This is a genomic window from Lottiidibacillus patelloidae (assembly GCF_002262935.1).
In the GTDB taxonomy this organism is placed as follows: domain Bacteria; phylum Bacillota; class Bacilli; order Bacillales; family SA5d-4; genus Lottiidibacillus; species Lottiidibacillus patelloidae.
On the sequence record NZ_NPIA01000008.1, the window covers coordinates 1 to 115343 of the forward strand.

Consider the following 115343-nt stretch of genomic DNA (forward strand, 5'->3'; position numbering starts at 1 on the left):
GCGTTTTGATGTTGACTTATCGTAAGTGAGTAGTATGAAGTTCTCAAGTTGATAGGAGCCTTTTCTAGACACCACTTCACTGATCGATGTAGACTTATCAAAATGAAGAGCGTGAAGTTTTATAGACGTTGATTGCTGAAGCTGGACAATAGAAAAGCTGAAGCGAATTTATAAAATATTTTTTTGATGGAGTCAACGGCACGAGACTCCTGCGGGAAAGCAACAGCTGAAGACCCCACAGGAAGTACATTTTCAGAGGAGGCTGAAGCGTTGCCCGCGGAAAGCGAGTGCCTGATACTTATATCAATAATCCAAATTACTACTTCCTGTTAAAGGAGACTTTTTCAGTTTCCTCAAAGCCAGTGTCCGAAGAGTTTTGACGGAGCATTATAATTATTTCTTATGAAAAAAGAAAAACCGAACATCCAGATGTAATGATATGCTCCCCTTTAGGTAGACAGATTAAAAAATAAAAATCTGACTACTAAAAGGGGAGTAATTTTATGCCTAAAAGAGCACACTCACTTGAGGTTAGGATAGAAGTATTAAATGCATTAAAAGATGATGTTTTAACGCTAAGTGAAATAGTTAAGAAGTATAAGGTTAGTAAAAGCGCAATTCGTGATTGGAAGTATAAATTCGATAAATTTGGTTTTGAGGGTCTTAAAGAATCTTCCTCTTGGAAAAAGTACTCTAATGAATTAAAACAGTTAGCCATTAATGACTTTCTTTCTGGTAAATATTCTTTGGAGGAAGTCGCAAAAAAACATGAAATATCAAATGAGTCTGTCCTCAGAAATTGGATTAAGAAGTATAATAGTCATAGAGACTTAAAAGGTACGTTTACGGGGAGGACGACTACTATGACTATAAGAAAAACCACATGGGAAGAGCGAATACAAATAGTAATTGATTGTCTAGGTAACGGAAAAAATTATCAAGAAACAGCTAATAATAATAATGTTTCTTATCAACAAGTCTATCTATGGGTTAGAAAGTATGAAGCTGGCGGAGCTGACGCACTGAAAGATAAACGTGGTCACAAGAAAGAAGAAGTTAGTCTAACTCCAGCTGAAAAAATTAAACTACAAATGAAAAAGTTAGAAAGAGAAAATGAGCGATTGCGTGCGGAGAATTTATACTTAAAAAAGTTAGAGGAGATCGAGAGGGGGCGAAAATAAATCAAATACGATATAAAGTTAGGTACATCGCTATTAAGGAACTTCATGAGCAGGAGAAGCTAAGTATTCTACTACTGTGTGATATCGCTGGTGTTACAAGAGGTGCATACTATAAGTGGCTTAAACGTATTCCTTCCTCCCAAGAAACTCTAAATGAAGAAATCATTAAAGAGATGAAAATTCTCCATGAAAGTGTTGATGGCATATTTGGTTACCGCCAAATGAAACTTCATATGGAAAGAAAGTTCAAGAGGAAACTTAATCATAAAAGGATCTATCGGTTAATGAAAGTTGCAGGTCTACAGTCTGTCATCCGAAGAAAGACAAAACGTTATAAATACTCAACACCCCAACATGTAGCAGCCAATGTATTAAATAGGGATTTCAAGGCTGAAAAGCCAAATGAAAAATGGGTAACTGACGTTACCGAATTTAAGTATGGTCAATCAAAAAAGGCATATTTAAGTGCGATACGTGATCTGTATGACGGATCCATTATAAGTTATGTACTAGGGCACTCCAATAATAATCAACTTGTATTCAAGACACTTGATCAAGCTACTGAACAATTAAATCAGGAACATCCACTTATTCATAGTGATCGTGGTTACCAATACACTTCTAAGGAATTTAAAAGTAAGATAGATGCGGTGAACATGACACAAAGTATGTCAAGAGTTGGTCGTTGTATTGACAATGGCCCAATGGAATCTTTTTGGGGAACACTGAAATGTGAGAAGTATTATTTAAACAAATATAATACATATGAGGAACTTACTACTGCGATAGATGAATACATGCATTTTTATAATTATGAAAGATATCAAAAACGACTAAACGGCTTCAGCCCAATGGAATATAGAGTTAAAGCCGCTTAAGTCACTTTTTATTATTCCACTGTCTACTTGACAGGGGGCAGTTCATAAATCTGAATAGTTCGGTTTTTTCTATCTTATAAACTTTTTGTCCCAGTCTATTTGTTAATATCTTCAATTAGTAACACTCTTGCAGGTGCAGCATCTGTCCCGACCATTTTTAATGGGGCGGCAACCATGAAATACTCACCTTTTTCCACTTCCTTTAATCGAAGCCCTTCAATAACGATAATATTACTGCCAAATAAAGCTTTATGTGTTGGGTGGCCTGGTTGGCTACGTTCAACACCTAATGCATCAATTCCAACACCTTTAATTCCCTTATCAGCTAAGAAGTTTGCTGCACATTCAGCAATATAGATAAATTCAAAGTTGAACTCATCTTCATAAGAGTTATTTGTTTTAAATAAAATAAAATCCCCTGATTGAATATTGAGGTCCTTTATATCATCAGCAGTAATTTTATCTTCAACAGAAGTTAAATCAAACACCTTACAATTACCAACTAAATTTTCAATATCAATCGTCTCAAAAGTTTCACCATCATTAATCATGTGTAGAGGTGCATCGATATGTGTTCCAGTATGTAAATCGATATCAATTCGAGATTCCGTTACATGGGCATTTGTTACCGTATTAATTTTCGGCTGTTTTTCCGGTTTATTTTTATAAACTGGCATCCCTTCAAAAATAGGGGCAGTGATATCATAAATTTTCAAATTATTACCTCCATGCTACTTGTTTTAATATTCATTCTTTACGATTGGCCACCAATGGAAACCTTCTTCATCAAGAATTCGGTCGGAATCTTTTGGTCCCATTGATCCTGCTTCATAGTTAGGAAAGTTCTTTTCTTTATTGCTTTCCCAAACTTTAGATATTGCATCAACATAACTCCAAGATAAGCTCACTTCGTCCCAATGAGTAAAGTTCGTTGCATCTCCTAGCATACAATCAAATACAAGACGCTCATACGCTTCCGGTGTATTGACATCATTGACATGGTCGTTGCTATAATCTAAACTAACACGCGTTGTTTCACTTGTCGGTCCAATCTTCTTACCATTCATTATTAAAGTAATCCCTTCATCTGGTTGGATATTAATAACGAGTAGGTTCGGATAATTTTTTTGTCCTTTTTTCGCATATAAATTCATTGGTAAATCTTTGAATTGAACAACTATTTTCGTTGACTTAAGTGCCATTCGTTTTCCTGTTCTAATAAAGAATGGGACACCTGCCCAGCGGAAGTTATCAATAAATATCTTTCCTGATACAAATGTTTCCGTATTTGAATTTTCGTCTACATTATTTTCTTCGCGATATCCTTTTACTTCGCTTTCTTTAACAACACCAGGACCATATTGTCCCCGGACAAATGTATTATTAACGTCTTCTTCTGTTAATGGACGCATGGCACGAAGAACTTTTATTTTTTCACTTCTAATCTCTTCGTCTGTTAAACTAATTGGCGGTTCCATCGCTAATAAGGCTACCATTTGTAACATGTGGTTTTGGACCATGTCACGCAATGCACCTGATTTTTCGTAATATTTCCCGCGATCTTCTACACCTAACGTTTCACTAGAAGTTACTTGGATGTTGGAAATATAACGGCTATTCCATAATGGCTCAAAAATTGCGTTGGCAAAACGGATGACTTCAATGTTTTGCACCATTGATTTTCCTAAGTAATGATCTATTCGATAAATATCTTCTTCAGCAAAGGCCTCACGAATTTCATCATTTAATTTTTGTGCTGATGGTAGATCGTGACCAAATGGTTTTTCAATGACAAGTCGTGTCCAACCATCCGTATTTGTTACACCTTCTGCTTTTAAGTTTTGAGCAATCGTTCCGAAAAACTCAGGAGCCATTGCTAAATAAAACAACCTGTTCCCTGGTATCTCAAATCGACCTTCAAGATCTGTAAGTAAATGATTTAATTGTTCATAAGATGTCGGTTTAGTTACGTCAAATGGCAAATAGAAAAAGTGCTCACTAAACTTCTCAACATTTTTTCGATCTTCTAATGCTACATTTTTTGTAACGGAAGAAATGACATTCTCTCTAAAAGCTTCGTTTGTTAATTCACTTCTAGCAACGCCGACAACTGCAAATTCTTCGCCAATTTTATTTTTCTTGAAAAGATTGTATATCGAGGGATATAACTTTCTTTTAGCTAAATCTCCAGTTGCACCAAAAATAACGACTATATTTTTCGGTTTATTATTTATTTGCATATTTTAGCCTCACTCACTTTGTTAGGTCTTGTCAAAGTTATCAATGATATATAATAGCTCTCAAGTATAAAATTTTATAGATTTCTCTATATAAAAGCAAACATTACACTACGTTAAGCAAAAGAAAATAACGAGGATTATTATCCCCGTTACCTTTTATAGACGATTGTATTATCAACTACCGTCATTTGAACCGTGGAATTTGGAATTTCATCTATTGCTGTCTCAAATAAATCGTTGGCATATACAGTGAAATCCGCTACATGTCCCTCTGCTATTTTTCCACGGCTATCTTCTTTTCCAATTGCATAAGCACTCCCAATCGTGTATAACGAGATGGCTTCAAATATTGAGAGTTTTTCTTCAGGGTTATACCCTTCGTGCGTTTCATTTACACTTCTTCTTGCTACGGCTGCATGAATTCCTAATAAAGGATTAGCCGATTCAATTGGAGTGTCAGAACCTCCAGCACAATGAATCCCTCGATTAAGTAACATTTTCCAAGCATATGCATAAGGGAGACGCTCTTCGCCAATTCTTTCAATAACCCACGGAAAATCAGATGCAACAAATTGTGGTTGAATATCAATAACAATCGCTAATTTTTCTAGTCTGTCCATTAGATCTTTATTAAGGAATTGACCATGAATTAATCTGTCTCGCTGACCTGCTATTGGAGGGTAAAGTTCGAAAGCTTCAATCGCATATTCAGCTGCTAAATCCCCAATTGTATGAATAGCCACTGGCATTTTATAATTTCTTGCTTTTTTTATTAGTTGGAACAGTTCTTCTTTTTCATGTATGGCAACACCTGATGTTTCTGGTGAATCATTATATGGATGACTTAATAAAGCAGTCCTCCCGCCAATAGCTCCATCAGCAAAAATTTTCATAGCTCCAAACGTTACATACGGTGTTCCGCTTTCGAATTGATGACCTTCTTTGTGCATATCATCTACCACTTCATGATGAACAAGTAAGTTTGCTCGAAACTTTTTATCTTCTCCATTAATGGCATGTATGATTGCTTGATACGTATTATGAAAACCACTGTAATAATTTAAATCTTCCGTATGTAAACCAACTAATCCTAAAGAAACTAAATCTTCATAGGCAGTTTCTAGTGCTCTGTTCAAATAATTTTCGCTAGCTTCGGGTGCAGCCTTTTTTACTAAATCTTGTGCTTGATCAAGTAAAAAACCAGTTGCTACTCCTTCATCATCACGAACTATTACTCCACCTTGCGGATTTTCCGTTTCATTTGTAATGCCTGCAATTGTTAACGCTTTCGTATTGACTAGAATTGCGTGTCTACATACTCGTGTTAACATAACAGGGTGATTAGGTGCTATTTCGTCTAGCTCGTCGCGGTGAAATATTTTTCGGTCAGGAAAATTATTCTCATTCCAACCTTCCCCATATACCCATTCGCCATCTGGTGTATTGGCTACAGCATCTTTTAGCATCACTTTCATTTCTTCTGCTGAATTAGCTGTTGAAAGATCTAATCTAAGTAACTTTTCCCCATGTCCAATCATATGGCCATGGCTATCTACAAAACCAGGGTACATTGTTGCACCATGTAGATTTTGTTTTTCTTTAATATCATCCTTATAAGTCTCTTTTATTTCATCTAATTGACCAACAGCTCTAATATAACCATCTTTAACGAATACTGCCTCAACCGTATGTCCTTCTTGCTCCATCGTATATATTTTTCCACCATACCATAATGTCCCCATGCTATATTCCCCAATTCATATCATAATTTTTTTCATTATATCATAGCCATTTATTTTATTAAGGTTGGAAGCATTATAGAGGATTATAGAAAGGGAAATGTAGTAATAAACATAAAAAGGGGTGGAAGACCACCCCTTTATTCCATTTTATATTCAACTGTATTTGTTTCTTAAGCTTGAGGAGTTCCACCTAATTGTTGCTCAGCCATTTGCACAAGACGTTTTGTAATTTCACCACCAACTGAACCGTTAGAACGTGCCGTTGTATCTGGTCCAAGTTGAACGCCAAATTCTGTTGCAATTTCATACTTCATTTGATCTAAAGCTTGTTGTACTCCTGGTACTACTAATTGATTTGAAGTGTTGCTTGCCATGGTGTATCACCTCCTTGTGTACTTATAGATTGTGTAAAAACGATGTAAACATTCATTTAAAGTAGTGGTAATTTTTTCATAACTTTAAAAACTAAAAAAGACCTACGAAAAGATATAAAATTCTTTTCGTAGGTCTTTAATTCAATTAAAATAAATCTTCAAATTGCTGATCTTCTACTTTCGTTTCATTAGTAATTTCGATTGTTTCTACATTGTTAACCGCTTCTTTAAGTAATGCTTCAAATTCAGCATTTTGTTCATATCTATTCGCGTTTTCCCGCTTCGGCTTCGTTTTAGGAGCAGAAGGCAAAAATACTGTACAACAGTCTTCATACGGACGGATAGAAATATCATATGTGCCAATTTTGCGAGAAATGTCCATGATTTCAATCTTGTCCATCGTAATTAACGGACGGATAATTGGCATGTTAGTTACTTCATTTATCGTATACATACTGTCTAATGTTTGACTAGCTACTTGTCCTAAACTTTCACCAGTTGTGATTGCCTTTGCATTGTTTACATTAGCAATTTCTTCAGCAATACGAAGCATCATTCTTCGCATAATTGTCATGCTGTAGTTGGCAGGCATTGTTTGATGGATCATCTTTTGAATTTCTGTAAAATGAACAACGTGTAGTTTAATTTTTCCGCCATACTCTGTTAAAACACTTGTTAAGTCTTCTACCTTTTGCTTTGCGCGTTCGCTCGTAAATGGTGGGCTATGAAAATGAATAGCCTCTATTCTTACTCCGCGCTTCATCGCTAAATATGCAGCTACAGGACTATCAATACCTCCTGATAGCATTACCATTACTTTGCCTCCAACACCTACTGGAAGCCCGCCAGCACCCTTATAATCACCACATGTAATATAAGTAAATGCATCTCTCACTTCTACTTTCATGTCAATATCAGGATTATGAACATCTACTGTAATGTTTTCCGTGTTTCGAAGTATATAACTACCGACTTCATAGTTCATTTCTTGTGAACGAACAGGAAATGTTTTATTTGGGCGTTTTGCAGAAACCTTAAACGTGTTAACTGGCTTACCTACGTTTAGCAATGCACTCAACGCAGCTTTTTTAATTTCTTCAATATCACTTTCAACTTTAACAGCTAAACTAAAAGAATGAATACCAAAAACTTTTTCAAGTTTAGTAGCAATCGCTTCGTGATCTTCTCCATTAAGTTCAATAAAGAGGCGATCTCTTGTCATTGTAGGTTTAACGTTTGGGAACGCCTTTACTGCTACTTTAATATTTTTGAAAAGGCGCTCAATAAACATTTTACGGTTTTTCCCTTTAAGTCCTATTTCTCCATAACGAATTAAAATGTGATTATATTCCATCTCATGACCCCATTATTTTTTTTAGTTGTCTTAATTCTTTTTTCATTACTTCCATAAACACTTTTGCTTCTTCTAAGTTATTTTGATAGGAAAAACTAATTCTTATTGCACTTTTTGCTCTATTTTCATCCATGCCTGTTGCTAATAACACATGGGAAACTTCTGATTGTTTTGAAGAACAAGCAGACTTAGTAGAAACGTAAATGTCATGCTTTTCTAAAGCGTGAATGAACACTTCTGGCTTGATTCCTAAGATAGATATATTAATGATGTGCGGTGCACTTTGCTCCATTGGCGTATTTAACTCTACCCCATCTACTTCGGCAAGTTGCTCCATAAGCCAGTTTTTAATTTGTACAATTTCTTGATGTTTTTCTTTATATTTTTCAATCGAAATTCGTAATGCTTTTGCCATTGATACAATACCAGCAACATTTTCTGTACCGGCTCTTAACTTCATTTCTTGCGATCCGCCAGTAAACAATGGTGATAGTTTTACACCACTTCTCTTATATAAAAAACCTGTTCCTCTTAGACCGTGAAATTTATGCCCTGAACACGTTAATAAATCAATATTACATTTTTCAATTGCTAATGGTACTTTAGCAATACCTTGAACATGATCGACATGAAAATGAAGCTTTGGATACTTTTTTAACAATGTTCCTATTTCAGCAATCGGTTGAATGGAACCTAGCTCATTATTAACATGAATCACAGAGACTAATATTGTATCTTCACGAATAGCTCTTTCTAAATCAGTTAGAGATATAATCCCCTGTTGATTTACCGGTAAATATGTAACGTCAAACCCTAGCTTTTCTAATTGCTTAAATGTATTTATCGTTGACGCATGTTCAATCATTGTCGTGATTAAATGCTTACCACGATTTTTATGCTCCATCGCAATACCTTTAATGGCTAAGTTATTCCCTTCCGTACCGCTTCCTGTAAAAATTATTTCTTGGTCTTTCACTTGTAAAATCGAAGCAATAACTTTTCTCGCTTGGAAAAGAAGTTTTTCACTTTCTCCACCTAATTTATGAATAGAAGAAGGATTTCCGAAATAATTATTTGTCACTTTAACAAATACATCAACTACTTCTTCATATGGCTTTGTCGTCGCACTATTATCGAAATATATCATAAGATTTTAATACTCCTTTAAATACTCCTCTTGCAAGTAAACATATTACCATAAGTATAGTTTTCCGAAAACAAGAAACACCTTTTCATAGTATGACACATCTAGTGAATGATAACTCAAAGAAACACTACTAGAGCATAATTAATTGGGCTTGGACATTTTAAAGCTCAAGAAAGACAATGTTTGTGAGTATGCTAAATGTATAGCATACTCACAAATAGAAGTACAATTACATACACATTGTCTTATCAATCATTTATTTTAGGTAATTAGCTAACTCACCCATGTTTATACTTTCCATTCCATATTTTTTCTGCATCTTTTTATAATGCAATAGAACTTCTTCCAAAAACTTTATATTATATTCTAAATTTGTTCCAAAGTTATGAGGGTGCCACCATAAGTGATATATTTCTTTATGTTTTGCTGCATACGTTATATTCTTTTTTATGCGATAAAGGCGTAGTTTTTCAAGGAAGCTGAGGCTTTTACTATATGGACGTAAAAACCGACTTGCAGGAAGGTTAATAAGAGGTTCTCTGCTAATGTCACTTACCTTATAAGTGTGATGTCCTGTTAAGTTAAAATAGGCATCAAGAAAACGAACACCCCGTTTCCAAAGCTTATTTTCTAGTTTGTTACTTGCTCGGTAAATCAAGGAATTTTCATTTCCACGATAACATGTAATACCAAAATCTTTACATATTTCTAAATAACTAGAATTAACTTGGTTCCGAGGGAAAATTAAGGAACTCATTTTAATTCCTTCATCATTGGCAACCTTAAAGGCAGCTTTTAAATCTTCCTTAAAACTTGCCTTCGTTTGACCAGGTTCTAAGCAATAGTAATGGGAAAAAGTGTGGGTAGCGATTTCTTGATTTGGAGTGTTTTTTATTAATTGAATTAGTGGGTAGGCAAAAAGCGTAGTGTCTCCATGCTTTCCTTGCTTTGCTAAAACCTTCAAATCTTCGTATGGGGATAAGTTTTTATCTTGATAATTGGGTAGTACTAAGGGGATTTGTTTCAGAAGTTGTTCTCCATTTTTGAAAAAAAGAAAACCAACGGTGGCCCATGTGGAGTGGATCTCATATTTATTAAATAAAGCTAACATTTTTGGGACTGCTTGTTGAACTCCAATTAAATTATTATAATACTGTTCCAATGTCCAAATATCTCGAATGCCCCAGTAAAGTTCGAAATCTAGAGAAATAATGAATTTACCATTTTTATTAATTTTTCTTCACCACCTTTAAGCATGTGAAATAAATGGTTTACTTGCACCCCGGGTTATTTACCATTCTTCTTTGATTTTCTATTAATTACTTTCCAAAGAGGGCTTTTTCGTGTAGCTAATTCATTAATTAACTTCTGTTGTTGGCTAGTCACACTGATTATTATCTGCTCACACTGCTCGTTAGTTTGGATAGCATCCAGTAATAAGGAGTAATGATCTTCCTCTTTTGTCTCATTAATCACTTTTAAATCATAAATAAACTTCCTATTATTAGATAAATTTTCTTTATGTGAAATATCGTCAATTTCAATGAATTGTTCATTTAACCAATACGAGGCGATATTAATATTATCCTTCTCTACTAGAAAGCAATATTGCTTCTTATACCATCTTGAAACGATATCGGTTTTTTCCATTTTATAGAGGGAACATAATGTTTCTAAGTCATTAATCTTTGCCTTTTTTATCCTTAATGTTTTACTTTCTGGATAGTTAACTGCCATTAAATTGTACAAAAAATAATCTTTCTTACGCATACTCTTCGTTAAAGGATTACGAAATAATTTCCTCATTGAATTTTTTATTCCGATACTTTTGAATTGATTATTTAATTCGCGGATTGTTGTTCGTATTTTTCCTAACGTATTTCGCTTAAAAAGAACAACCATTCTATTTTTCTTTAATTTATATATGATTGATTCTTTCATTGACGTTAAGTAATAGTAAAATTTCGCCTTAGCACTATTAGAAGGGAAGACAAATTTCGCGGCAAAGTCTTCACCATTGTTCCAATCAAACTTGTATGGTTCATATCCAATACTTAAATCAAATAACCTTAATTGCATTTCTTCACATTTTTTAATTTCTTCTTTCAAAACAATTCTCCCAGGGCTAAAAATTCCAAAGTCATCGTCATGTGCCGATATATAAAAAACATATCTATCCGCACAAATAAAACCATACATAAAGCCAATAATTTCACGATCTACCGTTAACGTGTTAACAACCGTTTGAAATGATGAATTAGAATTTTCTAGTAAGTGTTTAAAAAATTGTTTTGTTTTACCTACTGAAAAGCCACTTGTATCCATCTTGTTTCTCCATCTCTTTGCGTGTAATGCAAAAATAGTATCTATTTTTTTTGTAGCTAGCGGTTGAAATGATACATCCCCAACATGGTGAAGTTTATTTTCCCTTCGATTTAAACCATGTTTTTTTTGTCTTGGCTTTAAATATTCCTTAAAGTTAATAGCGTTATAATTGAGAAATGGCGCAATTATTTCTCCTTGAAAAAAGGGGATATTTCGTCGATTTAATTCTCGTTGTAAAATATCAGGTGTTTGCTTACTATTCAATAAACCGTGTAAATTATATATTGCTTTAAGTTTTGAAGAAAAAATTGAATCTAAAAAAATCTTAAGCGCATTTTCTCTACATTCATCTGTAACCACTATATCCATATAGTTTGATTGACCAAAGCCAATAAAAAAAATCTCTTCAATATACTTTTTCTTTCGTTTCATTAAAGGTAAAAAAGCAATTATTTCATTTTCGTCCCGCAACACTTTAACGTGCAACTTTTTGTCTTCTCCGAAATAGTCCCACCATGTTTTTATCCAATCGAACGTTAAGAAAGGGTTATTATTATTATTTTTCTTGAGTATCTCATCCCAAGCTTCTCGATATATTTCCAACTGTTTCATAGATGTAACTAGCTGTATCTGCAAATTCATTTTCCCCTCCAAAAGTACGCTAATTTTTTACACTTCTATTTATTAAGTTATTACGTGCTATGCATACTTGTGACGGTTCAGCTGTTAATGCAAAAAACCCATTAGATTATAGTCTAATGGGTTTGTGCTAACATAGTATTGTTTTCAATTTGCTCAATTATTTCTGGTTTCACGTTTTCTAAAACTTCTTTTGCAATAAGGTACGCCTCACCATAATTATAAGAACGGAATTCATTTTCTGCTTCTTCGAGTTTTAAAGCAATTTTTTCATTTCTGCTTCGGAAGCGATTAGCATACTGAATATATTTTTCTGTTAACTGTGCATGCTTAATTAAAAGTTCTGTTTTATCATAGCTTTTTTCAACTTGTGTCACTGCCTCTACCAACAGTTGATTTATTACGCTCATTTGCAATGGTGATTTATTTAATTGTTCGTATACTTCCATTATCTTTTCTTCCGTATACTCCATATCATTTAAATAGCTTTCTGGAATACCTGGTATGTTGCTTCGTTCTATTAAACGATTTGATTTTATTAGTTTCTTTCTAATTTTAGCTAATGTTTCTTTTGCGTAAATTTCATCTTTTCTCAACGTATGCAACATTTCTTGAAAAGCACTTTGAGATTGATTTAGTTCTAATGCTCTTTCTTTAATATCTTGCATTTCTCGATAAAGGTCTGTAAATCCTTTATCATTTTCATTAACATGGTGAGAAAGTTTTTCTAATCGATTCATTAACTCGGTAAATTCTTCTTCTAATTTCACAGAAGCATGTAAATCATCAATGTCTATGTGATAACTTCTTTTTACGCTTTCTGTATCCATTTTAAGTGCACTTAATTTTTCTGAAGCGTCTGCTAATAATTGCTTTACATCATTAAGCCCATTCGTAACATAATGTTTTGCTTTTGCTTCGTCTTCTAAAACTTCATACGAAGCATCGATTTTTTCTTGCAAGTCCTTAATACTTTCTATTGCTTGGTCAATATCTGCACTAGCTAAATGTTTCTTTATCTTTTTGATACCTGCATGGTATAGAGCTAGATCATTTTCAACAGAAGTATGTTGTAAATAAAAGCCTTCTTTTAACATTTGTTCAAAGCCTTCTTTTAAAGATCGCAACTCATTAGGAATATTTTTTTGTATTTGCTCATTTACGTTCGGCGCAAGTTCCATTTTTCGCTTTAAGTTTAATAATTGCGTTTTCACTTCAGTTAGTTTTTGTCTTGCTTCAATGATTAATCCTTCTTCACTCATGACAGTAAACTGTTGGAACTTTTCCTTTATGTTCGCGAGCTCCGTTTCAAAATATAAAATAGCTGTACCGAATGTTTCATGGTTTGTCATTATCTCATTTTTTACTTCTGTAAGGAGGGCACTCACTTCTTGCTCTTCAATCACATTTTGCTCACCACTGTTAATTAACGTATCAATTTCAGTAGTTATATCGTTCATCACTTCTTCAATGGAAGCTAATTTTTTATTATTTTTATTAATTAACTGCTGTGCTTTTCTAAACTGGTAACGATCAATAGCTTCTTCAATATCAAACAACAATTCCTCAGCTTCAGGAAATTGAATATTGACGATGTCCTCCCATTGACTTTTCCATTGTTCTACAGACATCTCTGTTTGTTTACTAGCACTTAGTTCTTTTAACTTTGCAATTTCATTCACTAGTGGTCTATTCATTAATTGAATTTTCCAAGCTTCTAAACGATCTACTTCTTTATACAGTCTTTTTCGATAAAAAGAACTAATTATACCAATCGCTAAAATTAATATAATTAGTACAATCAGCCATACCATCGATGAAATCCCCCTTAAAACATGTACCTATCACTAATTAGTTTATTTTTCATTAAATAAAAGATTTTATTATTAATACCTAATAATACCATGATATATCGACATATTGTTACCATAATTCAACGTTTTTCCAAAAAAAGTGTTATTTTCTGCAAAAGTATGTCTCAATGACATCACTGACATAATTAAAATAGTCATTTTTGAATGATTCGTCTTCTAAATTAATGTAAAAGTTCTCTCGCATATATTGCGGATGCAAGAATGGCATTATTATTAAATTCCGTATATGCATGACACCGAAGTCAACCTGCATTTCTTTGAAAATACCGTCTTCTATTCCAATTTCTAGAAGTTGCTCTAGTAAGTATTTCTCTTTCATTAAATATGTTGTCATTACTTCACGAACTAGCATCGTATCAATTGTCATTTCGCGATGAACAAAGCGAGACAAATAATCATGATTTTCTTGATATTTTAATAATCTAAATACCGCATCTTTTAAACAAGTTGCCGCATCAGTATCTTCATTATTTAAAGCATCGCTAAGTTCTTTCAAGTAGCCTTCATAAAAACTTGCTAGTAAATGTTCTAGTAACCCTTTTTTTCCACCGAAATAATAGGATACTAAAGCAATGTTAACTTCAGCAGTTTTCGCAATCTCCCTGACAGATGTTCCGTCATACCCTTTCACATTAAATAAGGATATTGCAGCCTCAATAACTTTTTGTTTTGTCTTTAATCCCTTCATTGTCGAACCACCTCAAATAACATTACATTATGTATAATTCTATAGAAATTTGTAAAATCCTTTTTCATATGATTTTTTTCATTCTTTTGATATTATAGATGAAATAAACTTTTACTTGGAGGTTATTAAATGTTTCAGACAGAAAAATACGAAGGCAGTAGAACTGATCAATATAAATTAGTTATTAAGCAGTTGCATGCATTATTAGATGGAGAAACGAACCGAATCGCAAACTTAGCAAATGCTTCGGCATTGCTAAATCAATTTTTAGATGATGTGAACTGGGTAGGTTTTTATGTGCTCGAAGGTCAACAACTAGTGCTCGGACCTTTCCAAGGTCTTCCGGCTTGTGTGCGTATTCCAATTGGTAAAGGTGTATGTGGTACTTCTGCACAAGAAGAAAGAACAATCTTAGTGGAAGATGTACACCAATTTCCAGGTCACATTGCTTGTGATGCAGCTACAAGGTCTGAAATTGTAATACCAATTATTAAGGATGGAAAACTACTAGGTGTTTTAGATATCGATAGCCCTTCTTTAAACCGCTTTGATGAAGTAGATCAACATTACCTAGAAGCATTTGTAAATGAATTAATTACTCACTTATAAAACTTGCCATCATGGCAAGTTTTTTTGTAGAACTCTGCAGAATAAAAAGGTATAATTTACTAGTGGTATACAGTTAGAAAATTAAAAATACTTTTTTTGTGGGAGGGACCCGAATGAATCACTTTTTTAGCAAAGAGGGGGGACTATCTTTTGAAGTATTTGGGATAGCTCATATCATCACAATCGCTACTTTAGTTTTTACAGCAATGATGATTTACTTTTTCCGGGTTAAATTACGTGGAGTTGTTTTAAATAAGGTCTTTCGTTTTGGTTTAGCAATCACTTTAATCCTTGTTCAGTTCTCCTTCTATTTTTGGCAGTTCTACCATAATCAAATTTCGTTACAAACTAGCCTTCCACTAAATTTATGTGCAATCTCCATTTTTTTAGCTGCCTATATGTTATGGACAAAAAGTTACGCTCTCTTCGAAGTCCTTTACTTTTGGGCTTTAGCAGGGGCACTTCAAGCATACTTAACTCCCGAACTTTTCTACGGATACGACCATTTTAGATATTATCAATTTTTTATAGGGCACGGTCTTATTATCATCGCACCGTTATTCATGTGCTTTATCCACCAATATCGACCTACTTTTCGTTCGTTAATAAAAGCATTTGTTACTATTAATCTCTACGCATTATTTGTTTATTTCATTGATGTTTTAGTTGAGGCTAACTATTTATTACTTCGTCATAAGCCAAAAACTGATTCTCTTCTCGATTTCTTTGGTCCTTGGCCATACTATATATTAGTGTTAGAAGTTGCAGCTATTATTTTATTTACTTTATTATATGTACCATTTTTATTTAGCAAAAATCAATCGAAAATAGAGCTAGAAAATGAACTAAACTTATAAAAATAAAAGCAAAAGTCCGACTTGTTCAGAATAGTATTCTGGACAAGTCGGATTATTCGTGAAGCTCTTGTTGTATTCCCCTTTACTTATATTTGCTTTAACGCCTGCTCAATATCTTCCCATATATCATCAGAAGATTCTAATCCTAAAGATAACCTTAATAATGTATCTTTAATTCCCATCTTTTCACGAGTTTCTGCTGGAACTACCGAGTGGGTCATCGTTGCCGGATGTTGCACTAACGTTTCAGCATCTCCTAAACTAACTGCAATTTTAATTAAAGAGAGACTGTTCATAAATTTTTGCGCAGTTGCTTTATTACCTTTAATTTCAAAGCTTATTAATCCACCAGGTTTTTTCATTTGTTTGCTAGCAATTTCATAATCAGCAAAATCTTTATCTCCCGGATAATAAATGCGCTCCACTTTTGGATGAGCCTTTAGTTTATCAGCAAGGATACTTGCATTATGACAATGACGATCCATCCTTACTGGTAACGTTTTTAAACCTCTAATTAATAACCAGGCATCAAATGGCGATATGACACCACCGATATCTTTTTGTGTTGTCATTGCCATATTTCCTAGAAAATCTTCTTTCCCAACTACTATGCCCGCAATTACGTCCCCGTGACCACAAATATATTTTGTTGCACTATGGATAACAACATCACAACCAATTTGCAGAGGATTTTGCAAGTAAGGAGAACAAAATGTATTATCCACTACTACTGTTATATTCTTTTCTTTTGCTATTTTTACAACCATCTCAAGATCAATGCACGTCATTGTTGGATTTATCGGAGTTTCAACATATATTACAGTCGTTTCAGGGCGTATTGCCTTTCGTATACTGTCTTCCGTTTTCATAGCAATAAAATCATGTTCAATTGCATACTTTTCTTTCATTATTTGTAGTAAACCAAAAGTACAGCCGTAAATCCCTTCTGAGCAAAGAATGTGATCGCCTGTTTTTGTCAGTGATATCAAGGTTGCAGATACAGCTGCCATTCCAGATCCGAATGCTAAAGCTGCTTCGCCGCCTTCGATTGCTGCCATTCTCTCTTCTAAAACTTTGACAGTTGGATTACCTAGTCGCGAATAAATATAACCAGAATCTTCACCTGCAAAACGTTTTTCTCCTTGCTCGGCATTTGCAAAAGTAAATGTTGAAGTTTGGTATATCGGTGGTGTTAAGCTATCAAAATGTTTTCCTGAATCGTACCCTGCATGAATAATTTCAGTATCGAGATGTTTTTTCTTTTTCATCAAAAGTCTCTCCATTCTCCAAATTATATCTATGTCTGTATATATCTTCTATATTATGTTAATACTGTTAGTTTTGAAAGCGCTTTCTCAAAAATGTATAGAAAGATTTTTTCTTGACTATTTCTTATATTCATCATATAATTGCCATTGTGTAAAATAAGTACAGCAGTAATAATGGCATTTGTCCGTATTTTATCCCTCATTTCTTTATTGAACTGATGGTGCATCTTGTAACTTCTTGCTGTCGAGGCGAGGGTGCATGAAGGTAAAATACACAGAAGTCCTCTATTACAGCCTGCTAGTTTTTATTTTATGCAATAAAAATAAAAACAGAGGAGGAGTCAATTATGGCTCGATATACTGGTCCATCTTGGAAATTATCTCGTCGTCTTGGTATTTCACTAAGCGGTACGGGGAAAGAATTAGAAAAACGTCCTTACGTTCCTGGTCAACACGGCCCAACACAACGTAAAAAAATCTCTGAATATGGTTTACAATTACGTGAAAAGCAAAAGCTTCGTCACATGTACGGTGTAAACGAACGTCAATTCAAACGTATCTTCAACGATGCTGGGAAAATGCCTGGTATTCAAGGTGAAAACTTCATGATCCTTTTAGAAGCACGTTTAGATAACTTAGTTTACCGTTTAGGTTTAGCTCGTACACGTCGTCAAGCACGTCAATTAGTTAACCACGGTCACATCACTGTTGATGGAAGCCGCGTAGATATCGCTTCTTACCGCGTATCTGTTGGACAAACAATTGGTGTACGTGAAAAATCACGTAACTTAGATATTATTAAAGAAGCTATCGAAGTTAACAATTTCGTTCCTGAATACTTAACTTTCGATGCTGACAAATTAGAGGGTACTTTCAACCGCTTACCTGAGCGTTCTGAATTATCTTCTGAAATCAGCGAACAACTTATCGTTGAATTCTACTCTCGTTAATAAGAGTAAAACCTTCTTGGTTCATCCAAGAAGGTTTTTTTGTTATTTAATAATATTACTCACTCTACCTACTTGTCCATCTTGTAGACGCACCTTTATCCCATGAGGGTGATAAGAAGAATTCGTTAATAAATCTTTCACAATTCCTCGTGTTAATGTCCCGCTTCGTTGATCTTTTTTTAAGACAACATCTACTTCGCTTCCTGCTAATACATTATTTCTATATCTTCCATCTGTCATAAGTTAAGTCTTCCTTCCTTTGTAATTACCTTTATTATGATAGACTATTATTACCAAAATACAAATTAAAGTAAAGGTTGGAAATTATGTTAAAGCAAACAAAAACAACTGTCATGCATTCATATCCTGGTATGGTAGCACTTGTCACCGCACAGTGGAATGGTACAAAGAACATTATGGCTGCAGGATGGCATACGTATATTTCGTACGAACCCCCGATCTATGGTGTTGCAATTGGTGAGGAACGATTTACCCACCATTTAATAAAAGAGTCAAAGGAATTTGCTATTCAATTTGTTTCCGCCGACCATGCCAACGCTATTTTAAAAGCAGGTACTGAGACAGGTGCTAATGGAGATAAATTTCAAAAATTAGGCATTTCTTTCATCAGTGGTGTGACGATAAAATGCCCTATTTTAACAGACGCCTATGTCGCATATGAATGTAAATTAATTGACGTTAATACTTATGGTGATCACGACTTTTTCGTAGGTGAAATAACAGGCTTTCATCGTGATGATGAAAAGTTTACCGAAGAAGGGTTACCAAACTTTGAAAAGTTAAATATTCCTCTATACTTAGGTAGATCTAAGTTTCTCGTTGCAGATAATAATACCAAACAAATTTCTCATAAACACTCGTAAATAGTGGTTGCCTGAAAAGTACCAAAAATAAGAGCAGGTAGCGACATATAGTTTTAATCCAATGAAATCCTCGACACTCCTGCGGGAATAGCGAGCAAGGATGCTTGCGGTTCGCCCGCGGAAAGGGAGTTGATTTCAAGGATAAGATATTAAAATGTGAAAAAGGGCTGTTAGGAAGCCAGTATTACTGACTTTCTTAACAACCCTTTAAATTTAGTATTTAATTAAGAAGTATTTTTTCTTCCCTCGGCGAATAACGATAAATTCATCTTCAATACGGTCTTCTGCGTTAATGACTGTTTCCATTTCTTGTCTTCTTACACCATTAATGTAGACAGCACCATTTTTAATATCTTCACGTGCTTGTCGTTTTGAAGGTGAAATTTTACTATTTACTAATAAGTCAACAAGTGCGATATCATCCTTATTTTCCATTTGAAAAGAAGGAACATCTTTAAATCCTTGCTTAATTTCTTCACCTGTTAAATCAGCAATGTTTCCTGCAAATAATGCTTCTGTAATTTTAATTGCTTGCTGAAGTGCTTCTTCCCCATGAACTAATTTCGTTACTTCTTCAGCTAATGTTTTTTGCGCGCTTCTTTTTTCTGGAGCTACTTTCATTTCCTCTTCAAGTGCGACAATCTCTTCTTTACTTAGGAATGTGAAGTACTTTAAGAACTGAATGACATCTTGGTCATTCGTGTTAATCCAAAATTGGTAGAACTCGTAAGGAGACGTTTTCGCTGCATCGAGCCAAATCGTGCCACCTTCTGTTTTACCGAACTTTGTACCGTCACTTTTCGTAACGAGTGGGAACGTTAGTCCGAAAGCTTTTTCTTTTTGCTCCCCTTCATTTTGTTTACGAATTAACTCCATCCCAGCAGTAATATTACCCCACTGGTCACTTCCACCAATTTGCAATGTGCAATTTTCTTTTTCATTAAGTTTTAGGAAGTCGTAGGATTGTAAAATCATGTAGCTAAACTCAGTAAAGGAAATACCTGCGTCTAAACGAGAGCTTACTGATTCTTTTGCAAGCATGTAATTTAGCCCAAAACTTTTCCCAATGTCTCTTAAAAATGTAATCACATCTATATCCTTTATCCAGTCGTAATTGTTAACGACTGTTGCTGGATTTCCATTGGCATTAAAATCTAAGAAGCGAGAGAGCTGAGCTTTTAAGCTGTCACTCCATTGTTGCACTGTTTCCGATGTATTAAGTGTTCGTTCAGCTTTTTTCCCACTTGGATCGCCGATTAATCCTGTACCGCCTCCAACTAAGGCAATTGGACGATGTCCAGCCAATTGAAAACGACGTAAACATAAAATTGGTAGTAAACTACCAATGTGTAGACTATCTGCAGTAGGATCAAATCCACAGTATAACGTAACCATTCCATCTTCTAAATGTTTAATTAAACCTTCTTCATCAGTATTTTGATGAACTAGTCCTCTAAATTTTAAATCCTCTAAAATCGTCATTACTTTCTCCCCTTTTCTTTTTCCAAATAAAAAAACTCGTCTCTTCTTAATTAAAAGAAGGGACGAGTTTGCTCGCGGTACCACCCTAATTGAAGCTTTTTAAAAAAAAGCTCCCACTCTAACTTGATAACGGATATCTCCGTTCTTTGCTACTATTTCGTTCACAAAGAATAGCTCCAGGGTGTAATTCGCGTTTATCTATGTGCTAATTTCCAGCAACCATTAGCTCTCTGTATACAGTGAGATAAATCACTACTTAACCTTTCAATGCCAATAAAATTTTATTTGTTTAATATTTTTTATCATAGAATAGGATGTACTGTCAAATATATATTTTTAAAATAAATGAATTTGTTATCCTAATCGACCTAATATGCTATAATTGAGTTTGATCTTCAAAGGTCTTTAGGAGGTAAACCATGAAAGAAATAATAGCAAATATAACAACAAATATTAAGAAGTACTGGACGATAACTACCGATTTCCTAATTGAAAAGAAAATCGTTAAAATTTCTAGAATTTCTTATAATGTTCTTTGGAATTTATTTTTAATTTTTTCTGTAATGGGTATTTTAGGTTTTGTTTTTGCAGGTGGAGTCGGCGCTGGATACTTTGCTTCTTTAGTAAAGGACGAGCCTATCCGTAGCTATGAAAGTATGAAAAAAGATATATATAATTATGAAGAAACCTCTAATATTTATTTTGCGAATAATATTTATTTAGACAAATTAAGATCTGTAAAAGAACGTGAAGAAGTAACCATTGATAATGTCTCTAAACATGTAATAGAAGCTGTAATTGCTACAGAGGATGCTGAATTTTGGCGTCACAATGGTGTCGTTCCAAAAGCAATTATGCGTGCAATTTTCCAAGAAGCAACAAATGCAACAGTAAAAACTGGTGGTAGTACATTAACGCAGCAATTAATTAAAAATCAAATCTTAACAACTGAAGTTTCCTTCGATCGAAAAGCGAAAGAAATTGTCCTTGCGATGAGACTTGAGAGATTTTTTGATAAAGATGAAATTTTAGAAGCATACCTAAATGTTGTTGACTTTGGCAGAAACTCCTCTGGCCGACAAATTGCTGGAATACAAGCTGCAGCAAAAGGAATATTTGGTGTAGATGCAAAAGACTTAAGCTTACCACAAGCTGCTTTTATTGCAGGACTTCCGCAAAGTCCTTTTGGATATACTCCATTTACAGCTAATGGGACTGTAAAAGAAAGTATAGAACCTGCTTTAAATAGGATGAAGACTGTTTTAAGTAGAATGTTGGAAGCCGAGTCCATTACAAAAGAAGAATATGAAGCTGCTTTAGCATACGATATTAAAGCTAACTTCCTTCCTCCTCAGCCTGGATCAATTGAGCGTTATCCTTATTTAACGTTCGAAATTGAAAAGCGTGCAAAAGAAAAAGTTGCTATTTATTTAGCAAATAAAGATGGAATTGATGAAGAAACTCTTTTTAGTGATGCAACATTATTAGAAAGCTATCGTATTAAGGCAGATCGTGAAATGCGCCGATCTGGTTATAATATTTACACTACTATCGATAAAGGAATTTACGATGCGATGAATAAAGTAGTCGAAGATGATTCTTTATTCGGTAGTGATAAGCCACAAGCAAAATTTGTGGAGAATCCCGAAACGGGCGAAATGGAAGAAGTAATTGTGATGGAACCAGAAGATATTGGTGCTATCTTAATAAACAATAAAACTGGAGCGATTATTTCCTTTGTAGGTGGTCGTGATTACGCTCGTTCATCTTATAACAATGCAACGTTAAGTACTGTATCTGCAGGATCAACATTTAAGCCGATTCTTGCATATGCACCAGCAATGGAAGAAGGACATATCCAACCTGGTTCAATAATTTTGGACGCACCTTTGGAATTAAGTTATCCATCATTAAATTATAAGCCACTGAACTGGAATAAAAAGTTCCAAGGATTGGTATCTGTTCGTGAATCGTTAAATTACTCTTGGAACATCCCTGCAATTAAATCATTTTTAACTGTCGACCCTTGGGATGCTGGAGATTATTTAATAAAAATGGGAGTTCACGGCGAGAAGAATGAAAATGGATGGCAACATGGTGAAGGAACATTCCCTTCTATGGCAATAGGTACATTAGATGTAACTATGGAAGATGTTGTTAATGCCTATGCAACCTTTGGTAATAACGGTAAATTTACTGATGGCTATATTATTGAGAAAATTGTCTCGAAAGATGGCGAAGTTATATTTGAACATGAAATAGAAGAAGTAGAAGTATTCTCTCCTCAGACTGCTTATTTGTCAGTAGATTTACTAAGAAGTATTGTCACTGATGGTCTAAGTAGCAGAATCTTAAGATATTTAGACTTTACAAGTGACTGGGGTGCGAAGTCAGGTACGACTCAAAATAATGAAAATGCAGTGTTCGTTGGTTTAAACCCGAATGTTACGCTTGGAGTTAGACTTGGATACGAAAATCCAAAAAAACTTGATCGAGGAGAAGCTGCACGTTCACAAATTTTATGGTCATATTTAGCAAATGCAGCTTATAGCATTAATCCTGAATTGATGGATCCAGAAGATAACTTTAAAATGCCTGGTGGTATCGTAAGACGTTCTTATTGTGAAGCTTCCGGTTTGCTCCCTTCTTCACTTTGCCAAGAGTTAGGATTAGTAAAAACGGATATCTTTAATATTAATCACGTCCCTACTGAGACTGATAATTCATTTATTAAAGGTAATGTTGTTTATGCGAATGGTAAAGCATATTTACCTAATGAATTAACTCCGGCAGACATGATTGAAGAAACGATTTACTTTAATACGGAAAACTTCAATGAAGAAGAAATTCCATATATTCTTCCGAGAGATAGAAATTCAGGTGAGGTTTTAGAAAAGTGGAAAAAAGTTAAAATTTTATCTACTGAAATACTTGCTGATAATGGGAAAAATCCAAGTGCCATTGCTGCTTCTAAACAAGACGGTATGTTAACTTGGGCAATTCATTCTGAAAAAGATGTCATTGGATACCGTATATATCGAGCGAAAAACCACAGTGAAACATATGAAATTGTTGCTTCTGTATTAAATAATACTAAAGAGTTAAGTTTCACTTTAGCAGAAGGTGATTATTCTTATGTTGTGACAGCTGTCGATATAGTTGGAAATGAATCTGAATTCTCCAATAAAGTTAACACTGGAAATTATACGAGTGAGGAAGAAGAGCCTGAAAATCCAACTGATCCGACAAATCCAGGAAATCCTAGTGACCCAACTGACCCAGAAGATCCAACTGACCCTGAGGATCCAGCTAATCCAGGAGATCCGACTGATCCTGTTGATCCTGTAGATCCACCGGAAATAAATGACTGATAATGAGAGACATTATCTAGACAATCTAAATGATAAATAATAATAAGGGCCTAGCGATTTAGATCGCTAGGCCCTTATTCATGTTAATCTTCCATTGTAGAAAGATCTCCAGTAGGTAAATTGAGTTCCCATGCTTTGAGGACACGTCTCATTATTTTCCCACTTCTTGTTTTCGGTAACTTATCTCGGAATTCTATTTCTCGAGGAGCAGCATGTGCTGCTAAACCACGCTTTACAAATGTTCGAATTTCTTCTATTAATTCTTCACTAGGTTCATAGCCTTTACGCAATGAAATAAATGCTTTAATCACTTCACCACGAACAGGGTCAGGCTTGCCAATAACACCGGCTTCCGCAACCGCTGCGTGCTCTACTAATTTACTTTCAACTTCAAATGGGCCAACGCGCTCACCAGAAGTTAAAATAACATCATCTATTCTCCCTTGGAAAAAGAAGTAACCGTCTTCATCCATATACGCTGAATCACCAGAGAAGTACCATTCATCGTTCAAAAAGTAGGAATCATACTTTGCTTTATTGTTCCATACTTGACGCATCATCGATGGCCAACCTTTTTTAATTGCTAAGTTACCCATGCGATACGGTGGCAATTCATTTCCATGGTCATCGATAATTGCCGCTTTAATCCCTGGGAGTGGTTTACCCATTGACCCAGGCTTTAAATCCATTGAAGGGTAGTTACAAATCATTTGCGCACCAGTCTCCGTCATCCACCATGTATCATGAATACGTAAATGGAACACCTTCATTCCCCAGCGAATAACTTCAGGATTTAGCGGTTCACCGACACTTAATACGTGTCTAAGCGAAGACATATTATATTTTTTTACGAGTTCGTCCCCTGCGCCCATCAACATACGAAAAGCTGTAGGAGCACTATACCAGACAGACACTCCAAAATCTTCAATTACTTTATACCAATAATCAGGTGAAAATCTTCCTCCTAATATGACGTTTGACGCTCCGACTAACCAAGGTCCAAAAATTCCATATGATGTACCTGTTACCCAGCCTGGATCTGCAGTACACCAATACGTGTCACCTTCTTGTAAATCTAACACCCATTTGGCAGTTTGATAATGTTGTATCATCGCATTATGAACATGTAAAACACCTTTTGGCTTACCAGTCGATCCAGAAGTGTAATGTAAAATCATACCATCTTCACGATCAACCCATTCAATATCTAACTGTTTATTAGAAGTTTGGAAATGTTTATGAAAATCAATATATATACCTTTCTCTTCTACATCTTGATCAACTAGAACGATATGCTTTAAATTCGGAAGTTTTTTTACAGGTACTCTATTTAACAACTCTTTTGTTGTCACTAGTACTTTTGCTTCACTATCCAGTAAGCGATCATGCACTGCACCTTCCATAAAAGCCTCGAATAACGGACCTACTATAGCTCCTAATTTCAGCGCACCTAATAGCGTAAAATAAAGTTCAGGTGTTCTTGGCATAAAAATAAATACTCGGTCACCTTTTTCAACATCTGCATAATGTTTCAAAAGATTGCCAGCCATATTGGATTTTTCCTTCATTTCTTTAAACGTGTACTTTTCTTCTCTTTGGAGATCACGATAATAAAGTGCAACTTTATTTTTCTTATCTGTCAATGCATGTCTGTCAATTGCTTCATAAGCAATATTAACTCTGCCTGTTTCACTCCATGAAAATTCTTTTTCTACGTCTTGCCAACGAAATGATTGACGCAGCTCATCATAATTCGATAAAGTGTGATTTCCTTGTCGTGCTGGAATAATTTCCGCTTTCATGACAATCCCCCTTTATACTTTTATTTTGTATACATTCATGAACTTTCACAATATTATTATAAATTATTTTATATCTTTTCACAATTTTTAAAAAATTATTAAAACTAGCTCCACCAATGTTGTATAATAAAATAGATGATTTACAAAGTTTAGGTGGTGACAGAATGGAACATATAAAAACATACAATGCACTTGAACTGAAAACACCAAAGGGTACGTTGATATTAGAAGGACCGATAACTCCTTCTGCACTCGAGAGATGTGAGTTTCACCGTGACCTTGATGCTTTTCGTTCTCCCGAAGAACAACATAAAGCAATCATTGAAATTGCGAAGTTACCTGAAGCGAGAATTATTATTGCCCGAGAACAAAATAAAATTATCGGCTATGTTACTTTTTTATATCCTGATCCTTTAGAAAGATGGTCAGAAGGAAATTTAGAAAACCTACTAGAGTTAGGTGCGATAGAAATCATTCCAACCTATCGTCATTACAAGGTAGCGAAAAACTTATTAAAGGTAGCAATGATGGATAAAGCGATGGATAATTATATCGTCATTACGACTGAATATTATTGGCATTGGGATTTAAATCGGACAGGCCTTTCTGTATGGGACTACCGAAAAGTAATGGAAAAAGTAATGAAAAATGGTGGATTAGAATGGTTTGCAACGGATGATCCTGAAATTAGCTCACATCCTGCAAATTGCTTAATGGCTCGGATTGGAAAAAATGTTGATATGCATACGATCCAGGCATTCGATCATCTACGTTTCAAAAATCGATTTATGTATTAAGAAAGTGACCGTGTCTATGAAAAATGCTCTATTCATGTATACTGAAAAATTTGCAAATTATAAGTTCAATGATGACCATCCTTTTAATCAAAAGCGTGTTCACTTAACGTACGATCTTCTTACGAAAATTGATGCTCTGCATACAGAAGATATCATTACACCTAGTGCAGCATCTGATGATGATATTGCGCTATTTCATAATGAAGCATATATAACCGCTGTAAAAGAAGCTAGCATAGGTAATGTTGTACCCTCGATTGAAAAATACGGGATAGGTACGGAGGACACGCCTATTTTCCCAAATATGCATGAAGCAGCTAGTCAAGTTGTCGGTGCAACAATGCAAGCTGTTGATTTAGTGATGGAAAGAAAAACAAAAGCAGCAGTCAACTTAGCTGGTGGATTACATCACAGTATGAAAGAGAAAGCATCGGGGTTTTGTATTTATAACGATTGTGCCATCGCTATAGAGCATATAAGAAAGAAATATGGTGCACGAGTGTTATATGTCGATACGGATGCACATCACGGTGACGGGGTGCAAATGGGCTTCTATGCAGCTGATGATGTTTGTACATTCTCAATTCATGAAACCGGAAAGTATTTATTCCCTGGAACTGGCAATGTTACAGAAAGAGGATTTGGCAAAGGCTTTAACTTTTCATTCAATCTTCCACTTGATGCATTCACTGAAGATGGTTCTTTTTTGCATGCTTATGAGATCGCATTGCGAGAAATTGCTGCATATTTTAAACCAGATGTAATAATTACTCAAAATGGGGCAGATGCGCACTGCTATGATCCTCTCACTCATTTAATGACAACAATGAGGACATACAAGTATATTCCGAAAATTGCACAAGAGATTGCCGAGGAATATTGTGAGGGACGTTGGATTGCCTTAGGTGGTGGTGGCTATGATATTTGGCGTGTAGTACCTAGAGCATGGTCAAATATTTGGCTAACGATGAAAGGTATTTCTGTGGCTGACGAAGAAAAATTACCTGAAGCTTGGCTTAATGAATGGCAAAATGATGCACCTGTTCCTTTACCAGCAACATGGGGAGATAGTAGTTCAATTTATAACCCCATACCTCGTAAAGCTGAAATTGAAAAAAAGAACGAACACACATTAAAGCAAATGATTTCATTCATAAAATAAAGCTGAAGGAAGCTTATAGCTCCTTCAGCTTTTTTAACATCTTTTGAACAATATATGAAGAATGTTCCGAAGCCAATTTAGTAAACTCGACAAAGTTAACATTAGCTTCTCCATTTGCTTTATCTGAAATTGAACGAATGATAACAAATGGCACATCATTTAAATATGCTGCATGGGCAACTGCTGCACCTTCCATTTCGATGCATGCACCTGCAAATTGCTGCTCATATTGTTTAACTAAGGCTCCATCAGCAATAAATTGGTCACCACTTAAAATTCGCCCTTTAGATACAGTTAACTCATTTAACTCACTTGCAGCATCAGCTGCAATAGCGATTAGCTTTTCATCAGCTCGAAAATCGGAAGGGTGATCAAACATTGGGATCGTACCTTTTGCAAACCCTAAAGCCGAAGCATCTATATCATGATACATGGAACTAGTTGATATTACGATATCTCCAATATTTAAATTAGGAGATAAAGCACCTGCGACACCAGTAAAAATAATTGCTTCCACATTGTAGTGATCAATTAATAATTGCGTAGTAATTGCTGCATTTACTTTTCCTACACCACTTTTACATAAAATCACTTCATGGTCAGCATATGACCCTTCATAAAATGTAATTTTTGCTAGTTGCCGTTCATTTGTAATATCAAGTTGTTCTCTCATTAATTTTATTTCTTCTTCCATTGCTCCTATAACTGCAATTTTCAAAACGATTCCCCTCTATCTTTCATGCGTTGAATGACGATATTTGATTTGATGTGGCAAAACTACCGTCTGTTGTTCAACTTTTTCTTTGTTCATTAATTTTGTTAATAGCCTCATGGAAACAGCACCAATATCATACATAGGCTGAACAACAGTTGATAAAGTCGGGCGAACCATTTCTGCTAATCGCGTATCGTCAAAACCTATTACCTCAATGTCATTTGGAACTGAGTAATTATTGTCTTGGGCGCAATGTATAACACCTAGTGCCATTTCGTCTGTGCTAACAAAAATAGCGCTAGGGAAGTTATCCTTGTCTTTATCAATAAGCGTTTGCAATGCTTGCATACCCGAATTGTATGTATAGTCGCCTACGATAACTTTTTCTTCATCAAAACTAATCCCATTTTCATTTAACGCTCGACGATAGCCTAATAGCTTCTCTTTATTAATTGGATCTTCAATTCTTCCGTTGACGAAAGCAATCGATTGATGACCATTTTTAATAAAATATGATATTGCCTCATATACAGCTTCTTCATAATTAATATTTACTGATGGTAGCATATTAGTTTTATCAATTGTCGCTGCTAATACTACAGGGACAGACCCTTTAAATGCAGCAATATGCTTTTCTGTAATTTCGCCACCCATATAGACAATTCCATCGACTTGTTTACCTAAAAGGGTATCAAATAAGTCTAGTTCCTTTTGTTCATTTTGATCAGAACTACTTAATATGATGTTATATCTATACATAGAAGCAATATCCTCTATACCTCGTGCTAACTCGGCAAAAAAGGTTCTTGAAATATCAGGAATAATGACACCTACAGTAGTCGTTTTTTTACTCGCTAACCCTCTTGCAACTGCATTAGGCCGGTATTCAAGACGTTCCATTGCATCTAAAACTTTTTGCCTTGTTGCAGGCTTTACATTTGGGTTTCCATTCATTACTCGTGAAACAGTTGCCATTGATACTCCTGCTTCACGAGCAACATCATAAATCGTTGCGTTCATCTTACCTCCGCCAATCAAACAAATTTTCTCTAATTAATCTTGCAATAATTTTTGTGATATCCTAGGTTCTGTTCCTCGCTGGTCTTTAGAAATTACATATTGTAAACGATAGCGTTTATCGTTTTTTTCGACCATCATTTCCACAGTCGTTAGTAATGTATAATTTGTAATTACATTTATTGTTCCTGGTGTTGCATCAAGAATACTAATATCGTCATGTTCAGTAGCAATAGCTAAATATTCCCCAGGTTTACTCTCCGTGCCATTTACTACTAGCTCCACCCATCGATGTGCTAATGACCGCTCTAAATATTTTTCAGCATACTGAACTAATTGTTCTTTTCGTTTAAACTTTCTTGGGAAAATTCTCTTCCCATTCTCTATTGTTGTTGCATCATCGAAAGGTTCTTTTAATTTCTTTTCTGCAAAAAAAAGAAAATCGACCATTTGGTTTTGAGCTTCAATTGTTTGTGCACGATCATCTTTGTAGCGCACAAATTCAAACGGACTATCAATTACTTGGCGGGGCTGATCACTACATGCGACCATAATTATTAGTATAAGACTAAGGAAAAACCATTTTCTCATCAAGAGTCACCTCTAAAGTTGTTTTTCTTTATGGTTTGTCTTTTTGTTCTCCCTTATACAATCTAGTACTAATCCGCTGCAAGTAAGCGTGAAGATTTTAAACTGTTCATAAAATGCTCAAACTCTGGAATGTTAAGCTGTTGCATTGCATCTGACAAAGCTACTGCAGGATCTGGATGTACCTCTACCATTATTCCATCCGCTTCAATTGCTAACGCCGCTTTAGCAGCAGGTAAAAGCAAGTCCTTTCGCCCAGTAGAGTGGGTCACATCAACTAAGACTGGTAAATGTGTCTCTTTCTTGAGAATCGGTACGGCAGTAATATCTAGAGTATTCCTCGTTGCTTTTTCATACGTTCTAATACCACGTTCACATAAAATAATATTCCCATTACCTTGTGACATAATATATTCAGCAGCATAGATAAACTCTTGAATTGTTGCAGACAAACCGCGTTTTAATAAGACTGGCTTCTTTTGAGAACCCACTTCTTTTAATAGCTCAAAGTTTTGCATATTCCGTGCTCCAATTTGAATAACGTCGATGTAATTCAGTGCTTCTTCCACATGGGCAGGGTTCACAATTTCTGTAACAACCTTCATATCATGCTTATCGGCAACAGCTCGTAAGATTTTTAACCCTTCAAATCCAAGACCTTGAAAATCATATGGTGATGTTCTCGGTTTAAAAGCACCACCGCGCATAATAGATAAACCTTGAGATTTTAAAGCAATAGCTACTGCTTCTACTTGTTCAAAGCTTTCGACTGCACAAGGGCCTGCAATTATTGTTTTCTTCTCGCGCCCAATTGCTTCACCATCAATCTGGACAACTGTATTTTCAGGCTTCTTTTTTCGAGATACAAGCAATGCTTTACGATGATCATCTTCTATTAATTCGATACCAGCTTTAAAGATTTCTTTGAAAATATGCTGCATTGTAGCAATTTCAAAAGGGCCTTCATTATAATTAGCAATCAAATTAAGCATATCTCTTTCGCGGATTGGATCGTACATCTCTAAACCTAAAGATTTTTTTATTTCACCGATTTCTTGGACTAATTGCCCACGTTCATTTATCAATTTTAAAAGCTGTAAATTGACATTGTCTATCTTCGCTCTAAGTTCATCTATTTCTTGGTTACTCAACGTGTACATCCCCTTACTAAGTTGAAAGAAAGATCTATTATTGTGTGACTATTATATAAAAATTACTGAATAAAGTCACTTATTCGTGCTCATCGTTTCTTAAACGAAAGCAAAAAAATATTTACTTCATTTCAAAAGAAAAGCTCGCCTTTTGACGAGCATTATCTTTATTAAACGCTTATTCATTTATTATGTACAGAACTAATTGTCAATAATAATAAATTAGTTTGTGAAATGTTGGTTCCATATGTCTTGCAGATTAGAATATGTAATCTTCCAATGGGAAGTATGCCAAACCACTTCTCCATTTTTCACTAATAGTACTTGTGGAGACTCATGTTTCACATTATATGACTCAGCAATGTAATTTGATAATTCTCTAGCTTCTTGTACAAATAGTGAATAATATTTTGCATGTGGAAAGTCATCATTAAAGTTGTTCCACTCTTCAAAAGCACTACCACTAATTGGACAAGTTGTACTATGTTTAAAGATAAAGAAGACATCTTTATCTTTTATTTCATTAAAATCCTCAATGGAAACTAATTTTTTATTAGACATAAATCCTCCTTATGATATGTAAATGGTGAAAAACAACAATATTGTTATTTTTCACCATCAATAATAAATTTATTAGTTTATTTATTTTCTACTGCAGTTACTTCTTCTGATGTATCTTCTTTTGCTACTTCTTCTTCTGTTGTATCTTTCCAATCTTTTACCTTTTCAATTACCTGCTTGGAATGTTCTGTAAGCTGAACTTTCTTCTCATTTGCATAATTAGCAAGTTCTTTACTCGATTCTCTCACATCATTTGAAAGGTCCGTTGCTTTTTTCGCTACTTCATTTGTTAACTCTGTAGTCTTTTTGGCTACTTCGTTTGACTTCGTTTCAATATCGTGACGAAGCTCCTTACCTGATTTAGGTGCGAATAATAGAGCTGAAAAAGCACCAATCACACCACCAATCACCGTACCCATCATAAAGTTTTTGCTACTTTTTTTCATGTCTTTTGACAAAATAAAACCTCCTTAAGATTTTTTATCGCGCCATTTTTTCAACAAGCTTAAAGTAGAACTACCAAATTTAATTGCTTGTGATATACCATCATTATGCCTATTAATATTTTTTGATACATTTTGTAAAAAATTTTTCACTTCCGTTTGTACTTGTAGAACTTCATTTCCAACTTCTGAAAGTGAATCAGTAACTTTCGTAAGGGAAGCTGTTTTTTGTTGAATTTGCTCAGCTGCTTTATTTGTTTTATTCAACAATGCAGTTAATTCTGTAGTGACACCACCTAATTGATTTTCAACATCTTTTATAGTTGTTGAGACACTTGTGAGTGTTTGCTCTGTCGCCTTTAATGTGCGAATAATGTAATACACTAAAACTGAAAAAGAAATTGCTATAATCAATGCACTAACGTAAACCAGTACGATCCAATCCAAAATGTATTTCCCCCTCTAAGCAATGCATAATGATAGCTTGCTTCCCCTCTTACTAATACTTCTTCTTTAAAAATACATGAAATTCCTGCAAATTTGTAGTAATATGCACATAATGCCATATTTTATCGATAGAATAAGGTTGTAGAATCGCAAATGGAAAATGATAATTGAACTATAGTCACGCGATACATAGAAATAGGGAGGAAAATTAGATGAAAGATTCAAGAATTGAATTATTAGCAAGTAATTTAATAAATCATTCTGTTCAATTGAAAAAGGGTGAAAAAGTACTAATTGAAAACTTTGGGCTACAAACAGAGTTAGTCAATGCGATCGTAAAAGCTGCTTACGAAGCTGGCGGATTACCTTTCGTATCATTAAAAGAAATGAAAGTTAACCGTGCCTTATTAATGGGAGCGCAAGAAGAGCAAATGCAGATGATTGCAAAGTTTGAAGCAAATGTTATGAAAGAAATGGATGCTTATATTGGTTTAAGATCTGGTGATAACATTTCTGAACTGGCTGATGTTCCTTCCGAAAAGATGGGTATTTTCGAAAAGACAGTCGGAAATATGGTCCATCGTGAAATTCGCGTTCCAAAAACAAAATGGTGTGTATTACGTTACCCAAATGAATCTATGGCACAACTAGCAAATACGAGTACGGAAGCTTTTGAAGACTTTTACTTTGACGTTTGTAATTTAGATTATGCGAAAATGAGCAAAGCAATGGACCCATTAGTTGAACTCATGAACAAGACAGATGTTGTACAAATTAAAGGTCCTGGGACTGATTTAACTTTTTCAATTAAAGACATACCAGCTATTAAATGTGCTGGAAATTACAACATTCCTGATGGAGAAGTATTTACAGCTCCAGTTAAACATTCTGTGAATGGTACGATTACGTATAACACACCTTCACCATATCAAGGGTACACATTTGAAAATGTAAAACTTACATTTAAGGATGGAAAGATTATTGAAGCAACTGCAAACGATACGGAGCGCATAAACAGAATTTTTGATACAGATGAAGGTGCTCGTTATATTGGGGAATTTGCTATAGGTGTAAACCCTTATATCCTGCATCCAATGAAAGATATTTTATTTGATGAAAAGATTGATGGTAGCTTCCATTTCACACCTGGGCAATGCTATGATGAAGCAGCTAACGGAAATAAATCAGCTATTCACTGGGATATGGTAAATATCCAACGTTCTGATTACGGTGGCGGTGAGATGTACTTTGATGGAGTATTAATCCGCAAAGATGGACGCTTTGTAATACCTGAACTTGAATGCTTAAACCCTAAAAATCTAAAATAAAAATAGAAGCTGAGAAACTATTCCTTTAGTTTTTCAGCTTCTTTTTCTTCATAATTTATTTATCTCGGTATATTTGATTGATTTTAATAAATTCCTCAATATTTTCTAAAAAGATAGTTGCTAGTTTTGGATCGAAATGCTTCCCTTTTTCTTGTTCAAAATAGGTAATTATATCTTCAATTTCCCAAGCTTTTTTATACACTCGGTCATTGCTTAATGCATCAAAAACGTCGGCAATAGCTGTAATTCTTCCGAAAAGCGGTATTTCTTCACCTTTTAGTCCTCTTGGATAACCTTCACCATTGAATTTTTCATGATGAGTATATGCTATTGTAGCTGATACTTTTATTAATTTTCGGTCTGAGTACTTTAACATTTGGTATCCTATTAAAGAATGTTTTTTCATAATTTCAAATTCTTCGTCCGTTAATTTTCCGGGCTTATTCAATATTTCATCTGGTATTGCAACTTTTCCAATATCATGTAATGGTGAAGCTACTTTTAATAACTCTGCTTCATCAGTACTTAACCCATACTTAATTCCTAATAAATAGGAGTATTCCGCTACTCGTCTTACATGATTACCAGTTTCCTTTGAACGTGTTTCTGTAATTTCCCCTAACGTCATAATAACTTCACGATTAGTATTCTCAATTTCTTCGGAAAGAAATTCTTCTTGTTCTAGTGCAGTTACGTACCTTCTCGTTTCCACATAGGATTGACCAGTAAAGAAGATAATTAATCCAAGTGATGTTGTTTGCACTGTCGTATTAACGAGAATACTATTATAGAGTATATCGAGGATTACCGTACCTAATAATACTAAGAACATACTTCCAATTACTTTTGCACCTTCTGTTTTTTCTTGAATTCCCTTAACAGCAAGGTATAAGTAATATGGGGTGTTTATAAACAGAAGAACATAAAAGATATAAATTAAATTCGTGAAATATATTGGTTCTGTAAAAACGATAACGCCGATACTAAGGATCGATACGAACAAAGTAATACTATTAAACTTTCCTTTTGAACTTTTTGGAAAGTATAACGACATGTAAAGCGAAAATAGAGAAATACTAGTAAAAATGATGATATAGTCGAGTCTAACTGCTGTCACCCAACTTAGCTTTTCAATGATAAAGAAAATATCTGAATTTCCTTTTAATAAAGCTCTAAACCCTATAAGTGCACAAAAAAGCCCTAAATATAAGTGAATTTTATTTTTTCTACGATGAAAATAAAACAGTAGTTGAATTAATGCTAAGACTGTTAAGGCACCTAATGTAAACCAAGTGACAATCATTCCTAGTTTATTAATCTTTTGTACTTCATTAATTTCACCAACAATTACTAAGCCAGAAATACCGGTTTTTCTATGATGGAAATTGGAAACTTGAATTAAAATATCAATGTCATTATTAGTCGGGGTAAAATAAATCGTTTCTGGGTTTCCTAACGGAATTGCACTATCTTTTAATTTAGCTACTTTTCCGCTCTCTTTTTTTAAGTTCCCATCGATCCAAATTTCATATGATGTATATATTCTTGGAAGTTTTAACGCTAAAGGTTGTCCTATTTTATGATCTGGAATCCTAACTTGAAGTGAATATGTTCCGTACTTTTCCTTCTTCCAGTAACTTGGTACTTTTCTTAGGGCAAATGGTTGATCTTGCAAACCTTCATGATCGTCAGGAGAAACAAGTGTGTTTTTATAAACTTTCCACTCGCCATTTAATATTACTAATTGATCATTTGAATGCCAATCAACTTGTCCATTTTCACTTGTTAATGTTTTAGGTTTTTCGATGCAACTCGTTAATATAATGGCCATTAATATTAAGAGTCCACTAAGAACAATCCTTCTTGTCATATTCATAAGAACACCCTAACTTCTCTAATAGAAAAAATAGTTAAACATATCAGATAATAAAAAAGATTGACTTCTATGAAACCAGTTATGGTCTCTTCAGTCAATCTTTTGTTTTACTTACTCTGTTTCTAAAAGTTCTTCATAAGCTTTTTGATATTTGTCAATATCTCCAGCTCCCATGAATAAAAGGACACTATCTTTGTATTCATTAAGAACTGCTAGCTTTTGTTCACTTAAAAGGTGAGAATTTGGGATTTTATTCTTTAAGTCATTTATTGTTAGGTCACCTTTGTTTTCACGTGCGGATCCAAAAATATCGCATAAATACACAGTATCAGCTTTCTTTAAGCTGTCTGCAAATTCATTTAAAAAAGTTTTCGTTCGAGTATAGGTATGTGGTTGAAAGATTGCAACTATTTCTTTATTCGGGTATTTCTTTTTTGCAGAGTCTATTGATGCATTTACTTCAGTCGGATGATGCGCATAGTCATCAATTAAGATTTGCGTCCCAACTTCCTTTTCATTGAATCTTCGCTTTACCCCTGCAAATGATTTTAACCGTTCTGCAATGATTTCTGTAGGTGCATCTTCATAATGACACAAAGCAATAACAGCTAATGCGTTTAAAACATTGTGATTTCCGTAACTTGGAATTGTGAAACTTGCATAAAATGTGTTCCTAACAAAAACATCAAAAGTTGTTCCATTTTCAGCACTGACAACATTTTGCGCCTGAAAATCATTATGGTCGCCAAAACCGTAAAAGACAACTGGAACTTGTGCTTGAATGCCTTGTAAATAGTCATCATCACCACAGGCAATAATACCCTTATTCACTTGCATCGCCATTTCTTGAAAGGCATTAAATACATCATTTACATCTGAAAAATAGTCCGGATGGTCGAAATCAATATTCGTCATTATGCCATAATCAGGCTTATAAGATAAAAAATGTCTTCGATACTCACAAGCTTCAAAAACGAAGTAATCACTATCTTTCACACCTTTACCAGTACCGTCACCAATTAAGAAAGATGTCGGTTTTACATCTTCTAAAACATGGGCTAATAAGCCTGTCGTCGATGTTTTCCCGTGAGCACCCATAACTGCAATGCTTATAAAGTTTTTAATAAACTCACCTAAAAAATGATGATAACGATATACTGGCAAGCCTAACTTTTTTGCTTCAACTATTTCTTCATGGTCATCTGAAAACGCATTCCCTGCAATAATTATTTGACCTTGTTGTATATTTGAACTATTGAAAGGAAGAATCGTTATACCTCTTGCTTCAAGTTCTTTCTGTGTAAAAAACGTCTTTTCTACATCGGAACCTTGGACATGAAAGCCCATATTGCTAAGAATTAATGCTAATGCACTCATTCCTGTTCCTTTTATTCCTACGAAATGATAAATCGTCATCGAATTGAACCTCCACAACGTCGATTGATACACTTTTCAACAGTATATGAAAAATGATTAAGATTGCTCATTTTAATAAATTTGCAAAGCATTAAGTATAAGTAATGATATTTTTTGGAAAAAGATAAATAAAGCCAAATAACTTCATAAAACTTCGCCAGGATGGAAGCTCTTTGCGATTTAATTCTTCTTGATACCTTTTATTTATTCTTTTACTATATAATAATGCTTTTTGGCTATTAATAACAGTAAAAGGGCTAATTATCTTTTTTTCGTACCCAAGCTTTACCGTCCAGCCGATTATAATATCGCCTATATTTGTATTATTATATGGCAATTCAAAGCTGCTTATTTGTTGGACTTCTTTTGTGAAGACATTTTTCCCTACGATACATTTTTTATCACTAGAGATATTTTCAACTAGTAGCGGCTCGATTGTTAAAGCTAATAAAAATGCAGAAACCCGCAGACTACTTTCAGAAATAGTTCTGGAATTTTGTTTCAAATAAAGTTGGTACATCGTAAAACCTTGAATGTTTACATAATCAAAGCAAAACCAAAATGAAAATATTTCCTTAGTCTTAAGATCTTCAAGTTCTACTAAAGAAAGACCCGTTTGTTCACAAAAGATATGCTTTGCTCTCACTTTTTCCCTAATATTTGCGTTTCGTTCAACAAAATAAAAGAGATCGGCAAACGTTTCTTTGACACTATGGTCAATTTTTTGCTGTTTATCATGACGTAAGGATTCAATATGAACTATATCCTTTATTGTATGATTCATTTGTCTCACCTTAGTCTACTTTTTCAAGTCGTTTGTTAGGACGGTATTTTCTCCCTGTTTTCGCTTGTGGCTTACCATTTAGTAAAACATTATCACCTGTAAATCCAGTTATTATTTTTAGTAAACTACTACCTACACCATAAATATCAACTGGAACATTCTTCTCTTCGAATTCACGAATTCTCTTTTCATCAAAACCACCACTTAGGATGATTTTGACATGGTGGAATCCCTCATCGTCCAGCGCTTTTCGCAGTGCAAATACTAGTTCAGGATTTACTCCACGTGGGTCAAATGTTCCTAAGCAATCTTGATTACGCCAAAAGTATTGATCGACTAATGTTCTAGAAGTGTCAACTCTAACACCGTGAAGCTTATCGCCAAATTCTCTTGCTACTTTTAGCGCATCCGTTAAGACGTCATTGTTATAGTCGACTAAAGCAACGAGATCATCTTCAGGAAACTTGTCATGATATGCCTTCGTTGCTGCAACAACATCACCTTCAAAAAGTTGGATTAAGGCATGTGGCATCGTACCCATGCCTTTTTTTCCCCACCATTCACTCATTGCATGTGTCGCTTGCGCTGTTGAACCTCCGATATAAGCAGCATAGCCATCTCCTGATTGCTGGCGGAAGTCATCATCACGATCTCCCATAAAGATAACAGGTTTTTGCTGCCCGGACGTACGTGCAGCTTTAACAACGTCATAAACATTTGTTGCTACAGAAGTTCTGCGAGCTAAAATTCCATCAATAATACCTTCTAAGTAGCCGAAGTTCTGATATGGACCTGTGATCGTTAATACTGTCTCAAAAGGTTCAATTTTATCTCCATCTTTTAATGAAAAAATTTCTAATTCATCTGGATTCTTTGCAAACGTCTTTAAAAGGGCAATTACTTCATCTGTTCCACAAAGTACAGCATGCTTTTTTTGGAAAAATTGCATTGTTATCGTATTGTTTGGCTTATATTCCTCAATAATATCGCGTGTTTTAAGAAAATATACTGCTGAAAACCAGCCATCTCCAATACGCTCATCAAATTTAAATGTTTTATTTGTTAGTCGCTTTATTTTTCCTTCTATTTTCAACTTTATTTCCTTCATTGAAAAAACTCCTCATCCAATTCGTAATTTATGTAAGCAAAAGGAGATAAATATAATTCCACGTATTCTATCATATATAAGGAAGTACTTTAAAACAAGAAATTTCTTACTCATACCAATCTTGTATAAGATATAACCTTTCAAATACGCATCTTCATTGTTTTGAGTAGTATGAAGAAAACCGGACAATAATTTGTCCGGTCTTAGTTATTCCTTCTTTTCTTCAAGTAGTCCTTCCTCTTCAAAGTATTTCTTTGCTCCAGGATGTAATTTAATTCCTTTAGACCCTTTAAGCGCATTATTTTTCGTAATAAATTTACCTTGAGGATGTGTTATATAGCTAGCATTTTCATATAATGCTTTAGTTATTTCGTATCCAACTTCTTCGTCTATTTGCGAAGTAGAGCCAACTAAGATTGCATAAGCAGTAATAGTCGATGCTTCTGTTTCTAACCAATCATAGGATGTATCATTAATAATAAATGGATCATATCCAGTTGTTTTCTGAAGTTGCTCTAACCCATCATCTGTAATTTCTAAAAACTTCACATCTTCTGTTGCTGTCTGCAAATCATTGATTACGTTATTAGGTAACCCTAAAAAACTAAATAAAGCATCAATACGTCCCTCTTGAAGCATTTTCTTCGCTTCTTCAATATCCACTTCGATTGCTTCATAGTCCCCATCGTGAACGCCATGAACTTCTAGAATTTGTTTTGCCGCATCGTGTGAACCACTTTTTTTTGGACCGATAGCTACTTTTTTCCCTTGTAATTCACTAATGGATAAAATTCCTGTTTCTCCTAGTGTCACAATTTGCATAATTTCAGGGTATAATTGTCCAAAAAATCCAAGGTTCTCAACCTTTGCATCCTCGTAATCACCCGTACCTTCACTTGCCTCTTTCGCATGTATATGTATTGTCATTCCAAGCTGAAGTTCTTCAATACTAATTCGTTCTAAGTTCTCTTTAGAAGCAGCAGTCGCAATAGCACTAACATCTAGCCCTTCAACAGGAGCATTATTTTGAATAACTGAAGCTATTTCTTGCCCCAAAGGAAAATACGTTCCTCCAGGAGAACTTGTCCCTAAAAGAAGATACGTTCGAAAATCTTCCTTTAACTCTTTTTTCTTTGCTTCCTTAGCACCTTCGTCTTCAGGTAGTCCACAAGCAGAAATAAAGATGCAACACGCAAATAAAAAAACGGCCGATAAATGAAATGATTTCATGGTGAATTTCCCCTTTACTTATAAAGATTACATTCATACCATGTAGTATCAAACGGATTAACTTTCGCTATTCACCTTTTGTTAGAAATTCTTTATTTTGACCTTTTAGAAGCAAAGACAAAAATCGGTTCAAAATCACCATTTTCATAAAGAAATGGCATAACTGTAATAGGAATTTTTCCATTTGTGAAAAAATGCATACACATTTGCCCTAAAATATCGTAGCCTTTTTCATTTTTAAGGTCTGCTAAGATTAATACATCTTGGTGTGGTACAGCTACTGCCATATCGCCCGTAACTTCTTCATGAAAATCATTTAATAATGTCCGATTTAAAATTCTACTAGCGTCGTATCCATCTTTTGTATTGATAAAGTAAAAATCATTTCCAGCTACGCTATCTTTTTTCATTGGTGATTTTAATGAACGAACGTTAAACGAAGCCATTTGCTTCAGCTTACTTGCATCCCATTTTTCTTCTATCATCATTTTTTCATCGATAAGCCTATAGGAGTTTCCTAAATCTAATGCAAAGTAAATTCTCGTTTCTGCAGTATGTTCTTCATAGACTAATGCTCTGCCTTCTGCACTCTCCGTAGGGAATGATGTGGAACGAATAACTGGAAAGATATTTTTTTCTTTTCCTGTTAATTCAACGTTCATTTTCATTGCTTTAAATGTCTCTTCCACTGTATAGACCACTTCGTCAACTGCAGCTTCATTCTTATCTTTATACTTTGCTACAATTTTAGGTAACGATAGTGTAATACCTTTTTCTAGCTTGCTATCAACAACACGTAATTCTTTCTTTTCATTATCATATGCAAGATTTAAATTTTCCCTTGCTATCTTTTCTTCGATCAGTCTCTTCATTTTTATTTCGTCCAAAATTAACTCCTCCTATACCTTCCTTCTATTGTAAAGGCATATATTCTTAATGACAAAAGAAGTACCTCCAGTAATGGGGGTACTTAGCTTAGTTTTCCTATTATTTCCTCAATAAATCCTTCTATTTGTTCTTTCGTTTTTCGTTCTTTGTTCACATATCTACCAATTTCTTGTCCATTTGAAAAAGCAATAAAACTTGGGATACCAAAGATTGCATATTCTTCACATAATGATAAATGCTCATCTCGGTCTACATAAAGAAAAGTAAACTGGCTATACTTTTGTTCAATCTCAGGTAAGATTGGCTTAATAACAACACAATCCGGACACCAGTCTGCAGAAAAAACGACAATTGCATCTTTATTTTCAATCTGTTCCTCAAATGAGTTATCTTTTGTAATTGTTATCATCTTTTTTCCCCCATTATAGTGATAGCTTTAAATCACCTTGTTTAATTAAACCTCTTTTTCTCATCCAACTTGATAGTATCAAACTAATAATCGCAGGTCCAATAAGATGCAGTACGATCACAATACTAAAAATGTGCCAAGTAAACCCCATTGTCGTGAAAGTCATAATCTGTCCTACTAAACCGCTTGTTCCCATACCTGCCCCTGCTGCATTGTTAATCATTTGTGGACCAAGTAAACCCAATGTCGCTACTGGAGATAATAATATACCAGCAACAGTAGGTGGTATTAAAATTAAAGGATTTTTAACAATGTTTGCTACTTGAAGCATTGATGTTCCTAATCCTTGGGCAATAAATCCACCGAATCCATTTTCTTTATAACTTATTGTTGCAAAACCGATCATTTGGGCAGCACATCCGACTGTAGCCGCGCCTGCTGCAACACCATCTAATTGTAGCATTATTGCAATTGCTACACTCGAAATAGGTGCAGTTAAAGCAAGTCCCATGACAGTCGCTACAATAATACCCATCAATAGAGGGCGCTGCTCTGTTGCAAAGACAATAACTTCGCCAATTGAAAGCATAAAACTACTAATTACTGGGCCAACAAATTTTGCAACAACGAATCCAATTACGATGGTTACAAAAGGTGTGACAATAATATCTAACTTTGTTTCTTTAGACACTAATTTACCAAACTCCGTTGCAATCAATGCTGAAACAAAACTACCAGCTGGTCCACCATTAAAGACTTCAGGACTTCCTCCAGCCATACCGGCGACCATTGCTGAAAATAATACTAATGGAGGTGCTTTTAACCCATAAGCTACCGCTACTCCAATCGCTGGACCCATCATCTTAATTGCTAAGTTACCAATCTCCATTAAGAATGGAATACTTAGTTGTGCGCCAATCGTTTTTAAGATGACACCAATAATTAAAGAAGAAAACAAGCCAAGTGCCATATAACTCAATGCTGTTACAAAATATTCTTTCGGTGATAATGTAATACCTTTTTTCATTAAAAACGTTTTCATTAGTGATTTTCTCCTTAATGTTGCTTCAATGCTTCTGCTTTATAATCGTTATGTTGACTGTACGTTTCTGAAAAATTATGCCCACCAGAGCCATCGCCCTTCACGACATAGTAAAAAAAGTTATGGTCAATCGGGTGGACGACCGCTAACAATGATTCCTTTCCTGGACTAGCTATTGGACCTACTGGAAGTCCAGGAGATAAATATGTATTATAAGGGCTTTCTATTTCCAAATCTTTATATAAAAGGCGATCCTTTGGTTTACCAATAGCATATAACACGGTCGCACACGCTTGTAATTTCCATTTCTCTTTTAATCTATTAAAGAAAACACCAGCTATTAAACCTCGCTCTTCCTGTAATACTGCTTCTCTTTCGACTATTGAAGCAAGTGTAACCCATTCATGAATAGGAAGATCTGGTTTCACTTCGAAAGAATTAATAACAGAAAAGAACTGCTCAATCATTCGCTCGCTAACTGTTATGACATCCATATTAGGTTGAAAGTAATAGGTGTCCGGAAAATAATAACCCTCTAATCGATATTTAGTACCTTCGACAGTTGGAATATTTTTTAATAAACTTTCATCAATGCCTTCACCCGTTTTAGCTATTGCTAAAAATTCATCAGCATTCACAACACCCGCTTCCCCTAACTTCTGGGCAATTTTCTCAACAGTAAACCCTTCAGGAATTGTTATAGTAATCCGTTCTTTTGCTTGTCCACTGCTCATAATTTGCTTATAAATTGTCTCTATACCAGTGCTATGAAGATAGTGAATGCCTTCTGATATCTTTCGGTCATATCCTTTATATTTTCCATACATCTCGAAAAGTGACCTGCTTTTAATTAGCCCATTTTCTTTAAGAGAGAGTGAAATCTCCGACAGAGATTGACCATGGGAAATAGAAAAAGCAACCGGCTCATCTAATACACGCGGTTGCCATTGGTCGATATAAACAAATGCTAAAGTAATAAGGAAAATTAACGTAAAAATTGCCAGTGATATTACTACTTTTTTCATTAGGGTTAGCTCCTTACTATATTAATAGTAATAGCATTTCACCAATTATTAATTATTAAACGTAACAGAGTGGACTATTTCTGACATCTGTTTCACACTGTTTGTCATTTCATTAGTTGTCGTTTTAGTTGTCATTTTAACTTTTCCAACAGAAACGACAATTTCGTAATCATTCTCGTTTAATTGCATCACATGTAAATAGCCAAATTTATTATTCGTTTTAAACGAGTGAACTAGAATATATTTCTCACGATCTCTCATTGCAGCTTTAAATAATGAGCGACTATATTGTTTTTCTTGTGGATTATAAAATAATATGAACCATTGTCCATTTTGTTCTAGAATTGTATTAAATTCTAATTCACCTTCTATTACCATCCCTGTAGGTAAATAAAATTCCATTTCATCAACTACAGTATTTGCACCTTTTCGTTCCCCTTTAAATATTACATCCACATAGTCTCGTGCAGTTGTAACAGCTTTTAACTCCGGGACTGGTTGAATCGCTACTAGTAATAATAAAATAAATAACGTAGATGTAATGACAACACTTCTAAATGCTACTAAATGATTCACAATACTTCCTCCCTAAACTCTCTTCTATTATGATACTTCTTTTCGTCAATAGTTGACAAGGCTTGTTTTTTCCATCTTGAGGATGAGAATGATAAAATAAACTACATATATAGGAGGCGATAAAATGGAATTAAACGTTTACTTAGCAGGACATATCCATGGTGAATGGCGAAAAGAACTGAAAGAAAAGGCGAAAGCGATGAATCTTTCTGTAAACTTTTTCTCACCAATGGAAGAACACGACCGTTCTGATTACATAGGGGAGGAAATTATTGGGGAACAACCGACACCACTTCAACGAGATGCCGTTTCGGCGAGTATTAATAACTTTCGCACACAACTTTTACTTGAGAAATCTGATGCTGTAATTGCCTTATTCGGCGATAAATATAAGCAGTGGAATACAGCTATGGATGCAAGTGCAGCAATCAGTAAAAATAAGCCGTTAATATTAATTCGCCCGCAATCACTCCATCATCCATTAAAAGAGCTTGAAAACAAAGCACAAGTGACAGTGGAAACGATTGACCAAGCATTACAAGTTTTATCTTATGTATTTGAAAACTAAAAATAAGTAGGGCTGGCACAAAACTAAAAGAGTTCAAATAAAAGAAGAGCATTTATCTTTCTTTAGAATAAGTAAAATCCGAACCCTCCAGTAATTCTGACTGAACTGCACCTCCAATTATTAGATTGTGTCTAAAAATTGGGGTGCAGTTCATTCTGGCTGCGTTCGGATTTTTCTATAAATATTAATTTTTTCTCTTTTTTAAGAGCTATTTCGATAGTTTCTTTAAATGTTCAATCATTAAATGATAATCATCTTGGTCGAGATTTGGATATTGATCAATTTTAGCTCGAACATACGTTAACTCTTCGGGAAGCTCTTGATTATTACCACGTCTTGTTAAAAATGACGCGACAGAACCTGTAATTATCCCTAATATACCAACTCCTACAATCATTAAGAATGTTGCAATGATTCTACCAATGACCGTTTCTGGATATAAGTCACCATATCCTACAGTAGTTGTCGTTACGATTACCCACCAAAAAGCGTCTCCATACGTTACAAAGCTGTCCTCAATCCATTTCATCGGAATAGCTGTAATAAACATAATAGCGATTATAAATACAAATAGTTTATCAATATTATAATTCCTTAAAAAATCGTCAATAAGTGACTTTCGGCGGTTAAGAATTGCGATTAATCTAATAACCCGAAATAGTCGAACAATCCGTGCTGCTTTAAAAAATTGATCCAATGGAATAATGGCAATTAAGTCTAATGGATTGCTCTTAATAAATGTCCACTTATTTTCACTTAGCCATAGTCTAACCGTATAGTCTACAACAAATAAACCCCATACGAACAAATCTAAAGCAGCTTGGTATTCATCATCATAGATTAAAGTAAATATTACAAGAACGGCTAATAAAAGTTCATATATGAAGATAGAACTTTGCTTATTCATACATCCTCCTTAATCTTTCTTCGAGTGATAGTTGTATAGCCCAAATAATATGCGGACGACATGGGAAAACATCTCTACACGAGTCACATATCCATTTGTAAAGATGCCGACTGCACCTTCTTTTGAACGTACATCATGTTTTTTTGTAAATTCTGCCATAACTACACCAAGTTCTTTTCCAGAACGGACCCCTTGAGCGATTTCTTCTTGTAAATAAATTCTCATCCCACTTGCAACAAAAACATCCCCGTCTGCCGTCGCTAAAGCTCCCCAATTGTTAACGAGCATTCCTTCATTAGTATCGACAACTCCACCTTCTAAACCAATTCCAATGTCTGCTTCGCTTGCCTTCACAGTAGCCAATGCTCGATTGATTGCACCTTGTTTTGTTTCTTCATCACCGATAGGTTGATCTGCAACATCTGAAGGTACGTTTATTCCATCTACTTCAACATTCTCATTAATTAGCGCTTGCTTTACTGCGTTAATTTTTGCTGGGTTTAATGAACCAACTACAATCCTCATCATGATCCCCTTTCAAAAGAAAAGAAGCCAATGAAGGCTTCTAAAATTTAACCGTTCGCTCTAATTGAATCTACAGTCGTTTTATCAGTTGTTTTAACAAGCTTTGTTAATAGTTCTTTTGCAGCAGCATAGTCATCAACGTGGATAATAGAAGCAGCTGTATGAATATAGCGTGAACAAATACCTATAACTGCTGAAGGTACACCATTATTTGACATATGTACTCTTCCTGCATCCGTTCCACCTTGTGATACAAAGAATTGATACGGAATATCATTGCTTTCTGCAGTGTCTAAAATAAATTCTCTAATCCCGCGATGTGTGACCATTGAGCGGTCTAAAATTCGGATAAGTGCACCTTTCCCTAATTGACCAAATGCATTTTTATCTCCAGAAGAATCATTTGCTGGACTAGCATCTAATGCATAAAAAATATCTGGGTTAATCATATTAGCAGCAGTTTGTGCACCGCGAAGCCCAACTTCTTCTTGTACCGTTGCCCCAGAGTATAATGTATTAGGTAACTCAATACCATTTACTTCTTTTAATAATTCAGCAGCAAGACCACAACCATATCGGTTATCCCAAGCTTTAGCTAAAATTTTCTTCTCATTAGCCATCGGTGTAAATGGACAAATTGGAACGATTTGTTGTCCTGGTTTGATTCCAATTTTGATTGCATCTTCACGATCATCTGCCCCGATATCAATTAACATATTTTTAATTTGCATCGGTTTACTACGCTGTGCCTCATCAAGTAAGTGAGGAGGAATTGATGCGATAACACCAACTACCGGTCCGTTATTTGTCATTACTTGGACGCGTTGGGCAAGCATGACTTGTGACCACCATCCACCTAGCGTCTGAAAGCGAATCATCCCGTTTTCTGTGATTTGCGTAACCATAAAGCCAACTTCATCCATATGACCAGCAACCATAACTCTTGGAGAACCTTCTTTACCATGCTTTACTCCAAAAACGCTTCCAAGCTTATCATAAATCATTTCATCTGCATATGGTTCTAATTGCTCAGTCATAAACTTTCGAACAGCATGCTCATTACCAGGAGCACCTTGAAGCTCAGTTAATGTCTTAAAGAGCTGCTTCGTTTCATTATTCATTTTATAATCATCCTCATACGCTTATTATGTATCTCTCATCATTTTACAAAAGTTAAGATGAACTTTCCACAAATAAGTAAATTTCTCCGTTCTTTCCAATCCTATTTCAGATTATGTATAATATAGGTAGAGCCTTTACTAAAGGAGTGGTCATTTGAGTTGGAGAAAATTTTTACTCGGAGTCGGAGTTGGTGCAGCTACTGCACTTTTATTACAAACGCAATTAAGTAAAGAACATATTAGTGCTGAAAAAGCGCTAAAACTTGCAAAAGAAGCCTTTAAGAAAAGCGGGCCAATAGAAGGATCGTGGATAAATACTGGAAAAGAAACATTTGATGCAGATGGTATCATTCACGACGTTTATCGCGGTGGCATATCCAAAGTAAAGGATGGAAAGCTTTCACATTTTGAATTTGTTATTAGTGCAAAAACTGGAACATTAATTGAAGTAAATGAAGAATAGCGGATAACTAGCAACGAAAAAAGCTCCCAATTAAGGGAGCTTTTGCTTTTAGTTAAAAGATTGATTTTGTCCTAAAATGTTATTAGCAATTTGATACTCCGTAGTAGAGTATGCACGTTTTAACCAGATCACTAAAATGACTACTGGGATAATTACTACTAATAAATTAACGAAGAAAATAAGGCCCCAATGCATATGTGTACTTAATGCATCTTTATGCTTTGCTTGATAATCTGCAATTCCGTCAACATCAGCTAAACTTTCTTTACCTACAGCTTTACCAGTTTCAACTTCATAATAAACAATTTTTGAATGAGAAGTGATGTAAAAATCATCTCTTACAGTTTCATAATGAGCAACAGCTGCAACATACGTGAATTCTTTATCTGTAACAACTGTTTGTGTTGCTGCAGTTTTTTCATTTGTTACTTTTTCTTCAACAGTTCTGATCACCGTGAATGTTTCTACTTCTGCTAAATGTACTGAACCTTCTTTAAAGTCATAATATAATCCAGATAATCTTTCTTCAACAGCATCTTTCATTCCAGCCGGTTCGTTATGGTTACCGTTAGCTAAAACTGCAGTTGAGAAAATTCCGAATGTGAATAAAGCTGTTAACATTACAGTTAATAATTTTTTCATCTATTTTTCCTCCCCAGATGTCTCTATATTTAATCTAGCAATATCATACCATAGTTTGTTAGCTTTTCTATGGTAGTTTATGAGAATTTTGTTACAAAATAATGTATATTTATTTGTCTTGGTCACGCAGATATTATTTTATCAGCGATTTGTATTTTTTCCAATGGGAATTTTTATGAACTTACGATTTTCTTTTTATTGATTGTGTAATGCTGCCTTTTGCATCCCATTTAAGTGCACGATAAATCGCATCATGATAGAAAAGAAACCATGTATTACTTTCTTTCGCTTGTTTTAACAAACGATCTTTTTGCATAATCGAATCCATTGGATAATCGTCATATGCTAAAACCCATAACGGATTTTGGTGTGCATGTGTCGGCATTAGATCTGCCATATGGATAAGATTTTCACCATCTCGATTAATTAAGATGATCGAGTGCCCATCACTATGACCACCTGTATGCACCATTTTTATCCCCTGAATAACCTCAAGCTCTTGTTCATACGTGTTCACTTGATGTTCGATTGGCTTCCAATTTTCTTCCCAATAAGTATTAATAGAACGAATATTAGGTTGTTTCATTTCATTCCATTCACGAGCACTTGTATAGATAATGGCATTTTTAAAAGTAGGTACAAGCTCACCATTATCCCATTTCGTTAAACCACAAGCATGATCAAAGTGCATATGTGTCATTAATATAATATCTATATCATCTGTCGTTAATTGTAGTTCATTTAATGAAGAATCAATATTTGATTGCGAAGTAACTCCAAAATTTTTCAGTTGTTTTTCAGAAAGTTTTTCATTACCAATACCTGATTCAATTAATATGTTCTTTCCTTCTACCTGAATAAGCATCGGGTCTGTCCGAAGTTCGATTTGATTCTTTTCATTTACTTCATAAAACCTACTCCAAAGTGGCTTTGGCACTACACCAAACATTGCTCCGCCATCTAAATGAGTTACACCACCATCGAGCCATGTTATTGTCATATCTCCAATTTTCAGCTGTTCCATCCATATGCCCCCTACACTTGTACTGTCTGTTATAGTTTACCATTTTTAGAAATTATAAAAAATAATAATTATTCCAAATGTCAAAAGAGGTGGAACGAACATAACAATTATTCAATTTAGAGGTTGTTGAGTATTTTTGTGTGAAGCGTAGTCAAAATACCGAGACTCCTACGGGAACAGCACGTGTCCGAAGACCCCGTAAGAAAGCTGTTTTTGCTTACTTGCGAGCATGAGGCCGTGCCCGTGGAAAGCGAAGTATTTTGACGAAGCAACAATTTTTATAAAAAAATAACCGAACTAGTTCAAATTAACAATCTGAATGAGTCCGGCCTGTCTAGATTCTTTTTTATCCTAAGCACTAAAAAATCAACTAATAAATTGAGCTTCACAACGGTAAATACGCATACCTTCTTCTGAAAATTTTCTTTCGTATTCAGTCATCACATTACCTTCTATATCACTTTTATGAAGGTCTAAACTAATATTTTTCAACAACATCCCATATTTAGAAAAACTTTCTAAGGAAAATTCAAATAACGCCTGATTGTCAGTTTTGAAATGAATTTCACCATTTTTCTTCATAATTTGTTTGTAATTGTCTAAGAAATCTTTATAAGTTAACCTACGTCTAGCATGACGATCCTTCGGCCAAGGGTCAGAAAAATTTAAATAGACACGATCTACTTCGCCTTCTTCAAAATATTGCAATATATTAACTGCATTTACATTTAACAGTTTTGCGTTACTAATATCTGCATCAACAATATTATTCATCGCTTTTACGACAATTGTGGTAAATCGCTCAATTCCAATGTAATTTATGTCTGGATTTTGTTTGGCCATACCTGTTACAAAGCCACCTTTTCCAGTACCTATTTCAATATGAATTGGATTATCATTTTTAAAAATGGTTTTCCATTTGCCTTTATAATTCTCAGGTTCTTGTACAACAACAGTAGGATGCTCTGCTAACTTTTCCTCTGCTTTTGGATCATTTCTAAGTCTCACTGATGTCACTTCCTTGCGTTATGTTATCCTTTAAACAACAGTTATCATAGCATAATATTAACTTTAAAACACGACTTAAGGAGAATTGTCATGATCATTTTTGAAGAGAACGACCATTTTATCTTATATACCCAACATGATCACGGATTATTGTCTGGAGAAATTGCGTTTCAATGGGGAAATAGTGAATTTCCGCTTGCTACATTTAATCAAATTATGACAGCAACTTACCATGACTTTGCTTGGTATGATGAAGATCTTCAACCTAAATGGGACTATAAAAGCAACAAACCGTATGACTTTGTAGAATATCCGACATCTGAAAAATTAATTATTTACAAAAATGGAATATCACAGTTAGAAAAGTTATATCCGCATTGTGCCCTTTTAACATCACTCCATTACTGTTCGTTTTACAACGGAAGAAACGACAAAGAAATTTTGCGTTTTCTATCGAATGAAAAAAAGAGGCAGCAAAAACTAAAAAATTGGCTAAAGCTGAGGACTAATTCAGAAAAAGATCTAAGCTTTTTAAAACTTTGTGATGACTTTTCTTTATATGTTTGCTTAAATGAGCCTGGGGTTTCTAAAAGCAATGAACACCCATGGTATAAGAATGGAATTAGTTATAAAAATGGGGATGAAGAAACAATATTCGAGTTGTTTTGGTCTTCAAAAGAAGAAATCACAATTACACCCTTTCCGTTCAAAGAAGAGTGGGAAACATCCATTCCATATAGGAAAATGTGTAAAGAAACGAAGAAAATAGTTGGCAAAGGGAATACGAGAATTAAATTTAGGAAGCATGAGCAAAGGGGCGACGAGAATTGATCGTAATGATCGATTCCGTCAGCCCCTTTTAAGGATATTTTCTAACGATTCTAGGCACACTATATAAAAAAAACTAAGGGTGACTTATATGCCAATTACCTCAAACGATCAACTGCATTTACTATATGACATACTCACTAATCATAAGATTGACTGTTGTGGTTCTATGAGTGAATGCCAACAAATCCAACGTATTGTCCAATCACTAGTAAATGATCAATCATTGTCTTATGACATGAAGAATACGTTAAAAGATATATATAATTACAGTAAGGTACCTGAAAATAACCAACATTTAGAACATCATATTGTTCAACATAATGGTCATTTAGACAATTGGATTTCATCCATAGATAGTTTCACTAATCAACAATTTTAATATTACCTAGGAAATATTTGTCGTATTATTGTTTATTAGTTAAAATTTGTTCTAATCTGTCGGTCGCAGCTTGTACTTCAGCAGTCGAATCGCGGCCGACATACCATAGTAATGATAAAATTGTTTGTGCTACAACGTACCAGTGCATTTTTTTCTTTAAATCATCTGTTAACTCCACGCCGTATTGCTTTAACCAACTTCCCCACTCTTCGAATGGTACGTATGAGTATAATAGCATTCCTATATCTAATGCAGGATCTGCAATCATTGCTCCATCCCAATCAATTAAGAAGATGTCACCTTCATCACTCATGATCCAATTATTATGATTTACGTCACAATGACAAACAACATATTTCACATCAACTTTCACTTCAGCTATTGATGTCTGTAAATATGATATAGCATCTTTAATTATTAAATTGTCATTTTCATTTAGTTCGTTCGTTTTACGAATTATACGATTTAAAATATCTTCTGGAGTCAAAGGTGTTTTTCCAATACGCTTTAACATATTTAAGAGTTCCGATGAATGATGTATTTTCCGCAAGATAGTAGAAGTACAATGATCATTCATTTCAAGACCTTTTAACTGTCTACCTTGAACCCAAGTTTGTGCTATAATTACATCGCCACTTTCAAGCCTTTTTGTCCATAATAGCTTAGGAACAATTCCTTCCGCAGACAAGACAGCTAAAAAAGGTGAGGAATTCCGCTTGATAAAAAGGCGTTGATTCCCTGAATGGTCAACCGCATAATATGCTTCTCCTGTTGCTCCTCCAGCTGGATAAATACTCCAACCTTGACCTAATGCATGTTCCAAGTCAGTCACCCTCATTACCGTTCATTAAATTTACATTTTTCTATCATAACATATTTATTTCTAGAATGATTTAACTTTTTCAAAATCGTTTTAAATTAAAATGTGTTTTTATTTTTACCGAAACCTTTAGGAAATATCATTTATTTAATCGTTACTCTTGTTTAAAAACTTTACTTTAGCGATACGTGACATAATTAAAGTGGTAGCATAAATAATAATCGGTATCGCAATAACTAAATAACTTATTAAAATATTATCGAATTGGAATATCCAATCATATAGTCCAGCTTTTTTATATATTAGACCAATCCATAAGGCTGTAAAAACAATTGTAAAAAGTAAATCTTTTACGTTTAAATATTTCATCATCTTATCCCCTTTTTTGTTTAAATGCTTATTTTTAACGACTTATGTATTATTGATATATTAGCAGGGGTGTAACCTACTGTTTCTCCATCAGCATGGATGAGTATTTTCTCTTCACTTTCTAAATATATCTCTTTTCCTTTGAACGTTGCTACTTCTTTCATCTGTAAATGTTTACCAATAAATACAAGCCCAAACAATGTTAATAATTTTAGCCTTGATAAATTGTGAACTATAATAACATCAAGGGCGCCATCTTGATTTGACGAATTGGGTGAAATCTTCATTCCACCACCATAAAATGGACCATTAGCTACCGTAATGAACCAGACATTAGAAAAATCATGATTCTTCCCATCGACATTTATTGTTAGATTCGTTCGTTTATACGTAATAATTAAAGATATTAATGCAATAACATATGATAAAGAACCTAAGCCAAATGTATTGAGCCATGATTTTATTTTGGAGTTATTTGCCTTTTTACCAACTTCAGCATCAAACCCTGCACCGAGCGCATTAACAAACCTTCCTTGCGCTTCACTATTTTGTAATTGGTAAAACCCTACATCAATTCCAGTTACGTTTTTCATTTTTTCTATTCTTTTTAATGCTTTGATAGGATGTTTGTCCTGGCCAATTGAACGAACAAAATCATTTCCAGTTCCACCAGCAATTACACCAAACGTAAATGGTACTTCTTTATTAGGAAGTCCGCTGATAGCTTCTTGCACAGTTCCATCGCCGCCAATGATGATTAATGATTTGATTTCATCGTGCATTTTATCAGCAACAATCTGTTTTACAATCTCAGTTGCTTCTCCCTCCCGAGAAGTAAAATAAATTGAATAGGGAATATTATTTGAGATCAAGTATCGCTCTACTTTCATCCAAGTTCGTTTTCCTTTGCCGCTAGCAGAGTTAGGATTTACAATAAAGACATGTTTTTTCATATTATTGACCTCTTCTTATTATAAATTAAACGTCCAGTTATATAGCGTTTTGTATTTTGGTGATCTTTCCATATGAGTTTCAAATAAAGAGAATGAGTTCACTTCAAAAGTCACTTCTTCTTTAAGCTGAAAATTACTCTGATTATATTCGTCTATTCCATTCCACTTTCTAGCTAGTGTGAGATGTGGAGAATACGGCCGTGTTTCTAAGGAAAAACCAACATTTGTACAACGATCATAAATGCTCTTTTGTAATTCCATTAGCAGTTTACTTTCATTTATCCCTGCCCAAAAAACACGAGGCTTCTGTTCATTTCCAAAAGTACCAAAATGGGAAATAGTAAGGTGAAATGGTGAAAATTGTTTATGCACTCCAGCCATTTCTTCATTTATTTTCTTTAGCTGAAATTCGTTCGCGTGTCCTAGGAAAACTAATGTAATGTGATAATCCTCAAAGTGCACCCATTTTTTAAAGAAAAGGTGTTCTGCATTGGTTAGTCTACATTCATTAATTTGTTCTTTAATTTCCTGTGGAATTGGTATTGCTATAAAATAATGTCTGTTCATTTAATCACCTATTTTCTTTATTTTATCATTAAATTGCATACTATTTGCTTATTAGTTTGCTCATTTGCTAGAATTAATTTAATCCCGACCTAAAGAATTGGAATTAATAACTTATTTATCAATGGAAGGATGTTTTAAACATGCGAATTGTTAATAATATTGCAGATTTAATTGGTGATACACCGCTTGTAAAATTAAATAGAGTTGCTCCAGAAAATGGTGCAACGGTTTATGTGAAATTAGAGGCGTTTAACCCAAGCGGAAGCGTAAAAGATCGTGCCGCTTATAACATGATTGTCGAAGCTGAAAAAGCTGGCCATCTAAAAAAAGGTGCTACAATTATTGAACCTACCTCTGGAAATACCGGAATTGGCCTTGCTATGAATGCTGCTGCGAGAGGTTATAAGGCGATTTTAGTTATGCCAGACACTATGACACAAGAAAGAATCAACTTATTAAAAGCATATGGAGCAAAAGTAGTTCTTACACCTGGTGACGAAAAAATGCCTGGTGCTATTAACAAGGCAATCGAGTTAACAAAGGAAATAGATAATAGCTATATGCCAATGCAATTTGAAAATAGTGCAAACCCTGATGCGCATAGAAAAACAACAGCTCTTGAAATTGTCGAAGGAATGAAGCAAATTGGCAAAGAACCTGCCGCATTCGTAGCTACTGCAGGAACTGGAGGTACGATTACAGGGACTGGAGAAACACTTAAAGAACATTATCCAAATTTAACAGTACATGTTGTTGAGCCTGCTGGATCGCCAGTTTTATCGGGTGGGAAACCTGGAAAACATAAATTAGTTGGCACAAGTCCTGGATTTGTTCCACAAATCTTAAATACGAACGTATATGATGAGATTTTCAAAATTGAAGATGAAGATGCTTATGATATAACGAGAAGACTTGCAGCTGAAGAAGGAATTTTAGTCGGCCCTTCATCAGGAGCAGCTGTTTATGCAGCATTGCAAGTCGCAAAACGTTTAAAGTCCGATCAAATTGTCGTTGCCATGACGTGTGATACTGGTGAGCGTTACTTGTCTAGTGACCTATTCCGCTTTGACGAATGAAAAGCTGAAGCAATCGTTTAACGGCGTAAAAACTGGAACACTTCGAATGAGATAAAGGAAACACAACGAGTGGAACGAGTTGATGTTAACTTATCGCAAATGAGAAGTGTGAAGTTTTCTAGACGTTGATTGCTGAAGCTGGATCAAATTAGAAAAGCTGAAGCAATCGTTTAACGGCGTAAAAATTGGAACACTTCGAATGAGTTAAAGGAAACACAACGAGTGGAACAAGTTGATGTTAACTTATCGCAAATGAGAAGTGTGAAGTTTTCTAGACGTTGATTGCTGAAGCTGGATCAAATTAGAAAAGCGGAAGCAATCGTTAACGGCGTAAAAACTGGAACACAACGAATGAGATAAACGAATAAACAGCAAAAAGACAGTCACTAGGCTGTCTTTTTATTTTCTTTTATAGTTTAATAATTGAGATAGTACTATTTTTTATAAAGGAGAAAGAAAAGAATGGCATACTTTGCAGCAATTTTACATATGGAAAAGCCTGAGCTTAATCAAACTTATCGCCAAGACCACTTATCTTATTTAGAAAAACTGGAATCACAAGGGAAACTCTTTAAAAAAGGGCCTTTTGTTGATGGTTCGGGTGGTATGGTCATTTATATCGCGGACACTTTGGATGAAGCACAGCAGTTAGCCGAGCAAGATCCATATGTAGAAAAAGGTGTTCGAAAACTGGAACTACATGAGTGGGGTATTTAAAAAAGAAAAAGCAGAAGGTTTTTCCCTTCTGCTCCTTAGTTCTTCATGAAAAACCCGTTATGATTGGAAAATCGGTACATAATTAAAGATAATCCATTGCGTGCAAATAAAGCTGATTAATAATACTAAATAAAAGTACTCTTTTTTATTTCTAATATTTGCAGGAAAAAGTTTTATTAATAATACTGTTAAGGCTCCTAAAACTCCATCAGTCAAGGCAATTGGAATAAAGTTTATTACATCCGGGTAAAAAGGAAATATTCCATCAAAAATTTCATTAAACATTAGCGCTGGCAAAATATGAAATAAATTGTAAGGCTCAGCATTATGGCCTAATTGGTAGACTCTAAAAAAACTTAAGCAGATAGATAGAATAAAAAATATGAAAAACCCTTTTACATATAAATTCTTCATAAACTCCACATCACTCCTTTCTCTCTAATACTATAAATTCAACAAAGAAAGGCGTTCCCCTTTTATAAATTCCATTATTTTCTAATACCTATAAATATCTTATAGTCTTATTGACACAATGACAAAAATATTATTTCTATAAATTAAGCCCCATCTCTATTCTTACTTCTTTTTTTTCAATATCATTATTTGAGTAACTTAAAAAGTCACATCCAATAAGGTTAAAGTCATGCTTTCTGTAAAAATCGATAGCTGGATAGTTTGATGTTTGAGTTTCTACCACTAGCGCTCTTACACCTAATTCAGTCGCCCGCGTTTTTACGAAAGTTATTAGCTTACTTCCAATACCTTTTTTCTGGTGGGATTGCTGAACATGAATATCATTTATTCTCAATACATTATTCCACTTTTCATGACTTACACTTACGACTCCTATTTCTTCTCCATCAAATTTGGCTATGTAACATTCTATATGATCATGGTAATCGTCGAATAGATTCCATTCTAGATACTTATGAAATGGATTGTCGAAATATTTTAATAAAAATTCAATTCTCCAGCCGTTTTCCACTTCTTTAAAGATAACATTATAGTATTTATCCGAAGTGTACTCATAAATGATTTTTTTACCATTTGGATAATTTCTTTTATCAATCTTTTTAAATTGTATCATGATTTAAGGTACTCCTTCTCCAATCTAAACTTCTTTCTATCTTATAGATCATTTATGGAATCATTCGTTTTATTTAGCAACGATTTCCCGCCAGTATTTCCAAGATTTCATATAATCTTCAAAATCTGCAGGATGATGCCTTAAGCAAGTAGCTAATCGCAGAAATAAACCAATCGTGACATCTTCATATAAGTCTCTTCCACTTTTATTTCCTTTTATTAAATGACTACTTGCCGCTTCAATCGTTTCCTTCGTTAAATCATCAGGACTAGAACAAAAAGCATAAATTAGGTCATAAATTGGTTCACCATAAACTGGAGTAGGGTCAATGACAGCGCTTAGTTTATTATTATGAAAAATAAAATTATGTACACCACAATCTCCATGTATATAATAAGCGTCATTGTTTTCTTTTTCCTTTTTATTAATCAATGTCAAAATTATTGAAAAATCATTATCTAACAATTTGTCTTTCAACATTTCTTTAGCGTCTATTACTCTATCTAACAAAAAACGATGCCAAGAATCCGTAGGACTTGATGACCAACCCCATGTTTGATTACTAGAAACCATTTCATATTTGTTTATAAAATTATTCACCAGATCCTCAAGTAATAATTGTTTATTTTTTCTAGGGTAACAAGTGTCCCCCTTCTTAAATTCATATACAAGATATGCTTCTGCCAAATTGGTATAAATCAATTTCGGTAACATCTTTACTCCTTGATACTTTTGTAAAAAGTTTACTTCCTCTTCAATAACTTCCTTCTTATTTAACTTAACAACATATGTATTATCAACAAGGTATACTTCACTTGAAGAACCACCATTTAGCTTTTTGAAATGGATATTTTTTGATTGGATAACGTTTTCCTTACGTAACGTTTCACAAATATGTTCGATCTTCATGCTTCACTTCCTTCTTCTTTACTTTAGTACAGAAAACGCACCGCTGGAGGCGGTGCGTACATTTTTTATTTTGCTAATTCATAGATCGCTTGTGCATAAATGGCAGTTGCTTTCAAAAGATCTTCAATAATGACATATTCATCTTTTTGATGGGCAACATCTTCACTGCCTGGGAACATTGGACCAAATGCAACACCTGCTTTTAAAGACCTTGCATACGTTCCTCCGCCTATAGCGATTAAGTTTGCTTTTTCACTAGTTTGCTCTTCATACACTCGTTGCAATGTTTGAACAAGGGAATGGCTTTCTTCCACGTAATGTGGCTTCATTTCCGAGACAATCTCAAATGTATAGCCATTATCTTTTGCATGTTTTTTCATTGTCGTGATAGTTGTTTCGACATCATGTGTAACTGGTGAACGCATGTTAATGCCAATTTTCGCAATATCTTTATTGTAAGACATGACACCAACATTCATTGTTAACGGCCCACTAATGTCGTCGGAAACTGCTACGCCAAAAGCTACTCCGCGTGAGTCACCTACTAGATATTTGTTTAAGAACGCTATGTAGTCTTCTCCATTTTTGTCTAAGTCTAATGTTGCTAAAAACTCTGCTAATATTAACCCAGCATTTTTCCCATTGTTCGGTTCCATGCCATGTGCCGAGATACCTTTTAACTCAAAATGAACACTTTCTTCTTCATAGTAGCTCTTTCCAGTCACATTCTTTTCAGTAATATATGCCTGAAACTGTTCTTGTAGGCTAGTGTTATTCGATTTAACTTGTGCTTTGGCGAAATCAGGAACCATATTTAAACGACGTCCAGAATCAAAGCTAAGTAACTTGCCATCTGGTCCCGCTTCAGTGTCCTCTAACTTATGTACAAGGTAGTAATCACAGATACCTTTTTCTGCATTAATAATTGGAAAATCTGCATCCGGCGCAAAACCGATTGTCGGCATTTCTTCTCTTTCGAAGTAATAATCGACACAACGCCAATTACTTTCTTCATCCGTTCCTAAAATCATTCGTACTCTTTTTGATAAAGGCAGACCCAACTCTTTCACAATTTTCATTGCATAATAAGCGGCTATTGTCGGTCCTTTATCATCAATTGCTCCACGGGCATATATTTTCCCATCACGAATCTCAGCGGAATAAGGATCACTTGTCCATCCATCTCCCTCTGGGACAACGTCAACATGACAAAGAATGCCTAATAAATCTTCTCCTTGTCCAAATTCAATATGGCCGGCATAGCCATCGACATTTTTAGTCGAAAAGCCATCTGAATTTCCTTTTTCAAGCATATGTTCAAGTGCTTTTTGAATTCCTTCGCCAAAAGGTGCGCCTTCCTTTGCCCCATCTTCATCCATTACACTTTTAATTTGCAAAAATTGTTGAATATCTTTAATGAAAATTTCTTTTCTTTTTAATACTTCTTCATTCCAATTTATTGCTGTCATAACCATCACCTCTACACTCTTTTTGTAAAAGTATCATCGCATAATGGTCATAATTTCGCAAATATTACAATAAGCATTTGATAAGTAGTCAGAATTATTATAAAATACAAATATAGGAAAGGAGGATGCAGCAATCTTTACAGTATATAAGGCAAATAGCGAATGTTTTGTGTAAGAAAGCTTGCGCAATATACAGGGGCAGGGAATGCTGACATCACTTAGAGAGACTTACATCCTTTTCCACTCCATCCATTCGTTCCGATTTTTGCTTTCAAAAAAAAGGATGGAAAGCAATGACCAAATTGCCGAAAATGATTAAAGGAGTGGTTTTTTGAAACCTTCATCAAACAGAATGATGACGCGTATTAAAGCCATGTACTTTTACATTCATCGGAAAGGTACAGTGACGACAAAAGAACTGGTTGAGGAGTTTGGAACGACTCAACGCACGGTCCAACGGGATTTACATATACTCTCCTATAATGGCCTCGTTGAAAGTCCTGCCAGAGGAACATGGACAACTACTACAAAAAAAGTAAAAAAGACTTCATAATAAAATAAATCACAAGATAAAAATCCATGGCAAATGCCATGGATTTTTTAGTCGTTGCTTTTTAACTTTTCCAGTTCTTCTTCCGTTAACTCACGGTATTCTCCAAGTTCAAGTGTTTCATCTAAGACTAAACTTCCCATGCTTATTCTTTGTAAGAAAGTAACTTGCTTGCCAACAGCTTTAAACATTCTTTTTACTTGATGAAATTTTCCTTCAGAGATAGTTAGTTCAATCTCTGACGTACTTCCACTTTTTAATATGATAAGTTCTCCAGGTTTTGTTTCATACCCATCATCAAGGGTTACTCCTTGAGCAAATTGTTTAACGTCTTCATTCGTTACTTCTCCGTCTACTTTAGCAAAATACGTTTTAGGGACATGCTTTTTGGGAGAAAGAAGTTGATGCGACAATTTACCATCGTTTGTTATTAGTAGTAATCCTACAGTATCAATATCAAGTCTGCCGACAGGAAATGGCTCATACAGCCTATCTTCTTGCTCTAACAAATCAACAACCGTTTCGTGCATGTTATCCTCTGTTGCAGAAATAACTCCAGGAGGTTTGTTCATCATAAGATAGATAAACTCCTGATAATGAACCTCTTCACCGTAAACAGTGACAACATCTTCCTCTATATTGATATGTAGCTTACCATCTTTAATCGTTTTATCATTTACCTTTACTGCACCGGTTTTCAAAAGGCTTTTTACTTCCTTCCTACTACCGTACCCTCTATTTGCTAGTAACTTATCAATTCGCATTACAACACCTCAGAAATTTTCTCATATTTAGGCTCTTGTCCATTTCACGTTATCCCAATAAGCATAGACTAATATCGTAATAACCAAGAAAAGGAGTGTATTTCATGGATTATAGACAACAAGGTTTTCCATACCAATGGCAATTCCCGTTTCCTGGATTAGGCGGTGGAACAGGTGGCGGTTATGATCGTCGTTTAGATCAAATTGAACGTAAACTTGAGCGCCATACTCGTCGTTTAAATCGTTTAAATCGTCGTTTAGAGCGAGTGGAAAGACAATTAGGTCTTGGTGGCGGATACGGTAACTATTAATAGCTTATCAAAAAAAGAAGGATTACCCTTCTTTTTTTGTTTTTCTTAAAAATCTTATTTTATGTCCGAGTAACTGTTGGAATAATTGAAATCGGTAACCTAAAAATACATAAATGAAACCAGCCACTACTGTTGAAGCTAACAAAATATACAACATATCGATTCTAGTTCTTCCAACGATTTCATACATTCCAAGTCTAATTAAGTAAGCTGGTAAAATCATCGCTATTGTTACACTAATAATCGTTAACGCCTGTTTTCCTAATGGTCCGAAAGAAAAGGATGTATGTTTTTTAATAATATAAACGTTTAACACAATCGTTACCGTAAATCCTAATGCTGTTGCGTAAATTGATCCATATTCATTAAACAAAGATAATAAAGGAACATTAAGACTAGCTTTTATCGCAAAACCAGTTAATATACTAAAAACTGACAGTTTCTGTTGGTTAATGCCTTGTAATATCGAAGCTGTAACTGTAAATAAACCAAATATTACTGCAACTGGGGCATAGACCATTAGCAATGCCCCTCCCATTTCCATATCAGCCGTTCCGTAGAACAACCCATACACTTCGTAAGCCATCACAGACATACCAGCTGAAATAGGTAAGATTAATAGCAAGATAATTTGCATTGATTGTGCTATTTGCCGATTTACTAATTTACTATCTTCTAATGTAAAAGATTTAGTAATCGCAGGAATTAAAGATAAAGCAAGAGCAACCGTTAGTGAAAAAGGGATCATAACTAGTTTATGACCATAAAAATTGATAACTGACTGAGCTTGTTCAGCAACTTCCTGAGGATATCCACCAGCGATTAATGTTCGATTATATGTAACGGTATCAATCAATTGATATAAAGGAATGGCAATGCTAAAAAATACAAATGGCCAAGCATATGATAATAATTCTTTATAAATTTTACTTAGAGACACTTTTTCGGATTGTTTTGCGGTCTCATATTGTTCTTTAAAAAACTTTCTTTTTTTCAACCAAAATATGAAAAGGACTCCCATACTTGCAATTGCACCGACAAATGCTCCAAATGTTGAAATCCCAATTGCAGTAGAAATCTCTCCATTGTACACCCGAATGATTAAATAGCTTCCTCCTAAAATTACGATAATACGAATGATTTGTTCAACAACTTGTGAAACTGCTGTCGGTTCCATTGATTGATGCCCTTGAAAGTACCCTCTTATTAAACTCATAACAGGAACGATAATTAATGCAAAACTTACCATTCGAATAACGTAAACGACGTCTGAAATGGTATTACCTGATGTAGCATTTTCGTCTACGATTAAAGGGGCAATAAATGGAGCTAAAATATTTAATAATATAAATGAAATAATACCCGCGCCAGTCATTACTAATATCCCACTATTAAACAAGCGACGCCCAGTTTCATAATCTTCCAAAGCATTATATTTAGCGACAAACTTAGAAACCGCTAGTGGTATTCCTAGAGTCGACAAACTTAACATGATCGTGTATGGAACGTATGCATAACTGAATAGAACTCCGCCTTGAGTTCCAACTAACTCATAAAACGGAAATACATAGATCATTCCTAGAAATTTCGAAATAAAAATTGCTGCTGATAAAATTAATGTTCCACGTAATAATTTACTCAATGGCGATTCACTTCCTTATATAAGACACTATTACCAACCAGCTATCGGCTGCCTTGTAATTTCAACTTCATTTATTATTAAGTAATTGGACTGTTCTGTTAAATGCCCAAATGGTAAATCTGTTATAGCTACAGTAAATCGTTCGTACGCTTCTTGTTCCAATAACAGTTTCCCTGCATATTCCGCTTGAAATAAAATTGCATACTCTTCCTTGCCATCTAATTGAAAACAAAAAATATATGCATCTTGCTTTTTATCATAAAGCCAAGCGTAAGAATATTTGTCCAATTTTTGGTTGATCTTTGCTTTTAACTGAGGAATAGACAATAGCATTGTATTTCCTTGGCCACTAGTTGTCCAGCCACCATCTTCGGGTATAAAACCTTCTTTTATACTAGGTATGTATTGCTGCAAGTTTAACTCTCCAATCGTTTGGATATCCAATCTTCATTGTATTCCTTTTTGTGCCTATACTCAATGGATAGTGTTGCAAGTTTCTTTTTTTATTTTACAATGGTATGGTTATGAAAAAAGAATGAATTAAAGGGTGAAACACATTGTTTTATGATGTAATTGTAATTGGTGGCGGTCCATCTGGTTTAATGGCAGCAGCTGCGGCTAGCGAAAAGGGTGCAACTGTTCTACTTGTTGATAAAGGAAATAAACTCGGAAGAAAATTAGCGATTTCTGGTGGCGGACGTTGCAATGTTACGAACAGGCTTCCTGTTGAAGAAATAATAAAACATATTCCCGGAAATGGGCGGTTTTTATATAGCGCGTTTTCTATTTTTAGTAATGAAGATATTATTAGATTCTTTGAGAAGTTAGGTATTAAATTAAAAGAAGAAGATAATGGAAGAATGTTCCCCACTACTGATAAAGCCCAGTCAGTCGTTGATGCTCTTCTTAATCAATTAAAGAAGTTTAATGTAACGATTAAGACAAACACTCCTGTTAAAGAAGTGTTGTATGAAAATGATAAAACATGTGGCATTACACTCACTTCTGGCGAAACAATTAATAGTAATGCTGTTATTGTCGCAGTTGGTGGAAAATCAGTACCACATACTGGTTCTACAGGTGATGGCTATGCTTGGGCGGAAAAAGCTGGACATACGATTACAGAGTTATTTCCTACGGAAGTTCCGATTACTTCAAACGAACGCTTCATTAGAGAAAAGCAACTACAAGGGCTTGCTCTGCGTGACATTGATTTAAAAGTTGTAAACCCAAAAGGAAAAGATGTAATCGTTCATAAAGGAGATATGCTCTTTACTCATTTCGGCATCTCAGGACCGATGGCTCTTCGTTGCAGTCAATTCGTTATTAAAACAATGAAAAAGTTTTCCTTAAAAGAAGTTGAAATGCAAATCGACAGCATGCCGGATGATTCCATAGAAAGCGTATTCCAAAAGTTAAATAAATTAGGTAAAGAAGAGCCAAAAAAAGCAATTAAAAATTTATATAAAGGACTTGTACCTGAGCGTTACCTATTATTCTTACTGGAAAAAGCAGATCTAGACTTACAGCAAACTTATGCCAATACATCTAACGAACAACTTCGTACGTTTGCAGCACTTTTAAAAGGATTCTCTTTCAAAGTAAATGGTACACTCTCTATTGAAAAAGCATTCGTTACTGGAGGCGGAGTTTCCGTGAAAGAAGTTAATCCAAAAACGATGCAATCGAAAATCATGGACCGATTATTTTTCTGTGGAGAAATTTTGGATATTCATGGATACACTGGGGGCTACAATATCACTTCTGCGTTAGTTACTGGTCGACTAGCAGGAATAAACGCAGCTGAAAAATAAAGTAAAGGCATCGGAAAATTCCGATGCCTTTTATGATGCTTAAACCGTATAGTAATACACTGGCTTTTTCTTTGCTTTTTTTATTATTCTAGCTGCCATAAGTGCACCTTTTGTTCCATCCGATACAACTACGATATTTTTATCACATTCTTCACTATTAACACTACGATGTAAAATAGAAAGTGGAATATTAACCGCATCATCAATCGGTGTTCGATGAACTTCTGAGTAGTCCCTTATATCAATCGTGCAATAGTCATTACTATTGACTGAAGTTTTTTCAATTGGCTTTAAATAAGCATATGGCACCACAAAATTACGGATGAAATATATTAAAACTATAAATAAAAGACCTGCTAATACTGCAAACAAAACACTCTCCCCTTTCGTTTGCAAAAATTAATACTGATACTATTTATACAACGGCTATATTTTATAGTCAAGAGGATTGCTTACAGCAGTTATTTCCAACTAGTAATAGGTACTTTCCTATAGTTAAATCCCCCATTTTTTAATTATCATTGCTATACTTTTCACCTATACAAGCATATCAACCATAAAATAGTTTATAGTTCCGAGAATATTGTATTTCGATAATTGGAACAACGATCAAATTGATTAGAGGGGGTTTGAAGGTGGAGCATAAAACATCTGCAATGTGTCAACTTTTATCAACGTTAAACCCAGGAACAAAAGTCAATGAAATTTTCATGCAAGGAAGTTCAGAACAAGTAGCTCACTTTGCAAGTTATGATGCAAGAACTCGTTTAGCGACTTTTGTACAACAAGACGGTGATTTACTAGTCGTTGATGCTAATCGTATAGATGGAGTAGAACTTAACACATAATATATATTTTTACTAGTTATATATCTATTTTTAATAGAACTAATTAATTTACCCTGTCCTACAATATTTCTAAGCATAGAATACAACATAGTCGCTCTGATAAATAAAAAACTTTATTTATGATTGCGACGATCTTTATGTAGGATTGGAGGTAAGAACATGTCAAACAATAATTCTGCAATCATGCGTATTTTAGCAAACTTAAACCCAGGAACTGCAGTAAACGAAATCTTTATGCAAGGTTCTTCTGAGCCAGTTCGTAATTTTGCGAGCTTTGACCCTAGCACTCGTATTGCAACATTCGTACAAGCGGATGGTGACTTAGTAGTAGTTGATGCTAACCGCTTAGATGCAATTGAAATTAACACGTAATTTTGGCAAATAAAAGAGTAGCTTAAAAAAAGCTACTCTTTTTTACTTATATTATTAATTTGCAACGATATTTACTAACTTTCCAGGGACAGCAATCACTTTTCGGACTGTTTTCCCTTCAATTTGTTCCTTCACTTTAACATCCTCAAGCGCAATTTTTTCTAATTGCTCCTTTGATGCATCTACTGGCACGCTAAGTTTAGCGCGAACTTTACCATTAAGTTGGACAACGATTTCTACTTCACTTTCAACAAGTTTTGTTTCATCAAATGTTGGCCAAGCTTCGTATGAAAGTGTTGTTGAATATCCTAATTTCTCCCAAAGTTCTTCACTTAGATGAGGTGCAACTGGAGAAAGTAGTTTTACAAATCCTTCTACATACTCTTTCGGTAGACTATCTGCTTTATATGCTTCATTAATGAATACCATTAGTTGTGAGATACCAACATTAAAGCGAAGTTCAGTGAAGTCTTCGGTCACTTTTTTCACTGTTTGGTGATATGTGCGTTCAAGTGATTCCGTTGAAGCACCAGTTTGGACCTTTTCACTTAATTCACCATTTTCACCTACAAATAAACGCCAGACACGATCTAAGAAACGACGTGAACCGTCTAAGCCATTTTCTGACCAAGCGATTGATGCATCAAGTGGACCCATGAACATTTCATAAAGACGTAGCGTATCCGCACCATGACTTGCAACGATATCATCAGGGTTAACAACGTTCCCTTTTGATTTACTCATTTTTTCGTTATTTTCACCTAAAATCATCCCTTGGTTATATAAACGTTGGAATGGTTCTTTTGTAGGCACTACACCGATATCGTATAACACTTTATGCCAGAAACGAGCGTAAAGTAAATGAAGTACAGCATGTTCTTGCCCGCCAATATACATATCTACAGGAAGCCACTTTTCAAGCTTAGCTGGATCTGCAAGCATTTCTTCATTATGTGGATCAATGTATCGTAAGTAGTACCACGAACTACCTGCCCACTGAGGCATTGTGTTCGTTTCACGACGACCTTTTTTCCCAGTTTCAGGGCAAACAACATTTACCCAATCTTCAATGTTAGCTAATGGTGATTCACCAGTTCCAGAAGGCTTAATTTCCTTTGTTTTTGGAAGTGTCAGTGGAAGCTCTTCAACCTTAACAGGAGAAATCGTTCCATCTTCCCAATGAATCATCGGAATAGGCTCGCCCCAATAACGTTGACGACTAAATAACCAGTCACGTAAGCGATAGTTAACTTTCTTTGTTCCACTATTATTCTCTTCAAGCCATGCAATCATTTTTGAGATTGCTTCTTCTTTCCCAAGTCCGTTAAGGAAGTCAGAGTTTACATGCTCACCTTCACCAGTGTAAGCTTCATTTTCAACATTACCACCTGCAACTACTTCAACAATTGGTAGCTCGAATTTCTTCGCAAACTCATAGTCACGCTCATCGTGAGCAGGAACTGCCATAATTGCACCAAAGCCATAGCTTACTAACACATAGTCTGCAATCCAAATTGGTAGTTTTTCACCATTTACAGGGTTAACAGCATATGCTCCTGTGAATACACCTGTTTTTTCTTTTGCTAACTCTGTACGCTCAAGGTCACTCTTATGTTTTACTTCGTCAATATAAGCTTCAACAGCATCTTTTTGCTCAGCAGTAACGATTGTTTCAACTAACGCATGCTCTGGAGCTAATACACAGTACGTTGCACCAAATAACGTGTCCGGACGAGTTGTGAAAACAGTAAATGTTTCACTTGATCCGTCAACTTTAAATTTCACTTCCGCTCCTTCAGAACGACCAATCCAGTTACGTTGCATATCTTTAATATTTTCAGGCCAATCTACTTCATCTAAATCATCAACTAAACGATCTGCATAAGCAGTAATTTTTAGCATCCATTGTTTCATTGGACGGCGTTCGACAGGGTGACCGCCACGCTCACTCTTCCCATCAATTACTTCTTCGTTTGCTAACACAGTACCAAGTGCTGGGCACCAGTTAACTGCAACTTCATCAATATATGCTAAGCCTTGTTCATATAATTTTGTGAAAATCCATTGCGTCCATTTATAGTAATTAGGGTCTGTTGTATTTACTTCACGATCCCAATCATATGAAAAACCTAATTCTTTAATTTGGCGGCGGAATGTGTTGATGTTTTGCTCAGTAAATTCCGCAGGGTCATTTCCTGTGTCTAGTGCATATTGCTCAGCAGGTAATCCAAATGCATCCCAACCAATTGGGTGTAGGACATTGTACCCTTGCATACGCTTCATACGAGATAAAATATCAGTTGCCGTATATCCTTCCGGGTGACCTACGTGAAGTCCTGCACCTGATGGATAAGGAAACATATCTAATGCGTAATAGTTATCTTTACCCTCATCTTCTGTTGTTTTAAACGTTTTTCTTTCTTCCCAATATGTTTGCCACTTTTTTTCAATCGCTTTGTGGTCAAATGACATTGTTAATTCCTCCTTGTTTTTCCAATTTTGGATAAAATAAAAAACCTCCCATCCCTAGCCTTAATGCTAGGGACGAGAGGTTGAGATCATAAGTTCAAACTTCCCGCGGTACCACCCAAATTAGTGTAACCACTCACTTTAACAATCCTTAACGCGGAGTACGGTAAGCGCTAGCATAGCAGTTAACTATGTTCACACTTACAGCTCAAAGGTGAGTTCATGAAGATCACAGGATTGACTCGCACCTACCGTCAACTCTCTAAACCTTTTTCCTCATTACTAGTCCTTTTCAAAGCTTTATAATTTTATAAGTTAATTTGTATTGTATGAATGTTTTTCCAAAGTGTCAAGGCTATAGACCAATTATTTGCAAAAAAATTTACTTTTAAACAGAAACTTGTTCATTTTCCCGCTTTAATTTCAAATCATACGTCAGTGTAGCAAAGATCGCGATAAAGAAAAGGCCAATCAATAAATAAAAGAGCATTTGAATGCCATACAAGTCAACAATAATTCCGCCAAACAAAGGACCAATCATCCGGCCACCTGTTGCTGTACTATTGACAATTCCTTGGTAAAAACCTTCTCGCCCTTTTGGCGCAAGGCTGTTTGCAATTGTTGGCACAGCTGGCCAAACTAGCATTTCACCAATCGTAAGAACAATCATCGCAATGACAAAAATACTAAATTGTTCTGCAAAAATTAATATAATAAATGAGAAGATGAAGATTACTAACCCTAAAGTTATTTGCGATTTTAATGATTTTGCACGCTTAACGAGCATTGATGCAAATGGTTGCCCTAATACGATAAGCGCCCCGTTAATCGTCCATAATAAACTATATTGCTTCAAGCTTATTCCTAACGTTTGTGTATGAGCCGAAATTGTTGCCTGCCACTGACAATAGGCAAGCCAAGCCAATAAATAAGCAACACATAAAGTTAATAAAGCGGTTAATTTTGTGCGATTTTTAATCACAAACTTTTGTTCAAGAATACTAGTAGTTCCTTGAGCATTATCTGCCGCTTTTTTAGCAAGCGGACGATATGTAAATAAAACAAGTAAAAAGAACATGAAATACATAAATCCGTTTGCGATGAAAATATATTCAAATTTATAATCCGCAACTAAACCACCAAGCGCTGCACCAACAGCAACCCCTAGATTTTGTGCAACATAAATTGCGTTAAATGCTTTTCTACCACCTTCTGGCCAAACACTACCTGCCATTGCATAGATGGAAGGAAACATAATTCCAGCCCCAAAACCTAGTACAATCATTAAAACGACATATGGCGTCCAACTATGAAATGGTACTAGTAAAAAGGCGGATGTCATCGTGATGGAAAGGCCAATTAAAATAGATTTATAACCACCAAACCGGTCAAATAATAAGCCACCGATGAGATTACCAGCTATCCCAGCTGCAGCATTAAGCATTAAAACCATACCAGCTAGTGATAATGATTTCCCTAAATGAAGATGAATATATATTGTGTTAAGTGGCCATAAAAACGAGGCACCTGTAACATTTATTATCATCCCGATAATTAAAAGCCATAAAGATCTTGGCACTAGACTTCCTCCTAAACTTTCATTTCCTTCATCATTTTATTTCGATTACCGAAAAAAATCAATGTAAAATTATTAAGCTAACGATGGCAAGGTACACTTTATTGGATAGATAGCAGTATCATGGTAAAATGCAACTAGTCTTTCTTTATTATTAACATTATTTTGCTACATGAAAGAAGGGATTATAATGTCCATTCCATATACATTTCCAGAAGGAAAACGATATAACACTTGGAACTACGAGCTTCGCCAGCATTTTGGCGAAAAAGTATTTAAAATTCCGTTAGATGCTGGCTTTGATTGCCCTAACCGTGATGGAAAAGTTGCACACGGTGGCTGTACTTTTTGCAGTGAACGAGGCTCTGGGGATTTTGCCGGAGATCGCCAAGATGATTTAATTACTCAATTTAACGATATAAAAGGACGAATGCACAAAAAGTGGAAAAATGGTAAATATATCGGCTATTTTCAAGCTTACAGCAACACATATGCACCAGTAGAAGAGCTTCGTGAAAAATTCGAAGTCATCTTGAAGCAAGAAGGTGTTGTTGGATTATCGATTGCAACTCGTCCTGATTGTTTGCCTGATGATGTAGTCGAATATTTAGCTGAACTAAACGAACGAACTTACTTATGGGTAGAGCTCGGCTTACAAACGATCCATGAAAGAACGGCCTTACTTATTAATCGTGCACATGATTATCAATGTTATGTAGACGGTGTTGCTAAATTGCGTAAACACGGTATTCGCGTCTGTGCCCACATTATTAATGGGTTGCCACTAGAAACGCCAGAAATGATGGTTGAAACGGCCAAAGAAGTTGCAAAACTAGATGTACAAGGAATTAAAATTCATCTTCTGCACTTATTAAAGAAAACACCGATGGTTAAGCAATATGAAAAAGGACTTGTCGAGTTTATGAGTCTTGAATCCTATATAACTACAGTAGTCAATCAACTGGAAGTACTTCCACCGTCTATGACGATTCACAGATTAACAGGTGATGGACCGGCTAACTTAATGATAGGTCCAATGTGGAGTATGAATAAGTGGGATGCATTAAATGGGATTGATGCAGAATTAAAAAGACGAGATAGTTACCAAGGAAAATTTTACAAAGAAAAGGTTGAACAATAAATGTTGCTAGAAAGAATATTACCGTATACAAAAACATTACTAAGACAAGCTGTTACAGAAGGCGATATCGTCATTGACGCTACTGTCGGAAATGGTAATGATACGCTTTTTTTAACAGAGCTTGTTGGGAATACAGGCCATGTTTATGGCTTCGACATTCAAAGTGAGGCTATTGAAAATACAACAAAGCTTCTTACTGAAAATAATGTTAGTGCTCGCGTAACACTTTTTCAAGAGAGCCACGACCGCTTTCCAAACCTCTTGAGCAACGATCACTTACTAAAAGTGAAGGCTGCTATTTTTAACCTTGGCTACTTGCCAAAAGGCGATAAATCCATTGTCACCAAACCCGATACAACTATTCGCGCTGTACAACAATTGCTAGAGTATATGCCAACTGGCGGCCTTATTATTTTAGTTGTGTACCACGGGCATGAAGGTGGAAAAACAGAAAAAGATGCTTTACTAGACTACTTAAAAACGATCGAACAAAAACGAGCAAATGTCTTACAATACCAATTTATTAACCAAGTAAATGATCCGCCTTTTATCGTTGCACTTGAGAAAAAGTAGATTATTATACGTGAAATTTGGAGTGTGAACTAGCAGTGGATTTTCAATTTAAGCCAATAACAATCGATTTTGTAAAACAAATAGAAGCATGGAAGTATGAAGGTGATATTGATGACCTTTATATGTATCCTTACTACACTTCCTTTGAGGAAACTGGGAGATTAATTGGCCCTGGTGGCTGTGATGGATTTGTGGCATTTTTAGATAACCATCTTGCAGGAATTTTTGAGTTTACTATTCATGAAAACTATTTTGAAATCGGACTAGCTCTTGAACCAAGTTTGGTAGGAACAGGAATTGGAACTGAGTTTGTTAACCAAGGAATAGAATTGGGTAGAAAACACTATAACAGCCATTTTGACTTCGTCAGGCTTATGGTTGAGAAGAAAAACAAAGCTGCAATTAGAGTTTATGAAAAAGCAGGATTTCACACAGTGAAGGAAATAGACGGTGAAATTGAAATGAGGAAATCTCTTTAATAGTATCAAAAGGTTGGGACAGCTGCAGGCACTCGCTTTCCGCGGGCAACGCTTCAGCCTCCTCGGGAGGTGTACTGCACCCCTATTGTTGGACACCTCACCAACATTAGGAGGAGCCAGTACAGAGTGAACTTCCTGCGGGGTCTTCAGCTGTTGCTTTTCCCGCAGGAGTCTCGTGCCTTCGACTTCTATTGATCAATATCACTGTTCGTCCTTTAAATAAACACTTGTTTTTTTCGTCCCAACCTTATTTAACTTTTATTTCATTTTCCAATTTTCAGCTTACGATAAATCATGACATTATAGTAAAAGAAATATGATACAGTTCCTCCAGCTTTTAATAATCTCTTTTTCTGAGCTAGCACTTGTTTACTTTGCTTTGTTTTGCTATCGGCCAAGTACATACCAACTAGTCCTCGTGCAACTAAGCCATGGAAATGGTGATCAGGTAACTCTTGCGCCTTTCTTTTTGCTTCTTTAGCTATATATGTTAGCCTTTCTTCCATTACATCCTCATTTTCATAATAAAAGCAGAAATTTAGATCGCCACCTTTTCGGTCTTCCTCCTGATCGATGAAATAATCTAACAGAATATGTAGCCCTTGTATCCACGGGAAATAAGCTTCTTTAATCTTTTTCGCATCAAACTCACGCTTTGCACTTAAGGCATAGGAAACAAGGCAGAAAATCCCTAGCGTTGAGCCAGAACTTGCCCCGAATTCATACCACCTTAAATAAGGGTATTCGTTTTTGTATTGGGAAAACCATTTTTCAAGACGAGGAACTCTTTCTTCCACTTTGACATGCTTATGTATTTGTAAATTGGAGTAATGTGTGGCAAAAAGACAAACTGTCTCAGATATCTTTTCATAATCGTCTATCTCTTTAAGAATTAACTGACACGTTTGCACTAGAGCTACTAAATAGCCACCATCATCTTGGTCTTCCCTTTCTCGGTAATAATTTTTATTTGCTACATTTTTATAAGGAGAAAGAGCATCTATCATCGCTTCATGCAAAGTAGCAAAATCGGTCGGATCAAGTGACGTACTACGGTCACACAAGTTATCAAGGTAATCACTAATCGTTTGATAAGCTACGATGAAGGAAATGCTGTTATTAAATTTTTCTCCTGCAAGTAAGGCGTAAACTGCCCCGCCTTCACAATGAAAAGTTTTCGTACAAATACTTGCTAATGCTTGTTTTCGTAATTCCTCATTAGGGATGCGACTAGCCATATCCTCCCAGTCTCTTATTTCTTCATAAACAGCAGGAAGTACTTTTTTATAAACTTGCATCATTAAAGGTAATGACCGCTTCGGTAGCTTCATTTTTCCCCTCCTCCTTCAATCACAAATGACTCTTTATAAACGTTGTCGCAGTTGTAAACACTTCTTCACGTTCTGGTTCATGGAATATATCATGGAACAATCTAGGGAATTCTTTATATGTTTTTTCTTTATTAGTTATGGCATTAAACCAGCGATACACATCAAATTTTTCTACAATCATATCACTACCACCTTGGAGAACAAGTAAAGGAACATCTTTAAACTTCTCTGGTCGTTTATGAGCCAATTTCATTGCATGTACAAGTTCACGGTACCATCTAACTGAAACTTTTTCTACCAATAAACTATCGTTAAAATCAAATTCAATTCGTCTTTCATTTCTCGTTGCCATTCGCGGATCTAAATGAGAGTGGAAGGCCATGGAAGGAACACACTTGTTTAGCACACAAGATAATACATTCATAAATATTGGTGGGTGATGTTTAATCCCTAAACATGGACTAGATAAAATAACAGCTTTAACTGGTATTGTTTTCTCCATTAACGTTCGAATGATGATAAGTCCGCCCATACTATGCCCTAATAGAAAAATCGGTAATTGATATTGTAATGCCTCATTTACCCACTCTTCTACTTTATCAATATATTGGTCAAATGATTGGATATGCCCTCGCTTACGAGTAGTAATGCCTTGTCCAGGCAAATCGTCCATAAGAACATGGAAACCTTCCGCTCGAAACATTTCAATCAACCAGCCATAGCGCCCGTGATACTCCGCTGCACCGTGGACAAGTACAATTGTGCCTTTTGCATTATTTGCCTCCCAATGCCACATGGACTACTTCTCCCTTCTCTTTCAAAACCCTTTTTGCTAAACTTAAAGGTATTACCTTTACCTATTGTTTCCTCAAAATAGAAAAACATATTAAAGGAGAGGAAGAAAATGATTTATCCTTATCATGGCGTGACGCCAACAATAGCAAAAAGTGCTTTTATCGCAGACTATGCAACCGTTACTGGCGATGTAACAATTGGTGAGAAATCTTCCATTTGGTTTAATACTGTCATTCGTGGTGATGTTGCAAAAACGATAATTGGTGACCGAGTATCTATTCAAGATAATTCAACGCTTCACCAAAGTCCGAACAATACATTAATTATTGAAGATGATGTAACTGTTGGGCATCAAGTTATTTTACATAGTAGTATCGTCCGTAAAAATGCGTTAATTGGAATGGGATCTATTATATTAGATGGCGCAGAAATTGGTGAAGGTGCTTTTATCGGTGCAGGAAGCCTTGTACCTCCAGGTAAAAAAATCCCGCCAAATACATTAGCACTAGGAAGACCAGCAAAAGTCGTTCGTGAGTTAAATGAAAATGACTATAAAGAAATGGAACGTGTTCGAACGGAATACGTTGAACGAGGACAATATTATAAAAAAATGCAAGAAGAGAGAAAGCAAGGGAGCTAAATCCTTTGCTTTTTTATTTATTTCCATCCCCCATTCACAAATAATGAAAACAGCAATACGATATTATGTTACGTCATGGATGGAGGGATCTTATGTGAAGTATCTCATTCTTATCTTTGCTTGTGCTTGTATCGCTTTTGGAATTACGATGACGATTCAAGTATCCGAACTTGGCTTAGAACCTTGGGGAGCAGCCCATATCGGCTTAGCAAATTATGTATATACTGTTGGGACATGGACAGCGATTTATCAACTTTTGCTACTTTCCATTAATTTTTTCCTCGATAAAAAATTACCGCGTTTTGGCACTCTGTTGTGCATTCTTTGTCTCGGACCTTTCATTGATTTCTTCATATACTTAAACATTACTCCACTCACCGATAGTTACTTTTTAAAATGGCTGCAATTTTTCCTAGGAATTATTATTGCTTGCTTTGGAGCAGCACTTTCCATTACAACGAATTTAGGGAGCAGTCCGAAAACACAATGTTATGTAACGATCGCAGCAGCTTTTCAAATTCCATTATTTATGGCAAAGATGCTATTGGAGTTAACCGGGCTTCTTACTGCGTTAATTGTTGGTGGGCCGATCTTTATCGGTACTCTCTTCTTCGTTTTTTTGACAGGACCAATTGTGCAATGGCAATATACTCAATTACAAAGAGTTAAAGGTAAATTTTCAAACCTAAAACAACTGAAAAAGCGAACAGCATGAAATTGCCGTTCGCATTACATACATAATAGAAAGTACTTTATTTTGCATCAGAATCTAGGTGCATTATCCCAAATAGGTGACCTTCAGGATCTTTACAATACGCCAAATAGCCAACTGAAGGAATTGGCATTTTCGGTACAACGACTACTCCACCATGCTCTTCCACTTTTTTGATATAATCATCGACATTTTCCACAGCTATTGTATTCGTTGTTCTAGCTTGACCATCAGGGGAACGCATAAGTCCACCATCAATACCCGGAGAATCATCTTCGCCAGTGTATACTAACCAATAATCTTCCGGACCGTCCCACTTTTCAAAGCGCCAATCACACACTTCTTCGTAAAACTTCATCGTTTTCTCCGGATTCGGTACTTGGATTTCAAAATGAATGACTTTACTCATCAAATCATCTCCTTTTAAATGTGCTTATTTATTATTAGTTCTCCTACTTAATCATCATTACCTTTTAGAAAAAGAAAAAAAAACGTAGTCAGACTGTTTCGTCTAAATACGTTTTGAAATAATTCAACCTACCTCTATGTAATTTTTACATTGTTCCATTTGCTTGAGCTAAGTTAATTCTTTCAGCACATTTATATGCATCAACAATTCCCCAAATCCAAACAATAGGAGCTAAAATAAAGCCAATTAAAATTATAGCAGTTAAGCCTGCAATTCCTGCACCGATAAAGAAAGCAATACCTTTTCCGATATGACCATTATAAACTTGGCCCAATCCTGGAACTAAAAAAGATAATACCGCAGCAAGTCCTGAATTTTTCATCATTTCACCACCCAGCAAATTTAAATTTATTACTTAATCCTTATTGTTTAAATTTGGGAATTATTACTCTTATATTTCTCGAAATAAAAAAGCAAGAGCCTCAGCCCTTGCTTTTAGTAATACTATTTATTTGCTTGTGCTTTTAAGTCTTCGACTTTGTCTGTACGCTCCCATGGAAGGTCAACGTCAGTTCTTCCGAAGTGTCCATAAGCTGCTGTTTACTTGTAGATCGGACGACGTAAGTCTAACATTTTAATAATTCCAGCTGGACGTAGGTCGAAGTTGCTGCGTACAAACTCACCAAAACATGTTCCATAAAGACTGAATGCATTTTATCCAATGGATTTTCCATTTTCTCTAAAAGTTTCGTAATAGTTATTTAGAGTAAAATGCATATGTGCGTTGGTAGTTATGGGTCGCAATCCCCATGATTATTAAGTTTCTCAAATGTTATAACTGCCTTACTTTATTAAACTCGCTTGACTTAAATTCAGCATCTGTTTTAGGCACAATTATTTTTCCATCTATAATTCTCTTTTTAAACTCATCTACTTTTAAGAGCGCTTCTTTCGTTACGTTATCCGTTGTTGCAGCAAGGCCAACTCCATTTCCTGCTATACCGTAAGATAAAATTTCTCCTCCTGGAAATGCTCCTTGTTTTGTTTTTTTTGCAACGTCATACACTGCAACATTAACATTCTTTACCATAGACGTTAACGTTACGTTTTCTGGCATTCCTTCCGCATGTTGGTCATAATCCACGCCAATAACCCATACATTCTCACCATCTTTTTTACGTTGCTTTGCTTCTGTAAATACACCTAAGCCAGTATCACCAGCTGCGTGATAAATGATGTCTGCCCCTTGGTTGTATATGTTAGCAGCAACTTTTTGACCTCTAGCAATGTCGACAAACGTATCTGCATATTGGATGATTATTTCTACGTTAGGATTAACTGATTTAACCCCTGCTTTAAAGCCATTTTCAAACTTCTTTGTTAATCCAAGGTTTACTCCACCTAAAAAACCTACTTTATTCGTTTTCGTATGTAAACCGGCAACCACACCAACTAAAAATGAACCTTCTTCTTCTGCAAATACAATATTTGCAACGTTACAAACTAGTGGAGAGTCTTCATCATCTGGATCTTCTTGAATGACCATATCAACAATTGCTAGTTGAGTATATGGGTTTTCCAAGGCAACTTCACGTACTGCATCTGCCATAAAAAAACCGACACCGAAAACTATTGCATAATAATCCTTTATAAAGTTTTTCAAATTAGGATAAAATTCATCATCATTGATTGACTGTAAATAATCATAACCTTCTATGTCATTATACCTAGCAAAAGCTTGAATACCTTTCCATGCAGACTCATTTAATGCCATATCATCAATTCCACTTGCATCGGTAACTAACCCTACTTTAAACTTCAGAAATAGTAAACTCATTATTACCTTCCTTATCTACTACAGTGTCAAATGGATGATTATCGTTTGTTTCTTCTTGTTTTTTATCTTTAGTGCATTTTTTTCTACAAAGGAATTGTTAAACGTTCTACAAGCTCCTAGTAAAAGTAATAAATAAAAAACTTCCATAGTTGAAAGCTTTTTCATTTGTTCCTAATCCATTCATTATGTATTTCCAATACGTTATATCCATATATATCCTAATTAATTGTAATCGGAAAATAGTGCTATTGTATATAGTTTTTCTGTATAGAGTAAAGAAAACTGTCCAATTATCGTACCTTGGTGATGACAGAGGCGTAGTTGTTATGCCATATAAAACTAAAAAAGCAAGAGCCTCAGCCCTTGCTTCTTTCAATTATTTATTTGCTTGTGCTTTTAAGTCTTCGACTTTGTCTGTACGCTCCCATGGAAGGTCAACGTCAGTTCTTCCGAAGTGTCCATAAGCAGCTGTTTGCTTGTAGATCGGACGACGTAAGTCTAACATTTTAATAATTCCAGCTGGACGTAGGTCGAAGTTGCTGCGTACTAGTTCAACTAATACTTCTTCAGAAACTGTTCCAGTTCCGAAAGTATCGATTGAGATTGATACCGGATGTGCTACACCAATTGCATAAGCAAGTTGCACTTCACACTTATCTGCTAAACCAGCAGCTACGATGTTTTTCGCAACGTAACGTGCAGCATATGCAGCAGAACGGTCAACTTTCGTAGCATCTTTACCAGAGAATGCTCCACCACCGTGGCGTGCATATCCTCCGTAAGTATCAACGATAATTTTACGACCAGTTAAACCAGCATCTCCTTGTGGTCCACCGATTACAAAGCGACCAGTTGGGTTAATAAAGAACTTTGTCTTTTCATCAATGTATTCATGCGGTACAACAGGATCAATGACATGTGTACGTAAGTCTTGCTTAATTTGCTCAAGCGTAATTTCTGGATGATGCTGCGTTGAGATAACGATTGCATCAATACGCACGGGCTTGCCATTTTCATCATATTCTACAGTAACTTGAGTTTTACCATCCGGACGTAAGTAATTTACTGTTTCATCCTTACGTACTTCTGATAAACGACGAGATAATTTATGTGCTAATGAAATTGGAAGTGGCATTAATTCCGGTGTTTCATTACAAGCAAAACCGAACATTAATCCTTGATCTCCAGCTCCGATTGACTCGATTGCTTCATCTGACATACCATCACGGTCTTCAAGGGCAACGTCTACACCTTGTGCGATATCAGGAGATTGCTCATCGATAGAAGTTAATACTGCACAAGTATCAGCATCAAAGCCATACTTCGCACGTGTATAACCAATTTCCCTTACTGTTTCACGAACAATTTTCGGGATATCTACATAAGTAGTAGTTGTTATTTCACCTGCTACTAATACTAAACCTGTTGTTACGCTAGTTTCTGCCGCTACGCGAGCATTTGGATCATGTGTTAAAATTGCATCTAAAATTCCATCTGAAATTTGGTCACAAATTTTATCTGGATGACCTTCTGTAACACTTTCTGATGTAAATAGACGACGACTAATGTTAGCCATTAAAATTCCTCCTTTAAATAGTTTCTTCTATTTGATACGGAACTCAATCCCCAATTTTAAAAGAGTGACACATAAGAAAAAGCTTAAACCATTATGTAAAGCCTTTCGTGAACTCATAAAAAAATCCTTTCCCTATTATAGAGGAAAAGGTAATTCTTTCAGCCTTTCACCTCTTATCGATCAAGACAATAGTCTTGCAACAGGTTAGCACCTTTTCACCAGTAATTCTGCGGTGTCGGTTGCTGGGCTTCGTTGGGCCTGTCCCTCCGCCAGCTCGGGATAAGAAGAGTATCCGTTCGCGACATATCATATCGCATTATGTCAAACAGTGTCAATAACTTCGCTTAAACTCTTCTATATACATTTTCGGCATTCATTTCAATTGCTATACATGAAAACCGAGACTAATACTAGCATGCCCTAAAAATTGACTTTCTTCCTATAATTAAATGGTTTATAATAAAGGCTATTTCATTAAAAAATCCATTTTTTTCTTAAAAAGTCACATTATCGGTTAAATAGTATAGACTATATTTATAAATATGTTATACTATTTATTGAAAGTCACATACTAATAAATTTAATTAATAAATACTTATAAAAAAGGATGGTTCTAAAATGAGTGCGACTAAAAGTGCAGACGCTTTAAACAATCTTTTAAGCAATTCTAATATTCTTTCTAATCTTTCCGTTCCACAGTTAATTGAAAAAGCCTTGCTTCGTAATGAAGGAACATTAACATCTACTGGTGCACTACGAGTAGAAACAGGCAAGTACACTGGTCGTTCTCCTAAGGATAAATTTATTGTTGAAGAGAAGTCAGTAAAAGATAAAATTGATTGGGGCCCAATTAACCAACCAATCTCTGAAGAAGTGTTTAATAACTTATACACAAAAGTTTTAAATTACTTAGGTGATCAAAAAGAACTTTTCGTCTTCAAAGGTTTTGCAGGTGCAGATCAATCGTACCGCTTACCGCTACAAGTTATCAATGAATATGCTTGGCATAATCTTTTTGCACACCAACTATTTATTCGTCCGACAGAGAACGAATTAAAAACACACGATTCACAGTTCACAGTAATCTCTGCGCCAAACTTTAAAGCAGACCCAGAAGTTGATGGGACGAATTCTGAAACATTCATTATTGTTTCTTTTGAAAAGAAAGTTATTTTAATCGGTGGAACAGAGTATGCTGGGGAAATTAAGAAGTCTATTTTCTCAATTATGAACTACTTATTACCTGAAAACGATATTTTATCAATGCACTGTTCCGCAAACATCGGTGAAGAAGGTGATGTTGCATTATTCTTCGGTTTATCAGGAACTGGAAAAACAACATTATCAGCTGATCCATATCGCCGTTTAATTGGTGATGACGAGCATGGTTGGTCAAACAATGGTGTATTTAACATTGAGGGTGGCTGCTATGCAAAGTGTGTAAATTTATCTGAACAGAAAGAACCGCAAATTTGGAATGCGATCCGTTTTGGCGCTGTTTTAGAAAACGTTATGGTAAATGAAGAAAACAGTGTTGCAGATTACGATGATGTTTCATTAACAGAAAATACGCGTGCAGCATATCCAATCGACTCTATTGATAATATTGTCATGCCAAGTATTGCTGGTCATCCAAATACAATTATTTTTTTAACTGCTGATGCATTTGGAGTACTGCCTCCAATCAGTAAGTTAACGAAAGAGCAAGCGATGTATCATTTCTTATCTGGATACACTAGTAAGCTTGCAGGAACAGAGCGTGGAGTTACTTCACCAGAAGCAACATTCTCAACATGCTTTGGTTCGCCTTTCTTACCACTTCCAGCTGCTCGCTATGCTGAGATGTTAGGTGAGAAAATTGATCAATATAATGCAAAAGTATTCTTAGTAAACACTGGCTGGTCTGGTGGAGAATATGGTGTAGGTAAGCGTATGGAATTAGCTTATACACGTGCTATGGTGCAAGCTGCCCTTGAGGGTGAATTAAATGCCGTTGAAATGGTTACTGATGACATTTTCGGCTTACGCATCCCAGCACATTGTCCTGGTGTTCCTGATGATGTTTTAATTCCAAAGAAAACTTGGGCTGATGAAGCGGCATATGAAGTTAAAGCAAAAGAGCTTGCTTCTAAGTTTAAGGAAAACTTTAAAAAGTTTACTAATGTTTCTGAAGAAATTAAAAAAGCTGGACCTCTTTCATAATAAGAGCGTGGACAAAACTAAAAAAGTTCTTTCAAAAAATGAACATAAAATCCCGAAAAAATAATAATAGATGTGGCGAAGTCAAAATGCAGAGACTCCTACGGGAAAGCCCGTGTCTGAAGATCCCTAAGAAAGCGTTGTTTGCTTTCTTAGGAAGCTGAGGCCGGGCCCGTGGAAAGCGATGGATTTAGACTGAGCGTTATTATATTTTCTTATTAGTAAAAGAATAACCGAACTCATTTAGATCGTAAATCTGAATGAGTTCGGTTATTTCTATTCTTATAAACTTTTTATCCCAGCCTCTTTATTTCGCAGTAGTAAAGTATTCTCTTCGGTCTTGGAATTGTTTTTCATTTCTGTTTAAGGAATTTTTCGGCACATATTCAATATTAGCTTTTATCCGAATTACTTCCTTGAGCTTTTGCTGTAATTGTGGCTTTTCATGGTCAGCTTCAACATAAATGACAAAATGATCGCGATGATCTTTTTCACTCACAACAGCTTGATAATAAGATACGTCATTTTCCATATTAAACACATCATCTAAATGTTTTTGATGAATGAACATACCTTTTACTTTAATCCCGTCAGCTACTCGTCCTAATACCCCTTTTAAGTAATCACCAGTCTTCCCAGTTTCCCAAGCAGATAAATCACCAGTTCCAAAACGAATTAATGGATAATTTTCATCAAGTACAGTAACAACAACTTCCCCTGGAGTACTATCAGTAATTATTTCCTCATTCGCAGGATTGCATATTTGGACGATAATGGATGATGAAACTTTTAACCCTATTTCACCAATCACTTCATATCCAATACAACCAGCGTCTGCTGTTCCATAACCTTGTGAAACTGCAATACCCATTGCTTCAAACTTTTCGCGAAGTGTATTAGGAAGAAACTCAGCAGTGAAAAAAGCTTTCTTCAAATTCAAGCCATTTCCGACTGTTATTCCTTTCTCCTTTGCTGCTTCTAAAATTGTCCATAGGTAGCTCGGAGTCCCTACGAAACCTGTGACAGAACAATCTTTCATTGCTTGAATTTGTAAATCAGTATTTCCCGTACCTGCTGGGATAACGGTTGCCCCAATTTCTCGCAATGCGTTGTCAAACATAAAACCTGCCGGTGTTAGATGATATGAAAACGTATTTTGCACGATGTCTTCTTTTGTAAATCCAGCAGCAAGTAATGCTTCACGAAAGCGCCAATGATCAGTATCACTCGTTTGAGGATCATAAATTGGCCCAGGAGACATAAAAATACGTGATACTTTATGGTTATCCTTAGTTAAACTTCCAAATGGCAACGCTTCGCCTTGTATAGATGGCAAGTCACTTTTTTTCAAAATTGGTAGTTTCATAAGGTCCATTTCATCTTTTATATCGTTTGGATGAACATTCGCTTCATCAAATCGCTTGCGCCATCCAGTAGATGTTTTGTAAACATTGGACAAAAAGTCTTTGAGATTGCTAGCTTGCACTACAACCACCGCTTTCTACGCTTATAAGACTTAATGTTCCGATAACTTTTCTTTCCGGCATCACCGACACCTAAATAAAACTCTCGAACGTCTTCATTTGATAGTAACGAGTCAACAGGTCCATCCATTACAATCTTCCCGTTTTCCATAATGTAGCCGTAGTCTGCGATCGATAGCGCAACATTTGCATTTTGTTCTACAACTAAAATTGTCGTTCCTTCTTCACGATTAATCCGTTTAATGATCGCAAAAATCTCCTTAACTAGTAATGGCGCCAACCCTAATGAAGGTTCGTCTAACAAGAGCACTTTTGGCTTTGCCATCATGCCACGACCTATCGCTAACATTTGTTGTTCACCACCAGATAAATAACCTGCAGTGCGATTTTTCAACATTTCAAGCTTAGGGAAGTAATGGTACACCTTGGCAATATCACCTTTAATATTCTTCCGATCTTTTCTCGTGTGAGCACCAGCAACTAAGTTTTCTTCAACGGTTAAATGCTCAAAAACACGACGACCTTCCATACATTGAAAAATTCCATCTTTCACAATTGTTTCTGCATCTGAGTTACTTATTTTTTCGCCATCAAATTCTATATACCCATCTGTTACTTGTCCATTCTCACTTTTTAATAATCCTGAAATTGCTTTTAATGTAGTCGTTTTTCCTGCCCCGTTACTTCCTAGTAAAGCAACTATTTTTCCTTTTGGAACTTCCATTGACATTCCTTTTAATACTAGAATGACTTTGTCATACATTACTTCAACATTATTTAGCTTTAGCATGTCTACTCACCTATCCTTTTAGAGTAAGAAAAGGAGAAACGCTTGCTTCTCCTTTTCATCCAGAAGTTTAGTAACCGATGTATTCTGTGAATACTTCAAATTTACCGTTTTCTACTTTTGCTAAACGAATTTCGTTCGTACCAGCATGACTTTCAGAAGAAAACGTGATGTTTGCACCTAGTCCACCTAAATCTAAGTTATTTAGTTTTTCTAAACCAGCGCGGATACCTTCTCCTGTGTAATCTCCGTCAGCTAGCTTAATACCTTCAACCATAATCTTTGCTGCAACCCAACCTTGGACAAACTTTTGACTTTTATCTTCAAGCTTTTCACCTTTTGATTCTAAATATTCTTTAATTTCAGCCATACCAGGTAAATCTTCATACGGGAAAGCATGAGTTACTACTCCGATAAACCCTTCAGCAGCATCTCCTGCGATTGGAAGTAGTCCTTCACCAGTAGCCCAGTTTAAACCGATAAATTGTGTTGTAAGTCCTAACTTTTTAGCGTCTTTTAAAATCGTTGCAGTTGCTCCCCACGTTTGGTTAATAATTGCGTAATCTGGAGACTTCTTTTTCATATTTAGTAATTGAGAAGTAGCTTCTAATGCTTTTAAATCAACAACTTGTTCATCAACAATTTCAACACCGATTTCTTTTGCGAAAGCTTTTGCATCTGCAATAGGTGATTTTCCGAATGCAGTGTCATTGTATATTAATGCAACTTTCGGTGTTCCACCTTTATGATTATCTTTAATCCATTGTAAAACAGAGCGCGCTTGATCTGAGTATGAAGCAGCACTCAAGAAGTTGTAAGGGCTTTCATTTAAGTCCTTTAAATTTTCAGAGTAAGAAGCTGAAATGAATGGAATTTTATCAACTGCAATTTGTTGACGAAGTGCTTCTGTATCACCAGTACCCCATCCTAAAATTGCCGATACTTTATCTTTTGACTTATATTTTTGGTAAAGTTGCTGTGCCTCAGGAATACTATAAGCATAATCTTGACCAATTAGCTCAATTTGCTTTCCATCAATACCACCTTTACTATTTAAATACTCAATATAAGCTTTTTCCCCTTCAGCGTATGGCGTACCTACATCTCCAGTTGGCCCTGTAATATCATAAAGTCCACCGATTTTGATTGTGTCGCCACTACTGCTAGAACATGCTGTGAAAATTCCTAACATCATCATTACAGAAACGAAAAGCATGATTATCTTTTTCACATTAAATCCCCCTGAAATTTTATTTATTATTTTCAAATAATTGTAAACAACGTCAATAGGAGAATGGCCAAAGCTTGAAATAGTCTTTAATGTTTTTCCACATCTTCGCTATTCCTTCTGGCTCATAAATTAAAAACAGTATAATGACAGCCCCGAAAATTACTTCTTTAAATGCGGAGAACAGTCCGTATAGTTCAGGAAAAATGACACTTAAACCTTCTACTATAGTACGTAACAAAACTGGCAATAAAGTGATAAAAATCGCTCCGTATATGGACCCGAAGACACTCCCTAATCCACCAACTAAAATCATTGCTAAAAATTCTACAGAAATAAAAATACTATATAATTCTGGACTAACAATCATCGTATAGTGACCAAGTAGCGCACCAGCAATTCCAACAAAGAAAGAACTAACTGTAAAGGCAATTAATTTATACTTAAATAAATTAATACCCATTACTTCAGCAGCAATATCACGATCTCGGACCGCAATAAATGCCCGGCCAACACGAGAACGGAATAAGTTTAATGAAAAGATTGTAGTAAATACTAAAATGATTAACATTAAGTAATAGAAACTTGTTTCTGAATATAGTGTATAGCCAAAAATAGATGGGCGAGATAAAACCATCCCAGCTGTTCCACCAGTTAAAGAGTCCCAGCGGCTAATAACAAATAAAATGATTACTTGCGCTGCTAATGTTGCAATTGCTAAATATAAACCTTTTAACCGGAGAGATGGAATGCCAAATAATGCTCCAATGATTGCTGTAATAATCCCAGCCATTGGCATTGCTACCCAAAAGCTTAACCCCATTTTCATCGTTAATATCGCTGATGCATAACCTCCTACACCTAAAAAGGCACCGACACCAATGGAGATTTGACCAGTAAATCCAGTCAGAATATTTAAGCCAATTGCTCCAATTGCGGCAATTCCACAAAGAATTGCAATACTAACTACGTAATCTGAAAATAGTAGCGGAAAAATGAAGAAAAATGCTACCATTGCTAATACTCTCATGCGAACTCTAGGAATCTTGTAAAGTGCCATGTCTTGTTTGTAATTGACACGAAATTCCCCGCAGTCCATTACGAATGGATTTTTCAAGTCATCACACCCTCTCTATTTCTTTTTTGCCGAATAATCCATAAGGCTTTATCATTAAGATGAAAACTAACACGACAAATGGCATAACTTCTTTTAATCCACCACCAACTAATGGGTCTAAATATCCTCCAGTCATACTTTCAATAACACCGATAATAACTCCACCAATAATTGCTCCTGGAATACTATCGAGTCCCCCTAAAATAGCAACTGGTAATACTTTAAGTCCAATTAGTGATAAAGAGGAGTTTACTCCGTTAATATTTCCTAGTAAAACACCTCCAACTGCAGACACGATTGCTGCAATTGCCCAAGAAACCGCAAATATCGTTTTTACACTAATTCCCATTGATTGTGCCGCTTGTTGATCATCAGCTGTAGCACGCATCGCAATACCTAGTCTTGAATATTTAAAAAACAATGTGAAAATAATTAATAGCGCAATTACGATGACCATTGACCATAAATAAACTGGTGCTATTTGTACAGTACCAAACTTTACAACTTCTTCTGGGAATATTTGTGGATAAACTCTCGTTTCATGCCCCCAAAAAATATGAACAAATCCAGCTAATACACTAGAAAGACCAATCGTTGCCATGATCATAGATATGACCGGTTCACCAATAAACGGTCTGAGGACAAATCGTTCAACTGCAAATCCTAATAACATACTAAAAATTAATGTAAGAATTAAAGCTGCAAAGAACGGAACATTATATGAAGCTACTAATGTTAAACAGACGTACGTCCCGATTAATAGAAATTCTCCTTGCGCAAAGTTTATAGCATCACTAGATTTATAGATTAGAACAAACCCTAGTGCGACAAGTGCATAAATGCTTCCTATAAAAATTCCCGTTACAAGCATTTGAAGAAAGAATGTCATTATGCAACCCCCTCATCTAAGTACATGACTCTCAATGTTGTTTCAATATCTTGTTCTTTCCCATCTCGATATTTAATTTTTCCTGTTACTTTTATCCATTCATCCTCTAAATACATCCCGTTAATTAGACTTTCGTATTTGTTATAGACGAATGCTCTTCTTACTTTCTTCGTTCTCGTTAACTCTTCGTCATCTGCATCAAGCTCTTTATATAGAAGGACGAACTTTTTAATTCTCGCTTTCTCTGGTAATTCTTGATTAATTCTGTTTATTTCCTCTTGAATTAATTCAAGCACTTCCTTTTTTGAAGAAAGGTCTGTGTACGTTGTGTAAACGATTTGATTTTTTTCTGCCCAACGACCGACATTTGCCATATCAATGTTAATCATTGCTACGACATACGGTCTGTCACGGCCAATTGCAACAGCTTCTTGAATATAAGGGGAAAACTTAACCTTGTTTTCAATGAATTGTGGTGAGAACATTTCTCCAGTCTCTAAACGAATAACATCTTTCACACGATCGATAACATATAGATGTCCATCATCATCTAAATACCCTGCATCACCAGTGTGTAACCAACCGTCTTCAATCGTTTCTTTCGTCGCTTTTTCATTGTTATAATAGCCGACACAGACACTCGAGCTTTTAATTAAAATTTCTCCTTCTTCAGAGATTTTAAGTTCTGTACCAGGTATTGGTACGCCAACACTATCAAACTTAATATCTCCATCTCTATGTACGATGGATATTCCAGACACTTCTGTTTGCCCATAAATTTGCTTTATGTTTACGCCTAAACTATGGAAGAAGCGGAATACATCTGGACCTAGTGCTGCCCCACCAGTATAGGCTCGTTTCATACGCAAAAGTCCTAAATGATCACGGATTGCACTAAATACTAAGTAATCAGCAATTTTATAAAGAAACTTTGTTTTAAATGTTAATGGAGTATTATGAATGGATGCTTCTGCAACTTGATCCCCGACAGGCTTAAATAAGTTGTACAATTTTCGCTTAAGCCAGCTAGCATCTTGAATTCTTACTTGGAATTTCGAAATCATATCTTCGTATATTCTAGGTGGAGAAAACATAATATGTGGACCAATTTCTCTGAGGTTCTCGAGCACTGTTGTAGGTTCTTCCGGAAAATTAACGGTAATACCATTTGTCATTGCCATCGATAGTGCCATCATTTGTTCACCAATCCAAGCCAATGGTAAAAATGATAAATACTCATCATCTGCATGTAATGGATCAATCTCTGATAAACTTTTACCCATTTCTAGTAAATTTTCATAGGATAGCATTGTTCCTTTCGGATTTCCAGTTGTTCCCGATGTGTATGAGAGGATTGCTATATCTTCGTATTTTCCTAATTTCAGTTCATTTTCATAGTAATTTTTGTTTTCTTTTTCAAATTCAATTCCAAACTTCTGCACTTGTTTAAACGTGTATAGCTTAGGGTGATTATAATTCCTCATTCCACGTTCATCATAGTAAATGATTGCTTTTACATGAGTAATTTCATCTTCCACTTCAAGTAATTTATCTACTTGTTCTTGATCTTCAACGACGACAACTTGTGCATGACAATCATTTAATACATAAGCAATTTCATTTGGTAATGATTCTTGATAAATTCCAACTGATATTCCTCCAAGACTTTGTGCTGCTAACTCGGAGAAAATCCACTCTGGTCTGTTGTCACCAATAATAGCTAACTTATCATCTCTCTTAAAGCCGAGTGAAGCTAGTCCTAAAGCAAGTGATTTTACATTGTCAAAATAATCAACCCATGAAAATTCATTCCATATACCGTAATCTTTTTCACGTAAGGCAGTCTTTTTCGCCATCGTTTCTTTATTCTCAGCAAGCATTTGCGGTATTGTAAGCTTAGGCATTTTTTCCCCTCCTCTAACCGACTTGTTCTTCGCCAAGGTATGCTTCAATTACTTTTGGATTGTTTTGAATTTCTTCAGGTGTACCATAGCCAATTAGCTTTCCAAAATCTAAAACTGCTATATGATCGGATAAATCCATAACTACACCCATGTCGTGTTCAATAAGTACGACAGTAGCTCCGCGCTCTTCATGAAGATCAATAATAAATCGTGCCATATCTTCTTTTTCTTCACTATTCATTCCAGCCATCGGCTCATCTAATAAAATGATTTTCGGATCTAAAGCTAATGCTCGTCCAACTTCAACACGTTTTTGCAACCCATAAGACAACATCCCTACCGGTTTGTTGCGGACGTGTTCTATTTCTAAAAAATCAATTACATCTTCGACAGCTTTGCGATGTTCTATTTCTTCCTTTTGCGCTTTTCCCCAAAATAGCCCACCGGATAAGACGCCCGTGTTCATTAAGACATGCCTACCTAACATAAGGTTTTCTAATACTGTCATATGGGAAAATAATTCGATATTTTGAAAAGCTCTGGCGATTCCTAACCCGGCCCGCTTATAAGCTTTCACATCAGTAATCTCTTTCCCTTCAAAGTGGATTGATCCACTTGTCGGTTTATATAACCCACTAATACAATTCAACATACTTGTCTTCCCTGCACCATTAGGACCAATTAAAGAAAAAATTTCTCCTTCTTCAATCCGATAACTAACATCGCTCAATGCTGATACCCCGCCGAATTGCAAAGAAATATTCCTACATTCTAAGATTGCCATAATACCCTCCTTAATAATGTTTGTAGTAGTAATTTCTAGTAAACTAGTTATTATCACTCTCCTAAAATTTAGAAAGAATTTTCTAAATTTTTAATAAATTATCTACTTTTTTCTATTTTCAGTCAATGGAATCGACAAAAATAGTCAATATATTACATATAAGGTATTTATGTGGTGATTTATATGGTTTTTTACTAGTGCTACTAAAAAGATATATATTTAATTTGCGAATTAATAGACCAAAAAAAGAGCTAACCTATTGAGGTCAACTCTTTAGTAAATTTCTTATTCATTAATTGCGATATTTGCCATTTTCATAATTGATTCAAAGCTTTCGGCACCTGCAATAAAGCGTGCTGGATGGCAAAAAATTGCGTCGTCAATATCAATGACTGCATTTAATTCAGCACCATCTAAGCCAGCCCAACTTTCTGGTAAATCTTTTCTCGCTTCAAAGGAATGAGGCTGTTTGCGCACTGCTTGGATTCGATAGCCATTACGATTATCTGGGAAAATTACGAATAAAACTTCCTCTTTTTTATCAATTTCCATTAACGCTTGTTGCCATGGGCTTGATTGTTCTAAAATTAACAATTTTTTTTGCTTTCTATTCTGATAAGCATCTTTAATAAATTTCTTCGCATCATATACCGACAATTGACCTTGAAAAACATTACGGAATACAGTTTTTGCTAACTTTAATGCTTCCCGGAAACATTCTTCTTCATTATCTTCAGAATTCCAATTTGGATTGAATGATTTAATGATCATGGAAAGATCAGGAATAGGAATTTCTTGGTGGAAGCGAACGCCATTATCAATTGCATCTAGTCCTTGCATAAAGGAGGAGTCAATTGCCCCGTATATATTATCAATTTCTTTTTCTTCTTCCACCCCATGCATGCGGATTAAGTCTCTGCCAAATTCGCGCCAAATAAGTCCTGCGGATGCATAAGGAATTTTATTGTCACGGTATTCTTTATCATTTGTATGATGGTCAAACTTTCCTCCACCAACATCTACGACAAAGTCTGCTCCTTCAAAAAGCTTTTCATCTCTAGTTCGGACGATATCTACTTCTCCAAACATCTCTTCTAGTACGGCAATTGCTACTACTTCATCGGCGTGAAATGTTCCGTGGTGTGTTACTACTTTTTTCTTTGTCATGTTCATCCTCCACTATGTATTGTGACTGTACTTTTATGTTATCATTTCTTCCGTAAAATCATTCCATAATAATCCGGACCTTCTCCATCAATAGGAAGTGTTCGAAAACTTTCAATCGTAAAGACTTCACTAATGATTTCTTTCAATTCACTTTCCTTATAAAATGCAAAAAATCTTTTAGGATTATAGGAATCATTCTCCCAAATACCTTCCGAATCAAAACCACCATACGTTCCTAAATAAAATAGACCGTCTTCTTTCAACACGTTAGCTACGTTTTTAATATCGGACGCAAACTTTTCTTCGGAACGTGCAATAGTGAATTCATTGACCAGACAGCGTCGAAAGTACCATTTTCAAATTGCAAATTAGATAAATCCATTTCATGTGCAGAAATTCCTTTTTCTTTACATAACCTTACCATTTCTGAGGATAGATCAATAGCTGTAACCTGAATATTTAGTTGCTGAAAATAAAGACTTTGCAACCCTGGACCTGCACCGAGGTCGAGCAATTTAGTTTGTCCTAAATCAGCTAATTCATTTACAAATAAATTCATCTCATTTATTTTCCACTGCTGAATAGGTGACTTATCCCTTATTTTTGCTACCTTATTATAACTTTCTTTTAATTGATTCTTTAATTGCTCCTCCACTTTCTCACTCCCAAACCTTTTCCCACGACCACCTTTTATTGCATTTTCATCCATTTTGTTACGTTTTTTGTTATCTCTCGCTTTTTTTCTAATGGGATGTGATGCCCGTACTCTTCAAAAATCCAGCTATCAAATTGCTTCTTTTCATTCTGTAATGCTTTTTCAAGGCGTAATGCATGTTCGACAGAAACTTGTAAATCATGCTTACCGTGAACGATTAAAATTGGACAATTCAGTTGCTTCACTTTAAGTAATGCCGTTCTTCTTTCGTATTCCAAAGGTACTTTTGCCGGTGTCCCACCAATCACACGCTTCATCATTTTCCTTAAATCAATTCGCTCTTCATATGTTAACTTCATATCAGAGACTCCGCCCCAAGTTACAACAGAACAAGGGTTTTTGACTTTCGTAGCTGTAAGAAGTGCCATAACACCACCGCGCGAAAAACCAAATAAATGAATATGATATGGTGAAACGACCGGGCACTCTTGCAAAATTTCATAGGCATGAACTGCGTCCCACACATCCTCACCTGCAAAGTCCTCTCGCCCTTCGCCTCCTTTATTCCCTCTGTAAAATGGAGCGAAAACGACAAACCCTTGTGCAGCAAATTCAATTACCCTTGCTAATCTAACCATCCCGACATTTTTAATACCACCACGTAAATATACGATAGCTGGAAGCTTATGTTCTACTTGTGGAACTGCTAAAAATCCTTTTACTTTTAAGCCTTGACTTCGATACGTAACGAGGTAAACATCGATCATTGGATGAGGTGAAGGATACTTTTGTAATTGTTCTATTAAATTGCTGAATATTTTCATTTGCTCACCTACCATAGGCATACACACATAGTTTGTAACTAACATACTATATTTTGACTTTACTTAAAAGGAAGGGATACTATTGCGTAACTATAAAATTGCAATAAAGTTAGCTGCAACACTTCTTCTCATTTTACCATTACTATTAACGGCTTGTTCAAAAGAAGAAACACAAAAAATTAGAGTTGCTGAAGTAACTAGGTCTATTTTTTATGCGCCTTTTTATGTTGCTTTAGAAAATGGCTACTTTGAGGAAGAAGGATTAGAGATTGATTTAAAGACAACTTGGGGCGGAGACAAAACGATGACTGCCTTACTTTCCGATGGAGCTGATGTAGCTTTAGTTGGTTCAGAAACAACGATTTACGTCTATGCCCAAGGTGCAAAAGACCCCGTTATTAACTTTGCACAACTTACACAAACTGATGGAACATTTTTAGTTTCTCGGGAAAAGATTGATAATTTTTCATGGGATGATTTAAAAGGGAGCACATTCTTAGGCATGAGAAAAGGCGGAATGCCGCAAATGGTAGGAGAATTTGTTTTACGTAAACATGGCATTGATCCTCATAATGATATGACCTTAATTCAAAATATTGAATATGCGAATGTTCCTAATGCCTTTGCTTCTGGGACAGGGGATTTTGTACAATTATTCGAACCAGTGGCTAGTATGTTTGAAGAGCAAGGAATTGGCCATATTGTAGCTTCTTTTGGGGAAGAGTCTGGTCATGTTCCGTATACAGTATTTATGGCAAAACAAAGTTATTTAACGGATAACGAAGAGGCGATGAAGAAGTTCACAAAAGCGATTTATAAAGCTCAAAAGTGGGTTGAGTCACATAGTGCTGAAGAAATTGCCAAAGTTATTGCTCCTTATTTTGAAGACACAGAACTTTCTTTAATTGAAACTGTCACTGCAAATTATAAAAATCAAGGTTCATTTGCCACAGACCCTATTTTAGATGAAGAAGAATGGGAAAACTTGCAAAATATTATGGACCAATCAGGAGAGCTTCCAAAGCAAGTAGATTATAAAACGTTAGTAAACACAAAAATTGCAAAAGAAGTAATGAAGAAATAGAGGTGTTAAAATTGTCATTTCTTCAATGCAAATCAGTAAGTCATGCTTATGTTTCAAAACATGACACAAAGCTTGTTCTTAAGGAAATAAACCTAGGTATTGATGAGGGAGAATTCATCTCCTTCATCGGCCCTAGTGGCTGCGGAAAAACGACATTACTATCTATTATTTCAGGTCTTTTAAATCAAACGGATGGAGACGTAATTTTAGAAAATGATGTAATTAGTAAACCGAATGATAAAATTGGCTACATGCTTCAACAAGATTATCTATTTCCTTGGAAAACGATTGAAGAGAATATACTAATTGGCCTTAAAATTAGAAATAAACTTAAAGAGAAAAATAAACAATATGCACTCGATTTGTTAAAAGAAATGAATTTAGCAGAAGTAATAAATAAATATCCAGGTGAACTGTCTGGAGGGATGAGGCAACGTGCTGCTCTAGTACGTACATTAGCAACAAAACCAAAGCTTCTTCTTTTAGATGAACCCTTTTCCGCACTAGATTTTCAAACTAAATTAAAGCTTGAAAATTTAGTCTTTGACACATTAAAAAGTAGAAATAAAACTGCAATTTTAGTAACACATGACATCGGAGAAGCAATTGCAATGAGTGACCGAATCTATTGTTTAAGCGCCAACCCAGGAAAAATTTCCTCTATTTTTGATATTCCTAAAGAACTTAGGACCCTTTCTCCTTTTGAGGCAAGACATCATAAAAAATATGCAGAGCTTTTTCAAACTGTTTGGCAGGAGATGGATCGTCTTGAAAACTGAAAGATTATTACAACTTCAAAAGTCTTATGTGAAAAAACTACGTAAAGAAAAACACTTTATTTTACTCATGCAATTTGTTATTTTCTTAAGTTTTTTTGCGTTATGGGAATTAAGTTCAACATTGCATTGGATTGATCCGCTACTTTTTAGTAAACCATCAAAAATTATTAGTTTATTTTTTGAGAAATTAGCAGAAGGTACTATGCTAACACATGTTGGAGTTACGTTACTCGAAACGATATTTGGCTTCTTATTAGGAACATCTATCGGGACTATACTTGCTGCAATTCTTTGGTCTTCCAATCTATTTGCAAAAGTATCTGATCCATATTTAGTTATTTTAAATGCGATGCCAAAAGTAGCTTTAGGCCCTATTTTAATTGTTTCATTTGGCCCAGGCTATGTTTCTATTATTGCAATGGGCGCTATTATTTCGGTAATTATTACAACTCTAGTCGTGTATTCAGCATTTAATAATGTCGATGAAAACTATGTAAAAGTGATGAAAACATTTGGCGCAACAAAGTGGCAATGTTTTAAAGAGGTAATTCTACCAAATTGTTTCCCGACAATTATTTCTACACTTAAAGTAAATGTCGGCTTATCATGGGTCGGAGTTATTGTTGGAGAGTTTCTCGTCTCACAAAAAGGACTCGGATATTTAATTATTTATGGGTTCCAAGTATTTAATTTCACTCTAGTTTTACTAAGTTTAATCATCATTGCTGTGTTTGCAACTTTAATGTACAAATTAGTGGAAGTTGTTGAACATAAATTAATAAAAAACCATTCAAACTCTTAAAGAATACAAGAGTGAAAATGGTTTTTTTGTTTGCTATTCAAATGTTAGAAGACCTTGTTCTTTTATAAAATGTAAACTTTTCACTAATACGTCATCTTTCATCATAAAACTAAAAGTTCTTTGTTGTTTAATATTGTCTGGTAACCGTTCAAGTATTACAGGACCTTCAGTCTCAAAGTATGAATCCTGCTTTTCTAATTTTTTTATATTAGCAAAGTACACATTTTTTATTATCATGCCTGCTTTACCATTTACACGATATTGTGCAACATAATGAATGTCATCGACTGATGCGCCAGTTTCTTCAAAAACCTCTCTTATTGCTGCTTCTTTAGCTGTTTCACCTTTCTCTACTTTTCCTCCTGGAAACTCAATACCTCTTCGTGGATGCAGCGTCAGTAGCCACTGGTTGTTATATGTACAAATTACCCAGACGTGTTTTGGCAGTTTTGAGAACGGATGATTTTCAAAAGCTAATTGCACTTCATTATTATAATAATCATTGAACGTAAATCTTTTCATAGTTGTATTCCCCATCCATTGGTCTATAAACCTTCATTTTCCAATTAATATCTTACCATAAGAAAAGACACATCTCCATGTGTCTAATTATACTCCACATTTTCGATGTGCCATTTTCCATCTTCATACTTATAATCAATGTGAATAATATATGTCCCGTGAAATTCAGATTCATTTTCTTGGGTGAGCCGATAACTATATTTTGATACTTCCATTAATGAGTATGGATTATCCTTTTCAAACCATGGGGGCGCATCTGTCGGTACGACAAAAAGGTTGCCACCTTCTTCGTAATAATAATAGTCAACATACATTGAAGCGACTTCTAATTTAGCAATGTCTATAAAACTAGTAATAAATTGCTCTTTCGATTGAAAATCTTTCACTCTATAATGCTCGTCAGTACTCTGAATTAACTGATTCATAAATTGATGAGCTAACTGTTCAACTGGTGGAATAAAATCTTCTTTTTCCTTATCTATTTTAATTATTTTATTAGCAGTAACTGGTTCTGTATCATAACTACTTCCTAAAAGAATTGAAACTACAATTAAAAACAAAGATAGTAGAATTTTTTTCATAGGCTCACCCGATTTTTAGTTTTTATAATACTATTACCAAATTGGTCATATTTTAAACTAGTAAAATAGTATTTTATTAAAAATAAAAAAAATACCTTACTAAGAAGGTATTCAAAAAGGGTAATATGTATTCGTTTTAAAGTCCTGCATCTACGATTCTGTCAAACAAATCATTTAGTTTTTTTATACGAGCTTCTTCTGTCTTTTTGACTCCACATTCAATATCTGTTATCTCACAGCTGACAAGTTCTTTTACATAATTTTGAGAAATTAATACTTCAAGCAGTAAATCTTTTTCTGTCTCTGATAGTAACAAATCATTTTTTGTTTTTTCCACTCGTAATCACCTCATTGTCAGTTTAACACGGTTTTACCTTGTTTTTTATTGTAAACTATTTCCTATTTATTGGTAAACATTTTTTTGAAAGAAATTTTACACTTTTTCTTCTTGTAATCTTCCTCATAACCTAGTACATTACTATTGTTATACATCATATGAAACATACATAGAGAGGACGAACAAGGTTGACTTGGGACGTTTTAAATATAATAGGAACTATCGCTTTTGCCCTAAGTGGAGCATTCGTTGCAATTGAAGAAAAGTATGATTTACTCGGAATATATGTGTTAGGCCTTGTAACTGCCTTTGGCGGTGGTGTCATAAGAAATTTATTGATTGGAGTACCTGTAACGACATTATGGGAACAGGAACTATTATTAAAGCTTGCATTACTAGCAATGACGATTGTATTCTTACTACCTGCTAGTCTATTATCATCATGGAAAAGATTACTTATTTTCTTTGATGCAATCGGATTAGCAGCTTTTGCTGTTCAAGGTGCATTACATGCAAAAGCTATGAATTTACCAATAAGCGCAATTATGATTGCCGCTATGCTTACAGGTATTGGTGGAGGTATTATTCGAGATATTTTAGCTGGTAGAAAGCCATTGGTGTTACGTGAGGAAACATATGCTATTTGGGCAATATTGGCTGGTTTTCTGATTGGGATTGAAGTAGTAAATAGTAGTAATTCACTTCATTTATACCTTTTAGCTTTGCTTGTCATTTGTTTAAGGTTACTAGCGGTAAAATACAATTGGCGTTTACCAAGGCGCTCATTTTCATAACTGTTTTTATTTTATATGTACAGTGCACGTGCTCTCTTTTTTTGAGCACGTGTTTTTATTACAATTTATTAGTAGCCGCCGTATCCACCTGGAAAAAACGGCCCATATCCTCCGTATGGTCCGCCATAACCATAGCCACCATATGGATAACCTCCATAACCGCCATATCCATAACCTCCGTAAGGATAACCGCCATAACCATAGCCGCCACCATAAGGATAGCCTCCGTAGCCGCCATAGCCATAGCCACCACCAATTAATCCACCTAGTAAACCGCCTGCTAAACCTCCAAGAAGTTGTTGATCAAAGCCACCATATCCTCCATAGCCATGACCGTGACCGTGATCATGACCGTGATGCTTCTTATGATGTTTTTTATATTTTTTTCTTAAGCTTTGTTCCTCTTCATGTGGTGAATAATACATATACCTTTCTTGATCCATTAAAATTTCCTCCATCCTTTTCTTTAGGCTATATTATGATATATGTTCGGACTAGCTAAAATGGAATTAGGCATTCGTGGATTTTCAAGAATTAAATTGAGTAACAATTTCTGGTCATATTGCATAGTATTAACTAAACACAGAATTTTCAGATATTTCATAGATTTTTCTAAGATTTCGTATTATAATAATAAAAAGCATACAGGGAGGTCAAACTATCATGAAAAACGATCAGCCGAATCAAAACTTAGTTCAAGTGAAAGAACCGACCGAAGAAGTGTTAAACGCTTTATATGCAACGATATTTTTAGAACATTGTGTTTTTACAAGTAATAAAGAATCTATTGAACAATCCATTGAAAAGGCACTAGAAGAACGCGACAAAGACGCATTTTTAATGTATACAGATCAACTAAATGCCTTTATGGCAAATTATGAGAACGGCCTGAAAATTACAGAAAATGGTTTTGAATTTCTCGTATTTTTCTGCAAGAAAAAAGATCATGACTTTTAAGTCATGATCTTTTTTAATGTTCTTCATCCTCTTCTTCCAATGGCAGCCAATCAAGCATTTCACTAACAATTTTATTAATTTTTGTTTGGACAACCTCTATTCCATAGTGCTCATTTGCCCTTTTTATTTTACTAATATTTTCTTCTGACCAACTTAATATTGGCTCATCTAACTCTGATTCATTGTACAGTTCAATCACCGTATCTAAACCTTCAGTTATCTGGTCAATTGCTTTACTTAATTCTTTATTCTCATTTCCATTTATCTTCATTCTATTCACCTTCTATCATAAATAATGAGAGGTGTATCACTTCTCCATATTATCCCTATTTTCACAAATTATATAAGTGCACATTCTTTATACCACTAATAAGCGTTAACTTAACTATGCAAATCATTCATTATTTAAAAAGTATACTTTTCATTATTTTTGTACATTTATTCTTTATTGGGATATAATAAATAGGAACATACGTTCTTATTAAGGCGGTGCAAAATTGGAAGAGGAACAATACGAAAAACTAATTCTTTTAGGAATTTACTTACCTTATGTAAAGGATGTACTAATAAAAAAAAATACCAATGGCGCTTATGATCATGCCTTGGCACTACTTCATGTTGATCTAAGAAAAATGAAAGAAAGATTATATAAAGAACGTATTTCAATAAGACCTATAGACAATGGGCAAAAACTATTTAAAGGATTTATTATTTCACAAAAAGGACAAACAATTGAAAAGAGCTTTTTTAAGCCACATATGAAAAACGTAATAAAAACACTAATTGGAAAATACATTGCACAGCAAAGTTTACTTTAAGTATCATTGCGACTTTATTTTCTTTTCGAGCTTTGAAAACTCTTCAGGATTAACAATGCCAATCATTTTCATCAGCACTGTAAATTTCCAAAGGTTATTTAGTGGTTTTTTACTGTTCATTTTTCTCCCCCTGGTATAATATATGCATTTAGTAAAAATTGTTGCGCGGAGGAAACATTTAGCTGGATTGATCTCGTTCACAAGAGGTATATTAATGGAGAAGTAATTGAAATTTAACACTTGTAAAGTAAAAAAACTCCCCAGCACTTATGCGGGGGAGTTTTTTTCGATTATTTATTTTTTAGGTAACTCTGTGTAATGTGTAATAACTTTAACATTTAATTTTCTTACATCGCAAATATTCTTCTCAGGTACAACAAACGTAAACTTCACTTTGAAGTTTGTGCAATTTTCACAATGATCGTTACCCTCTTCGCCATTGCTAGGTACTAAAAATTCTCCGCCTCTAATTCCTATTGTCTTCCCATGTTCATCAATTAATAATACCGCAACAGCAACGCAACTATCTGGGCATACATCTTCAATTTTAATACGTGTTTTTAAAATACGAATTTGGTCTTTTAATTTTACTGTTTTTTCTACTTTCTTTACAGCTTCACACACTTCAAAATCAGCATCAAAGCCATCTTTTGATTCTACTTCCTTTTCATAGTCGAATTCAGACATATCATTACCTCCCCTGTTTTTCTGAGTTATACTATGCTCTTTTTTGGGCGAATGTACCTTGTCTTTTGAAAAACTTTCTGAACTCTCTTCTTCCACTGAAGTAAAGATATCAATTTCTTCTATTGAACTTTCAGATAAATCTTTTTCGATTAGGAAAGTAGCAAGGTCCTCATATGATTCATCCTTAAATTCGCTCGATTCATACATGCTCGACTCCAAGTGTTCGTCTAAACTTTCTTCAAAGAGAATTTTTTCTTCGCTTTCTTGCTCACCTTTATTTACAACAAATTGAAATTTTTCCTCTTCAAATGATATTTCATTAGATTCAAATACTAAGCCTTCACTTTCCGATTCAGAACTTTCTGACGACTCATCTTTATACTCACTTGAATCGAATTTCTTTGTTTTTTCTTCATCTTCAAATTCGCTTTCAATATCAAAAAAATCAAGTTCCTCATCGGCTTTTTCAAAATCATTATCATTTTCGTCAAAATATAGTTTATTCTCATCCGATTCATAAGCAAGCTCGAGTTCATCAGATTCAAATGACAATTCAAAACTTGAACTACTTGAGCTACTTGAACTAGAACTACTTTCATTACTATAACTTTCTATTTCACTAAGTACATCATTTTCATTTGACTCATAAAAGTCCTTATGATCTGATTCATGAACATCTTTTTGTGCTGATTCAGAAATTTCCTTTTGTTCTGATTCATAAAATAAAACTTGATTTCCCTGCTTATCGTAACGCTCCTTCGATGTTAGTAGCTCCAGTTCATCAGTGCTTTCTTTACTTTTGCTCTTCTCTTCCTTACTTTTAGTTTTTAAATCCTCTTTTTTAACTACTTCACTACTTGATTCCGAAAGAAAAAATAATTCACTACTACTTTCATCCCATTCAGCCAAATCTTCAGATTCCACTAAACTATCAATCACTTCTTGAACTTCTTCAGAAGTCTTTTCTTGACGTCTTATTTCACGTAAGCGGGCTAAAAGCTCTTTTTCTTCCTTCCCTTTACCAAAGTATTTTTTTCTCATCGTCTCATTCCTTCTGCAGTATTTATTCATTCATAACCTATTCAAAACATCTAGGCAGTGTTCATAAAAACAAAAAAGAAAGCTCGCCAATTTAGCGAGTTACGTTGAGATAATATGAAAAATAGCTAAGTGACGTCATAATTTCAAATAATGAACAAGTTCTATAAAGAAAATTTTGGTTTTTCTCCATTAAAAAAAGGCGACTCATCGTCGCCTTAAAAATTCTAAAATTATTATTCTTTAATTAGACCGATTTCAACTAAGCGTTGGTATAAGAAATCGCCTGCTGTAATAGTAGGGTACTTTTCTGGATTTTCATCAGTAATCGTAGAAGGAATCGTTTGTAACAATGCATTCGGGTATGGGTGCACGAAGAATGGCATTGAAAAACGAGATGTATTTTTAGCAGCACCTGCTGGATTTACAACACGGTGTGTAGTAGCTGGAATGAATTCGTTCGTAATACGAGAAAGCATATCACCAGCGTCAACAATTAATTGGCCTTTTTCCGCTTCAACGGGATGCCATTCACCATCACTTAATAATTCTAACCCAGATTCAGTAGCTTCTGGTAAAATTGTAATTAAGTTAATGTCTTCATGTGCTCCTGCACGGACTGCATTCGGATCAGCATCTTCACCGATTGGTGGATAATGAATTGCACGGATAATTGAGTTTCCATTTGTGATCATATCTGTAAAGAAGTCTTGACGTAAATCGAAGTACATCGCTAAAGCTTCTAACATAATTTTTGCTACACGCTCAAGCTCTGTATAAAGGCCTAAATTTAAAGATTTCATTTCTGGAATTTCTTCCACCCACACGTTTTTAGGGTATATATAACTTAAAGGATGTCCATCTGGAACTTGTTGTCCAACATGCCAAAATTCTTTTAGATCTGCAACTTTAGCATCTTTCGCCTTCTCTTTACCAAATCCAGTGTATCCACGTACGCCACCTTCATTAGTATCATATTTCGACTTTGTTTCTACAGGTAAACCAAAGAACTTTTGGAAAACATCGTAGTTTTTATCTAATAAATTATGGTCAACGCCATGACCTTCTAAAATAATAAATCCAATATTACGTAATGATTCTCCAAACTTTTGTGCAAACTCTTTACGCTGTTCAGATGTACCATGCGTATAATCTTTTAAATTTAATGTTGTAACTAATGGTTGTTTCAACAGAAATACCCTCCTAATAGTTAAGCGCTTTCTTTTGACTCTTTTCGACAATTATAATCTATCACTCCGATATACCAAGGTCAACACGTTTCCTTTCATTTATAAAATGTTATATTTTTCTTAATTTTCAATTCATTATTATATAAAAAGGGAATTGCCCTATCATTGTCGTATTAAGATTAAGAATATATAAATTTCTCTATATTAGTTAAGGCGGTGAGTGCTCTTGTTTGAAGCTTCTATTACTAATAAAAAGGCTAGTGATTATTTGAAAGGTAATACTAATAAGTGGGAATGGAATATTAAAAAAAATAAAATTAGTCGCTCCGGCTCTTTACTTACATTACTGGACTGTTCAGAGGAAGAAATTGGATTTACGTTCGACTCCTTTTTAAAGCGGATACATTCCGATGATGTTAATGAGGTTCGTAAAGTAGTTGCCCGTACGATTGAGAATAAAACTTCCTATAAACTAGAGTATAGGTTTATAACACCTGCAGGTAGAGAATTAATTGTGCATGACCAAGCGCACACAATCTTAGATGAATTTGGTGAGGTAGAAGGTTTATCTGGTGTAATTAAAGATATTACACTTCGTAGAAAAGCTGATAAAGCTTTGTGGAAGACAGAATATAAACTAGCTGTCGCCCATAAGATTGCACGACTTGTCAGCTGGGAATACGAACCAAGTACCAATCGAATTACTTGGTCTGAAGGAATACATGAACTTTTAGGCAGTGAGCCTAGAACAATCGAACAATTTCGTTCGTATATTCATCCTAACGATTTAGATTTTGTAAAACGAATTGGTGAAGCTTCTAATTTTGGAGAACCATATAATATCGAATATCGTCTAATTAAACAAGATGGTACACAAATAAATGTATATGAACAAGCTGAGGTTTTCTTTAACTCAGATGGGAAAATCGAACGAAAAATCGGTACTCTTCAAGATATAACGGAACGGAAGAAAACAGAAGAAAGACTGTTAAACTCTGAAAAACTATCGGTTGTTGGCCAATTAGCTGCTGGTGTTGCTCATGAGATTAGGAACCCCTTAACATCTTTAAGAGGCTTTATTCAACTACTCGATGGAGGGATATCTAGTAAAGAATATTACAAAATCATGCTAGATGAATTAGATAGAATTGAATTTATTGTTAGTGAATTTTTAAACCTAGCTAAACCTCAATCTACAAACTTTGAAAATTATAACCCAGTAGAATTATTACAAGGTGTCATTTCATTACTAAAAACAGAAGCAAATTTACAAAACATTACGATCGAACTTGATATAAAAAAGGAAGTCCAAGAAATTTACTGTGAGAAAAACCAAATTAAGCAAGTTTACATAAATATGTTTAAAAACGCGATGGATGCTATGCCAAAAGGTGGTGTCATTAAAGTAACGGTTGATGTCATGCCTTGTAATTATTTATTGATTCAATTTAAGGACGAAGGAGTAGGTATTCCAAAAGAACGATTAAAGAAAATCGGTGAGCCTTTTTACTCAACCAAAGAAAAAGGGACAGGATTAGGAATCATGATTTGTGATCGAATCATTGCAAGACATGGTGGCGAAATATCTTTTGAAAGTGAAGAGAATGTTGGAACAACTGTCTCCATTTCAATACCAATTAAATAGTTAAGAAGGAAAGGACGGAAGACCGTCTTTTTTTTTGTCCTTTTTTATCTGATTACTGGCAATCACAATTCCCTTCTTTTTGCATATACTATCAAACCTTATGGGTGCCCACATTTTTATCAATAAATACGAAAAGGGTGTATTTTATGGAATTAACGATTGCGCATTGGCTATATGCATTAGTAACTTTTGTTGTCATAGTCACGATGGTATTTCGGAAAGGTGTCGTGCTACCAACTTTGTTAGGTACGTTACTCATTGCCGTTGTTTATAAAGGAAGTATTGTCGGCGGCTTTACTTCTGTTTTTAATGCAAACTTAGTAGCTGCTAAAGAACTATTTAGTATCTTTTTAATTATTACTTTTATGTTTGCATTGCTTCATGCTTTAAAGGACATTGGATCGGACCGGCTAATGATAGAGCCTATTCAAAAAATAATGAAAAATGGGCATGTTGGATTTTTAGTCCTTATCATATCTACTTTTATTATTTCTCTGTTTTTCTGGCCAACTCCAGCTGTTCCCTTAATTTGTGCGTTATTAGTACCTGCTGCAGTTAGAGCAGGTCTGCCAATCATGGCAGCTGCGATGGCAGTCGCACTTGCTGGCCAAGGGATGGCACTATCTTCGGACTACGTTATGCAAATTGCACCAATGCTTAGTGCAAAATCTGCCGGACTAGACACAGCTGTAGTTGCTGATAAGGCAATAATTTTATCCTTAATTACTGGAATTATTGCAATTTTAGCTACTTATTTAATGTTTAGGAAGAAAATGAGAAAGAAAGATGATCCTACGATTGATGTTGAATTAAGTGCATTAGGAGGAATAGGTTCATCTAATACTAAAGAAAACGAAGTTAAACCTATTAAAGACATTTGGAGTAAAGTATTTGCCTTGCTTGTACCTCTCTCCATGTTGGCAGTCATGATTTATATGGTATCAACGAAAGTAAGTAGCGGACGTATGGGAGGATTTGAAGGTGGCGATGGTGCAGCATTCATTGGTGGTGTTGCCATCTTACTTCTAGCACTCGCAACCTTATCTTTTAAAAAGGCAAGTGCTTTTGATCGGATTAGTGTTCACATTACTGAAGGATTTGTATTTGCTTTTAAAGCTATGGGACCTGTTATTCCGATCGCCGGATTTTTCTTTTTAGGAAGCAGTGACTTTGCCCCAAGTATTCTTTCATTAGGTGAAGGAGATGCCACACCTGCATTTTTATTTGACTTAGTTGCCTCTGCACAAGAACACATTCCACAAAGTTCATTTTTAACTGCCTTTGGTATTCTAGTGATTGGTATGATAACTGGTCTTGATGGCTCAGGTTTTTCTGGGTTACCACTTACAGGTGCATTATCTGGTGCACTAGCAAATGGTGCTGGATTAGACCCGGCAACACTTGCAGCAATTGGGCAAATGGGTGCTATTTGGACTGGTGGAGGAACATTAATTGCTTGGTCATCACTTGTTGCTGTTGCTGGTTTTTGTGGCGTATCGGCACTTGATTTAGCAAGGAAAAACTTCTTCCCCGTGTTACTAGGATTAATTGCCTCAACAGCAATTGCCGTATTATTTCTATAGCTTCGTTAAAAATCCCGCTTTAAGTAAGCGGGATTTATTTATTGCAAAATTTATTGTTTAGACCTGTATTCAAAAAGTACTAGATAGAAAGTAAAACTATAATATTAAAATGCTTTATTTAGCTCATAAGTAGGTTGGTTTTTGTTAATTTCTTCATTTCTACTTTTAACTAAGGCTTCCTGAACACTTTCTTCCATTGAAAATTCCGTATCATTTGCAGGTGAAATATTGGACTGAGCTTGTAACACCTTTTTAATATTTTCTTCCTGCTGCTTATTTTCCTTTAGTGACAACCGACTCAAACCTCCTTTTTCCCTTTTCGTTATCGTAACCTTCGATAATTATCATTATTCATATGTAATATACATAAAGACATCAGAAAGAATTAAAACATAAAAGAGGTGGCCAAATGACCACCTCAAGTAATTATATTTTTAGTAGTTGCTCCAAGAAGCACCAACAATTATTAACAAGATAAATAACACAACGATTAAGGCAAATCCGCCACCAAGTCCGTATTCAGACATTGATCATTCCTCCTAATTTTTATTTATTGTTACAGTTATACTTTATGTGTGAGGTCCCAATGTCGTAATAGGTCATTAGCGGAGTTTTTCTTATTGCTTAGTAGAACGGAAAGAATGGGAAAAAGAAGCGTCGAATTCCGAAAAACGGGAAGCGGAATCGTCTAAATCGACGGAATCGTCTACGATAAGGGTAGCCATAGCCTCCATAACCGTATCCTCCGTATCCGCCATACCCTCCGTATGTGCGATCAAAGTCGTCATCCTCATCTAGATCATCATCATCACGATTTTCTGGCATATCACCGACTGGAACTAGCATGTAAACATTTTTATCATCTACTTTTTCAATAATTCCATCCTGCATTTTTCCATCTTTCATTTCCATCATAACGAAGTATAATTGATATTTTTTGCAATGGTCATGCATTTCCTTTTCACTTAATTCACCCATACCATCATATGGCATCATTCCTCCTTGTGGCATCATTCCTCCTTGTGGCATCATTCCTCCTTGTGGCATCATTCCTCCTTGCGGCATCATTCCTCCTTGTGGCATCATTCCTCCTTGTGGCATCATTCCTCCTTGCGGCATCATTCCTCCTTGCGGCATCATTCCTCCTTGCGGCATCATTCCTCCTTGCGGCATCATTCCTCCTTGCGGCATCATTCCTCCTTGCGGCATCATTCCTCCTTGCGGCATCATTCCTCCTTGCGGCATCATTCCTCCTTGCGGCATCATTCCGCCGTATGGCATATTCATGTTTGTCTCATGATTCATTCAATAATCACTCTCTTTCTTATTAATTTCAAAATATCATATTCATCCTTTAGGTATTTGTTTATGAAATGGGCTTTTCCTATGTAAAAAAACCTCCCTAAACAGTGAGAGAGGCTATACAATTGAATGTTTCACCAAAAAAATCCGAAGGGATATGCCGCAATTGAAACCACTGCTGCCAGTGCGAGTGCTCCTGCCGCTACTCCAAATCCGAAACCAAATCCTCTGCCAAAATCTCCATACCCATAACTAAAACCGCCTAAGTCACGTTCCAATGGTCGAAAGAACACATGTGTCTCAGAAACCCGTTCGACTACCCCACGGTGAACTTCACCATACCGATCATATATTTCTACTGGTTTACCAATATAACGGCAACATTCATGATAAATTTCATAACTCATTTATTAAGCAATTCTCCTTTCTATAAGCATCGTTAAATTAAATCTCCGTACTATAGTATGACTAGATGTACAAGATGTATGGGACAATCTCCATAGGCATATACGGAAATTAAAGAATATTATTACTATTTGTACATTAAAATGGTAAAATAGAGTGACTAGAAGGAATTTTTTGTTAACATTAATTTCTAAAGGACGGGTAATATGTTAAAGCCTATGAAGAAAGATGCTAGTGATGATATCGTTTCCCTAAGCCATTTACCTTTAGGTGCTCATGTTTTATATACTTATACTGATGCGAATAAGTATATTGAAAATGCTGTAGCATTTATTTGTGATGGTCTTAAACTAATGCAGCACGTTGTTTTCATTGATAGTTCATCCCACATTAAAATGGTTAAGGAACATTTAATTAATAAAGGATTTGAGTCTAAAATTCGCAATGTCCTGTTTGCAGAAAATAAGGACTTTTATTATTCTAAAGAAGGATTTGTAACTGAACATATCCAATCAAATTTCTTTTCAGTAACTGAGCCATTATTAGATAAAAAAGTTACGCTTCGCACGTGGGGAAATACAATTTGGAACGATGAGAAATCGCTTTTAGAAAAACTTAAACATTACGAATCTGCTTGTAATGAATTTATTAACCTACAAAAAACACTTACAGTCTGTTCTTACAATGGATTAAAATTACCTGCATCTATTCATATTGAATTAGAAAAGCTTCATTCTTATGTAATGACTGATGATGATATTACTAACTCCAAGACATATAACCAGCAAAACACCTCCTCTCAGATCCACTCAAAAATGTTAGAAACATTAAATAAAAAATTAATTAGTTCTCTGAGACAAACACAAAATGAATATAAATTTATTTCAGATTATTCCTTGAACTTAATAACTAAGGTATCAAAAGATGGACGTCTTTCATTCATTTCTAATACATCGTTCATTTTACTTGGATTTAGTCCAATTGAGTTATTAGGAAAAAAAGTAAAGGAATTCATTCATCCAGAAGACTATAAAACGCTAAAAGAAATGGATCCGTGGATGCAAGAACATCTTTTGCATTTAAACTATCGGGTTAAGAAGAAAGATGGAAACTATTTATGGATGAGAGCGGCAATAAACGTTGTTCGCAATTCCATTACAAACGAAGCCGAAGAAATAATTTTTTCTGCGGTTGATATTTCGAAGGAAAAATCCTTAACTGAAAGTTTACAAGAAAGTGAATTAAAGCTTGAGACAAACAAGAAAATTTTACAAGATCTTCTCGACCAAATTCCTGAAGCCATATTCATTGGTAATAATGGAAGAATGAAATATTTAAATCCAGTAGCAGCAAACCTACTCGAGGCAGATGCTAGCGAATTAATTGGAAAGAAATCAGTAGACTATGTTCATCCTGATTATGTTGACGTTGTCGATAAGCGAATTAAAAAAGTTCAAAGAGAAGGAAAATCAATAGATTTTTTAGATCAAAAAATAATTACTGCCAAAGGAAATGTTGTTGATGTCGAAGCTAAAACAATTCCTTTTGAATATAACGGCACCCCGTCTTCTTTAACTGTTGTTCGAAATATTTCACAGAGACTATTAAACCAGGAACTTGCTTTAAAGTCTGAAAAGTTAACAGTAGCTGGCCAATTAGCGGCAGGAATTGCCCATGAAATAAGAAATCCACTTACTTCTATTAAAGGGTTTTTACAGTTATTGAAAGCAGGAACGATTGATATTGCAAACTATTATAATATTATGGCGAACGAAGTAACGCGCATTGATACTATTTCTAGTGAACTACTTGTACTAGGGAAGCCAATTAGTACAACATATAAGCTTGAAAACATTTTCACATTAGTAAGTGAAGTGAAAGTTCTATTAGAAACGCAGGCGATAATGAAAGGAATAAATATTGAACTAGATATACCTGAAACAGTGGCTGCTACTATCAAATGTAATGCCACACAGATGAAACAAGTTTTTATTAATATACTCAAAAACGCTATAGAAGCAATGAATGAAAACGGTAATATCTATGTAAAAGGGCATATAAAAGCCAACAAGGCCATTATAAAAATTACAGATGAAGGACCAGGAATACCGCAAAACATCATTAAAAAATTAGGCGAACCCTTTTTCACAACAAAAGAAACTGGTACAGGTTTAGGACTAATGATTTGTTACAACATTATCGAACATCATAAAGGTACTATCTCGGTAGAAAGTAATCCTAATAAGGGCTCTACTTTTACTATAACTTTACCATTGAAGGAGAATTGTGATGAATAGTGAGTTATACGAAAAGATTAGTAAACTTGAACAAGAAATACTAACGAAAAAAGAGCAATTAGTAAAACTTAAAAAGGCAATACCTGAAACAAAAGTCGAAAACTATCTATTCTCCTTACCTAACAACGAAAAAGTTTCATTAGCAGAGTTATTTTTAGATAAAGAAGAATTGTTTGTTGTGCATAATATGGGAAGTAGCTGCTCATATTGTACGATGTGGGCTGACGGCTTTAATGGCATTTATCACCACCTCGTAAAAAAGGCACCTTTTGTTGTAACTTCTCCTGATTCCCCTGAGTTTCAAGAAGACTTCGCTGCTTCACGCGGTTGGAAGTTTCCTTTACTATCTACGCAAGGGAATACGTTCAAAGAAGATATGGGCTTTGAAAAAGATGGCTACTATTATCCAGGTGTTTCTACATTTAGAAAAGATGCTGAAGGGAATATCTATCATCATGCGAAAACATCATTAGGACCTGGTGATGACTATTGCGCAGTATGGCATTTACTAGATTTATTACCTTCAGGAAGAGATGGTTATGAAGCTACGAAGCGGATTTCTGAGTCCTCAAGCTATGAACTTGCAAATAATGTTGCTGTTCAAGTTAAAAATTATTCTAAGGCTATAAACTTTTATGAAAATATTATTGGAATGACTGTCCATGCTAAAAGTGATTTCGAATCACACCTCTCGTTAAGTGGAACAAACTTTTATATAGAGGATAGTATTGAAGGAAATACTTTCTTTGATTTTGCTGTGGATGATATTAAAAAAGCAAAAGAAACGCTCCTTGAAAATGGCTGTGTAATTACGAAAGAATACAGTAAGAACAGTGTGATGATTGCAGACCCTTACGGATTAAAATTTCATCTCTTTGAAGTGAGAAATTGAAGTTATTCCATATTTTATACTTTTACTTTTACTTCTTAAAAAATCCAAACAATGATGGTTTGGATTTTTTATTTTATTTTTATGAAATTTTGAAATGCAATTCCAAACCTTCTTTTTCCAAGGGAGCGGACTCATTTCTAGCTTTTCTTCACCTTAATTTATATAATTCATAGTTCGTCCATTCTTTCGGTAACAGTTGCTTGTACTTACTGCTTAAGAATCTGTCATCTACTAAAACAATTTTTCCTCGATCATTTTCTGTCCGAATTAACCTTCCCCCTGCTTGTAACACTTTGTTCATACCAGGATAAACATAAGCAAAATCATAACCATTTTTACCAATGGAATCAAAGTATCGCTTCATTAAATCACGTTCGAAAGAAAGTCTCGGTAAACCTACTCCTATGATAAACACACCACTTAGCCGCTCTCCCTTTAAATCGATTCCCTCTGAAAAGATGCCTCCCAAGACAGCAAATCCTACTAATGTATTGTTATTCTCGGCATCATAAGAAGCTATAAAGTCTTCACGTTCCAGTTCTGTCATACTACTATGTTGTACAATTGTTTCGACTTCAGGTGCTAAACTTACAAACTCTGAATAAACTTCTGATAAATAGTGATAGGATGGAAAGAAGATAAGATAATTCCCTTTTACCCTCGTCTCTTTAATTAACATGTTAACCAAATCTAATTTCGTCAAATCCCTATCTTTAAACCTCGTTGAAATTGGTTGAATATAAACCTTTGCTTGATCTGCTGTAAATGGTGAGTTGATGCTAACTGCATAATTATCATTACTTATACCTAACATCTCTTGATAATACAAAAAAGGTGACATTGTTGCAGAAAAAAATATTTTTGAATGAAAGCCTTTTGCCATTTTTTGCAGAAGATGTGAAGGGTCAATACAAAACATTTTTATTTTTATATCTTCTTCCTCTACTTCAACATACGTAATAAAGCGCTCATCGTATAAAGGAGCAACACGTAAAAATCCTAAGGCAGAAAAATATCCTTGTAATAATGCTTCTCCTTCTTGCCCTGTTCCATTTAAAGAGAGTTCTTGTTCGGCAATAAACACAAATGAGTCTACCAACGTAATAATTTCTTCTTGCATTTCCTTATAGGAAAGATTTTTCTCTTTTCCAGCTTCCCTTTTTAGCAATTCGAAATAATATACGATTTCACAAACTACTTCATATAAATTATTATTTATACTTTTATATGCTTGTTGAATCTGTTGAAATAATGACAGATTAAGTTCTGCTGAATACATGTCTCTCCCGCGATCAACGAGCTGATGTGCTTCATCTATTAAAATTGCAGTCTTTTTCTTTTGCTCTTCATACTGTCGTTTTAAAGAAACTCGAGGATCAAAAATATAATTGTAGTCGCAAATAACAACATCAACAATGTAAGCGAGATCAAGTGAAAATTCAAAAGGGCATACACGATGTTTACGGGCATATTTTTCAATTACCTCTCGTACCATAATTGTCTCACTCTTTAAAATGTCTAAAATTGCTGCATTTATCCGATCAAAATGCCCGTTTGCGAATGGGCAAGTCTCACTTTGACATAACATTTTCTCATTAATACATGCCTTTTCTTTTGCAGTGATCGTAACAGAATGAATGACTAACTTATCCTTTGCCATTAAGGAAAGTGATTCTTCTGCAACCGTTCGTGTAATCGTTCTTGCTGTTAAATAAAAAAACTTTTGTAATGCACCTTCGCCTATTGCTTTTAAAGCAGGAAATGTTGTTGAAATTGTTTTCCCTACACCTGTAGGTGCATTCGCAAATAATTGTTTTTTATCAAGTATTGTTTTGTATACGGCACCAGTAAGCTTCCTTTGCCCTTCACGATATGTTTCAAATGGAAAAGTCAATTGTTTAATACTTTCATTCCTTCTAGCTTCATGTTGCTTTAACAGCTCTGCATACGGTGCATACTGCTCAACAACGACAAACACAAAATGCGATAATTCTTCTATCGTAAACGCTTGTTGAAATCTTTTGACTTCATTCGTTTTTGCTTGAACATATGTCAATTGAACCTTTATTTTATTTTTATCATGAGACGCGCAATACATATACGCATAAAACTTAGCTTGTGCCCAATGAACAGGATGGGTATCGCTAGTAATTTGGTTAATGTCAGCAGAAGTAGATTTTATTTCATCGATTGTAACTTCATCTCCGTCAAAAAGGAGACCATCACATCTTCCATCAATATGGTATTCTAGCTCTCGATGAGTAATTGTTGTTTGTAAGTAGACTTCTTTTTCAGCATTTTCATCATATGTTCTTTGAATACTTTGATGAATTCTCGTTCCTTCTGCCATTGCAGTCATTGAACGCATGCCTTCTTCAATACTTCCAGATCGAAACACATGTTCAACTAGAAAGCGTACAGATATTTTCACATTTTCTTTCATACCATCACCTAACTCTATTTTAACAGGTAACTTTCAATAACTTTGCATTTAATTTACAAATAAAAATAATCCTCCACTCTATCTAGCGAGCGGAGGAATACTATCACACAAATTGAATGCCTTTATTATTGTGTTAGTAATGTTTTTTAAATTATTACTCATCTTTTTTCTTACGAGAGAAAAGTTTCTGCTTAATTCCTTTTGTAGCCTTTGAAGTTGTATCCACAGTTTTATTAATTGCATCATTACCAGTATCGGAAACTTTTTTAATGACATTGGATGAAGCGTCAGCAGTTTTCCCAACTAGACCGCCTTCTCCTGATACTGATTTTACAATTTTATTAGATGTATCGACAGTTTTATGAACTAAATCATTCGCTTCGTCCGTGACATTCTTAATGATATTTTTGCTTTTATGATCGTTTGACATGTGCTTCACTCCCTTCGAGGCACTCTATATATCCCTATGGGCTTTCATTAGAGTTATTACAGACCTGAATGGAGTGTATGTTTGTCTTGCGCCGTTCAAGTACTGATACGAAAGGAATGAATTTTCTTAAAAAAATTATGCTTGATTACTATAAATAACGGCAACTACTAATAAAATAATGATAATTGATATTGAAAGTAACGCATATCTTCTGGAATTATGTGCTCGTTGAATTTCCTCATATTTTATAGGACGAATTCCTGTTAAAGAAAAGACGATAATTGCCGATAGAAGAATTGAAGTTATATTAGCTAAAAGTAATAACAATGCCCCAAATGCTTCAGCTAACATTAATGAACCTAGAGACATTCCTAACACAACCGTTGGTGGCAATAATGCCACGGCAACCATTACCCCTACTAATGATCCTGGTAACCTTTTTAAAATTGCTAATGCGCCTGCTGCACCTGATGCTAAAGCTAAAATCATATCACCAACATCAACATACGTTCGTGATAAAAACTCATGACTATTTTCTGGGTATTCAAAAATAAAGCTGAAGATAATTGAAACACCTAATGCTAAGAAAATACCCATGACAACGGATAGGAAGGAATGCTTCGCTAATTTATAATCCCCTAATATAGAGGAGAATGCCAAGGCAATTACTGGTCCAAGCAATGGAGCAATTACCATCCCTCCAATAACGACAGCAGTGCTATTTTTTATTAAACCTAAGGCTACAACAACCGCAGAAAGCATCACGAATAATGCATACGTTAAATTGGCTCTACTCATTCCTTCGATATGTAAATATAATTCATGGCGACTAGCTCGTTGTATTTTCCTTCTTTGCTTTTCTTTTACTTTATTAGGCCTTTCATCTTCTCCTGTTTTTCTTTTTATATGTGTTTGCACAGGAAATAAAATAATTTCAAAGCCATCGATAAGATTTGAAGCACTTTCTAAATAATTTAATATTTCTTCGGAGTCTTCCGTTTTCACAAGAAGCCTAAGCAAGAGTTGATCGTCATCTAACTCACGCGTGCGATATGATACGACAATAAATTTTTTTAATTTCGCATCTACTTGTTCAAAATACTTTTTTGGTAAATATGCTTCTATTAGTTGTAGAGACATGTTTAACGCCTCCTATCGTTTATTAAAAATAGTATGCCAAAATATACTAATTTCTTCTTTCTATTTTATCATAGAAATACGCAGTAGTAATTTTCTTCACTTCTTTACTCAATAATACAATTGCTATGACATTTGGAATGACAATTACCGCTAAAAGTAAATCCAAAAGTTCCCAGACAAACTTTAAACCACCGACCGCCCCTATGTAAATTGCTACTAAATAAACGAAGCGCATGAACCATTTTGCTTTCATTCCAAAAAGCTGTTCCGCTTGTAGTTCACCATAATAAATAATGACCCCAATGGTTGCTAATACAAAAAAGATTAATAGCACTGCTAAAATAATTGAACTCCAATAATCCCCGATACTTGTTGCAATAGCTTGCGCTGCCATTGTTGCTGCTTCCTCTACCTTAACTTTTTTCCAAACCCCAGTAATAATGACTGTAAAGCCTGTCAGAGAACAAATGACAATCGTATCGATAAAAACTGCAATTATTCCCCAAAATGCTTGTTTAGGAGGTTGGTCCGTATTCGCTGAAGCATAAGCAATTGCAGATGTTCCCATGCCTGCTTCACTCGTATATAATCCTCTCGCTAACCCCCAGCGCATCGCTTGAATAACACCAGCTCCAGCAAAAACTCCTATACCAGCAATAGGTGTGAAAGCACTCTTTATAATAAGTAAAAACGTTTCTGGAATTAGCTTTCCATTACTCACAATTACATAACTTGTCAGCAGTACGTAGCTTATAACAAAAATAGGTAATAACTTTGCACTTATTTTCCCAATTCGTTCAATTCCACCCCATATGACTAAAGCCGTAATAAAAACAAATACAATGCCTGTAATAGATAAAGAAATAGAAAAATCACTTTTTAAAGTCGTCGAGATCGAGTTCGACTGAACCATAACACTTGGTATCACTTCCAACATTAATCCAAAAGCATATAGAAATCCGATCCATTTCCACCCTAAGCCATTCGTTATGTAGAACCTTGGACCTCCAATCCATTTTCCATCTTTATTTTTCTCGCGATACTTTATTCCTAAAACAAGTTCGGTATAAATTGTCG

Annotated in this window: 119 protein-coding genes, 1 pseudogene, 1 riboswitch and 2 other annotated features (1 of these 123 running past the window's edge); of the genes and pseudogenes, 36 read left to right on the forward strand and 84 right to left on the reverse strand. The window is 35.1% G+C overall.

From position 1 onward, the window contains the following. Positions 1 to 503 precede the first annotated feature (503 nt). Positions 504 to 2059, forward strand: a protein-coding gene (locus CIB95_RS13145; RefSeq protein WP_094925891.1) for an IS3 family transposase whose coding sequence is annotated in 2 segments (ribosomal slippage) — positions 504 to 1140 and positions 1140 to 2059 — 1557 coding nt in all. Because the reading frame shifts where the segments join, the coding sequence is not laid out codon by codon here. A gap of 95 nt (positions 2060 to 2154) precedes the next feature. Here the strand turns inward: CIB95_RS13145 and CIB95_RS13150 are convergent. From CIB95_RS13150 to refZ, 10 genes are all read right to left on the reverse strand, one after another. Further along, entirely contained in the window at positions 2155 to 2775 is a 621-nt protein-coding gene (locus tag CIB95_RS13150) for a cyclase family protein (protein ID WP_094925893.1), read from the reverse strand. 24 nt (positions 2776 to 2799) lie between these two features. Further along, positions 2800 to 4299: a glucose-6-phosphate dehydrogenase gene (gene zwf / locus CIB95_RS13155; protein WP_233144140.1), complete on the reverse strand. Its 1500-nt coding sequence runs from the start codon at positions 4297 to 4299 to the stop codon at positions 2800 to 2802. Positions 4300 to 4448: 149 nt separating this feature from the next. Further along, entirely contained in the window at positions 4449 to 6041 is a 1593-nt protein-coding gene (locus tag CIB95_RS13160) for an amidohydrolase (RefSeq protein ID WP_094925895.1), read from the reverse strand. A 170-nt stretch (positions 6042 to 6211) separates the two neighbouring features. Beyond that, a complete protein-coding gene (locus CIB95_RS13165) occupies positions 6212 to 6415 on the reverse strand; it encodes an alpha/beta-type small acid-soluble spore protein (RefSeq protein ID WP_094925897.1) in 204 nt (67 codons plus the stop codon). 145 nt (positions 6416 to 6560) lie between these two features. Further along, positions 6561 to 7769, reverse strand: coding sequence for a tRNA uracil 4-sulfurtransferase ThiI (gene thiI / locus CIB95_RS13170; RefSeq protein ID WP_094925899.1), 1209 nt, complete (start codon positions 7767 to 7769; stop codon positions 6561 to 6563). A gap of 1 nt (position 7770) precedes the next feature. After that, the gene (locus CIB95_RS13175; protein WP_094925901.1) at positions 7771 to 8916 is read right to left on the reverse strand and encodes a cysteine desulfurase family protein; all 1146 of its coding nucleotides are present in this window, start codon (positions 8914 to 8916) and stop codon (positions 7771 to 7773) included. A gap of 256 nt (positions 8917 to 9172) precedes the next feature. Then, positions 9173 to 10078, reverse strand: a complete 906-nt coding sequence (locus tag CIB95_RS13180) for a polysaccharide deacetylase family protein (protein ID WP_233144141.1) — start codon at positions 10076 to 10078, stop codon at positions 9173 to 9175. A gap of 125 nt (positions 10079 to 10203) precedes the next feature. Beyond that, the gene (locus tag CIB95_RS13185; RefSeq protein ID WP_094925905.1) at positions 10204 to 11883 is read right to left on the reverse strand and encodes a GNAT family N-acetyltransferase; all 1680 of its coding nucleotides are present in this window, start codon (positions 11881 to 11883) and stop codon (positions 10204 to 10206) included. A 113-nt stretch (positions 11884 to 11996) separates the two neighbouring features. Further along, positions 11997 to 13694 carry a septation ring formation regulator EzrA gene (locus CIB95_RS13190; RefSeq protein WP_094925907.1) on the reverse strand — a complete coding sequence of 566 codons (1698 nt, stop codon included), beginning with the start codon at positions 13692 to 13694 and terminating at the stop codon, positions 11997 to 11999. Positions 13695 to 13836: 142 nt separating this feature from the next. After that, positions 13837 to 14442 carry a forespore capture DNA-binding protein RefZ gene (gene refZ, locus CIB95_RS13195; protein ID WP_094925909.1) on the reverse strand — a complete coding sequence of 202 codons (606 nt, stop codon included), beginning with the start codon at positions 14440 to 14442 and terminating at the stop codon, positions 13837 to 13839. Between the two features lie 129 nt (positions 14443 to 14571). On the opposite strand from refZ, the gene CIB95_RS13200 reads away from it, so the two are divergent. Continuing rightward, on the forward strand, positions 14572 to 15051 hold the full coding sequence (locus tag CIB95_RS13200) for a GAF domain-containing protein (protein ID WP_094925911.1): 480 nt from the start codon (positions 14572 to 14574) through the stop codon (positions 15049 to 15051). A gap of 113 nt (positions 15052 to 15164) precedes the next feature. Further along, positions 15165 to 15908, forward strand: coding sequence for a YwaF family protein (locus tag CIB95_RS13205; RefSeq protein ID WP_094925913.1), 744 nt, complete (start codon positions 15165 to 15167; stop codon positions 15906 to 15908). A gap of 86 nt (positions 15909 to 15994) precedes the next feature. Here the strand turns inward: CIB95_RS13205 and megL are convergent, their stop codons facing one another. Then, the gene (megL, locus tag CIB95_RS13210; RefSeq protein WP_198949203.1) at positions 15995 to 17176 is read right to left on the reverse strand and encodes a methionine gamma-lyase; all 1182 of its coding nucleotides are present in this window, start codon (positions 17174 to 17176) and stop codon (positions 15995 to 15997) included. A gap of 347 nt (positions 17177 to 17523) precedes the next feature. Here megL and rpsD point away from each other — a divergent pair, with 347 nt between their 5' ends. Next, entirely contained in the window at positions 17524 to 18126 is a 603-nt protein-coding gene (gene rpsD / locus CIB95_RS13215) for a 30S ribosomal protein S4 (protein WP_094925917.1), read from the forward strand. Positions 18127 to 18168: 42 nt separating this feature from the next. Here rpsD and CIB95_RS13220 read toward each other — a convergent pair whose 3' ends face one another. Further along, entirely contained in the window at positions 18169 to 18366 is a 198-nt protein-coding gene (locus CIB95_RS13220; protein ID WP_094925919.1) for a YwbE family protein, read from the reverse strand. Positions 18367 to 18452: 86 nt separating this feature from the next. Here CIB95_RS13220 and CIB95_RS13225 point away from each other — a divergent pair, with 86 nt between their 5' ends. After that, on the forward strand, positions 18453 to 19010 hold the full coding sequence (locus CIB95_RS13225) for a flavin reductase family protein (protein ID WP_094925921.1): 558 nt from the start codon (positions 18453 to 18455) through the stop codon (positions 19008 to 19010). A 213-nt stretch (positions 19011 to 19223) separates the two neighbouring features. Here CIB95_RS13225 and tyrS read toward each other — a convergent pair whose 3' ends face one another. Next, positions 19224 to 20492, reverse strand: coding sequence for a tyrosine--tRNA ligase (gene tyrS, locus CIB95_RS13230; protein WP_094925923.1), 1269 nt, complete (start codon positions 20490 to 20492; stop codon positions 19224 to 19226). A 55-nt stretch (positions 20493 to 20547) separates the two neighbouring features. Beyond that, positions 20548 to 20769 (reverse strand) — a binding site (T-box leader). Between the two features lie 142 nt (positions 20770 to 20911). Between tyrS and CIB95_RS16545 the strand changes: the two genes are divergently transcribed. After that, positions 20912 to 23863: a transglycosylase domain-containing protein gene (locus tag CIB95_RS16545; protein WP_269845016.1), complete on the forward strand. Its 2952-nt coding sequence runs from the start codon at positions 20912 to 20914 to the stop codon at positions 23861 to 23863. 83 nt (positions 23864 to 23946) lie between these two features. Here the strand turns inward: CIB95_RS16545 and acsA are convergent, their stop codons facing one another. After that, positions 23947 to 25665: an acetate--CoA ligase gene (acsA, locus tag CIB95_RS13240; RefSeq protein ID WP_094925925.1), complete on the reverse strand. Its 1719-nt coding sequence runs from the start codon at positions 25663 to 25665 to the stop codon at positions 23947 to 23949. 164 nt (positions 25666 to 25829) lie between these two features. On the opposite strand from acsA, the gene CIB95_RS13245 reads away from it, so the two are divergent. Both CIB95_RS13245 and CIB95_RS13250 read left to right on the forward strand, forming a co-directional pair. Next, complete coding sequence (locus CIB95_RS13245; protein ID WP_094925927.1) at positions 25830 to 26462, forward strand: GNAT family N-acetyltransferase; 633 nt, start codon at positions 25830 to 25832, stop codon at positions 26460 to 26462. A gap of 16 nt (positions 26463 to 26478) precedes the next feature. Next, a complete protein-coding gene (locus tag CIB95_RS13250; protein WP_094925929.1) occupies positions 26479 to 27624 on the forward strand; it encodes an acetoin utilization protein AcuC in 1146 nt (381 codons plus the stop codon). A gap of 13 nt (positions 27625 to 27637) precedes the next feature. On the opposite strand, the gene CIB95_RS13255 is transcribed toward CIB95_RS13250, so the two are convergent. The 7 genes from CIB95_RS13255 to CIB95_RS13285 form a co-directional block, all read right to left on the reverse strand. Further along, complete coding sequence (locus CIB95_RS13255; RefSeq protein WP_094925931.1) at positions 27638 to 28342, reverse strand: 5'-methylthioadenosine/adenosylhomocysteine nucleosidase; 705 nt, start codon at positions 28340 to 28342, stop codon at positions 27638 to 27640. 12 nt (positions 28343 to 28354) lie between these two features. After that, positions 28355 to 29359: a catabolite control protein A gene (gene ccpA, locus CIB95_RS13260; RefSeq protein ID WP_094925933.1), complete on the reverse strand. Its 1005-nt coding sequence runs from the start codon at positions 29357 to 29359 to the stop codon at positions 28355 to 28357. A 33-nt stretch (positions 29360 to 29392) separates the two neighbouring features. Further along, positions 29393 to 29947: a hypothetical protein gene (locus CIB95_RS13265; RefSeq protein ID WP_094925935.1), complete on the reverse strand. Its 555-nt coding sequence runs from the start codon at positions 29945 to 29947 to the stop codon at positions 29393 to 29395. A 68-nt stretch (positions 29948 to 30015) separates the two neighbouring features. Further along, entirely contained in the window at positions 30016 to 31095 is a 1080-nt protein-coding gene (locus CIB95_RS13270) for a bifunctional 3-deoxy-7-phosphoheptulonate synthase/chorismate mutase (protein ID WP_094925937.1), read from the reverse strand. A gap of 222 nt (positions 31096 to 31317) precedes the next feature. Further along, complete coding sequence (gene ytxJ / locus CIB95_RS13275; RefSeq protein ID WP_094925939.1) at positions 31318 to 31656, reverse strand: bacillithiol system redox-active protein YtxJ; 339 nt, start codon at positions 31654 to 31656, stop codon at positions 31318 to 31320. 77 nt (positions 31657 to 31733) lie between these two features. Continuing rightward, positions 31734 to 32114: a YtxH domain-containing protein gene (locus CIB95_RS13280; RefSeq protein WP_094925941.1), complete on the reverse strand. Its 381-nt coding sequence runs from the start codon at positions 32112 to 32114 to the stop codon at positions 31734 to 31736. 12 nt (positions 32115 to 32126) lie between these two features. After that, positions 32127 to 32546: a DUF948 domain-containing protein gene (locus CIB95_RS13285; RefSeq protein ID WP_158217639.1), complete on the reverse strand. Its 420-nt coding sequence runs from the start codon at positions 32544 to 32546 to the stop codon at positions 32127 to 32129. Between the two features lie 212 nt (positions 32547 to 32758). On the opposite strand from CIB95_RS13285, the gene CIB95_RS13290 reads away from it, so the two are divergent. Further along, positions 32759 to 33874, forward strand: a complete 1116-nt coding sequence (locus tag CIB95_RS13290; protein WP_094925945.1) for an aminopeptidase — start codon at positions 32759 to 32761, stop codon at positions 33872 to 33874. A 55-nt stretch (positions 33875 to 33929) separates the two neighbouring features. Here the strand turns inward: CIB95_RS13290 and CIB95_RS16460 are convergent, their stop codons facing one another. The 10 genes from CIB95_RS16460 to CIB95_RS13340 form a co-directional block, all read right to left on the reverse strand. Next, positions 33930 to 35744, reverse strand: coding sequence for an HD domain-containing phosphohydrolase (locus CIB95_RS16460; RefSeq protein WP_233144142.1), 1815 nt, complete (start codon positions 35742 to 35744; stop codon positions 33930 to 33932). A gap of 117 nt (positions 35745 to 35861) precedes the next feature. Next, positions 35862 to 37166 carry a UDP-N-acetylmuramate--L-alanine ligase gene (murC, locus tag CIB95_RS13300; RefSeq protein WP_094925949.1) on the reverse strand — a complete coding sequence of 435 codons (1305 nt, stop codon included), beginning with the start codon at positions 37164 to 37166 and terminating at the stop codon, positions 35862 to 35864. 91 nt (positions 37167 to 37257) lie between these two features. Beyond that, positions 37258 to 37950 carry a hypothetical protein gene (locus CIB95_RS13305; RefSeq protein WP_094925951.1) on the reverse strand — a complete coding sequence of 231 codons (693 nt, stop codon included), beginning with the start codon at positions 37948 to 37950 and terminating at the stop codon, positions 37258 to 37260. Between the two features lie 10 nt (positions 37951 to 37960). Continuing rightward, the gene (locus CIB95_RS13310; protein WP_094925953.1) at positions 37961 to 39058 is read right to left on the reverse strand and encodes a nicotinate phosphoribosyltransferase; all 1098 of its coding nucleotides are present in this window, start codon (positions 39056 to 39058) and stop codon (positions 37961 to 37963) included. A 207-nt stretch (positions 39059 to 39265) separates the two neighbouring features. Further along, positions 39266 to 40288, reverse strand: a complete 1023-nt coding sequence (locus CIB95_RS13315) for a TAXI family TRAP transporter solute-binding subunit (protein WP_094925955.1) — start codon at positions 40286 to 40288, stop codon at positions 39266 to 39268. Between the two features lie 92 nt (positions 40289 to 40380). Beyond that, a complete protein-coding gene (locus tag CIB95_RS13320) occupies positions 40381 to 41175 on the reverse strand; it encodes a DUF1444 family protein (RefSeq protein WP_408607233.1) in 795 nt (264 codons plus the stop codon). An 83-nt stretch (positions 41176 to 41258) separates the two neighbouring features. Continuing rightward, on the reverse strand, positions 41259 to 41585 hold the full coding sequence (locus tag CIB95_RS13325; RefSeq protein WP_094925957.1) for a thioredoxin family protein: 327 nt from the start codon (positions 41583 to 41585) through the stop codon (positions 41259 to 41261). Between the two features lie 13 nt (positions 41586 to 41598). Then, positions 41599 to 42627: a PTS transporter subunit IIC gene (locus tag CIB95_RS13330; RefSeq protein WP_094925959.1), complete on the reverse strand. Its 1029-nt coding sequence runs from the start codon at positions 42625 to 42627 to the stop codon at positions 41599 to 41601. Positions 42628 to 42641: 14 nt separating this feature from the next. Next, on the reverse strand, positions 42642 to 43652 hold the full coding sequence (mltG, locus tag CIB95_RS13335; RefSeq protein WP_094925961.1) for an endolytic transglycosylase MltG: 1011 nt from the start codon (positions 43650 to 43652) through the stop codon (positions 42642 to 42644). Positions 43653 to 43700: 48 nt separating this feature from the next. Next, entirely contained in the window at positions 43701 to 44228 is a 528-nt protein-coding gene (locus tag CIB95_RS13340) for a hypothetical protein (protein ID WP_094925963.1), read from the reverse strand. Positions 44229 to 44352: 124 nt separating this feature from the next. Between CIB95_RS13340 and CIB95_RS13345 the strand changes: the two genes are divergently transcribed. Next, positions 44353 to 44796 (forward strand): YtoQ family protein, encoded by a 444-nt coding sequence (locus CIB95_RS13345; protein WP_094925964.1) that lies wholly within the window; start codon positions 44353 to 44355, stop codon positions 44794 to 44796. A gap of 208 nt (positions 44797 to 45004) precedes the next feature. Here the strand turns inward: CIB95_RS13345 and CIB95_RS13350 are convergent, their stop codons facing one another. From CIB95_RS13350 to CIB95_RS13360, 3 genes are read right to left on the reverse strand one after another with little or no spacing between them, the layout of a single operon-like run. After that, complete coding sequence (locus tag CIB95_RS13350; protein WP_094925966.1) at positions 45005 to 45703, reverse strand: potassium channel family protein; 699 nt, start codon at positions 45701 to 45703, stop codon at positions 45005 to 45007. Positions 45704 to 45712: 9 nt separating this feature from the next. Next, positions 45713 to 46228: a DUF84 family protein gene (locus tag CIB95_RS13355; protein WP_094925968.1), complete on the reverse strand. Its 516-nt coding sequence runs from the start codon at positions 46226 to 46228 to the stop codon at positions 45713 to 45715. A 47-nt stretch (positions 46229 to 46275) separates the two neighbouring features. Further along, entirely contained in the window at positions 46276 to 47349 is a 1074-nt protein-coding gene (locus CIB95_RS13360) for a M42 family metallopeptidase (RefSeq protein ID WP_094925969.1), read from the reverse strand. A gap of 154 nt (positions 47350 to 47503) precedes the next feature. On the opposite strand from CIB95_RS13360, the gene CIB95_RS13365 reads away from it, so the two are divergent. Further along, complete coding sequence (locus CIB95_RS13365; RefSeq protein ID WP_094925971.1) at positions 47504 to 47812, forward strand: PepSY domain-containing protein; 309 nt, start codon at positions 47504 to 47506, stop codon at positions 47810 to 47812. A gap of 48 nt (positions 47813 to 47860) precedes the next feature. Here CIB95_RS13365 and CIB95_RS13370 read toward each other — a convergent pair whose 3' ends face one another. The 3 genes from CIB95_RS13370 to trmB form a co-directional block, all read right to left on the reverse strand. Further along, positions 47861 to 48454, reverse strand: a complete 594-nt coding sequence (locus CIB95_RS13370) for a hypothetical protein (RefSeq protein ID WP_094925972.1) — start codon at positions 48452 to 48454, stop codon at positions 47861 to 47863. 181 nt (positions 48455 to 48635) lie between these two features. Next, positions 48636 to 49478, reverse strand: coding sequence for a YtnP family quorum-quenching lactonase (locus CIB95_RS13375; RefSeq protein ID WP_094925974.1), 843 nt, complete (start codon positions 49476 to 49478; stop codon positions 48636 to 48638). A 366-nt stretch (positions 49479 to 49844) separates the two neighbouring features. After that, positions 49845 to 50486, reverse strand: a complete 642-nt coding sequence (trmB, locus tag CIB95_RS13380) for a tRNA (guanosine(46)-N7)-methyltransferase TrmB (RefSeq protein ID WP_094925976.1) — start codon at positions 50484 to 50486, stop codon at positions 49845 to 49847. 90 nt (positions 50487 to 50576) lie between these two features. Between trmB and CIB95_RS13385 the strand changes: the two genes are divergently transcribed. After that, positions 50577 to 51317 (forward strand): DUF3891 family protein, encoded by a 741-nt coding sequence (locus CIB95_RS13385; protein WP_094925977.1) that lies wholly within the window; start codon positions 50577 to 50579, stop codon positions 51315 to 51317. A gap of 88 nt (positions 51318 to 51405) precedes the next feature. Further along, a complete protein-coding gene (locus tag CIB95_RS13390) occupies positions 51406 to 51696 on the forward strand; it encodes a YtzH-like family protein (protein ID WP_094925979.1) in 291 nt (96 codons plus the stop codon). Positions 51697 to 51721: 25 nt separating this feature from the next. Here the strand turns inward: CIB95_RS13390 and CIB95_RS13395 are convergent, their stop codons facing one another. From CIB95_RS13395 to thpR, 4 genes are all read right to left on the reverse strand, one after another. Beyond that, entirely contained in the window at positions 51722 to 52528 is an 807-nt protein-coding gene (locus CIB95_RS13395) for a phosphotransferase family protein (protein ID WP_332893354.1), read from the reverse strand. Positions 52529 to 52663: 135 nt separating this feature from the next. Further along, positions 52664 to 52888, reverse strand: a complete 225-nt coding sequence (locus tag CIB95_RS13400) for a hypothetical protein (protein ID WP_142296514.1) — start codon at positions 52886 to 52888, stop codon at positions 52664 to 52666. 17 nt (positions 52889 to 52905) lie between these two features. Beyond that, entirely contained in the window at positions 52906 to 53838 is a 933-nt protein-coding gene (locus CIB95_RS13405) for a diacylglycerol/lipid kinase family protein (protein WP_094925985.1), read from the reverse strand. An 18-nt stretch (positions 53839 to 53856) separates the two neighbouring features. Continuing rightward, complete coding sequence (gene thpR, locus CIB95_RS13410; RefSeq protein ID WP_094925987.1) at positions 53857 to 54405, reverse strand: RNA 2',3'-cyclic phosphodiesterase; 549 nt, start codon at positions 54403 to 54405, stop codon at positions 53857 to 53859. A gap of 140 nt (positions 54406 to 54545) precedes the next feature. On the opposite strand from thpR, the gene cysK reads away from it, so the two are divergent. Next, entirely contained in the window at positions 54546 to 55481 is a 936-nt protein-coding gene (cysK, locus tag CIB95_RS13415) for a cysteine synthase A (RefSeq protein WP_094925988.1), read from the forward strand. A 462-nt stretch (positions 55482 to 55943) separates the two neighbouring features. Further along, a complete protein-coding gene (locus CIB95_RS13420; RefSeq protein WP_094925990.1) occupies positions 55944 to 56198 on the forward strand; it encodes a YciI family protein in 255 nt (84 codons plus the stop codon). A 57-nt stretch (positions 56199 to 56255) separates the two neighbouring features. Here CIB95_RS13420 and CIB95_RS13425 read toward each other — a convergent pair whose 3' ends face one another. The 4 genes from CIB95_RS13425 to pepV form a co-directional block, all read right to left on the reverse strand. Next, positions 56256 to 56612 (reverse strand): hypothetical protein, encoded by a 357-nt coding sequence (locus CIB95_RS13425; protein ID WP_094925992.1) that lies wholly within the window; start codon positions 56610 to 56612, stop codon positions 56256 to 56258. A gap of 136 nt (positions 56613 to 56748) precedes the next feature. Continuing rightward, positions 56749 to 57285 (reverse strand): GNAT family N-acetyltransferase, encoded by a 537-nt coding sequence (locus tag CIB95_RS13430; protein WP_094925993.1) that lies wholly within the window; start codon positions 57283 to 57285, stop codon positions 56749 to 56751. A gap of 69 nt (positions 57286 to 57354) precedes the next feature. Next, the gene (locus CIB95_RS13435; protein WP_094925995.1) at positions 57355 to 58194 is read right to left on the reverse strand and encodes an aminoglycoside phosphotransferase family protein; all 840 of its coding nucleotides are present in this window, start codon (positions 58192 to 58194) and stop codon (positions 57355 to 57357) included. A gap of 65 nt (positions 58195 to 58259) precedes the next feature. Beyond that, entirely contained in the window at positions 58260 to 59663 is a 1404-nt protein-coding gene (gene pepV, locus CIB95_RS13440; protein WP_094925997.1) for a dipeptidase PepV, read from the reverse strand. A 331-nt stretch (positions 59664 to 59994) separates the two neighbouring features. Between pepV and CIB95_RS13445 the strand changes: the two genes are divergently transcribed. Further along, on the forward strand, positions 59995 to 60216 hold the full coding sequence (locus tag CIB95_RS13445) for a DeoR family transcriptional regulator (RefSeq protein ID WP_094925999.1): 222 nt from the start codon (positions 59995 to 59997) through the stop codon (positions 60214 to 60216). A 47-nt stretch (positions 60217 to 60263) separates the two neighbouring features. On the opposite strand, the gene CIB95_RS13450 is transcribed toward CIB95_RS13445, so the two are convergent. Then, complete coding sequence (locus tag CIB95_RS13450) at positions 60264 to 60977, reverse strand: pseudouridine synthase (RefSeq protein ID WP_094926001.1); 714 nt, start codon at positions 60975 to 60977, stop codon at positions 60264 to 60266. A gap of 104 nt (positions 60978 to 61081) precedes the next feature. On the opposite strand from CIB95_RS13450, the gene CIB95_RS13455 reads away from it, so the two are divergent. After that, entirely contained in the window at positions 61082 to 61288 is a 207-nt protein-coding gene (locus CIB95_RS13455) for a hypothetical protein (RefSeq protein WP_094926003.1), read from the forward strand. 22 nt (positions 61289 to 61310) lie between these two features. Here the strand turns inward: CIB95_RS13455 and CIB95_RS13460 are convergent, their stop codons facing one another. Then, a complete protein-coding gene (locus CIB95_RS13460; RefSeq protein ID WP_094926005.1) occupies positions 61311 to 62930 on the reverse strand; it encodes a putative polysaccharide biosynthesis protein in 1620 nt (539 codons plus the stop codon). A gap of 30 nt (positions 62931 to 62960) precedes the next feature. Further along, positions 62961 to 63344 carry a hypothetical protein gene (locus tag CIB95_RS13465; protein WP_142296515.1) on the reverse strand — a complete coding sequence of 128 codons (384 nt, stop codon included), beginning with the start codon at positions 63342 to 63344 and terminating at the stop codon, positions 62961 to 62963. Between the two features lie 143 nt (positions 63345 to 63487). Between CIB95_RS13465 and CIB95_RS13470 the strand changes: the two genes are divergently transcribed. After that, positions 63488 to 64744 carry a BaiN/RdsA family NAD(P)/FAD-dependent oxidoreductase gene (locus CIB95_RS13470; RefSeq protein WP_094926009.1) on the forward strand — a complete coding sequence of 419 codons (1257 nt, stop codon included), beginning with the start codon at positions 63488 to 63490 and terminating at the stop codon, positions 64742 to 64744. A 39-nt stretch (positions 64745 to 64783) separates the two neighbouring features. Here the strand turns inward: CIB95_RS13470 and CIB95_RS13475 are convergent, their stop codons facing one another. After that, complete coding sequence (locus CIB95_RS13475; RefSeq protein ID WP_094926011.1) at positions 64784 to 65116, reverse strand: rhodanese-like domain-containing protein; 333 nt, start codon at positions 65114 to 65116, stop codon at positions 64784 to 64786. 263 nt (positions 65117 to 65379) lie between these two features. Between CIB95_RS13475 and CIB95_RS13480 the strand changes: the two genes are divergently transcribed. Both CIB95_RS13480 and CIB95_RS13485 read left to right on the forward strand, forming a co-directional pair. Next, positions 65380 to 65592 carry a hypothetical protein gene (locus tag CIB95_RS13480; RefSeq protein WP_094926012.1) on the forward strand — a complete coding sequence of 71 codons (213 nt, stop codon included), beginning with the start codon at positions 65380 to 65382 and terminating at the stop codon, positions 65590 to 65592. A gap of 159 nt (positions 65593 to 65751) precedes the next feature. Beyond that, positions 65752 to 65964, forward strand: coding sequence for a hypothetical protein (locus CIB95_RS13485; RefSeq protein WP_094926014.1), 213 nt, complete (start codon positions 65752 to 65754; stop codon positions 65962 to 65964). A 54-nt stretch (positions 65965 to 66018) separates the two neighbouring features. Here the strand turns inward: CIB95_RS13485 and leuS are convergent, their stop codons facing one another. Further along, entirely contained in the window at positions 66019 to 68436 is a 2418-nt protein-coding gene (gene leuS / locus CIB95_RS13490; RefSeq protein WP_094926015.1) for a leucine--tRNA ligase, read from the reverse strand. A 65-nt stretch (positions 68437 to 68501) separates the two neighbouring features. Beyond that, positions 68502 to 68738, reverse strand: a binding site (T-box leader). A gap of 83 nt (positions 68739 to 68821) precedes the next feature. Next, positions 68822 to 70012, reverse strand: coding sequence for an MDR family MFS transporter (locus CIB95_RS13495; protein ID WP_094926017.1), 1191 nt, complete (start codon positions 70010 to 70012; stop codon positions 68822 to 68824). 187 nt (positions 70013 to 70199) lie between these two features. Between CIB95_RS13495 and CIB95_RS13500 the strand changes: the two genes are divergently transcribed. From CIB95_RS13500 to CIB95_RS13510, 3 genes are read left to right on the forward strand one after another with little or no spacing between them, the layout of a single operon-like run. After that, positions 70200 to 71150, forward strand: a complete 951-nt coding sequence (locus CIB95_RS13500) for a TIGR01212 family radical SAM protein (RefSeq protein WP_094926019.1) — start codon at positions 70200 to 70202, stop codon at positions 71148 to 71150. Continuing rightward, positions 71151 to 71723 (forward strand): tRNA (mnm(5)s(2)U34)-methyltransferase, encoded by a 573-nt coding sequence (locus CIB95_RS13505; RefSeq protein ID WP_094926021.1) that lies wholly within the window; start codon positions 71151 to 71153, stop codon positions 71721 to 71723. It begins immediately after the preceding gene. Between the two features lie 35 nt (positions 71724 to 71758). After that, complete coding sequence (locus CIB95_RS13510) at positions 71759 to 72202, forward strand: GNAT family N-acetyltransferase (protein ID WP_094926023.1); 444 nt, start codon at positions 71759 to 71761, stop codon at positions 72200 to 72202. 263 nt (positions 72203 to 72465) lie between these two features. On the opposite strand, the gene CIB95_RS13515 is transcribed toward CIB95_RS13510, so the two are convergent. Both CIB95_RS13515 and CIB95_RS13520 read right to left on the reverse strand, forming a co-directional pair. Then, the gene (locus CIB95_RS13515) at positions 72466 to 73533 is read right to left on the reverse strand and encodes a tetraprenyl-beta-curcumene synthase family protein (RefSeq protein WP_094926025.1); all 1068 of its coding nucleotides are present in this window, start codon (positions 73531 to 73533) and stop codon (positions 72466 to 72468) included. 19 nt (positions 73534 to 73552) lie between these two features. Further along, on the reverse strand, positions 73553 to 74329 hold the full coding sequence (locus CIB95_RS13520; RefSeq protein ID WP_094926026.1) for an alpha/beta hydrolase: 777 nt from the start codon (positions 74327 to 74329) through the stop codon (positions 73553 to 73555). Positions 74330 to 74437: 108 nt separating this feature from the next. On the opposite strand from CIB95_RS13520, the gene CIB95_RS13525 reads away from it, so the two are divergent. After that, on the forward strand, positions 74438 to 74968 hold the full coding sequence (locus CIB95_RS13525; RefSeq protein WP_094926028.1) for a gamma carbonic anhydrase: 531 nt from the start codon (positions 74438 to 74440) through the stop codon (positions 74966 to 74968). Positions 74969 to 75062: 94 nt separating this feature from the next. Continuing rightward, the gene (locus tag CIB95_RS13530; protein ID WP_094926029.1) at positions 75063 to 75683 is read left to right on the forward strand and encodes a YczE/YyaS/YitT family protein; all 621 of its coding nucleotides are present in this window, start codon (positions 75063 to 75065) and stop codon (positions 75681 to 75683) included. A 37-nt stretch (positions 75684 to 75720) separates the two neighbouring features. Here the strand turns inward: CIB95_RS13530 and CIB95_RS13535 are convergent, their stop codons facing one another. From CIB95_RS13535 to metK, 5 genes and pseudogenes are all read right to left on the reverse strand, one after another. After that, positions 75721 to 76089 (reverse strand): VOC family protein, encoded by a 369-nt coding sequence (locus CIB95_RS13535; protein WP_094926031.1) that lies wholly within the window; start codon positions 76087 to 76089, stop codon positions 75721 to 75723. Positions 76090 to 76234: 145 nt separating this feature from the next. Then, positions 76235 to 76474 (reverse strand): DUF5683 domain-containing protein, encoded by a 240-nt coding sequence (locus CIB95_RS13540; RefSeq protein ID WP_094926032.1) that lies wholly within the window; start codon positions 76472 to 76474, stop codon positions 76235 to 76237. Positions 76475 to 76593: 119 nt separating this feature from the next. Beyond that, a pseudogene (locus CIB95_RS13545) lies at positions 76594 to 76770 on the reverse strand (methionine adenosyltransferase domain-containing protein); the annotation flags it as partial. 151 nt (positions 76771 to 76921) lie between these two features. Further along, positions 76922 to 77926 carry a BMP family lipoprotein gene (locus CIB95_RS13550; protein WP_094926034.1) on the reverse strand — a complete coding sequence of 335 codons (1005 nt, stop codon included), beginning with the start codon at positions 77924 to 77926 and terminating at the stop codon, positions 76922 to 76924. Positions 77927 to 78302: 376 nt separating this feature from the next. Then, complete coding sequence (gene metK / locus CIB95_RS13555; protein ID WP_094926035.1) at positions 78303 to 79502, reverse strand: methionine adenosyltransferase; 1200 nt, start codon at positions 79500 to 79502, stop codon at positions 78303 to 78305. Positions 79503 to 79672: 170 nt separating this feature from the next. Next, positions 79673 to 79788: riboswitch (SAM riboswitch) on the reverse strand. Positions 79789 to 80120: 332 nt separating this feature from the next. On the opposite strand from metK, the gene pckA reads away from it, so the two are divergent. After that, positions 80121 to 81704: a phosphoenolpyruvate carboxykinase (ATP) gene (gene pckA / locus CIB95_RS13560; protein WP_094926037.1), complete on the forward strand. Its 1584-nt coding sequence runs from the start codon at positions 80121 to 80123 to the stop codon at positions 81702 to 81704. Positions 81705 to 82008: 304 nt separating this feature from the next. Here the strand turns inward: pckA and CIB95_RS13565 are convergent, their stop codons facing one another. The 11 genes from CIB95_RS13565 to CIB95_RS13615 all read right to left on the reverse strand — a co-directional run bounded on the left by CIB95_RS13565 (position 82009) and on the right by CIB95_RS13615 (position 92534). Beyond that, positions 82009 to 83187 carry a phenylacetate--CoA ligase family protein gene (locus CIB95_RS13565; protein ID WP_094926038.1) on the reverse strand — a complete coding sequence of 393 codons (1179 nt, stop codon included), beginning with the start codon at positions 83185 to 83187 and terminating at the stop codon, positions 82009 to 82011. Next, positions 83187 to 83975 (reverse strand): ABC transporter ATP-binding protein, encoded by a 789-nt coding sequence (locus CIB95_RS13570; RefSeq protein WP_094926040.1) that lies wholly within the window; start codon positions 83973 to 83975, stop codon positions 83187 to 83189. The genes CIB95_RS13565 and CIB95_RS13570 overlap by 1 nt, the downstream gene beginning before the upstream one ends. A gap of 67 nt (positions 83976 to 84042) precedes the next feature. Continuing rightward, complete coding sequence (locus CIB95_RS13575) at positions 84043 to 85170, reverse strand: ABC transporter substrate-binding protein (RefSeq protein WP_233144150.1); 1128 nt, start codon at positions 85168 to 85170, stop codon at positions 84043 to 84045. An 85-nt stretch (positions 85171 to 85255) separates the two neighbouring features. After that, positions 85256 to 86317 carry a branched-chain amino acid ABC transporter permease gene (locus CIB95_RS13580; RefSeq protein WP_094926041.1) on the reverse strand — a complete coding sequence of 354 codons (1062 nt, stop codon included), beginning with the start codon at positions 86315 to 86317 and terminating at the stop codon, positions 85256 to 85258. Positions 86318 to 86321: 4 nt separating this feature from the next. Further along, positions 86322 to 87206: a branched-chain amino acid ABC transporter permease gene (locus CIB95_RS13585; protein WP_094926043.1), complete on the reverse strand. Its 885-nt coding sequence runs from the start codon at positions 87204 to 87206 to the stop codon at positions 86322 to 86324. Beyond that, positions 87206 to 89110, reverse strand: coding sequence for an AMP-binding protein (locus CIB95_RS13590; protein WP_094926044.1), 1905 nt, complete (start codon positions 89108 to 89110; stop codon positions 87206 to 87208). Before CIB95_RS13590 ends, CIB95_RS13585 begins: the two co-directional genes overlap by 1 nt. Before the next feature lie 13 nt (positions 89111 to 89123). Then, complete coding sequence (locus CIB95_RS13595; RefSeq protein WP_094926046.1) at positions 89124 to 89894, reverse strand: ABC transporter ATP-binding protein; 771 nt, start codon at positions 89892 to 89894, stop codon at positions 89124 to 89126. A gap of 285 nt (positions 89895 to 90179) precedes the next feature. Further along, positions 90180 to 91061: an MYG1 family protein gene (locus tag CIB95_RS13600; RefSeq protein ID WP_158217641.1), complete on the reverse strand. Its 882-nt coding sequence runs from the start codon at positions 91059 to 91061 to the stop codon at positions 90180 to 90182. 41 nt (positions 91062 to 91102) lie between these two features. Then, positions 91103 to 91324, reverse strand: coding sequence for a hypothetical protein (locus CIB95_RS13605; RefSeq protein WP_094926049.1), 222 nt, complete (start codon positions 91322 to 91324; stop codon positions 91103 to 91105). Between the two features lie 8 nt (positions 91325 to 91332). Further along, positions 91333 to 91716, reverse strand: coding sequence for a class I SAM-dependent methyltransferase (locus CIB95_RS13610; protein WP_158217642.1), 384 nt, complete (start codon positions 91714 to 91716; stop codon positions 91333 to 91335). A gap of 35 nt (positions 91717 to 91751) precedes the next feature. Continuing rightward, positions 91752 to 92534 carry an alpha/beta hydrolase family protein gene (locus tag CIB95_RS13615; protein ID WP_094926155.1) on the reverse strand — a complete coding sequence of 261 codons (783 nt, stop codon included), beginning with the start codon at positions 92532 to 92534 and terminating at the stop codon, positions 91752 to 91754. 103 nt (positions 92535 to 92637) lie between these two features. Here CIB95_RS13615 and CIB95_RS13620 point away from each other — a divergent pair, with 103 nt between their 5' ends. From CIB95_RS13620 to CIB95_RS13630, 3 genes are read left to right on the forward strand one after another with little or no spacing between them, the layout of a single operon-like run. Next, positions 92638 to 93624: an ABC transporter substrate-binding protein gene (locus CIB95_RS13620; protein WP_408607234.1), complete on the forward strand. Its 987-nt coding sequence runs from the start codon at positions 92638 to 92640 to the stop codon at positions 93622 to 93624. A gap of 11 nt (positions 93625 to 93635) precedes the next feature. Beyond that, positions 93636 to 94403 (forward strand): ABC transporter ATP-binding protein, encoded by a 768-nt coding sequence (locus CIB95_RS13625; protein ID WP_094926053.1) that lies wholly within the window; start codon positions 93636 to 93638, stop codon positions 94401 to 94403. Continuing rightward, positions 94393 to 95205, forward strand: coding sequence for an ABC transporter permease (locus CIB95_RS13630; protein ID WP_233144143.1), 813 nt, complete (start codon positions 94393 to 94395; stop codon positions 95203 to 95205). The genes CIB95_RS13625 and CIB95_RS13630 overlap by 11 nt, the downstream gene beginning before the upstream one ends. Positions 95206 to 95238: 33 nt before the next feature. On the opposite strand, the gene ytkD is transcribed toward CIB95_RS13630, so the two are convergent. The 3 genes from ytkD to abbA all read right to left on the reverse strand — a co-directional run bounded on the left by ytkD (position 95239) and on the right by abbA (position 96645). After that, the gene (gene ytkD / locus CIB95_RS13635) at positions 95239 to 95727 is read right to left on the reverse strand and encodes an RNA deprotection pyrophosphohydrolase (protein ID WP_094926056.1); all 489 of its coding nucleotides are present in this window, start codon (positions 95725 to 95727) and stop codon (positions 95239 to 95241) included. A gap of 83 nt (positions 95728 to 95810) precedes the next feature. Next, positions 95811 to 96308, reverse strand: a complete 498-nt coding sequence (locus CIB95_RS13640) for a hypothetical protein (RefSeq protein WP_094926058.1) — start codon at positions 96306 to 96308, stop codon at positions 95811 to 95813. 136 nt (positions 96309 to 96444) lie between these two features. Continuing rightward, positions 96445 to 96645 (reverse strand): antirepressor AbbA, encoded by a 201-nt coding sequence (abbA, locus tag CIB95_RS13645; protein WP_094926059.1) that lies wholly within the window; start codon positions 96643 to 96645, stop codon positions 96445 to 96447. Positions 96646 to 96833: 188 nt separating this feature from the next. Between abbA and CIB95_RS13650 the strand changes: the two genes are divergently transcribed. Beyond that, on the forward strand, positions 96834 to 97439 hold the full coding sequence (locus CIB95_RS13650; RefSeq protein ID WP_094926061.1) for a trimeric intracellular cation channel family protein: 606 nt from the start codon (positions 96834 to 96836) through the stop codon (positions 97437 to 97439). Between the two features lie 68 nt (positions 97440 to 97507). Here the strand turns inward: CIB95_RS13650 and CIB95_RS16365 are convergent, their stop codons facing one another. Beyond that, entirely contained in the window at positions 97508 to 97882 is a 375-nt protein-coding gene (locus CIB95_RS16365) for a hypothetical protein (RefSeq protein WP_198949205.1), read from the reverse strand. Positions 97883 to 98102: 220 nt separating this feature from the next. Between CIB95_RS16365 and CIB95_RS13660 the strand changes: the two genes are divergently transcribed. Next, positions 98103 to 98396, forward strand: coding sequence for an IDEAL domain-containing protein (locus tag CIB95_RS13660; protein ID WP_094926062.1), 294 nt, complete (start codon positions 98103 to 98105; stop codon positions 98394 to 98396). A gap of 13 nt (positions 98397 to 98409) precedes the next feature. Here the strand turns inward: CIB95_RS13660 and CIB95_RS13665 are convergent, their stop codons facing one another. Further along, entirely contained in the window at positions 98410 to 98667 is a 258-nt protein-coding gene (locus CIB95_RS13665) for a hypothetical protein (protein WP_094926064.1), read from the reverse strand. Positions 98668 to 98893: 226 nt separating this feature from the next. Here CIB95_RS13665 and CIB95_RS13670 point away from each other — a divergent pair, with 226 nt between their 5' ends. Beyond that, positions 98894 to 99214 (forward strand): hypothetical protein, encoded by a 321-nt coding sequence (locus tag CIB95_RS13670; RefSeq protein WP_094926065.1) that lies wholly within the window; start codon positions 98894 to 98896, stop codon positions 99212 to 99214. Positions 99215 to 99508: 294 nt separating this feature from the next. Here CIB95_RS13670 and CIB95_RS13675 read toward each other — a convergent pair whose 3' ends face one another. Further along, positions 99509 to 100942, reverse strand: a complete 1434-nt coding sequence (locus tag CIB95_RS13675) for a hypothetical protein (protein ID WP_094926067.1) — start codon at positions 100940 to 100942, stop codon at positions 99509 to 99511. A gap of 233 nt (positions 100943 to 101175) precedes the next feature. Continuing rightward, positions 101176 to 102129: an isopenicillin N synthase family dioxygenase gene (locus CIB95_RS13680; protein WP_198949206.1), complete on the reverse strand. Its 954-nt coding sequence runs from the start codon at positions 102127 to 102129 to the stop codon at positions 101176 to 101178. A gap of 226 nt (positions 102130 to 102355) precedes the next feature. On the opposite strand from CIB95_RS13680, the gene CIB95_RS13685 reads away from it, so the two are divergent. Both CIB95_RS13685 and CIB95_RS13690 read left to right on the forward strand, forming a co-directional pair. Then, a complete protein-coding gene (locus CIB95_RS13685; RefSeq protein ID WP_158217643.1) occupies positions 102356 to 103774 on the forward strand; it encodes a PAS domain-containing protein in 1419 nt (472 codons plus the stop codon). Positions 103775 to 103920: 146 nt separating this feature from the next. Beyond that, positions 103921 to 105357 carry a hypothetical protein gene (locus CIB95_RS13690; protein ID WP_094926070.1) on the forward strand — a complete coding sequence of 479 codons (1437 nt, stop codon included), beginning with the start codon at positions 103921 to 103923 and terminating at the stop codon, positions 105355 to 105357. Positions 105358 to 105461: 104 nt separating this feature from the next. Here CIB95_RS13690 and CIB95_RS13695 read toward each other — a convergent pair whose 3' ends face one another. From CIB95_RS13695 to CIB95_RS13710, 4 genes are all read right to left on the reverse strand, one after another. After that, positions 105462 to 105650, reverse strand: coding sequence for a hypothetical protein (locus CIB95_RS13695; RefSeq protein ID WP_094926071.1), 189 nt, complete (start codon positions 105648 to 105650; stop codon positions 105462 to 105464). A gap of 141 nt (positions 105651 to 105791) precedes the next feature. Further along, a complete protein-coding gene (locus CIB95_RS13700) occupies positions 105792 to 105884 on the reverse strand; it encodes a YjcZ family sporulation protein (protein ID WP_094926073.1) in 93 nt (30 codons plus the stop codon). A gap of 97 nt (positions 105885 to 105981) precedes the next feature. Continuing rightward, positions 105982 to 106662, reverse strand: coding sequence for a hypothetical protein (locus CIB95_RS16370; RefSeq protein ID WP_198949207.1), 681 nt, complete (start codon positions 106660 to 106662; stop codon positions 105982 to 105984). A gap of 131 nt (positions 106663 to 106793) precedes the next feature. Further along, on the reverse strand, positions 106794 to 107066 hold the full coding sequence (locus CIB95_RS13710) for a hypothetical protein (protein ID WP_094926074.1): 273 nt from the start codon (positions 107064 to 107066) through the stop codon (positions 106794 to 106796). 204 nt (positions 107067 to 107270) lie between these two features. Between CIB95_RS13710 and CIB95_RS13715 the strand changes: the two genes are divergently transcribed. After that, positions 107271 to 109361 (forward strand): ATP-binding protein, encoded by a 2091-nt coding sequence (locus CIB95_RS13715; RefSeq protein WP_094926076.1) that lies wholly within the window; start codon positions 107271 to 107273, stop codon positions 109359 to 109361. Next, entirely contained in the window at positions 109354 to 110253 is a 900-nt protein-coding gene (locus tag CIB95_RS13720; protein WP_094926077.1) for a DUF899 family protein, read from the forward strand. The genes CIB95_RS13715 and CIB95_RS13720 overlap by 8 nt, the downstream gene beginning before the upstream one ends. Positions 110254 to 110401: 148 nt before the next feature. Here CIB95_RS13720 and CIB95_RS13725 read toward each other — a convergent pair whose 3' ends face one another. The 4 genes from CIB95_RS13725 to CIB95_RS13740 form a co-directional block, all read right to left on the reverse strand. Next, the gene (locus CIB95_RS13725; RefSeq protein ID WP_094926079.1) at positions 110402 to 112696 is read right to left on the reverse strand and encodes a helicase C-terminal domain-containing protein; all 2295 of its coding nucleotides are present in this window, start codon (positions 112694 to 112696) and stop codon (positions 110402 to 110404) included. A 154-nt stretch (positions 112697 to 112850) separates the two neighbouring features. Next, positions 112851 to 113126 (reverse strand): hypothetical protein, encoded by a 276-nt coding sequence (locus tag CIB95_RS13730; RefSeq protein WP_233144144.1) that lies wholly within the window; start codon positions 113124 to 113126, stop codon positions 112851 to 112853. Positions 113127 to 113261: 135 nt separating this feature from the next. Beyond that, positions 113262 to 114266, reverse strand: a complete 1005-nt coding sequence (locus tag CIB95_RS13735) for a TIGR00341 family protein (protein ID WP_094926080.1) — start codon at positions 114264 to 114266, stop codon at positions 113262 to 113264. Positions 114267 to 114312: 46 nt separating this feature from the next. Continuing rightward, positions 114313 to 115343 carry the 3' portion of an alanine/glycine:cation symporter family protein gene (locus CIB95_RS13740; protein ID WP_094926082.1) on the reverse strand. Its footprint extends 337 nt past the window's final position, so only the last 1031 of its 1368 coding nucleotides appear in the window; the start codon falls outside the window, past its right edge; the stop codon is at positions 114313 to 114315.

Excerpts from the sequence above, each read along its gene's own strand:
- zwf (WP_233144140.1), bottom strand. The coding sequence starts at position 4,299 with ATGCAAATAAATAATAAACCGAAAAATATAGTCGTTATTTTTGGTGCA.
- CIB95_RS13160 (WP_094925895.1), bottom strand. The coding sequence starts at position 6,041 with ATGGGGACATTATGGTATGGTGGAAAAATATATACGATGGAGCAAGAA.
- CIB95_RS13165 (WP_094925897.1), bottom strand. The coding sequence starts at position 6,415 with ATGGCAAGCAACACTTCAAATCAATTAGTAGTACCAGGAGTACAACAA.
- thiI (WP_094925899.1), bottom strand. The coding sequence starts at position 7,769 with ATGGAATATAATCACATTTTAATTCGTTATGGAGAAATAGGACTTAAA.
- CIB95_RS13175 (WP_094925901.1), bottom strand. The coding sequence starts at position 8,916 with ATGATATATTTCGATAATAGTGCGACGACAAAGCCATATGAAGAAGTA.
- CIB95_RS13185 (WP_094925905.1), bottom strand. The coding sequence starts at position 11,883 with ATGAATTTGCAGATACAGCTAGTTACATCTATGAAACAGTTGGAAATA.
- CIB95_RS13190 (WP_094925907.1), bottom strand. The coding sequence starts at position 13,694 with ATGGTATGGCTGATTGTACTAATTATATTAATTTTAGCGATTGGTATA.
- refZ (WP_094925909.1), bottom strand. The coding sequence starts at position 14,442 with ATGAAGGGATTAAAGACAAAACAAAAAGTTATTGAGGCTGCAATATCC.
- CIB95_RS13200 (WP_094925911.1), top strand. The coding sequence starts at position 14,572 with ATGTTTCAGACAGAAAAATACGAAGGCAGTAGAACTGATCAATATAAA.
- CIB95_RS13205 (WP_094925913.1), top strand. The coding sequence starts at position 15,165 with ATGAATCACTTTTTTAGCAAAGAGGGGGGACTATCTTTTGAAGTATTT.
- megL (WP_198949203.1), bottom strand. The coding sequence starts at position 17,176 with ATGAAAAAGAAAAAACATCTCGATACTGAAATTATTCATGCAGGGTAC.
- rpsD (WP_094925917.1), top strand. The coding sequence starts at position 17,524 with ATGGCTCGATATACTGGTCCATCTTGGAAATTATCTCGTCGTCTTGGT.
- CIB95_RS13220 (WP_094925919.1), bottom strand. The coding sequence starts at position 18,366 with ATGACAGATGGAAGATATAGAAATAATGTATTAGCAGGAAGCGAAGTA.
- CIB95_RS13225 (WP_094925921.1), top strand. The coding sequence starts at position 18,453 with ATGTTAAAGCAAACAAAAACAACTGTCATGCATTCATATCCTGGTATG.
- tyrS (WP_094925923.1), bottom strand. The coding sequence starts at position 20,492 with ATGACGATTTTAGAGGATTTAAAATTTAGAGGACTAGTTCATCAAAAT.
- CIB95_RS16545 (WP_269845016.1), top strand. The coding sequence starts at position 20,912 with ATGAAAGAAATAATAGCAAATATAACAACAAATATTAAGAAGTACTGG.
- acsA (WP_094925925.1), bottom strand. The coding sequence starts at position 25,665 with ATGAAAGCGGAAATTATTCCAGCACGACAAGGAAATCACACTTTATCG.
- CIB95_RS13245 (WP_094925927.1), top strand. The coding sequence starts at position 25,830 with ATGGAACATATAAAAACATACAATGCACTTGAACTGAAAACACCAAAG.
- CIB95_RS13250 (WP_094925929.1), top strand. The coding sequence starts at position 26,479 with ATGAAAAATGCTCTATTCATGTATACTGAAAAATTTGCAAATTATAAG.
- ccpA (WP_094925933.1), bottom strand. The coding sequence starts at position 29,359 with ATGAACGCAACGATTTATGATGTTGCTCGTGAAGCAGGAGTATCAATG.
- CIB95_RS13265 (WP_094925935.1), bottom strand. The coding sequence starts at position 29,947 with ATGAGAAAATGGTTTTTCCTTAGTCTTATACTAATAATTATGGTCGCA.
- ytxJ (WP_094925939.1), bottom strand. The coding sequence starts at position 31,656 with ATGTCTAATAAAAAATTAGTTTCCATTGAGGATTTTAATGAAATAAAA.
- CIB95_RS13290 (WP_094925945.1), top strand. The coding sequence starts at position 32,759 with ATGAAAGATTCAAGAATTGAATTATTAGCAAGTAATTTAATAAATCAT.
- CIB95_RS16460 (WP_233144142.1), bottom strand. The coding sequence starts at position 35,744 with ATGACAAGAAGGATTGTTCTTAGTGGACTCTTAATATTAATGGCCATT.
- murC (WP_094925949.1), bottom strand. The coding sequence starts at position 37,166 with ATGACGATTTATCATTTCGTAGGAATAAAAGGAACAGGAATGAGTGCA.
- CIB95_RS13305 (WP_094925951.1), bottom strand. The coding sequence starts at position 37,950 with ATGAATCATACAATAAAGGATATAGTTCATATTGAATCCTTACGTCAT.
- CIB95_RS13310 (WP_094925953.1), bottom strand. The coding sequence starts at position 39,058 with ATGAAGGAAATAAAGTTGAAAATAGAAGGAAAAATAAAGCGACTAACA.
- CIB95_RS13315 (WP_094925955.1), bottom strand. The coding sequence starts at position 40,288 with ATGAAATCATTTCATTTATCGGCCGTTTTTTTATTTGCGTGTTGCATC.
- CIB95_RS13325 (WP_094925957.1), bottom strand. The coding sequence starts at position 41,585 with ATGATAACAATTACAAAAGATAACTCATTTGAGGAACAGATTGAAAAT.
- CIB95_RS13330 (WP_094925959.1), bottom strand. The coding sequence starts at position 42,627 with ATGAAAACGTTTTTAATGAAAAAAGGTATTACATTATCACCGAAAGAA.
- mltG (WP_094925961.1), bottom strand. The coding sequence starts at position 43,652 with ATGAAAAAAGTAGTAATATCACTGGCAATTTTTACGTTAATTTTCCTT.
- CIB95_RS13345 (WP_094925964.1), top strand. The coding sequence starts at position 44,353 with ATGGAATTAAACGTTTACTTAGCAGGACATATCCATGGTGAATGGCGA.
- CIB95_RS13350 (WP_094925966.1), bottom strand. The coding sequence starts at position 45,703 with ATGAATAAGCAAAGTTCTATCTTCATATATGAACTTTTATTAGCCGTT.
- CIB95_RS13355 (WP_094925968.1), bottom strand. The coding sequence starts at position 46,228 with ATGAGGATTGTAGTTGGTTCATTAAACCCAGCAAAAATTAACGCAGTA.
- CIB95_RS13360 (WP_094925969.1), bottom strand. The coding sequence starts at position 47,349 with ATGAATAATGAAACGAAGCAGCTCTTTAAGACATTAACTGAGCTTCAA.
- CIB95_RS13370 (WP_094925972.1), bottom strand. The coding sequence starts at position 48,454 with ATGAAAAAATTATTAACTGTAATGTTAACAGCTTTATTCACATTCGGA.
- CIB95_RS13375 (WP_094925974.1), bottom strand. The coding sequence starts at position 49,478 with ATGGAACAGCTGAAAATTGGAGATATGACAATAACATGGCTCGATGGT.
- CIB95_RS13385 (WP_094925977.1), top strand. The coding sequence starts at position 50,577 with ATGATCATTTTTGAAGAGAACGACCATTTTATCTTATATACCCAACAT.
- CIB95_RS13390 (WP_094925979.1), top strand. The coding sequence starts at position 51,406 with ATGCCAATTACCTCAAACGATCAACTGCATTTACTATATGACATACTC.
- CIB95_RS13400 (WP_142296514.1), bottom strand. The coding sequence starts at position 52,888 with ATGATGAAATATTTAAACGTAAAAGATTTACTTTTTACAATTGTTTTT.
- CIB95_RS13405 (WP_094925985.1), bottom strand. The coding sequence starts at position 53,838 with ATGAAAAAACATGTCTTTATTGTAAATCCTAACTCTGCTAGCGGCAAA.
- thpR (WP_094925987.1), bottom strand. The coding sequence starts at position 54,405 with ATGAACAGACATTATTTTATAGCAATACCAATTCCACAGGAAATTAAA.
- cysK (WP_094925988.1), top strand. The coding sequence starts at position 54,546 with ATGCGAATTGTTAATAATATTGCAGATTTAATTGGTGATACACCGCTT.
- CIB95_RS13420 (WP_094925990.1), top strand. The coding sequence starts at position 55,944 with ATGGCATACTTTGCAGCAATTTTACATATGGAAAAGCCTGAGCTTAAT.
- CIB95_RS13425 (WP_094925992.1), bottom strand. The coding sequence starts at position 56,612 with ATGAAGAATTTATATGTAAAAGGGTTTTTCATATTTTTTATTCTATCT.
- CIB95_RS13430 (WP_094925993.1), bottom strand. The coding sequence starts at position 57,285 with ATGATACAATTTAAAAAGATTGATAAAAGAAATTATCCAAATGGTAAA.
- CIB95_RS13435 (WP_094925995.1), bottom strand. The coding sequence starts at position 58,194 with ATGAAGATCGAACATATTTGTGAAACGTTACGTAAGGAAAACGTTATC.
- pepV (WP_094925997.1), bottom strand. The coding sequence starts at position 59,663 with ATGACAGCAATAAATTGGAATGAAGAAGTATTAAAAAGAAAAGAAATT.
- CIB95_RS13450 (WP_094926001.1), bottom strand. The coding sequence starts at position 60,977 with ATGCGAATTGATAAGTTACTAGCAAATAGAGGGTACGGTAGTAGGAAG.
- CIB95_RS13455 (WP_094926003.1), top strand. The coding sequence starts at position 61,082 with ATGGATTATAGACAACAAGGTTTTCCATACCAATGGCAATTCCCGTTT.
- CIB95_RS13485 (WP_094926014.1), top strand. The coding sequence starts at position 65,752 with ATGTCAAACAATAATTCTGCAATCATGCGTATTTTAGCAAACTTAAAC.
- leuS (WP_094926015.1), bottom strand. The coding sequence starts at position 68,436 with ATGTCATTTGACCACAAAGCGATTGAAAAAAAGTGGCAAACATATTGG.
- CIB95_RS13500 (WP_094926019.1), top strand. The coding sequence starts at position 70,200 with ATGTCCATTCCATATACATTTCCAGAAGGAAAACGATATAACACTTGG.
- CIB95_RS13505 (WP_094926021.1), top strand. The coding sequence starts at position 71,151 with ATGTTGCTAGAAAGAATATTACCGTATACAAAAACATTACTAAGACAA.
- CIB95_RS13515 (WP_094926025.1), bottom strand. The coding sequence starts at position 73,533 with ATGAAGCTACCGAAGCGGTCATTACCTTTAATGATGCAAGTTTATAAA.
- CIB95_RS13520 (WP_094926026.1), bottom strand. The coding sequence starts at position 74,329 with ATGTGGCATTGGGAGGCAAATAATGCAAAAGGCACAATTGTACTTGTC.
- CIB95_RS13525 (WP_094926028.1), top strand. The coding sequence starts at position 74,438 with ATGATTTATCCTTATCATGGCGTGACGCCAACAATAGCAAAAAGTGCT.
- CIB95_RS13535 (WP_094926031.1), bottom strand. The coding sequence starts at position 76,089 with ATGAGTAAAGTCATTCATTTTGAAATCCAAGTACCGAATCCGGAGAAA.
- CIB95_RS13540 (WP_094926032.1), bottom strand. The coding sequence starts at position 76,474 with ATGATGAAAAATTCAGGACTTGCTGCGGTATTATCTTTTTTAGTTCCA.
- CIB95_RS13550 (WP_094926034.1), bottom strand. The coding sequence starts at position 77,926 with ATGAGTTTACTATTTCTGAAGTTTAAAGTAGGGTTAGTTACCGATGCA.
- metK (WP_094926035.1), bottom strand. The coding sequence starts at position 79,502 with ATGGCTAACATTAGTCGTCGTCTATTTACATCAGAAAGTGTTACAGAA.
- pckA (WP_094926037.1), top strand. The coding sequence starts at position 80,121 with ATGAGTGCGACTAAAAGTGCAGACGCTTTAAACAATCTTTTAAGCAAT.
- CIB95_RS13570 (WP_094926040.1), bottom strand. The coding sequence starts at position 83,975 with ATGCTAAAGCTAAATAATGTTGAAGTAATGTATGACAAAGTCATTCTA.
- CIB95_RS13575 (WP_233144150.1), bottom strand. The coding sequence starts at position 85,170 with ATGATGATGTTAGGAATTTTCACAGCATGTTCTAGCAGTAGTGGCGAC.
- CIB95_RS13585 (WP_094926043.1), bottom strand. The coding sequence starts at position 87,206 with ATGACATTCTTTCTTCAAATGCTTGTAACGGGAATTTTTATAGGAAGC.
- CIB95_RS13590 (WP_094926044.1), bottom strand. The coding sequence starts at position 89,110 with ATGCCTAAGCTTACAATACCGCAAATGCTTGCTGAGAATAAAGAAACG.
- CIB95_RS13595 (WP_094926046.1), bottom strand. The coding sequence starts at position 89,894 with ATGGCAATCTTAGAATGTAGGAATATTTCTTTGCAATTCGGCGGGGTA.
- CIB95_RS13600 (WP_158217641.1), bottom strand. The coding sequence starts at position 91,061 with ATGACAAAGAAAAAAGTAGTAACACACCACGGAACATTTCACGCCGAT.
- ytkD (WP_094926056.1), bottom strand. The coding sequence starts at position 95,727 with ATGAAAAGATTTACGTTCAATGATTATTATAATAATGAAGTGCAATTA.
- CIB95_RS13640 (WP_094926058.1), bottom strand. The coding sequence starts at position 96,308 with ATGAAAAAAATTCTACTATCTTTGTTTTTAATTGTAGTTTCAATTCTT.
- CIB95_RS16365 (WP_198949205.1), bottom strand. The coding sequence starts at position 97,882 with ATGGATCAAGAAAGGTATATGTATTATTCACCACATGAAGAGGAACAA.
- CIB95_RS13660 (WP_094926062.1), top strand. The coding sequence starts at position 98,103 with ATGAAAAACGATCAGCCGAATCAAAACTTAGTTCAAGTGAAAGAACCG.
- CIB95_RS13665 (WP_094926064.1), bottom strand. The coding sequence starts at position 98,667 with ATGAAGATAAATGGAAATGAGAATAAAGAATTAAGTAAAGCAATTGAC.
- CIB95_RS13675 (WP_094926067.1), bottom strand. The coding sequence starts at position 100,942 with ATGAGAAAAAAATACTTTGGTAAAGGGAAGGAAGAAAAAGAGCTTTTA.
- CIB95_RS13690 (WP_094926070.1), top strand. The coding sequence starts at position 103,921 with ATGGAATTAACGATTGCGCATTGGCTATATGCATTAGTAACTTTTGTT.
- CIB95_RS13700 (WP_094926073.1), bottom strand. The coding sequence starts at position 105,884 with ATGTCTGAATACGGACTTGGTGGCGGATTTGCCTTAATCGTTGTGTTA.
- CIB95_RS16370 (WP_198949207.1), bottom strand. The coding sequence starts at position 106,662 with ATGAATCATGAGACAAACATGAATATGCCATACGGCGGAATGATGCCG.
- CIB95_RS13710 (WP_094926074.1), bottom strand. The coding sequence starts at position 107,066 with ATGAGTTATGAAATTTATCATGAATGTTGCCGTTATATTGGTAAACCA.
- CIB95_RS13715 (WP_094926076.1), top strand. The coding sequence starts at position 107,271 with ATGTTAAAGCCTATGAAGAAAGATGCTAGTGATGATATCGTTTCCCTA.
- CIB95_RS13720 (WP_094926077.1), top strand. The coding sequence starts at position 109,354 with ATGAATAGTGAGTTATACGAAAAGATTAGTAAACTTGAACAAGAAATA.
- CIB95_RS13725 (WP_094926079.1), bottom strand. The coding sequence starts at position 112,696 with ATGAAAGAAAATGTGAAAATATCTGTACGCTTTCTAGTTGAACATGTG.
- CIB95_RS13730 (WP_233144144.1), bottom strand. The coding sequence starts at position 113,126 with ATGTCAAACGATCATAAAAGCAAAAATATCATTAAGAATGTCACGGAC.
- CIB95_RS13735 (WP_094926080.1), bottom strand. The coding sequence starts at position 114,266 with ATGTCTCTACAACTAATAGAAGCATATTTACCAAAAAAGTATTTTGAA.